We start from the raw sequence: 115,343 nt of genomic DNA, 5'->3' as shown, positions 1-115,343 counted from the left end.
TTTAATCAAATGCTCTGGCGTTAATACGCCCTTAGCATCAACCCAGTACCCCTCCGGGGCTGCGGTTTCGGTGAATTGTTTGTTTTTAATGGACATTGACTTTCCCCTTACGTGATTTGGATTTTTTCACTACTGCTTCAACTTTCGCTAGTACGTGTCCGACCAGACCTGCCGCAACCTTTTCGGCAGCACGCTGCGACAGTTCACTATCGCTAGGCTCAAGCTCGACCTTGCAATCAACCATTAGCCCGCGCGATCGGTCACGCAAATACACAATGACTTTTGCCATCAACTACCTCCAGATAATGTGAGCGCCACGCCAGCGCGTCATTTTTACAATTTGCCGCACACCGTTACGGGTTTCAGTAATATCCACTGCTCCGGCTTCCCACGCTTTGAGTGGACGATCAACTTCAATCACAGGGCGTTTAAAATTTAAATTTACATTGACGACATTAATACCAGACTGAATCAGCCGATTAATTGGCCTCATTAATTCAGGATTGTTAATTGGCAATTTGCACATCATTAATACCTCATTAATTAACTAATCAGCATTTCTGCAAATTTACGTACCGCGCCCGCGCTAATAGCATTACCGCTAATATCGCTATGACGGCTGACACCTCGTACCAACTTAAACAGTCGCCGAGCATTACCACGGCAGGCTTTAAACAGCGCCCCCGCTATGTCGGCGTTCTGCGCATCAGGCAGCATATGGGTAGCGATAATGTTGATATCGTCCTCTGGCAACACATCACCAATGAACAGGGCAAATCCGACGCGGCTATATAACTGTCGGTACTCACCACGCTTGCCTTTCAGGTTGATGATCAGGCGCGGCATTCCGGCCAATACCAGCCCGATCCCCGCTTTATCGTGAATACGGCGCAGTGTTTCGAGGGCGCGATACGGCAAGTTTTCCGCTTCGTCGATCATCACAATACGGCCCGACTCACGCAGCGCTGCAATGCACGCCTCGCTCAGTTCGTGCATATTGCCGCGCTTGCTGAGACCGAGACGACTGCACAGTTCCTCAAGTACCACACGAGCGGTGTAGCCTGGGTCGGCTTCAATCAGTATGGCGTCACGATGACGTGCAGCGTATTCCTGTAACATCATGGTCTTACCCAGCCCGGCCTCGCCGTAAATCACATTGATATCGCCGTCCAGATGCGCCATTCGAATAACCTCAATACCGCGTGCAGACGTCATCGTTTTGACGTATTCAGCCGTAATGCGCTGACCTTTGTCCTTCTCACGCTCACGCGCAATGAATCCCTCGATCAGTTTATTAATGCCGTCTACATCACCAGCATATTTACCCTGTAAATACTGGTTAATGACCGCAGGACTCTTACCGATAGCCCGCGCTGCTTGCGCTTGCGACCAGCCTTTACTGGTAATCAATTCGTTTAATTCAGCTTGTAAACTCATATCAGCCTCTCTTTATTTACCGCTGCGCGGCTTTCTTTCTTAAATATTCATCGCGGTCGGTTTGCAGGAAGAAATACGGCTCGTCTTCCGGCTCCGGTCGCTCTGCGGGGATGAAACTGCCAAAATCAAATGTCTGACCAGGCAACGCTGGATTAAGCTCAGCGTTTATTTCCTCAGCTTTCTTGTTATTCAGCGCCATCCTGCGGCTGTGACGGTCTTTGCGAACCTTCTCGATGTAATCGACAGGGAACGCGGCGCGGGTGTTGCCGTTGACGATGGCCGTGCAGACCAGCGAACCATCCAGACGACGAACGGTTACGCTCGTTGCATCGTGAATATCGAACGCGACCAGCACTTCCTCGCCGTCAACCTGAATCAGTTCCTCGGCAAAATACTGATTGTTGAAAATGGACAACCAGCCGCGCTGCGCGGTGCGCTTGACTTGAGGACGGAACATTTCGCGCAGCTCTGCCTCAGACAAGCGATCGATCTCAGCGTCAGCCAGCAACTCGGCGCGATACTCTGCAGGCGTGTAATGCCCACCCGCTTTACGCAGTGGTAACTCGCTATGCCGGTGTTGTGTGTTATATGCAGTGACTTCATCTTCAATCGCATCAATCAACTGATTCCAGCTTGGTAACTTGGCAATCGCAGACTGTTGCACTGGATTTAGCGTTTTATTCTGATTCAGGGCATTCACGGCAGAATCAATCGCGCGGCTGGTAATACGTGCAGTTTCTTTATCCGCCGACTTACCGTTATAGGTGGCGAACTTACGGGCGATACGTGCTGGAATTTCCCTATTCAGACGCTCGATGATGCCGCGTGCTTGCGGGTTCCCCGGAATACCTGTGGGGTGTTCGATCCCCAGACGCGGCAGGATACCGGTGATATCCGCATCCAGCATTTTCCCGGTTTCACCTGCACCATTATCGGAGTAGTAAAGTAATGGAACGCCGTGGCGTTCAATGCCGTGACGCAGTGCGTCAGCAACGGCCAGCGTGTTTTCTGACAGCGCCAGGCTCCAGCCGACCACATAGCGAGTACGACCATCAATCACCAGTGTTAACTCTGGCGTGAATGGGCGTCCGTGGTCAGGATGCGAGACTTTCATCTTCATGCTGTGACCGTCACCAATCCAGACGCCGTTAACTGGCATCACTGACCAGTCGCGTTTAACGTAGGTCTGCAATGCAGTCATGGCAGAGCCGGTGACGCGGCCGCGTTGGCGAACGATGCGAGGCATTTTGTCAAGCGCCCGATAAACCGCATGGACAGAAGGAACTGCATCGCGCATCGCAGGCTGATCGGCATACCGTTGATGCCACTCGGCGCAAAAATCCTTGTAGGCCTCAGCGACAGAAGGGCCGTTCGGGTTGCGATAGTGCGCCATAAACATAGGCACCCATGAAAGCTGCTCTGGCTTCTTGGCTTTTTTATGACCGGGTGCTAAAAGGGCGAGGCGTTCCGCGCTGTTTTTGGCTCTCAGATAGTCAACAACCCACTGGTTGAGCGCACGAACGCTGACGCCGACTCGCTGGCCTTTTCGGGCATTAGCGAGATCAACGTACTTTTGCAGGTGTTCAGGTAAATCGCCGGAGCGTGACCGGTCACAGATAAAATTAATCGACTTAATACGTGACAGGCCGGTATCTTCTAGACGCAGCACTTCGACGGCCAGCACCATACGAGCGTCGGCAATATCGCGCTGCTTTTGTGTTAGCTCTGCTGTTTTCTGGTCGAGCACCGCAGGGCATTGACGCACGATTTCGAGCAATTGACTGGATGACGCAGAAGTCTTCGCCACCGTCGGAGCCTTAACAGGCTGCTGTTGCAACAAAGTGTTGTAGTAATGCTCACGGATCTTGTTTTGGATATCAGACGGCATTGAGCCTAAAGCAAACTCATTACCCCCGCCCATGCCTTTCCGCTTACGAGTGCCCCAATTTTCTTTTTTTGCTCGTTCGCGTATGTTTCGTGAAGTGCCAGGTAGCTCAGACAACTGCATTTGAGCCAATTCTTCGGCGCTGTAGTGAGTTTTCAGGTTCATAAGAATAGTCTCACTCACTTAAATCAATTGTGTACATGAGCAAAAGAGCGGTTAGAATCACCGTTGTATCGGCTAGGCCAGATAGTCTGAGGTGAGATACCAATCGCATCAGCAATGATTCGTTGCCCTTTCGGCCACTTTCTATCTAAGGCATTGTTTAGTGCCGTTGGCGTTTTGTAACCGTGATGTTTAGAGAGCGCCCTCAAAGACCACCCTCTTTTATGGAGAGCAGCAACAATATCGGCACGGTGCCAGTCGCTTTGAAGCTGAAGATTATTTTTTTTGATCATCTTTTCTGCTCATTTACTGAAAACATGAACAAACGATATACGCAAAAAAGGCAATAATCAACTCGGATAAGTCAATTAATTAACCTCATCCGAGTTAACCATCCAACTCAAAAAAGAAAAAATAACGGATTTATCTTATGAATCATAGTAATAAAGCAAATATGGACGAAAAAGAAAGGCCACAATCAACTCATCCGAGTCAGTCAACATCACTCGGATGCGTCGGTTTTCACGATAGACTGAGAAGCCTATTGACTAAGTTTAAAAGTGTTAATGCGTTTGCTACATCTGCTGGGGTTTCAGTATCAGGGCTAAATCGCCTCTTAGAAGGGGGATATCCGACATTACCTATATTGATCTCTGTCGCTAATGCTGGAGGGGTAAGTGTACAGTGGCTGGCAACGGGGGAAGATACTGGTAAAGCTGTGTTAAACAATGCATTCGATCAGCAGTATAAAAATACTCAAGACGTTCTAGGTAATCCTGTTGATGTCGAAGAGTTTTCATTTATTCCCCGTTATGATGTGAGGGCTGCTGCGGGCTATGGCGCACTGAATGAAACAGAAACACCGAAGTTTTCTATGGCATTCCGTAAATATTGGATAAAGAATTTTCTCAATGCAGACCCACATCATCTATTCGTTATCACCGTGGACGGTTCGTCGCTTGAGGGAACTCTGAATGATGGTGATAACATCCTCGTAAATGGCGCGGACACAGACCCAAAGGAAGGGATTTACGTGTTGCGCGTAGATGGTCATCTGTTGGTTAAGTTAGTTCAGCGTGTTCCTGGTGGGCTATTGAAGGTATCAAGTACAAATACAGCGTATGAGCCGTTTACGGTAGACATGAACAACCAGCCTTCCGATTTTGCAATCATTGGTCGTGTTGTGTGGTTTGGCAGGACAATTAAATAGTGGTTTAAATGCCGATTAAACAGGATCAACCGGCGCTCGAAACTATGCAGTTTTAAATACAAAAAAGTCGACTTTTGCCCATTTCTTTCTGGGTTATGCAAAATCTCTGAAATTCCACGAAAGCCGCGCCATTAAAGGCATCGCGCTATCCCAGACTCTCTCCCTTAGCTATGCAGAAATGATCACTCCCCCACACGAGGAAGCGTAATAACCGCAAGTCGGCACGCAGTTTTTCTCCCAATCCTGGGCGCTGTATCTTTACAACCACTTCGGTGCCGTCTGTGAGTCGGGCCCGATGAATTTGCCCTATTGACGCTGCCGCGAGTGGCTGGGGATCCAGCCAGGAAAAAACCGCATCAGGATTGTTATCCAGCGCATGGTGTATCACCGCTTCGGCATCTTGCCAGGGAATGGGGGAGGAATGGCTGTGTAAGCGCCCTAATGCGGTCGTCCATTCCGGGCCGAGGAGATCGCTACGCGATGCCAATATCTGACCTAATTTCACAAACGTCGGCCCTAGCGCTTCAAGCGCGGCGCACAATCGTTCGGGTAGCGATGCGTTTGGCGAGAAAGTCTGCCGCACGGTAGGAGGAGCAACCTGCGTCAGGCCAAGAAAATGGATGATGTCCCGCAGACCGTGACGAATTAAAACGGTAATGATCTCCGCAAGGCGTTTTCTATCGCGGGCGGTAACCATGATGAGTTTCAACATACCGTTATTGCTCCTTATACCTGACGATTCCCCAAGTATGGTGGAGTTTTTCCCCTTCGTGAGCAAAGCGATGATTTTTATCGGCCATCGGGAGGAATTCGGCCATGAGACGTAGGGAAACGGGAGGCGGGGACGCGATCGCCTCCCCGGTCGAGAGGCGAAATATGGCTGGTTCACACCACGCGCGGTCGGCTATCAACGGCGGCGGCGACAGGACATTACTCGTCTATATACGTTAATTGCGCGCGCGAGGTGAGACGCGTAATCAGTTCGTAGGCACTGACTCCAGTATGCGCTGCAATACGTTCAACCGGTAGTGCTGGCCCCCAGAGAATCGTGTCATCGCCGACCTTGTCTTGCGCTTCCGGCCCTAAATCCACCGTTATCATATCCATTGATACCCGGCCGGAAAGCGGCACTTCACGCCCATTGATCAATACCGGTGTCCCGACTGGCGCACAGCGCGGGTAGCCGTCGCCGTAGCCAACGGCCACGACGCCTAAACGCGTGTTGCGCGGGCTAGTCCAGATCCCGCCATAGCCAACGGCTTCACCCGCCCGGTGTTCACGCACGGCGATCAGATGGGAGGTAAAGGTCATGGCAGGCTGCAAGCCGAAATGTGCGGCGTCTTCGTTGTCCAACGGTGACACGCCATAGAGGAGAATACCGGGACGAACGCGATCGCGATGTGCCTGCGGCCACAGTAGAATGCCACCGGAAGCGGCGATAGACTGCGCGCCCGGCTTACCTTGTGTAAAAGCATCAAAGCAGGCCAATTGGCGTTCGGTGGTGCCAGCGTCGGGCTCGTCGGCGCGGCAAAAATGGCTCATGACATTCACAGGCTGCGCCACGTTGCGGCATTCGGTTAGGCGTTGCCAAAATGCCTCGGCGTGTTCCGGTAGCACGCCGAGGCGGTGCATACCTGTATCGAGCTTCATCCACACGCGGATCGGCTGCGATAACGTGGCCTGTTCCAGCGCGGCAAGCTGTTCAGGGCTATGAACGGCGGTTTCAAGCTGATGCTCGGCCAGTAACGGCAGTTCATCGGCGGAGAAAAAACCTTCCAGCAGCACAATTGGCTTAGTGATGCCCGAGGCCCGCAGCGCCAGCGCTTCGGAGAGTCGTGCGACGCCGTAGCCATCGGCGTCACTGAGAGTATGCGCACATTCAAGCATGCCGTGACCATAGGCATTGGCTTTCACGATGGCAACGACCTGACTATGTGGTGTGAGCTGGCGGATGCGTTGCAGGTTGTGGCGCAAAGCACGCCGGTTAATGACGGCGGTTGCCGTTTTCATTTTTGTTCCTTAGCGCCGTGTTGTCATTGCTGAGCGCTGCATTATTCATCGTTGTATTGTGGCCCGGCATAATTATCAAAGCGCGACCACTGCCCGTTGAAGGTCAAACGCACGGAGCCAATCGGGCCGTTACGTTGTTTTCCCAGAATGATTTCAGCGATGCCTTTCAGGTCGCTGTTCTCGTGATAAACCTCATCACGATAGATAAACATAATCAGGTCTGCGTCCTGTTCGATAGAGCCGGATTCGCGCAGATCTGAGTTAACCGGGCGCTTATCGGCGCGCTGCTCCAGACTACGGTTAAGCTGCGACAGCGCGACCACGGGAACCTGCAATTCTTTCGCTAATGCCTTGAGAGAGCGGGATATTTCTGCGATTTCCAATGTGCGGTTGTCGGACAGCGACGGCACGCGCATCAATTGCAAGTAGTCGATCATAATCAGGCTCAGACCGTCGTGCTCGCGGAACACGCGGCGGGCGCGGGATCGTAATTCGGTCGGCGTCAGGCCGGACGAGTCATCGATGTACATATTGCGCTTTTCCAGCAGAAGCCCCATGGTGCTGGAAATACGCGCCCAGTCTTCATCATCGAGTTGGCCGGTACGAATGCGGGTCTGATCGACGCGCGACAGAGAGGCAAGCATACGCATCATGAGCTGTTCACCGGGCATTTCCAGACTGAAAATCAGTACCGGTTTATCCTGCATCATGGCCGCGTTTTCGCACAGGTTCATGGCGAAAGTGGTTTTCCCCATTGAGGGGCGCGCCGCCACGATGATCAGATCCGATTTCTGCAAGCCCGCGGTCTTTTTGTCCAGATCCTGATAACCGGTAGAGACACCGGTGACGCCATCATGCGGGCGCTGATACAGTTGTTCGATACGCGAAACGGTATCTTCCAGAATGCGGTCAATACTTTTGGGGCCATCATCTTTACTGGCGCGATTTTCGGCGATCTGAAAGACGCGGGATTCCGCCAGATCGAGCAGATCTTCACTGCTGCGGCCTTGTGGATCGTAGCCCGCATCGGCGATTTCATTGGCAACCGAGATCATTTCGCGCACCACGGCGCGCTCGCGCACGATATCCGCATAAGCACCGATATTGGCGGCGCTGGGAGTATTTTTGGCCAACTCGGCCAGATAGGCGAAGCCCCCGACGGAGTCCAACGTGCCCTGGAGTTCAAGCGATTCAGACAGGGTAATCAGGTCGATCGGCTTGTTCATTTCGAGCAAGCGCTGCATCTCGGTGAAGATCAGACGGTGGGCGCGATTATAAAAATCGTTCGCGACAACGCGCTCGGCGACATTATCCCAGCGTTCATTGTCGAGCATCAGGCCACCCAATACCGATTGCTCCGCCTCCAGCGAATGGGGTGGAAGTTTCAGACCTTCCATCTGGCGGTCACGGGGTTCATTCGATTTAGCGGTAGGTCTTTTCTCAGCCATGAAACGGGTTCTTTACCGGTTGATTTGCCATTGGATTAGGAGGCATTGTATATATCACACGTTCGAAATAACACTATCCAATACCTATCAGGGGAATGAACCCGTCACGATTGAGGAGATAGCATGGCAAAACGTATTCAGTTCAGCGCTCATGGTGGCCCGGAGGTTCTGCAATATGTGGATTTCACGCCATCCGACCCCGCAGCAGGAGAGGTTCAGGTTGAGAACCGCGCTATCGGCATTAATTTTATCGACACCTATATTCGTAGTGGGTTGTATCCGGTGCCTGCGTTACCTTCCGGGCTGGGGACGGAAGCCGCTGGCATCGTAACGAAAGTCGGGGAGGGCGTCAGCGAGCTGAACGTTGGCGATCGCGTCGTCTATGCGCAATCTGGATTGGGGGCGTACAGCGACGTACATAATGTGGCGGCACAGAAAGTGGCGCGATTGCCGGATGCGATCGGTTTTGAGCAGGCAGCGGCTTCCTTTCTGAAAGGGCTAACGGTTTACTATCTGCTGCGTCAGACATACGAAATCAAGCCAAATGAGGTCTTCTTATTCCACGCAGCGGCGGGCGGCGTTGGGTTAATCGCTTGCCAGTGGGCCAAAGCGCTGGGTGCCAAACTGATCGGGACGGTAGGCTCCGATGAGAAAGCGGAACGTGCGAAACAAGCGGGTGCCTGGGCGACGATCAATTACCGTACCGAGAATATCGCCCAACGCGTCGCGGAGCTAACCGATGGGCAGAAGGTCAACGTTGTGTATGACTCTGTCGGTAAAGATACCTGGGAAGCCTCGCTTGATAGCCTACGCCGTCGCGGATTGATGGTCAGTTTCGGTAATGCGTCCGGCCCGGTCACGGGCGTCAATCTGGGCATTCTGAACCAGAAAGGGTCGCTGTACGTCACGCGTCCGTCTTTATTTGGCTATATAACCAACCGTGCTGAACTGGAACAGGCCAGCAATGAGTTGTTCTCGCTGATCGCTAGCGGCGCGATTGCGGTTGATGTACCGCAAAGCCAGAAATTCGCGCTGGCGGAGGCGCAAGCGGCCCATCGAGCGCTGGAAAGCCGCAGTACGCAGGGGTCATGCCTGCTACTTCCCTGATATAGGGCTAAAAAGCAAGAGGCCTCCCAAGGGAGACCTCTGCCGTGATGCGTATTTCATCAAACCGTATGTAGGGTACAGCGTAGTCATCGTCACGGGCGCGTCGCTGTGCGGCTGTTATGTACCTGACGACGATGAAGATGAAATAATAGAAGCCATCTTAGCACGCGCATCAAGGGAAAAATATTTGCTGGCGCACACTTTAAAATTAACGTGAAAAGTAATACGCCGGGATTAAAGCCTGAGCGAAAGATGGCGATGAGGCTGCGCGGTGTTATTTTCATTGATGTTCCCGTCCTTCAAGTTCTCTGTGTGTCAAGCTGATATCGCCCTACTGGGCATTACCACCCGTTCTTATTACGCTGGCGGTAGGCGTATTTTCGATAGGTAAAGCGATGCGTGTCGTAGACGGGTCTCCCGCTATATTTGCGCCACAGCCATACTGCCAGTACAGCGAGAATTAGCCACGGCAACACCTTGATAGCCAAGGTAAACACACCGCCAATCAGCATGAAAATGGACGCCGCAAACAGGGCCGCGATCACGCCCAGCAGTGACACGCCCGTCAACATCAGCATGATAAAAAAACCAACAACGAAGAAAATTTCCAACATGGTGCGCTCCTATAGCGTTGAATCGCAGTGAAGATATCGCTGCGTGCTACATAAGCAATTACAAGAATCGTGCCAACAAGCATCGCTGATAACTGATTGATTTATCAGCGACGTCAGAAATACAAACAGCCTGGGATGATGAAAAGTGCTAACTGTTGGTATTTTTTATACCAATTTCACTAACGACAGCGCGTGTTCCACCACTGCCGTATCGGCACCGGGTTTGTGGGCATTTTCGCTCAGATAGCGCCGCCACTGGCGCGCGCCGGGGATGCCCTGAAACAGGCCAAGCATATGACGCGTGATGTGGTTTAACGCGCCGCCGCCAGAGAGTTCGCGCTCAATGTAGGGATACATCGCGCGCACCACCCCGGCCAGATCCGGCGAAGCTGCATCGATACCAAATAGCTCACGGTCGACCTGTGCCAAAATGCCAGGGTTTTGATAGGCTTCGCGCCCCATCATCACGCCATCAAGATAGTGTAAATGCGTTTTGGCTTCTTCCAATGTTTTGACGCCGCCGTTAAGGGCAATGGTCAGCGCGGGGAAATCGCGTTTTAGCTGATAAACGCGTGGGTAATCCAGAGGCGGAATTTCCCGATTCTCTTTTGGGCTCAGGCCCGATAGCCAGGCTTTACGTGCATGAACGATAAAGGTCTTGCATTCGCCGCGTTCGGCTACGGTTTGGATAAATTCGCACAGGAATTCATAGCTGTCTCGATCGTCGATGCCGATGCGCGTTTTCACCGTAATTGGGAGTGAGGTACTGTCACTCATCGCTTTGATACAGTCTGCCACCAGTGTGGCTTCAGCCATTAAGCAGGCGCCGAAACGCCCATTTTGCACCCTGTCAGACGGGCAACCGACGTTCAGGTTAACTTCATCATAGCCGCGCTGTTCCGCCAGTTTGGCACACTGCGCTAGCGCATGCGGATCGCTACCGCCGAGTTGCAGCGCCAGCGGATGCTCTTGTTCGCTATAAGCCAGATAATCGCCTTTGCCGTGAAGAATCGCCCCTGTTGTCACCATCTCCGTGTACAGCAGGGTTTGGCCTGTGAGTTGGCGCAGGAAGTAACGACAATGGCGATCGGTCCAGTCCAGCATCGGCGCAACGGAGAAGCGGTTGAGGCGGGACGCGCGGGAGTCGGCGGGTACGGTATCGCTTTGGGTTGCTTTTAGATCGGTCATAATTTGTCCGTCATCGTTTTGTGTGTCGGTGTGGTCGGTGTGTATCGGCGTTCGTTGTCTGGCGTAGTTATCTTGATAAACCAGTCGGGTATTGACTGGCTCAGGCCGCCTATCCTAAATTTCCGCTTAGTTTACGGTGGAAATCACTACTGCGATTATCCAGCCCTTTTATTACCACCTCGATACCCCGTTTTTCATACCGATACTGAATGCCGTCCAGCGCGGCAACGCTTGATGCATCCCAGATCGGCGCATGGGTAAGATCGATTACCACCTTTTTCGGATCGTGAGCATAATCAAAATGTTCGAATAGGTCATTGCTGCTGGCAAAGAAAAGCGGGCCATGAACGTCATAATGTGCAATTGATCCGTCATGACTGAGCGTCCTTTCGGCTTGAATGACATGAGCAATACGACGGGCAAACAGAATCATTGCCGTGATAACGCCAGCAAGAACCCCTAAAGCCAGGTTGCTCGTCCACACGGTTACGGCAATGGTGAGCACCATCACAAAGGTTTCTGACCAGGGCATACGCTTCAGCGTGGCGCCTTGCAGACTATGCCAATTCACTGTTTTAGCCGCGACGACCACCATTATTCCGGCCAGCACGACCATCGGCATCATAGCCATGATTTCGCTCAGGACAGTGACCAGAACCAGTAATGTTAGACCGGCTGCGACGGTGGAAACCCGACTTCGCGCCTTTCCTATCTCAACATTCATGACCGTCTGGCCAATCATGGCGCAACCAGCGATACCGCCATAGAGACCGGCGAGAATGTTTCCCACCCCTAGTCCCAGAGACTCCCGACGTTTGCTCGACGGCGTGTCGGTCAAATCATCTACCAGCTTTGCCGTCAGCAAAGATTCCATCAGTCCGACAAAGGCCACGCTCAGCGCGACAGGCCATACAATATTTAGGGTGGCTAAATTTAGCGGCACGGTGAGTTCAGTAAAGCCAGGAAGCCCTGGGGTCATCGAGCCCTCATCGCCAACAGTTGGCACCCTCAATCCCATGGCGAGTGCAATGCCGGTGATGACAATAATGGCGATCAGCGGGGAGGGAATACTTTTACATACGCGCGGCGCTAGCAACACGATTATCAGCGTTGCCGCAAACATGACCCAGACCAGGTTCCCCTGTCCCCAGATATGCGGGACTTGAGCAAAGAATATCAGTATCCCCAGCGCATTGACGAAGCCAATCATGACTGAACGCGGTATGTAGCGCATCATGCGTGAAAGCCCGGTAAGACCAAAGAGAATTTGTATCACGCCGCCAAGAAGAACGGCGGGCAGGATATATCCGACACCGTGAACGTGAACCATGGGGCCAATGACTAAGGCGATAGAGCCAGCGGCGGCAGAGACCATAGCGGGACGGCCGCCCAGAACAGAAAGCGTCAGACAAAGCACCACGGAAGCAATAAGGCTGACCTTAGGATCGACACCGGCAATCACGGAGAACGAGATGACTTCAGGGATTAATGCTAGCGCGGTAACTACACCAGCGAGACATTCTCGTGTTAACAATGTGGGTGACGCCAGAACATGTGAAACACGCATCTGTATCTCAGGCGGCACATTTTGAGGTTGCATAGTTAGACCTTATTGGTGAGCGCATATGCGCGACAGAATGCAGCATGACAGGCGCGCGCAGAAACCGTCGGGCAGCCGCGATGCAACACAACCGCTCCGGCGGGGCGATTAAAGGCGCGCTGAGATTGACTCAGTACGCTAAAGAGGGAACACACTCAGGGTGGAGTAAGGCGCATTGCGGCAAAGAGATCCTGTATAGATTATGAGTTCACGAGGCGATCGGGACGGCGAGTATCATGCCGATCGCGATGGTAAGCCATAGCGAACGGGCTGCATCACCCGATCGGCCGATACTTTACACATTTAACTGGGAGGATCAACATCAACGGCATGAGCGATCGACTCCCTGTAAGGTTTGATGAGAATGCTTATGCCGTCGCGTGGTTGACCATCTGCTTAAGCATGTTGCGCCAGGCGTCAACCTGACCGAGGTAGTTTGCCGCGGGAATTTGCTGGAAATTCCCGTGGTTATCTTCGAGCGCAAAGGTGGGGAAGCCTTGACCGCGCACTTTCGCCAGTAATTCCCGACTGGCGTTGATGTGCTGTGATAGCGTTTCAGCGCGGATAAATGCGAATTCCGTGCAGAAGGCGTCGCCATCCAGCCCGATGGCTTCGGCGCACTGGCGCAATACGGCGGTGTTGACGATCTTAAGGCCGGAGACATAGTGTGCCTGCTCAATCTGGTACAGCATCATCATGCCTTTGTCAGCCATCGCTTGCGCCGCGAGTACGGCCGCCGTCGGTGGTGCGGAGTCCAGCACCACACTGGTGTCGCGTAGCAATCCTTCATAATACCGCTCACCGAAGGGTTGCCCGCTTAACTGCGCAATGCGGCGATCGTGGGGGAGCACATAATCGTGCCATTCCGGGGTAATGGTGCGACGATTGTTCCCCGTCATCATCCCACCGCCGTGGAGAATCAGATCCAGCCCGTCGATCTCCTGCGCCGCTAACGCGAGTGGGGCGGCACCGTAGCACCAGCCACACAAGGGATCGTAAATGTAATGGAGTTTTACTGTGGCCACTTCATTTCACCTTTTAAGACTTTGGCGCTTAATTCGAGACTCGATTCGTCCTTCAGCGTCGGATAGTGTTTTTTCATTGCGGCAATCAGCTCGGCAGAATCTTTACTTTTTGCCAGCGCTTTTTCCACCGTATTCAGATATTGCAGCGTGAACGTCACGTTCTTCAAGGTGTAATCGGTTGGCGCGAGAAAGTGGCCTGGCACCACGGTGGTTGGCTTCAAGGCTTCAATGGATTTCAGCGTTTCACGCCAGTGAACGCGTGATTCTGGCGTTTGGGTATCGGCTAGCCAGACATGGATATTGGCAGACACCGGAATACCGCCGACTACGGCTTTCAGCGACGGGATCCAGACGTAAGTGCGATCCGGCGTCGGCCCTTTCAGCCCCTTCACTTCCAGTTTTTGACCGTCGATGGTGAAGCTGTCGCCTTGCAGCGGTTGAGGAACCACGATCGTTTTCGGCGCGTTCTCTTTCAAAACAGGCCCCCAATGCGCCACTTTGCCATCTTTACTCGCATTAATGGCATCGATGGTGGCTTGGGTTGCCACAATTTTTGCATCCGGGAATGCGGCTTTAATCACATCCAGACCGAAATAGTAGTCAGGGTCGGAATGGCTAATATAGACGGTGGTCAGCTTTTTTCCGGTGGCCTTGATGCGATCAACCAACGTTTGTGCATCATTACGCTGGAATTGGGCATCGATCAGGGCGACCTCTTTATCGCCGCTGATAATTTCAGAGGAAACGGGGAATACGCTGGCTTCTCCCGGATTAAATACATCGATTTTTAATTCGGCGGCGTTAACCGTAGAGGCCAGGCCTAGAGAGGCGACGAGCAAGGATAAAGTAAAAGTGATCGAGGTCGACATGATGAGACTCCACAGGTATGACGGAATGTGGGTTCATGTTATGTTGCATTAATCGTATTAAAAACCGCAAATAAGGCAATTATTTGTTGCATAAAACGGACTAATATATGGATCGCATTACGGCGGCTGAAGTATTTGTGGCAATAGTTGAGCGCGGTAGCATGATCGCGGCGGCGGAGAGGCTGGACATGTCGCGCGCGATGGTGACGCGCTATCTGGCGGAGATGGAGGCGTGGGCCGGGGCGCGCTTATTGCACCGCACAACGCGCAAGCTGAGTTTGACGGATGCCGGGGAAAAAACCTTGGCGCGCTGTCGGGAGATGCTGGCGTTGACGGCGGATATGCGCGTCGAGGCCGCTACCGATGATGCCGTGTTGAGCGGCTTGCTGCGCCTCAGTTGTTCACAATCATTGGCACAGGGCGTGCTTGGCATGGCGATCGCCACGTTTCTGCGGCGTCATCCTCGCGTTGCCATTGATTTACAGATGAATAATCGGGTGGTGAACTTGGTCGAAGAGCGTATCGATCTGGCGCTGCGCATCACCAACGCTTTGGATCCGAATCTGATCGCGCGTCCACTGGCGCACTGTGAGTCGATACTGTGTGCATCGCCCTCTTATCTCAACGAACGCGGTATTCCACGACAGCTTACCGACCTCTCTATTCATAACTGCCTGACCTACACCTATTTTGGCAAGAGCCTGTGGCATTTTTCTCGCCATGATGAAACATTTTCCATTCCTGTCAGCGGTAATCTGAGCGGCAATGAATCGCTGGTACTGCTGGCAGGGGCATTGGAAGGAGCGGGGATCACGCTGCAACCCCGCTATTCTGTCGTGCCGTATCTCGCTAATGGGCAGTTGGTGGCATTGTTACCGGAATATCGTCCTCAGGCGATGGGGATTTACGGTATCTATACCTCGCGCCGTCAGATGCCCGCCGCACTGCGTGCGCTGCTGGATTTTCTGGTGGACTGGTTTGCTCACGATCCACGCTGGCGGGCGTTGACGCAGTGACCGGTTAAAGGGAACGAATCAACCCCATCAGGATGACTGCCGCAAGACCTGCTCCAGACGTGAAGGCACATCAGCGGCGTATTGTCTGAGTTGTGCAATGACGGTATCGACCAGCGCAGAAGCAGGGCGATGCCGTGGGCGAATCAGGCTGACGGTAAAAGGCACCTCGATGCTAAAAGGGCGCACTACTACGCCGGAGGCGGAGTAATCCAACGCGGTGAGCGGGTTGACGATGGACAGACCGATGCCCGCTCGCACCATTGCGCATACCGATGCCGCGCTGTGGGTTTCCAGCACCATCCGGCGCGACACGCCCGCTTCCTGAAATAGCGCGTCCAGCAACTGGCGATAGCTATCGGCACTCGACAGGCTAATAAAGGGTTCGTTGGCGAAATCTTGTGGCGTAAGCACCGCTTTTTGCGCTAATGGGTGCCCGCAAGGCAGCACGCACACTTCATTAAGTAACATCAACGTTTGTCGTTCTGTACCGGCTGGCGTCAGGCTGTTTTCCGTTAAACCCAAATCGTGACGTTGCGCCGATAGCCACTCTTCCAATAACGGTGACTCTTGGGGGACGACGTTCAGGGTCAATTGAGGATAACGCGCTAACAGCGTTTTGCAGGCTTCGGGCAGCAGTGATTGGGAGAACACGGGCAGGCAGGCGATGGAAAGCTGTGCCTGTTGAAAACGGCGGATGTTGCTGGCGGCGTTGATAATCCGCTCCAGCCCATAATAGGAACGCTGTACTTCTTCGAAGAGCTGTAACCCTTGCGCGGTGGGGTAGAGCCTGCCACGCAATCGTTCGAATAGCGTGAGTTGAACCAGTTTCTCGAAGCGTGCCAGTTCGCGGCTTACGGTGGGCTGCGAGGTATTCAGCAGCGCGGCCGCTTCCGTCAGATTCCCGGTGGTCATGACCGCATGGAAAATCTCAATGTGCCGTAAGGATATTGCCATCATCTTTCCCCCTATCCATATCATAGATGAATAGATTGCGCTAAAAACGATATTTGTTTACCAGAATGGTAATTTTTATAGTGCTTCTCAACCATAATTGACCCGTATTTGGTAATGATTAATGCCTCACGATCTGAATGACGTAACACATGCTCTGAACGCGCAAAGTCTGCGTGAATTGCCCTCTCGTTTTGGTTGCCCGGTTTGGGCTTATGACGCCCAGACCATCATTAAGCGCATCGCGCAACTGCGTCAGTTCGATACTATTCGCTTCGCGCAGAAGGCGTGTTCGAACACGCATATTTTGCGCCTGATGCGTGAGCAGGGCGTGAAAGTGGATTCGGTATCGCTGGGTGAGATCGAGCGCGCGTTGGTGGCCGGTTTTGTGCCGGGCACCGACGCGCATGAGATCGTCTTTACCGCCGATCTGCTGGATCGTCCGACGCTGCAACGCGTTGCTGAACTGAACATTCCGGTGAACGCCGGTTCGGTCGATATGCTGGAACAGCTTGGGCAGCGGTCGCCGGGGCACCCGGTGTGGCTGCGCGTGAATCCGGGCTTTGGTCATGGTCATAGCCAGAAGACCAACACCGGCGGCGAGAACAGCAAGCATGGCATCTGGCACGGCGATGTGCCATTGGCGCTGGCACACATTCAGCGTTATGACTTAAAGCTGGTGGGTATCCACATGCATATTGGTTCCGGCGTCGATTACGCCCATTTGGAACGGGTGTGCGAAGCCATGGTGCAGCAGGTGATTGCGCTGGGTCAGGATATTGAAGCGATTTCCGCGGGCGGCGGGCTATCAATCCCCTACCGTTACGGTGAGGAAGCGATTAATACCGAAAACTACTACGCGTTGTGGCATGCGGCGCGTGAGAAAATTGCCGCGCATCTCGGCCATCCGGTCACGCTGGAAATCGAGCCGGGGCGTTTCTTAGTGGCGGAGTCCGGCGTGCTAGTGGCGGAAGTGAGGGCGGTCAAATCCATGGGAAGCCGCCACTTTGTGCTGGTCGATGCCGGGTTTAACGATCTGATGCGCCCGGCGATGTATGGCAGCTATCACCACATTTCTCTGCTGCCGGGGGATGGCCGCGATATTAGCCAAGCCACACTGCGCGATAGTGTCATCGGCGGGCCGCTGTGCGAATCCGGTGACGTGTTTACGCAACAGGCGGGCGGCGGCATAGAAACCGTTCCGCTGCCGGAGGCGCAGGTAGGCGACTATCTGGTCTTCCACGATACCGGCGCGTATGGCGCATCGATGTCCTCGAACTACAATAGCCGTCCACTACTGCCGGAAGTGCTGTTTGAAAACGGCGAGCCGCGCCTGATTCGCCGCCGCCAGACGTTGGACGCGTTGCTGGCATTGGAAGCGTGTTAAGCGACCCAATTCGGTGGTGTTGGGGAAAGGCATTCTGCTTTTCCCCTGAAGGTTGTCGATGCTGAAAATGCGGTAGAGAATAGAGCCAGAGAACTCTCCCAATTTGGATTCATCACAAACGGTAATCACCTATGAAAAAGACGACTTATGCTCCTTTAGCCACGACGGCAGTAGTCAATAAGCGTTGGGTATTAGCCAATGACTGGGGAACGTTAACCAAGTATGACATCACCCATATGCGTTCAGACGGCACGGAACAGCGCCTGATCCGCGAAGCCTATGATCGGGGGCACGGCGCTACCATTTTGCTCTACAATTCTGATTCTCGTACGGTTATCCTCACCAGCCAATTTCGTCTGCCCGCGTTTCTCGTGGGCCATCATTACGAGTTGATTGAAGCATGTGCTGGTTTGCTGGACGATCGCGATCCCATTCAAGCCATTAGAAAAGAAGCGGAAGAAGAAACCGGTTTTAAACTCGGTGACGTCACAAAAATTGGCGAAATATTCATGAGTCCGGGTTCTGTTACCGAACGCTTGCACTTTTTTATCGCGCCTTATACGCACGCGATGCGAATCCATGATGGTGGTGGCCTTAAAGAAGAGGGCGAGGATATTAAGGTTATGGAAATTCCGCTTAAGGACGCGCTTCAGATGATTGATGATGGGCAAATTATCGATGCGAAAACCATTATTTTGCTTCAACACGTGGTGATTAAAAATATTTGTAAACCCTAAGATCCCTCATTAGCTCGTGTAATGTGCCCCGATGGGCTGGTTCGTCGAGTAACCAACTCGTGTTGCCAGCCACCTTTTTAAGGGGCATCGTCTCGCTTGGCACGGGCTCATTGCTCCCCTGAGAATAGGATTACGGGAAGCGATGAGCGCATGCTGGCATCAGAACGATGTCCATTCTCCTTCAGCCGCTGGAGCACCGTTTTTGTGCGGCGCGACCAACGCCGGTTGAAGCGCCAATGGCGGCGTAGCGGCGGGCGTTCTGACGTTCCGATCGCGGTTATCCAACTGGAACTGGCTAACTGTCTCGGCCAATTGTGCCGCCTGCTGCTGTAGCGATTGCGTCGCCGCCGAGGCTTCATTGACCAGCGAGGCATTCTGCTGGGTCGTCACTTCCATCTGGTTTACCGCAACGTTAACCTGCTCGATACCCATTGTTTGCTCATCGCTGGCGGAGCTTATCTCACCAACCAAATCGCTCACCTTGCGCACGCCGTTGACGATATCCTGTATTGAAGCCCCCGCTTGTGCGACCAGCCGATTGCCGATCTCCACGGTCTGAACAGAATGGTCGATGAGATCTTTGATCTCTTTGGCGGCAGAGGCGCTACGCTGGGCGAGGCTACGAACCTCACTGGCGACGACGGCGAAACCGCGTCCCTGTTCCCCCGCCCGCGCGGCCTCTACGGCGGCATTCAGCGCCAGAATGTTAGTTTGAAAGGCGATACTGTCGATAACACCGATGATATCGACGATTTTCTTTGATGAAGCATCGATTGCCCCCATCGTATCAACCACTTCTGTCACCAGTTGCCCACCCGACTGCGCCTGTTGCGTGGTTGATAATGCCAGTTGGTTGGCCTGACGCGCGTTATCGGCATTCTGTCTGACTGTCGCACTTAGCTGTTCAATAGAAGCCGCCGTTTCTTGTAGTGCGCTAGCTTGCTCTTCTGTGCGGCTGGAGAGATCGATATTGCCTGCGGCAAGTTGTGAAGAGGCGCCAGCGATGGACTCCGATCCCTGACGAACCTCGCCAACAATGGTGCGCAGACTCACTGTCATGTCCTGCAACGCGTGCAATAGCTGAGCTGCTTCATCGCGGCCTTCCGGTTGTACATTGTGCGTCAGATTGCCTGCGGCAACGGCTTGAGTCGCTCGGACGGCGCGTGCTAATGGTTGCACAATACTGCGGGTGAGCGCCCAGGCGATCAGCAGGCCGATGACTGCGCTCAATGCCCCCGTTACCGCGAGGATAAGATCGCCCCGGTGCGCGCCAGCGTTAATATCTTGTCCCATCTGGTCGATACTGGCGCGTTGATGGTTGCGCAATGCCTCCACACTGGCCAGATAGCCGTTTGCTGCCGGAACAAATTCGTTATCGAAAAGCGTTCTGGCGAGATCAAAATTACCGGCGCCTTTTTCCTTAACTATCGTATCGCGCTTATTAAGGTAGGCCTGACGGTATTCGCCCACCTTGTCGAATAGGGTTTTTTCTTCCGGCGTCGAGATCAGGTTAGCAAAATCCTGCTGCCGCTTACCGCTCTCTTTACTGGCGCGGGCATTTTCCGCCGCGAAAAGCTCCACCAGAGAATCATCTTGGCTGCGTGCTACCGCCATACTGCGTTGGACGCCAGCGACGAGTGCCGCGTGCCAGTCCGTCGCCAACCGCTCTTTACGTAGCGGCTCTTGCATCATCTGTTGTGTGTTGCTGGCTACCTGGTTAAGTTGATAAATCCCGTTGGTCAGCATGACCAACGAAAGCAGAATAAGCAGACCAAAGCCGCCGGCCAGCCGGGTACCTATTTTGTAGTTCTTCATTATTCGTTACACACACCTGGTTAAATTCAGCGTCTGCCCAATGCAGACTCTGCGATCCTACGCTTTACCCCCTAGTTGATTCTGTTGAAGAAGTAGGCGAAATGCGCTGTGTTCCAGACGTTATTTCCCCATAAAAAGTCAGGATATGTGATCGACCCATGAAAAGGCGAAAAACAGGGAATGGAGTGAAAAAGAATATTTAAGGGGAAATCACGATAATGATGCGGTGAAATAATCTTAATGAGGCGTTCAACTTACAGGATCAACTAGAAATTTACAGTTAGTTGCATTTATAGCATAACTCTTTCGATTCATCGCTGGAGAAGATAAGTGGCGATCTCTAGAGTAGGTAGTCCCAGAGGTATTGATTGGTGATGTATCGATGTGCTCTGTGCATTGAAACCATTTGATTACACCAACCTACGCGGATGCGTAGGTTTTTTTTTGCCAATTTTCCGCGTTCATCTGTTTTCTCCTCCGACGGTTATGCTGGTGATGGTGCCGAAGTGATGCTTTACGCTATGCTGTTTTATGGTCACTTGAAGTCTGATGTGTATATAGTATTTTGGCGTATCGCTAGGGCATTCTGCGCGTTGCAGGTTGCTCGTTTATCTGTCATTGGGAGAAGACATGATTTATACCCTGTTACGTTGGGTGTTCCAGCATCTGTACCGCATCCGGATTGAAGGCGACAGAAGCCAGTTTCAACACGCTAAATTACTCATCACGCCCAACCATGTTTCTTTTCTGGATGGCGTCTTGCTGGCATTGTTCTTGCCGATAAAACCGGTGTTCGCCGTGTACTCGTCCATTTCCGATCGCTGGTTTATGCGCTGGTTGAAACCCTATATCGATTTTGTACCGTTGGATCCCACCAAGCCTTTGGCGATTAAAGCGTTGATTAAAATGATCGAGCGGGGTCAGCCTGTCGTGGTGTTTCCGGAAGGGCGTATCAGCGTCACCGGATCGCTGATGAAGATTTACAGCGGCGCGGCGTTTGTCGCGGCGAAATCCGGGGCGACGATTATCCCGGTGCGCATTGACGGCGCGGAATTTACGCTATTTGGTCGGCTGGCGGGCATCGTTAAACGTCGCTGTTTTCCCCCGATATCCATCGCTTTTTTGCCCCCGACGACGTTGCCGATGCCACAAGCCGACAGCGCCAGAGCGCGGCGGGAGCTGGCCGGCGAGCGGTTACGCCAGATAATGATGAAGGCGCGGATGGATACCCGTCCGTCACATACGTTGTATCAGGCATTTCTGGCGGCGAGAGCCCGCTACGGGCGGCATTCTGCCAGCATTGCCGATGTTTCATTCAACGAAGACAGCTATCAAGGCTTATTGAAAAAATCGCTCGGCGTGTCGCGCATTTTGCAGCGTTTTACCCGTGCCGATGAACATGTCGGCATGCTTTTGCCCAATGCTACGATTACCGCGGCGTCCATTCTGGGCGCCTCGCTGCGTAACCGCGTTCCCGCCATGCTGAACTACACCGCAGGCGCGAAAGGCTTACAAAGCGCAATGAAAGCGGCAGGGATTAAAACGATCGTGACATCCCGTCAGTTCCTTGAAAAGGGTAAATTGACCGATTTGCCAAAACAGGTGAGCGAGGCTAACTGGGTCTATCTCGAAGATCTGAAAGATACCGTGACGCTGGCGGATAAGCTGTGGATCCTGTTTCATCTCCTGTTTCCAGCCCGCGCGATGCTGCCGCAGAAGCCTGATGATGCCGCTATCATCCTCTTTACCTCCGGTTCTGAGGGGCATCCGAAAGGCGTGGTGCATTCCCATGACAGCCTGCTGGCGAATGTCGAGCAAATTCGCACCGTAGCGGATTTTACGCCGCGCGATCGTTTTATGTCCGCGCTACCCTTGTTTCATGCCTTCGGTCTGACGGTTGGGCTGATCACGCCACTGATGACCGGCGCTCGTGTATTCCTTTACCCCAGTCCGCTACATTATCGCATCGTGCCGGAGTTGGTTTACGACCAAAACTGCACCGTGCTGTTTGGCACCTCGACGTTTTTAGGCAACTACGCGCGCTTTGCGCACCCGTATGATTTCGCTCGATTGCGCTATGTGGTGGCCGGGGCGGAGAAACTGTCTGAGGCGACGCGTCAGATCTGGCAGGATAAATTTGGCATTCGTATCCTCGAAGGCTATGGCGTGACCGAGTGTGCCCCCGTGGTGGCGATCAACGTGCCGATGGCGACGAAAATCCATTCGGTCGGTCAGTTGTTGCCGGAAATAGAATCGCGGCTGATCGCCGTGCCGGGCATTACGCACGGGGGACGCCTGCAACTGCGTGGGCCGAATATCATGAAAGGCTACTTGCGGGTAGAAAACCCCGGCGTGCTGGAAGCGCCAGCGGCAGAAAACGCGCAGGGGGAATTACAACCCGGTTGGTATGACACCGGCGACATTGTCGAACTGGATGACAACGGGTTTTGTACCATCATTGGCCGCGTTAAACGTTTTGCCAAGCTGGCTGGGGAGATGGTTTCGCTCGAAACGGTGGAACAGTTGGCGGTGAAGGTTTCGCCGCAGGCGCAGCACGCCTCCAGCGCCAAAAGCGATGCCAGCAAGGGCGAAGCCTTAGTGCTGTTTACCACCGACGGCCAGCTAACCCGCGATAAGTTGCTGGCTGAGGCCAGGCGGAGCGGCATGCCGGAACTGGCGGTGCCGCGTGATATTCGCCATGTGAAAGCCTTACCGTTACTCGGCAGCGGCAAGCCTGACTTTGTTACGCTGCGCCAGATGGCGGAGCAGCCTACCGCCCACGTATCGGAGCCGAGCGCATGACCTCACAGACCGAACCTACCACGCCGTTGCTCTCGCGCAGTATGAGCGCGGTCATCATCGCGCAGTTCTTCTCCGCGTTTGGCGATAATGCGCTGCTGTTTGCCACGTTAGCGCTCATCAAACAACTGGTGTATCCCGACTGGAGCCAACCCGTTTTACAGATGGGGTTCGTGGCGGCATATATCATTCTGGCGCCGTTTGTCGGGCAAATTGCGGATAGCTTCGCCAAAGGGCGGGTGATGATGTTCGCCAATACGTTGAAACTCGCGGGGGCGCTAGTGATTTGCCTGGGCGGAAATCCGTTTATGGGGTACACGCTGGTAGGAATGGGCGCCGCAGCCTATTCTCCCGCCAAGTACGGCATTTTGGGGGAGATTACCCGCGGCGATCAACTTGTCAAAGCCAATGGACTGATGGAGGCATCGACCATCGCCGCCATTCTGACCGGTTCAGTCGCGGGTGGCGTACTGGCAGACTGGAACATCTATGGGGCGCTGTTGGTTTGCGCGGTGGCTTACGGCATCGCGCTGGGGGCGAACCTGCTAATCCCGCGCCTGAGCGCGGCACGTCCGGGGCAGCCGTGGCATCCGGCGCTGATGGCGGGCAGCTTCTTTTCCGCCTGTCGGGTGCTATGGCGCGATGGCGATGCCCGACTCTCGCTGGTTGGCACCAGCCTGTTCTGGGGCGCGGGCGTGACGCTGCGTTTTCTACTGGTGCTGTGGGTGCCGCAGGCGCTGGGGATTACGGACAATGCGACGCCGACATTGCTTAACGCGATGGTGGCCGTGGGCATCGTAGTGGGCGCGGGTGCCGCCGGGCGGCTGGTGACGCTCGATAGCGTGCGGCGTTGTTTGCCCGCCGGTTTTTTGATCGGTGTGGTGGTGGTGATTTTCACGCTTCAACATAATCTGATCGGCGCCTATTGTCTGCTGGTTCTGCTTGGTGCCCTCGGCGGTTTTTTCATCGTTCCGCTGAATGCGCTGTTACAGGAACGCGGGAAAGCCAGTGTCGGTGCCGGGAATGCGATTGCGGTGCAGAATCTGGGCGAGAACGGCGCGATGCTGTTAATGCTGGGGCTGTATTCTCTGGTCGTGAAGCTGGGCGTCTCGGTGATCGGCATTGGTATCGGTTTTGGCGCGTTGTTTGCGTTGGCGATTGCGCTACTGTGGGGTTGGCTGCTTTGGACTCAGCGCCGCGCCAATGCGACGGGAAAAGTATAAACGAATAGGGCTGGGGAATGATGAGTCTGATATGGCATGACTGGGATGTGGCAGATCTTAATGTGTATTCACTGCATGACATATTGTCGCTACGCGCTCAGGTCTTTGTGGTTGAGCAAAAGTGCCCTTATCTGGATATTGATGGCCGTGATTTGGTGGAGGGTAATCGCCATATTGCTGCCTATCAGGATGGCAAACTGGTCGCGTACGCCCGCCTACTCGCGCCTCGCCCGCACCATGATGTCGTAACGATTGGCCGCGTGATCGTTGCGCCTCCTGTCAGAGGGCAACATCTGGGGCATCACCTGATGGAACACGCGCTCATCGCCTGCGCCCGCCACTGGCCGCAAAAGCCGCGTTTTTTGTCGGCTCAGGCGCATTTACAGGCGTTCTATGGCGCGTTCGATTTTGTGGCGACCGGCGAGGAATACGACGAAGATGGCATTCCGCATATTGATATGCTGTTGACGCGCTGAGGGGGGATTGCGTGTGCATCGCAAGGAATAGATGCTACTGCGCAAATTTAGCCGGTTTTTTGTTGCTTTGTGATGAGTTAGCCGGCTGCTTGAGAAATTTTGCTACCCAGTTTCTGTACATCAATGTGATGAAACAAATAGCGACGCTTGCTGCGCAGGCGGAACGGCGAAGTCACGCTGCATTCGTTTCACCTCCTCTGCGGGTGGCAAACCAAACAGGCGTTTGAACTCGCGATTAAATTGCGACGGACTTTCATAGCCGACGGCATAACTCGCGGCGGCGGCAGTGGTCTGCTGACGCACCATCAGCATCCGCGCCTGGTGCAGACGTACCGATTTGACATATTGCATCGGCGGCATCTGGGTTATCGCCTTAAAATGGCTGTGAAACGTCGGCACACTCATTCCGGATTCCATCGCAAGTTGCTTCAGCGTTAACGGCTCAGCGTAAGTGGCATGGATGCGCTGTAGCACTTTGCCGATTTTGCCAAACTGCCCCCGCAAGGTCAGCGCGGCGCGCATTGCATTGCCCTGTGCGCCCGTTAATACGCGGAAATAAAGCTCACGCACCCGCGCAGGACCGAGGATCGCCGCTTCAAGCGGATTATTCAGGACTTCGAGCAAGCGTAGTACGGTCGTTTTTATCGCGTCGTCCATTGGGCTCGACATCATACTTTGCGGCGCGGCAGGAGGATGTCGGTTGCCGTGCTGTTCAATCTGCAACATCAGTTCAGCGGCCAACTGAAAATCCAGATGCATATAAATCGCCAGCAACGGATGTTCTGCGGACGCATCGGTTTCCATCACAAACGGCACCGGCACCGAGACCGCCAGGTAGTGCTGTTCATCATATAAATAGGTCTGCTGACCAAAATAGCCACGTTTGCTGCCCTGACAGACAATTACAATCCCTGGATCATAAAGCACAGGCGTTTTGGCAAGGGGACGATCGGATCGCAAAATGCGCACATCAGGCAACGCAGTAAGGTTGTATCCCTCCTGCACCGCAAGTGCTTTAACTAAGTTAATCATCTCGGACATCACAGTACCTCATAAAATCAGGCAATAAAAAGAGAAGATTCGGCCTAAAAATGTGGCGGTTCATAGAATACCATGCAACCTCACTGTTCAATGGAGTTCTTTTTATGACATCTGCAAAAACGATTTTAATCACCGGCGTCAGCAGCGGCTTTGGTCGCGCACTGGCACAGGAAGCTCTCGCCACAGGCCATCGGGTCATTGGTACCGTGCGCAACCGCGAAGCACTGCAGGCTTTCGAGGCACTTAATGCGCAACGGGCTTTCGGTCGCCTGCTTGATATCACGGACTTTGAGCATATTAATGAGGTGGTTGCGGAGATTGAGTCTACCGTCGGTCCGGTTGATGTGCTGGTGAACAATGCCGGTTACGGCCATGAAGGCATAATGGAAGAATCCTCGCTCGCAGAGATGCGCCGCCAGTTTGACGTCAATGTGTTTGGCGCAGTGGCGATGATCAAAGCCGTGCTACCGGGTATGCGCCAGCGTCGTCACGGTCATATTATTAATATTACCTCGATGGGCGGTTTCATTACCATGCCGGGTATCAGCTATTACTGCGGCAGCAAATTTGCACTGGAAGGGATATCAGAAACGTTAAGCAAAGAACTTGCCCCGTTCAACATCCACGTGACCGCCGTAGCACCAGGCTCGTTTCGCACCGACTGGGCCGGACGATCGATGGTACGCAGCGCTCGCAGCATTCCAGACTACGACGCTTTATTTGAGCCGATTCGTCAGGCTCGTGAAGAAAAAAGCGGTAAGCAACTCGGCGATCCCGTTAAGGCCGCACACGCCATGTTGGCAATGATTGAGAGTCAAAACCCACCAAAGCATTTATTGTTAGGCAGTGATGCATTAAGTTTAGTACGGCAAAAGCTCACGGAATTAGGTAAGGAAATAGAACAATGGGAAGACGTAACACGTTCAACGGATGGCTAATCCGCTGCCGAGACTGAACGCGGAGCGGTGAAGCCAACTTCCGCCCCCCGCTCATGCCTTCGGTACTCAGATGTAAGATTTGTTCTTATCAGAAAGAAGCCTGTGGCGTACTTAACGATGACATCGTCGTTCCGCACAAGGAAAAAGGATTTTCACGCCGCGGGCAAACGGCGCGTGATGGAAAAGGGATGCGGCTCGACATAAGCGCTGTAAGCGTTGCAAAAGGAGAGATAGGGTGGGACGTAATGGGCAGGTTTTCTGTGATAAACCCGCCCACAGAATGATTATGCTTCTTCCGCCAGAAACAGCTCCAGCAGGGAATTGAGAAACAGTTTCCCGTGTTCGGTGATTTGCCAGTGCGTAGCGGTTTCCGTCAGATAGCCTTGCGCCAGCGCCTGATCTAACTGCGGACGGATGCCGTGTTCTTCCAGACCGGTGTACGCCGTGAAATCCGCGCGTGGCGCGGCTTCCAGCAGACGAAAGCGGTTCATGAAGAACTCAAAAGGCCGATCGTGGTTAGCAACGTTGTGCTGTCTATCCAGATAGGTGCCGCGCATATAGCCGCGCGGATGGCGGACTTTCACCGTGCGTAGGATGCGGCCGTCACGAAAGGTCAGCTTGCCGTGCGCCCCGCAGCCAATCCCCAGATAATCGCCGAAGCGCCAGTAATTCAGGTTGTGCTGACACTGATAGCCCGGTTTGGCATAGGCGGAGGTTTCGTATTGCTGGTAACCGGCGGCGCTCAGTAGCGCGTGGCCCTGCTCGTAGATGTCCCACAGCGCGTCGTCATCCGGCAGCGTCGGCGGACGTGAACTAAACAGCGTATTGGGTTCGATGGTGAGCTGATACCACGATAAATGCGGTGGATCGAGCGCAATGGCCTGGCGCAAATCATCCAGCGCGTTGTCCAGCGATTGATCCGGCAGACCGTGCATCAAGTCCAGATTAAAACTGCGCAATTGTAGTCCGCTGGCCAACTGTGCCGCGCGTCTGGCCTCGTCCAGGCCGTGAATCCGTCCTAAACGCGTCAGCTTTTGTGGATCGAAACTCTGCACGCCGATGGATATACGGTTAATGCCTGCACGTTGATAGCCGCTGAAACGATCGGCTTCAACCGTACCGGGATTGGCTTCCATCGTCATTTCGGCATCCGGCGTTAGCGGAATTCTTGCCCGAACGCCGTCGAGCAGCGCCTGCATGGCTTCCGCGCTCAACAGGCTGGGCGTGCCGCCACCGATAAAGATCGAGTGCAGGGCACGATCGCTCGCCAGCGGTAAATCGGCATCCAGATCCGCCAATAGATGATCGACATATTCCTGATGCGGCACGTCGCCTTTTAGCGCGTGAGAGTTAAAATCGCAGTACGGACATTTCTGTACGCACCACGGAATATGGATGTACAGGCTGAGCGGGGGCAGCTTAAGCATTGCGTAGCGCGTCCAGCAGCAAACGTAGCGCCCGACCGCGATGGGAGTGCGCGTTCTTCTCTTCTCGCGTTAGTTCTGCCGCCGTTTTACCCAGCTCAGGCACGAAGAAGATAGGATCATAGCCGAAGCCGCCGCTGCCCGCTGCTTCATGCGTCAGCACGCCCTGCCAGCTACCGTGGCAGACAATCGGCGTTGGGTCTTGCGCATGGCGCAGATACACCAGAACGCAGTGGAAGCTGGCACGGCGTTGTTCATCCGGTATGTCTTTTAGAGTCTGCAACAGCTTATCCAGATTTTGCTGGTCGCTGGCATCCGCGCCCGCGTAGCGTGCGGAATAAATGCCCGGCGCGCCGTCCAGCGCATCGACAGCCAGACCAGAATCATCGGCTATTGCCGGTAGCCCGGTGATTTGCGCCGCATGGCGGGCTTTCAGGATGGCGTTTTCGATGAAGGTCAGGCCGGTTTCGTCGGCAGAATCCACGCCCAGTTCGGTCTGCGCCACAATATCCAGACCGAAATCGGCCAGCAAGCTGGCGAGCTCACGCACTTTACCGGGGTTTCCGGTAGCCAAAACCACTTTTTGCATCGTCATATCCTGCGTGTTTATTCAATGAGGTCCGCGACGTCAGCCGGGATGTGTTGCGGATGGGTGATTCTAATCTGCTTATGCCGTCCGAGTTCGCCTTTTTCAATCACGACCAGGCTTTTGGCGACCCGAAACTGTTTAGCGAGAAATTTGGTCAGATGGGCATTAGCCTGACCGTCCACCGGCGGAGCGGTAATGGCGACTTTTAGCTCGTCGCCATGCAGGCCCACGATCTGATCCCGGCTGGCCTTCGGCTGAATATACAGCCGAATCACCAGCGCGTCGCCGTGGCGGGTAATGGCACTCACAGCAGGAACCATAGCCCCGGAAACAGATCCATGCCCAAATAGTTGAGCATATACAGAATCAGGATGACGGCCATCGCCGAAAAATCAATCCCGCCCATCACCGGAATAATACGACGGATCGGCGCCATGAGCGGTTCGGTCAACTGATGCAGCAGATATTCGATGGGGCTACGGCCCTGACTAACCCAGCTCATGATGGAGCGGATGATGATGACCCAGAAGACTAAATAGCCGGCGGATTTAATCAGCGAAATGAAACCGACTAGCAGGTTCATCGGGCTCAGGGAAATCGCACCCACCTGAATCAACAACAGTAACGGGTATTTAATCGTGGTGAGGATAAAGGCCAGCAACAGCGACGCGCTGTCAATCGGCCCTAGCGAGGGCAGAATGCGGCGCAATGGCCCCACAATCGGCTGGGTGATCTTGACCACGAACTGCGACAGCGGATTATAGAAATCACTGCGAGACCACTGCATCCAGATACGTAGCAGCAGCACCATTACGTAGAGGTCGATCAGCGTTTTGACCAGAAAAGTCAGGGTGAGCATAAGTACGTCTTTTCCTTATATGATAAAAAGGTGAACCTGAGTGCGTTAAAAAAGCGTTTCCATTTCCTGTGCGCGGGTAATCGCTGCCTGCATGGCTTCGGCTACGGTTTGCGTCAACTGACGTTCATTAAATACCCGCAGCGCTTCCGCCGTGGTGCCGCCTTTGGACGTGACATTTTCTCGCAGGGTCGACAGCGGCGTACCGGGATTGGCCTCCACCAACGCGGCAGCGCCCGACGCGGCCTGTTGCACCAGCAGGCGCGCCGTTGCCTCATCAACTCCCTGACGAATCGCTTCTTGCTGCATGGCTTCCATGAACAGGAAGAAATAGGCCGGTGCACTGCCTGCCGCCGCAATCACATTATTAATCCCGGATTCGCTTTCCACCCAGCAAGTTTTACCTACGCTCTGCATTAACTGAGCGGTGAAATCTTTATCTGCCTGGCTGACGGACGGCGGAGCATACAGGCCGCTCATGCCTTTTCCCACCAGGGAAGGTGTGTTGGGCATAATGCGTACGATATTGAGCGGTTCGCCTAGCAGCGCCTGAAAACGCGCGATGTTAACGCCCGCGGCAATCGACAGCACCAGTTTACCGGAGAAGTCGACGTGCTCACGGAGGGGCGCGCAAACCGTTGCCATCATCTGGGGTTTTACGGCTAAAACAATAACATCAGCTTCCTGCGCGTTGCGGACATTGTCCGCGCTGCCGATCACGCCGTATTGTGCAGCCAGCGCATCACGGTTTTTATTTGAAGGCGCGCAGACGCTAATGTGGGTAGCGGGGTAACCGCCGTTAACTAATCCGGCGATAATGGCCTGGGCCATGTTTCCGGCACCAATAAACGCTATTTTACGTTGCTGCATCTGCATCCTCGTTGCTCATCGGGTTATCAAATATGTGGCACCGCTCACTGAGTACTGTGCTGTTTTACCTATTCACGGATTATTGAGACGCGTTTGCCGCATAGTCCCGCGCGCCGAAGATTGCCGTACCGATACGTACCAGTGTACTACCTGCGGTAATCGCCGCGCGCATGTCGTCCGTCATCCCCATAGAGAGTGTATCAATATGCGGATAAGTTGCGGACAGTGTTTGGAACAATGCCGCCATTTTTCTGAAAACCGCAAGCTGCTGTGCAAAGTCGGTTTCCGGCGCAGGAATAGCCATTAATCCGCGCAGGCGTAAATTGGGCAAGACGGCGACGCTGGCGGCCAGTTCCGAGAGTTCTTCAGCCTTAATGCCTGATTTACTCGCTTCGTTGCTGATATTAATTTGCAATAGCACATTCAAGGGCGACAAGTGGGGCGGGCGCTGCTCGCTCAAACGCTGGGCAATACGCAGGCGATCTACGGTGTGGAACCAGTCAAAGTTTTCCGCCACCAGACGACTTTTATTCGACTGTAATGGGCCGATAAAGTGCCATTCCAACCGCATATCCGGGTGATGCGCCCGGAAATAATGGATCTTCTCCACGCCTTCCTGAACATAATTCTCGCCGAACGCACGTTGCCCTGCCGCGATGGCTTCTTCGATCGCGCTCACCGGTTTGGTTTTACTGACTGCAAGTAGCCTAATGTCTTCTGGTGCCCGCGCGCAATGTGCTGCGGCGGTAGCGATTTGTTGTCGAATGTCCTGTAGATTCTGCTGGATTGTCGTCATGGTTATTCAGGAGGTTAATCTATGGAGTTGGATGAATGGGTGGCCCGTAGTGTAAAGCATAATGCCTCGGATCTGCACCTTTGTAGCGGTCACCCGCCAGTGATACGTGTCGATGGGCGGCTACAGCCGGAAAATACCTTACCACGTTTAACGTCGGAACAGGTGACACAATGGTGTCACGCCTGGCTCGAACCGACGCAGAGGGAACAACTGCGGCAGTCTGGTCAGGTTGATGGCGCACTGATGCTGCCCGATGGGCAACGGTTGCGGGTGAATGTATTTCGCCAGCGGGAAGGGCTGTCCGCGGCGCTGCGCATCATTCCGTCCGTTCAACCGTCACTGGATGCGCTGCATGCGCCACGGGTTCTGTCATCGCTATTGGAGAAACCGAACGGCTTGATTTTGATTACCGGTGCGACGGGGAGTGGTAAATCCACAACGCTGGCGGCCATGATCGGAGCGTTAAACGACAGTCACGATCGCCATGTGATCACGCTGGAGGATCCGATCGAGTTTATGCATGAGAGTCGACGCTGCCTGATTCAGCAGCGCGAGATGGGTACGCACAGCGTATCGTTTGCACAGGCGCTACGGGCGGCACTAAGGGAAGATCCTGATGTCATTCTGTTAGGTGAACTGCGTGATAAGGAAACGATCCGGTTAGCATTAACGGCGGCGGAGACGGGCCACTTAGTGCTATCGACGCTGCATACCCGCAGCGCAGCGCAGGCGATCGACCGCCTGATTGACGTTTTCCCCGGTGAAGAAAAAGGCTATGTTCGCAGCCAGTTGGCCTCCGGCTTACAGGCAGTGGTCACGCAAAAACTCTTGCCGATGGCGCAGGGCGGCCGAATCGCACTTTATGAAGTGCTGACGACAACGGTGGCCGTCAGCAACTTGATTCGAGAGGGGAAAACGCATCAACTTCCCGCCCTGATTCAGACCGGCGCGGCTGCGGGCATGCAAACGTTCGAACAGAGCTACCAGCAACGGTGCCAGTGTGGGCTATTACCGTAAGTAAAAAAGAAACCTGCCGTCCGATAACCGCCGCGTGAATGACGCAATATCGGCGAGCCGCACCAGTATTGACCGCGTCAACGCAGCCATACTCGTGGCTAGATAGCGTTTATCAATCCGCCATCCACTCTGATTACCGCGCCGGTAATATAGCTGGCCGGCTGGCTTGCCAAAAATGCAGCGACGGCGCCGTACTCCTGCGGTTCACCATAGCGCCCGGCCGGAATGCTCTGACGACTCTTTTCAGCGACCGCTTCCGCACTGCTGTTTTCCCGTTCCGCCTTGAGAGCATCCAAGTGACCGACGCGCTCCGTAGCGATGCGCCCCGGCACCATCACATTCACCGTCACGCCGTCGGCTGCCACTTCGCTGGCCAGGGTTTTTGACCAGCCGAGCAGGCTCATGCGCAGCGCATTCGACAGCGCCAGATTAGGAATGGGCGCGATCACGCCAGATGACGTGGTGGTGATAATGCGTCCCCAACCACGGCGGCGCATAGCGGGCAGCAGTTTATCGGTGAGGTGAATCAACGAGGCGACCATCACGGAAAATTGCTGTTGCCAGAGGGCGATATCCGTTCCCTGTGCCGTGGCAGGCGGTGGGCCACCGGAATTGTTCACCAAAATATCGATGTCGCCCCAGTGCTGGCGAATAGCATTAATCACGTTATCAAACTGCTCTGGGGCTGCCAGGTCGAGTTGCCAGGCGTGGGCTGAGCCACCCAGTTGGGTGATGCGTTCCACCGTGTGCGCCAGTTTTTCCGCGTTGCGGCCCGTGACCGCCACCTTCACCCCTTCCTGCGCCAGCGAAAGGGCAATCGCCTGCCCTAGACCACTACCGGCACCGCAGACCAGTGCCACACGTTGTTGTATCTGAAAATCCATAAGCGCTCCTGATTGTATTTTCAGAAGCAATATGTGCAAGAACGATGCCAGCTATCGGCGGGCGTTTTTAACATTGACCTGGTTAAACGCGCATTGCAGATGTGTTCTCATCAATTCCGCCGCCTGTTCCTGCTTATTTTCTCGCAGGGCATCGATGATAGCGACATGCTCTTCACACCACTCTTTTACCCGACGCTTATTGTGATAGCTACCAAACTCCAGTAGACGGCGCAGTCGATTTTGCTGCTGAATAGCCTGCAATACAAACAGGTTACCGCTGGCGTCTGCCAGTAACTCGTGGAAGGCCGCGTCGGTTTCGAAAATCTCTTTTGCCGGAACCCGCGTAATGTCCGGATGGGCGATGAGCCGCAGATGCTGGGCGCGCAGGCGCTTAAGCATCTGCCTGTCTACATGCAGGTTGGGCGTCAATAGTGCCGCCGGTTCAATCATCAGGCGAAAACCGTAGCTGTTACGCAGCGCCACATCGGAGTTTAGGGTTTGCAGGAAGCGCCAGCCGTGCCCCGCATTACGGGCAATCAGACCATCCTCCGATAGCTTCACCAGCGTGCGAGTCAGCACGCCGCGATCCACATCGTAGCGCTGGCTGATCTCGGTCTGGGTAAACGACTCTGGCAGCACGCCCGCAATACGGTCATGCACCAGTTGCTCATACAGCTTCTGGTCATTGCTCTTGGATTGCTCAATTTCCAACTGATCTAGCTCATCGCTACGTTTGAGCAAGAAAAAACCCTGATTAGGACGCGCTTCAACCGCCCCCAGACGGGTCAATTCTTTTAGTCCGGCCCGCACCGGCGTGCGCGAAACACCCAATGCATCGGCAAGATGTTGTTCACGTAAATGATAACCTGGATCGAATCTTGCTTCAGATATCAGGTCGAGTATTTGCCGGGCGATCCGGCGACTACTCGCAGTGGAGTCAGGCTGCATGGAAAAGGGTTCCCTGAAATGCATTATTGTGGTCGAAAGATACAATAGCACGGGCAACAAAACGCAGCAAAACAAAGCAAGGACTGCACGGTTAACGAGCAATACGCACCAATATGAGACATTTTTTTACATGTTAAATTGTATTTATTGACTCATTAAATTCAATTTGTGCCTTAACCAGGAGACGACAATGTCCAGCTATTCTTTACTGTTTCGCCACGTGCGCACCCTGATGTTCGCGCTGACCGCCCTCCCATTGGTAAGCCAGGCGGCGGTGGAAACCATCGCCCCCGGCAAACTGACCTACGGTACGGCGGCTACCTTTATGCCGTTTGAATTTGTGAAAGAGGGTAAGCTCACCGGCTTTGATATCGATCTGATTAACGCCTTGAGTAAGGAAGTCAATCTGACGCCTGTACCGATGCCAATGGAATTTAAAGGGCTCATTCCAGCATTACAGGGTAAACGTCTCGATATCATCAACTCCGCGATGTATGTCAACGCTACCCGTGCCGCACAGGTCGATTTTGTGCCCTACCTGAAAATCGGTAGTCGTGTGGTGGTGAAAAAAGGCAATCCGCAAAAAATCACCGGACGTGACCTGAGCCTGTGCGGCAAAAATATCGCCGTGACGCTGGGCGGGATCGAAGAAAGTCAGGCCCGGGCAGACAACCAGCGCTGTCTGGACGCCAAAAAACCGGCCATTAACGTGATGACCTTCCCGGCCGCCACCGACTCAGCCGTCGCCGTCGCTCAGGGCCGAGCGGATGCCGAGTTCCTTTCCACGCCGGGCACCGTCGCCCTGTTAACCGAAAAAGCAGGCATATTCGAAGCCGTAGGGGAGGAGTTCGAGGCCGATACCCACATCGCGTTTGCCGTGCGTAAAGGCGATACCGCTACCCACGCCCTGCTGGAGAAAGGTCTCCAGAGCCTCGTCAAAAATGGCACCTACCAGCAACTGATTGAGAAATGGAACTTCCCTGACTCCGTTGCCCTTTTCTAACCCGTTTTGCCATTAACCGGAGAAAGCTATGTCGATCGAATTAATGTGGCAGTACTTCCTCTCGCCTGGATTCATCCACGGGGCGTGGATGACGCTGCTTATTACGCTCTGCTCACTGTTGTGTGGCGTGGTACTGGGTCTGGTATTGGCGCTGTTGCAGGAAGCGCCATTCCGCGCCGGGAAGGGGCTGGCCTTTTTCTATCTGTGGTTGTTTCGCGGAACGCCAGTGTTATTCCAGATAATCTTTGTCTACAACGTGCTGCCAAGCTTCGGCTTACGTTTCTCCGCGTTTACCTGTGCCGTGTTGGCGCTTTCGCTCAATGAAGGCGCCTACATGGCGGAAATACTGCGCTCTGGCTTGCAGGCGGTGAAAAGCGGCCAGCGCACTGCCGGTATGGCGCTCGGCATGACCAACGGGCAGATCATGCGCAAGATCGTGCTGCCTCAGGCCGCGCGCATCGTGCTGCCGCCGATGGGTAACCAGATGATCAGCATGCTGAAATCGAGCGCGCTGGTCTCGGTGATCGCCGTTCAGGAACTGCTGCTGGTCGCCAACCAAACCGCCAGCGCCAGCTTCCGCTATTTCGAGGCGCTGTGCGCCGCGGGCATCTATTACCTGCTGCTCACGACGCTGTTCATGATTTTCCAGTCCTGGCTGGAAAGCGCGCTGGATCCCAAACAGCGTCGCGGCAAGGGCCAGATGCGACTGAGCCGCCTGTTTAAATTACCGAAAACCGCCCGGGAGGCACCATGAGCGAGAAACCGTTGCTGGAGATGATCGGCATTGATAAGACCTTTGGTCGCCAGACCGTGCTCAAGAATTGCTCTCTTGAGGTGCAAAAGGGTGAAACCGTGGTGCTGATTGGCCCCTCCGGTTCGGGCAAATCCACCCTGTTGCGCTGCGTCAACATGCTCTCGCCAGCCGACAGCGGCGACGTGTTCTTCGCCAGCCAGCACATCAGCCGGGGCGAAGTGCCGGTGCACAAACTACGTCAGCGCATTGGTATGGTGTTCCAAAACTACGAGCTGTTTTCGCACCTGACGGCGGCGGAAAACATCATGCTGGCCCCGATGACGGTGCTGGGAATGAACCGCATTGAGGCCCGCAAGCTGGCGGACAACCTGCTGGCGAAAGTGCGCATCAACGAACGCGCAGACCACTTTCCAGATGAACTTTCCGGCGGTCAGCAGCAGCGCGTGGCGATTGCCCGCGCCTTGGCGATGAAGCCCGAACTGATGCTCTACGACGAACCCACATCGGCGCTTGACCCGGAGATGATCCGCGAAGTGCTGGAAGTAATGGCAGAGCTCAGTGCAGAAGGGATGACCAGTATGGTGGTGACCCACGAGATGGGCTTCGCCCGCCGGGCCGCCAACAAAATTCTGTTTATGGAAGACGGCGAAATTATCGATCGCGCCAACACCAGTGATTTCTTCGCTGGCAATGTCAGTGAGCGCGCACAGCGCTTCCTGACGCAAATATTACATTAATCACGGAGTTCCTATGTCCAGTTACCAGGTTGACAGCGCACGCATGAAAAAGGACTTAGCGACGCTGGTTGCCATCAATACAGAAAACCCACCGGGCCATGAGCGGGAAGCCGCCGAGTGTCTGGAAGGCTGGCTGCTTACCGCCGGGTTCGATCTCTCTTTTAGCGAATACGCACCGGGGCGTACCAACGTTATCGCTGTCCTGCATAACGGGCCGGGGCCGTGTTTCGCCTTTAACACCCATATCGATACCGTGCCGGCGGGCAGCGGCTGGGCCAGCGATCCCTTTACGCTCACCGAACGCGATGGCCGCTTGTATGGGCGCGGCGCCTGCGATGCCAAAGGCCCGCTGGTGGCGATGGTGGAAGCCCTGCGCTGGCTGGCCGCTAACCGTCAGCGGTGGTCCGGCACCCTGATGGGGGTGTTCACCGCCGATGAAGAGGTCGCCAGCGAAGGGGCGAAATACTATGTGCGTGATAACCCACCGGCGATTGATTTCGCGGTGATTGGCGAGCCGACCTCGAATGCCACCTTCTCCGCCCATAAAGGCAGCCTGCGTCCGCGCGTGCGGGTCAAAGGCGTCACCGCGCACTCTGGCACGCCGGAGCTGGGGGTCAACGCGATTTACCAGTCCGCGCGTCTGCTGGGGCTGATCGAAGAGGCCCACTACCAGCAGGTGCGCTGTCGCTGCCACGAGCTGGTGGGCAACGCCAGCCTGACGGTGACGCGTATCCACGGCGGTCACGCGGACAACGTAGTGCCGGATAGCTGTGAACTGCTGCTCGACCGCCGCATGGTGCCGGGCGAAGACGAAGCGGTGGTTAAAGCCGAACTGCAACAGCTGCTCGACCATGCGCACGCTCACGCAGGTGTGGAAGCCGAAATTATCGCCTGGCAGCCTACCACCGGCGGCGCAACGCAAACCGACAGCAGCGAAGCCATTGTCGAGCAAAGCCTCGCCGCCTGCCGCCGGCACGGGCAGAGCGAACCCGGTCCGTTTGGTTTTCAGGGCGGCTGCGACCTGGTGCATTTCCGTTCGCTGGGTGCCAAAGGCGTGGTGATTGGCCCCGGTTCGCTGGCGGTGGCCCACAAACCGGACGAGTTTGTCCCCATTGATGAGTTTCTCGCCGCGGCGCATATCTACATTGATATTGCCCTCGCCATGTTGTCGCCGGAGTCTGGGTTATGAAAGCGCAGCTCTTTCGCGGCGACCTGCACTACGCCGGGGTGACGCTGCATACCGCCGCGTCTGGCGCGGTGACGGCGCTCGACACCCTCTGGCTGCGCCTGGAGGACCGGAGCGTGACGGGGATCGGCGAAGTGCGGCTCAACATTCGCTACCTGCATGGTTATAGCGAAGAGCAGGTGCTGCACAACCTGCTGGACATACTCACTAGCTGGGACTGGCATCAGGAACCTGCCGCACTGCTGGAGCGGGTGCATGCCCCTGACAGCACGCTGCTGGCCCCGTCGCGCATGGTGCTGGATATGGCGTTGCACGATCTTCTGTCCCGTCAGGAGGGGGTGAGCGTTGCCGCCTGGCTGGGAGCGCAAGTTGGCTTGCCCGCCTGGCACACTAATCAGACCCTGTTCTGGGGCAGCGAGACGCAGATGCTGGAACAGGCGCAGCGCTATGTTGACAGAGGTTTCACCCAGTTGAAGTTACGCACGGGGGTGGCGGATTTCGCCACCGACCTGGCTCGCTTGCAAAAATTGCGTCAGCGGTTTAGTCAGCAGATTTCGCTGGCGATTGACGTCAACGGCCAGTGGTCGCTGGCCCAAGCCCACGCGGCGTTTCCCCGTCTGCGCGAGCTGGACCTGAGCTATATCGAGCAGCCGCTTAGCCCGGCGAACGACAGCCAGCTGGCACAACTGTACGACTACGGCATCCCGGTCATGCTCGACGAAAGCCTTAACAGCGAGGCCGCCATTACCCGGCTGATCGCCGCCAACGGTGCGCTGTGGGGGCATCTCAAGCTGGTGAAGCTAGGCGGGATCGCCCCCACGCTCGCGGCAGCACAACGACTCAAAGCCGCAAGCGTGCCCTTTATGGTCGGCCAGATGAATGAAGGGCATGCTGCCACCGCCGCCGCGCTCCAGTTGTGCCGTGTGGTGCAACCGGCGTTTGCCGAACTGTATGGCGCCGATGGATTAACTGACGATCCGGTCAGCGGGCTGGAATACCGCAATGGTCGGGTCGCCGTCAACGATTCTCCCGGTCTGGGCGTGCAGTTCAATGCCGCGCGGGCCACCTTACTCCAGGAGTTTAGTGATGCAAGATGTTAACAATGTGATTCAGGGCAGTGAGTCCGCCTTTAGCGCCGACGAATATGCTCAACGCATGCGACGTACCCGTGAACGCTTAAGCAGCGCGGGCGTGGACGTCATGATTGTTACCGGGCCGGAAAATATCTTCTGGCTTACCGGTCAGCAAACACCGGGCTATTACACCTTTCAGGCGCTGTTACTGCCCGTAGAAGGGGAGCCGGTGTTTGTGATTCGCCAACTCGAATATTTTAACTTTATCGCCAACACCTTTATTTCTGACGCCGCCATCTACCAGGATGGCGACAACCCGGTGGATTTCCTGGTGGGCATGCTGCAACAGCGCGGCTGGCTCCACAAACGCATCGGGCTGGACAAACGCGGCTGGTTCCTGCCGATTGCCGTATATGAAGCCTTGCAGTCAAAACTCGGCGCGATTGCCGATACGGCAGGCGTCATTGAACCGCTGCGTGCGGTGAAATCGGCCGCTGAGGTGGAAAAAATCGCCACCGCCGCACGCTATGTGGATGCGGGGATGCGCGCTGGCATCACGGCGATTCGCTGCGGCGCGGACGAAAACGCGTTGGTTTCTGCGATGATGGGAGCCGCCATTGCCGCGGGTTCTGAGTATGTCGGCATGGAACCGCTGGTCTCCACCGGCCCGCGCAGCGGTGTGCCGCACGGCACCTGGCGCCGTCGAGTGATGCAGGATAACGATCCGGTATTTCTGGAGATGTCTGCCGCCCATGATCGCTACCACGCGGCCATGATGCGCTCCGCCTGGCTGGGCCGCCCGCCCGCTATCGCCATCGAAATGGAGAAAGTATGTCAGGAAGCCCTACAGGCCGCCCTCGACGCCATTCGTCCGGGCGCTACCTGCGAAGCGCCGCATCTGGCTTGCCAGAAGGTGATCGATCGCGCCGGGTTCACGGAAAATTTCAAAAAACGCACCGGCTACTCCATCGGCGTCGCCTTTGCGCCGGACTGGGGCGAAGGCGGCATTCTCAGCCTGTACAGCGGCGTCACCACCGAGCTGCAACCGGGCATGACTTTCCATATTCCCCCAGCCCTGCGCATTTACGGTCAATTCACCGTCGGCGTCAGTGAAACCGTGGTGGTGACTGAAACCGGATATCGCCAGTTAGGTTCCCTGGCTCGCCCATTAACCCTGCTGTAAGGAAAGAAAGATGAAAGATATCAATGAGTGCCGTGAACGCCTGCGGGGCATTTTCAATATCACCGTGACCCCATTTAACGCCAGCGGTGCGATCGACTTCCCGGCCCTGCGTGAAAACATTGAACGCGTGATTGGCTTAGGGTATGACGGCCTGCTGATTGGCGGCACCTACGGCGAGTTCCCAGTGATGACCGTCGAAGAGCGCCGCGAGCTGTTTCATGAAGTGATGGCCTGCGTGGATGACCGCGTGGCGGTGATGCTGTGCAGCGCCAGCGCCGACCCGCGCGATGCTCGCGAGCTGACCATTCTGGCAAGCGATCTGGGCGGCCTGCCGATGGTCACCGCGCCCTTTGTTAGCGAAATCACTGATGAGCAAATCGTCAGCTATTTCAAAGAGATGGCCCCATTATCCCAAACCGGCATCCTGGTGTATAACGCGCCGGGCATCGGTATTACGCTCTCCCCGGCGCTGCTGGAACGGCTGGCAGAGATCCCGAATGTGGTCGGCATCAAGCAGGGCGATCTCAACCCTACCGCCATCGACCAGATTGCCAACCGCCTGCGCGGGCGTCTGCGCCTGTTCTGTGCCTCGGATCTGGCGTTCCTTGGGCCGATGATGGCCGGGTTTGACGGCATCAGCACCACCAACAGCGGCGCGCTGCCGGAGTTGATCATCAATACTTTCCGCGCCGTGGAACAGGGCGATGCCGCTACTGCCCGCGATTTGCATCAGTTGTGGTACGACTACCGGGCGCTGGCACGCAAACACGGGCAACCGCAACTGGTGAAAGCGGCGATGGCGCTGCGTGGCTTTAACGGCGGTACCGTACGCGCCCCGTTAAAACCGATCGGCGACGCGGCGCTGGCAGAGTTAACCCGCGTGATGCAGGCGCTTGCCAGCGACCGTCGCAGCGGCGTTACGCTGGCGCGTTAAGCGCCGCCTGTAAAAACGCGACAAACAGCGGATGGGGCGCATCTGGGCGGGACATCAGTTCCGGATGCCCCTGAACCCCATGCCAGAACGGCAGGCCCGGCCGGGAAATGGCTTCCACGATATCGTCGGTTTGCGCACTCACCCTGACCCCGCTGGAATACAGCTCTGGCAGTAAGTCGGTGTTAAAGCAGTAGCGATGGTTGTAGTGCATTTCGCGGATATCGCCGGGGATAAGTCTGGAGGAAAAGGGGAAGACGCCACAGCGATGGCGGCCATCGGCAAAGGGAACAAAGCTGTGCAGGGCTGCATCCGGAGCGACTTCCGCTGGAATAGCCGATTCAAAACCCGGACGCTGGCGCACGGCGGCGGTCATCATGCTCTGCATGCCCAGGCACAGCCCCAGCGTAGGCTGACCGGTCGCGATCGTCTCTTCCGCCACGCGGATTTGCCCGTTGACGGCCGCCATCGAGGAACCACCCGGCAGCACCACGCCTTGGAAGCCGTGAACGTCACGCAACCCGGCGGACAGGCTGGCCGGTGCCAGGAAATGGACACTTAGGTTCAGCCCCAGCGACGTGGCGGCATCACCCAGTGAGCCGAGTGTGGCGGGATAGACCAGACGGTGGTCCGCCTCGCGGCCAATCAGCGCGATGCGCAAGGATGACCCGGTGGACGGCGGTGCTTTGGCATCCCAACGGCCATAGCGGTCGGCGCTGAGGTCCAACAAGGTCTGTTGCCCGTCGCTGAGCGTCAGACGGTGGTTGCTGTCGTCGCTGTAAAGTCGTTGGCCGGGCAGATCGGCAATAAGCGGCGCTTGTGAAGACGCCAGCACGATGACGGCGTCCGATTCAGGCAGGCTGGCGATATCGCGCACCTCTTCACGCAGCGTATCACTGCGCCAGAGGCCGCTGGTGACGCAATACCCCGCACGAATCACGTGCTGGTGACTGTCGGGGACATCCCCGGCGAAGTCGGGGCGAAGGCTCCAGAGGGGCAACCCAAGACGATTGGCCCACAGGCTGGCGGTAATGCCGTAGCGGGCGGGCACAGCGGTATTATCGAGAATAAAGATCGGTGACACGGCGAGTTTCCTGCTGATGCTGGGTGCCTAATTGTATTAATTGAATCATTAGATACAAAAGAGGATTTATGAATAACAGTCACATCGCCCGTCGGATGCAATCCGTACGCCCTTCACCGACAGCGGCAATTTCTGATCAGGTACGGACACTGGAAGCCGCAGGCAAGCAGGTCATCAACCTGGGCGAAGGGGAACTGGATTTTGCTACCCCGGCCCATATTAGCTATGCGGGCATTGAAGCTATCGTGCAGCACCAGACTAAGTATACCGCCGTTTCCGGCACCGCAGCGTTGAAGTCGGCCATTGCGGCCAAGTTCGCCCGCGACAACCAGTTGCACTATCGCCCGAATGAGATCATCGCTGGGAGTGGCGCCAAACAGCTTATTTTCAATGCCTTTCTGGCTACCCTGGACGCCGGGCAGCAGGTGATTATTCCCGCGCCCTACTGGGTCTCCTACCCCGATATGGTGCGGTTGGCCGATGGCGAACCGGTGATAGTGCCTTGTGATGAGCAAAACGGCTGGAAGCTGACGCCAGAACAACTGACCGCCGCGCTCACCCCATCAACGCGCTGGTTGATCCTGAACTCGCCGGGCAACCCGACCGGGGCAATCTACAGCGAGCAGGAGCTACGCGCACTGGCAACAGTATTGGCGGATTACCCACAGGTGCTGGTGCTGGCCGATGACATTTATGAGCCGCTGCGCTACGACAACACGCCGTTCACCACCTTTGCCCAGGCCGCGCCGCAGCTAGTCGCGCGCACCTTGACGGTGAATGGTGTCTCCAAAAGTCACGCCATGACCGGCTGGCGTCTGGGCTATGCGGGCGGCCCGCAATGGCTGATCGCCGCCATGCAGATCCTGCAATCGCAAAGCACTTCCAATCCCAGCAGCATTTCGCAGGCGGCAGCGGTCGCGGCCCTTAGCCATGCGGCGGATTTCTTCGACGGCTGGCTGCGCACGTTGGATAAACGCCGCCAGCAGGTGCTGGAAATGATTGCCGCCACCGATGGCCTGAGCGCCAGCACCCCGCAAGGGGCGTTTTATGTGTTTGCCAACTGCCAGAAGCTCATGGGGCGCGTGACGCCCACCGGCGAGACCCTTCTCGACGACAGCGGGCTGGCGAACTGGCTGTTGGAACAAACTCAGGTGGCTGTATTACACGGTTCCGCATTTGGGATGCCGGGCTATTTGCGTATCGCCTATGCGGTAGATGATGGGTTGCTGACGCAAGCCTGCCAGCGTATTTCTGAAGCTTGCTCCCTATTACGCGAAGAACGGTGTACACGACGTGAGGCGCGGCTGTCGGTATCGCCTGACAACGCGCAATAGGCTGGAGGCTGAGACCGGCGCTGACTCCGGAAATGACATGGGGAAAACGTGTTTTCCCCATGCTGGGAGGTCGATAAGCTCCCCACGGATTGACCAAGGGAGCAGCGGCATTTAGGCCGGATAATGCAACTGTTCCGGCGTGCGGCGTAGGATGACCTTACCGTGGCGAATCGATAGGCGGGCTTTGGCCTGACGGCGTATCACTTCATAATCGTTTTCTGCATCCAGTATCACCAGATTCGCCGGGCGACCGATGGCGATGCCGTATCCTTCGCCTAAGTTCATCGCTTTGGCGCTGTTATCCGTAACGAAATCCAGGCTGCGTTGCAGGTCCTCATAGCCCATCATGTGGCAGATATGCAGCCCGGCATCCAGTACGCGCAAAATGTTGCCATTGCCGAGTGGATACCATGGGTCTTTTATGGAATCTTGTCCGAAACAGACATTCATCCCCGCGCGATCGAGTTCAGCCACGCGCGTCACGCCGCGCCGTTTGGGGTACGAATCAAAGCGCCCTTGTAGATGGATGCTTTCCGTTGGGCAGGAAACGAAACTGATCCCCGACATTTTGAGCAGGCGGAAAAGCTTGTAGCAATACGCATCATCGTAAGACCCCATCGCGACCGTATGGCTGGCGGTGACCAAGTGCCCCATCTCGCGCACCCGCGCTTCTTCTGCTAACACTTCGAGAAAGCGGGATTGCGCATCGTCGGTTTCGTCACAGTGCACATCAACCAGACAGCCAGTGCGTTCTGCCAGATCCATCAGGAATTTGATAGAACTGACGCCCTGATCGCGGGTGTTCTCAAAATGGGGAATGCCGCCGACAACGTCAGCGCCCAGTTCGATCGCTTGCGTCATCAACTGGCGCCCGTTGGCAAAAGATTCAATGCCTTCCTGCGGGAACGCGACAATTTGTAAGTCGATCAGGTGGCGTGCTTCCTGCTTGACTTCCAGCATGGCGTGGAGAGCGGCCAGGCTGGCATCGGTGACATCAATGTGTGTGCGAACGTGCTGAATGCCGTGATCGCGCAGCATGCCAATGGTGGTGTGCGCTCGCCGTTTGGTGTCTTCATGCGTGATGGTGGCTTTACGCTGCCCCCAGCGTTCAATGCCTTCAAACAGCGTCCCACTCATATTCCATTCGGGTTCACCGGCGGTCAGCGTGGCATCCAAATGAATATGCGGTTCAACCAGCGGCGGAATGACTAACTGACGCTGGGCGTCGATCACATCGTCGCTTTCCTGCGCTATTACGGGTTCAGGCTGCGCGTCAATCGCCGTAATTAAGCCGTCATTGATGCTGATGGAGAAAAGCCCCGATTGGCGACGAAGCGCGGCATTAATAATTTTCATAAAAACTCCTGCTGTTGCGCATTAGACATGCGCCAGATAAGTAAGGCGACAGTCGCGTTGAGACGAAATTGAGGATCGCTTATTGACTGCCCTGATTGTTGTTCAATTCGCTGTAATCGGAGGTTGAGCGTGTTGCGGTGAATGCCCAGCCGTTCCGCGGCTTTAATGAGATTGCCATTTTCCTGCAATACCGCATCCAGCGTTTCCAGTAGCTGTGTTGGTTTTTTGCGGCGAGCCTCGAATAAATGCCCCAGAGTCTCTTTCATAAACTGTGTGACCAGATTTTGATCGGGAATCGCCGTGAGCAGTTTGAGCACGCCGAGTTCGTTATAATCACAGATACCTTTATCGGGGCGCATACTTTCGGCAACATCAAGCGCTCGGCGAGCCTCACTGAGTGCGGATCGATAGTGTGGCGCCGCGCTCACAATGGATGAGATACCGCTAAATAGCGTCAAGGGACGCAGTGGGGCGCCCAGTGCGGATTGCACGTTTTGCAGCCATTTTTTGCCGTGGTGAAACGGCATCGTGTCGTTAGGTAACAGGAGAATAAACATGTCGCCAAGCATCACCAGCGGCAGGGTATCGCCTAATTTTGCTAACTGCTCTTCCAGACGTTGCTGTACCAATTGTCGCGCTGACTGTAATTGCGCTTCGGCAGCGGTTGGGGGGTGAGTCTCAAATAGCGCCTTGATAGCGGAAAGACGCATCGCCACCACCCGGTGCGGGCGATCGAGCATTAACTGGAGGTGGCTGGCGCGCTGGCTGGCGATATCCAGACTAGGATAATCGCCAGTCAATAACTGCGATAAAATATCCCGTTGTGAACGTAATGTTGTTTCACGCTGGGCCAGCGCGATGCCAATGCGCTGAGTCACAATGATCATTTTGAGTAAATAGGGTTGTTCAATCAATGGAATACCGAGCCGGTCGGCTAATGTCACCACGGAGGGCGGAATGGCATGAATGAAAGGGCCGCCGGTTAAAATCACTAAACCGGCAATGCCGCTTTGATGGCCTTCTCGCACCAGTTGCAACAGATTGTTTTCATCTCTGGGATGGTTAATGCCGGTAACAAAAACCAGTTCGCCCCCCATCACCCAATCGGCAATGCCTTCATTCTCCGCAACGTAATACCAGCGTACCGGACGATGGAGGCGTTCTGCTCCTGACCGTAGCGTTAAGTCCTCCAGTCCGGGCAACGCAAGGATTTCACTCACGGTCAGGCTCATGGTTACTCTCCCTGAACGGCGACATTGGGTCGCATGCGTTTAGCGATCTCATAGAGCACGACATAGCTTGCCGCTGAAGCGGCGATCCCAACCAATGGAGCAATCCAAGGTGAAAAGTAGGCCAGTAGCGCGCCGATGGCATAGGCGCCGAGGCCTATGGTATTAAATCGGGGTAGGGCGGTGTGCTGTATCGCCGGATACGCGCCGCGATAGCGGAACCAGTAATCGGCCATGATCACCCCGCCAATTGGCGGAATAATGGAACCGAGCAAGATCAGAAAGGGGATCAGCATTTCATACATGCCGCCGATGGCCAATACGATCCCCGTCACCGCGCCTATCAATGTTAATGTACGGCGCCGTTTGCTACGCAGTAAATGACAAGCGGCAGCGGAGACGTTGTAAATGGTTGGCCCCTGGATCGTCCACAGGTTGAGGCACAGCATAATCACGGCGGCAATCGATAATCCTTGCAGCATCATGACGCCGACGATGTCCGCCTGCTTGTAAACGATCGCGCAATAGGCGCCCGCTATGATCATCAACCCATTGCCGCCAAGAAAGCTCAGGAAACTGGCGGAAACGGCGATGCGGCCGCTGCGCGCTAAACGCGTCCAGTTCGTGGCCTGCGTTGCGCCGCTGGCGAATGTGCCGAACACCATGGTAATCGCGGCGGAGAAGGTCATGGTTTGCGACGGTTCAATGGCCTTTAGCCCCTGCCAACCGCCGATGTCATGCGTGGCAATCCACATTGACACAATGAGTAAAACGAACATCAGCGGGACGGAGACGCGGGACAACACATCCAGGCCTTTGTAGCCGATCAACGCCGTGATGGAAAAGCCCAGCCCGAATAGAACCATCAGCGGGAGGGTGACACCGTCGGGTAAGTCCAGTAGTTTGACCAGCGAGATGGAAAGCGTTGCGGTGCCCCATGCATACCAACCTAGCTCGGCAAAACCCAGCAGAAAATCCGAGAGACGGCTACCTATTTCACCAAAGCAAAAGCGCCCCATTAGTACCGAGTTTAGACCGCTACGCGCGGCAATTAGCGCGAGTGACGCGGCATAGATCGCCAATAACAGGTTGCCTATAACCGCCACCCACAGCATATCGACGATGGTAAATGCAACGCCGATCTTCCCGCCAGCAAACATCGTACCGGTAAAAAAGGTAAAGCTGAATAAAACCATGGAGATAGACAGTAATCCTTTGCGCCCCTCTTTGGGAGCTTCACTGAGTGGGAACTCACCTTGCTCTGACATATGACTTTCCTCTGGAATAAAAATGGGCGTTTTGCTGAAAATAAAAAGTGATGAGATGGGGTATCTCAACGCCAGAAAACACCACTGGACGAGCAGTTAATAGCAATAACCGTGCCTGATTTTGTACCGAGTAAATCGATAAGTTACGTTGCAAAGGATACGTCGTTATATGTGCATGTTGCACAATTACGTTTGCACTAAAAACCATGCTGCACCATAAGTGTGCTAAGCATGGTGCAATGCACTAAAAGTGAGACGGGGGTGATGATGTCTTCATTATTATGCTGTGTTTGTTTAACGCCTTAATGCGGGGTAATAACTAAATCATTAGCCGCGGTGTTTAGGGCTGGTTTATTATCTGTTTGGTTTATACGCTATGAGTAGGGCATTTTGCTTTTTGAGCCAGTTTCAGGCAATTTGTCGTTCAGCGTTTTACCTTTATTTTTGGAGACGGTTTCAATCCGTCAAGCGATGATACCCAGAGGTATCCGAGGTTTATGTGCAGTTAACAAGTTTCACGGATTATGGCTTGCGGGCGCTGATTTACATGGCGTCATTGCCGAACGGGAAAATGACCAGCATTTCGGAAGTGACGGAAGTGTATGGCGTTTCCCGCAATCATATGGTCAAAATTATCAATCAACTTAGTCGTGCCGGGTTGGTTATGGCCGTGCGCGGCAAGAACGGCGGTATCCGCCTTGGTAAACCGGCGGAAACTATTCGCATCGGTGATGTCGTTCGCGAACTGGAACCGCTCACGTTGGTCAACTGTAACCATGACTTTTGCCACATTACGCCAGCCTGCCGTTTGAAGCCGGTGCTGCAAAAAGCGGTACAAAATTTCCTGTATGAGCTGGATCAATACACGCTGGCTGATATGGTCAAAGAAAATTCACCGCTCTATAAATTATTGTTGGTTGAATGAGTTTTGTTCAGCCTCCTGCTGATGACAACGGAGGAACCGCAATGTCACAAGATCCATTTCTGGAACGAGAAGCAGAAAAATACGAATCACCTATCCCCAGCCGCGAATATATTTTGGCGCACATCGCCAAGCGCGACACCCCAATTAGCCGAGAAGAATTAGCCGCCGATCTGCAACTTACCAGCGAGGAACATCTCGAAGCGCTGCGCCGCCGCCTGCGGGCTATGGAGCGCGACGGCCAACTTATTTTTACCCGCCGCCAGTGCTATGCGCTGCCGGAAAAACTCGACCTGCTGCGAGGAACGGTTATCGGCCACCGCGATGGTTATGGTTTTCTGCGCGTGGAAGGGCGTAAAGACGATCTTTACTTGTCCGCTGAAGAAATGAAGCGCGCAATTCACGGTGACGTGGTGTTGGCACAACCGCTGGGTGCCGATCGTAAAGGGCGTCGTGAAGCGCGCATTGTGCGCGTGCTTGAGCCGCGTACCGGCCAAATCGTCGGTCGTTATTTTGTCGATGCTGGCGTCGGGTTTGTCGTACCGGACGACAGCCGTTTGAGTTTCGATATTCTGATTCCGAAAGAAGAAATTAACGGCGCGCGTATGGGCTTCGTCGTGGTGGTTGAGTTGACGCAGCGCGCGACCCGCCGTACGAAGGCGGTCGGCAAAATTGTTGAGATCCTCGGTGACAATATGGGCACCGGGCTGGCGGTGGATATTGCCCTGCGCACCCATGATATTCCGCATACCTGGCCACCGAAAGTGGAAGAGCAGGTGAAAGATCTGTCCGAAACCGTGCCGGAATCCGCCAAGCAAGGTCGCGTCGATCTGCGTAAGTTGCCGCTGGTCACTATTGACGGCGAAGATGCCCGCGATTTCGATGACGCGGTGTACTGTGAACCGAAACGCGGCGGCGGCTGGCGCTTGTGGGTGGCGATAGCGGATGTGAGCTATTACGTTCGCCCCAATACGCCGCTAGACCATGAAGCGCGGGCGCGTGGCACCTCGGTGTATTTTCCGTCGCAGGTGGTACCGATGCTGCCTGAAGTATTATCCAACGGACTCTGTTCGCTCAATCCGCAGGTCGATCGCCTGTGTATGGTGTGTGAAATGACCGTTTCGGCGCAGGGGAAACTATCGTCTTATAAGTTTTATGAAGCCGTGATGAGTTCACATGCGCGCCTGACTTACACCAAAGTGTGGAATATTCTGCAAGGCGACGCTGAACTGCGCGAGCAGTATAAGCCGCTGGTGCGGGGGCTGGAAGAATTACACCGTATGTATAAGGTGTTGGAGCATGCGCGTGAACTGCGTGGTGGTATCGCCTTTGAAACCGACGAAGCGAAGTTTATTTTTAACGCCGAGCGTCGTATCGAGCGGGTCGAAGCCGTGGTGCGCAATGATGCGCACAAACTCATCGAAGAATGCATGATTCTGGCAAATATCTCTGCTGCGAAGTTCGTCGAGAAAAACCAGGAGCCCGCGTTATTCCGCGTACACGATCGGCCGAGTGAAGACCATGTATTAGCGTTGCGCAGCGTGCTAGGCGAGTTGGGGTTGACGCTAAAAGGCGGCATGAAACCACAGCCGAAAGATTATGCGGAATTGATGAATGAGGTGGCGGAACGCCCCGATCGAGAAATGCTGCAAACCATGCTGCTGCGTTCAATGAAGCAGGCAGTCTACGACCCGGAAAATCGCGGGCATTTCGGTCTGGCTTTGACGTCCTATGGCCATTTCACCTCGCCGATCCGCCGTTACCCTGATTTGTCGCTACATCGTGCGATTAAATATTTGTTGAGCGATCGCCAGGAGCGTTGGACGCCCACGGGCGGCTGGCATAGCGACATTAACGAGATGCTACAGTTAGGTATGCACTGTTCGATGACAGAACGTCGTGCCGATGAGGCCACGCGTGATGTCGCGGATTGGCTGAAGTGCGATTTTATGCAGGATCATGTGGGGGAAGTTTTTACCGGAATTATCGCCAGCGTAACGGGTTTTGGCTTCTTCGTGCGCCTGAAGGATCTGTTTATTGATGGATTAGTACACGTTTCCACGCTGGATAATGACTATTACCGCTACGATAACATTGGTCAGCGGTTGATTGGCGAATCACGCGGTCAGGTTTATCGCCTGGGTGATGAAGTGGAAATCCGTGTTGAGGCGGTGCATATGGATGAGCGCAACATCGATTTTGCGCTGATTTCCAGCAAACGTAAGGTGCGGGGAGAAGGAAAAACCGCCCGCGACCGCGCGAAGAAGCCGGAATTGCGTGAGGATAGGCCGAACCGTCGTCGCCGCAGCGCGGGTAAACCAGCGGCGAATTTTGAGCCCGATGCCGCGTTCCGTAAAGAGAGCGATCGCAAAGCAAAAGCGGAAAATCCCAAAGCCAAACCCAAAAAGAACCGCGACAAAAAGCAAACGAATGCCGATAAAACGCGGAAAATTGCTGCCGCAACTAAGGCAAAGCGCGCCAATAAAAAGTCCGCAGAGTAAAATGGGTGGCTCAACGTGCCGCGTGCAAATGCGGTGTGCCAGGGACATATCTACTAAACAGGCTCCGCCTGTAATGGTTAAGTTGAAAAGTATTAATGAGCGAAATTATTTACGGTATTCATGCAGTTAAGGCGTTGCTTGAGCGCGATCCGCAACGTTTTCAGGAAGTCTTCGTTCTCAAAGGACGCGACGATCGTCGCCTGCAACCGGTTATTGCCGCGCTGGAAGCACAAGGTATCGTTATTCAGGTGGCAAATCGCCAATGGCTGGATAAACAAGCTGAAGATGCGGTGCATCAGGGGATCGTGGCGAAGGTCAAAGAAGGGCGGAAATATCAGGAAAATGACTTGCCAGCGCTGTTAGATAAGCTGGATTCGCCGCCTTTTTTACTGATATTAGACGGCGTGACCGACCCACATAACTTGGGCGCCTGTCTGCGTAATGCGGATGGTGCGGGGGTACACGCGGTGATCGTGCCGCGCGATCGCTCTGCGCAACTCAATGCGACGGTAAAGAAAGTGGCCTGCGGCGCCGCAGAAACGGTTCCCGTGATTAGCGTGACCAATCTGGCGCGGACGATGCGCCAGTTGCAAGAGCGTAATATCTGGATCGTCGGAACGGCGGGGGAGGCGGATCATACGTTATATCAAAGTAAGCTCACCGGGCCGCTGGCGCTGGTGATGGGCGCGGAAGGGGATGGCATGCGCCGCCTGACGCGCGAGCACTGTGATGAATTAATCAGCATCCCAATGGCGGGCAGCGTGTCTTCGCTCAACGTGTCTGTAGCCACGGGCGTATGTTTGTTCGAAGCCGTCCGCCAGCGTGGCGGATGAACCCTTTATTCATTAAGAGGAATTTATGTTAATCATCAATGCCCTGCTAGCGTTTGCATCTTATTTTTTTATTGGGTTCGCCATGGTGTTGGCTTTTCTTTTCATTTACACCCGTGTGACGCCGCATGATGAATGGACGCTGATTAAAGAAAACAATGCGACGGCAGCCATTGGATTTGGTGGCGCGTTAATCGGTTATGTGATTCCACTTTCCAGTGCGGCGATTAATTCAGTGAGTCTGGTGGATTACATTACCTGGGGTGTGGTGGCGTTGGTGGTGCAATTACTGATCTATTTCGTGGTGCGTTTATATATGCCGCGTCTTAGCCAGCATATCCAGGATAACGATGTTGCCTCCGGCGCATTTCTCTGTGCCGCCTCGCTCAGTGGCGGGATGCTGAATGCGGCGTGTATGTCGTATTAATTTGCCGTTGTATGGCAATACCGGGAATCTGCCCGGTATTTTTTCGTCCGCTACCCTCGCCAACCATGTTTTGACAACCAGTCTCGCTGATTCAGCGGTACAGCACCGCGCGCGCGAACCACATACCGGGGAATCTTGTGGCCTCAGATTTGCGTGTAATCACATAATAGTGTGCGCCGGAGGCATCGGCTTTCTGTTGAAGGGCGCGATCGACATCATCTGCGTTTCCGCGCATGCTCACAGAAATCGCCCCTATTTTTTCTAATTGGCCGGTTTGCGCGTAGCGAATTTCAAGCGCTTTCTCCGCGGGCGGCGGTGCCGCTACAGGCTTACCTTGTATGATTTGGCAGCCGGACAGCACCAGTATTAAGGGTAAGAAAAGTATCCGTACGATGTTCATCGTTTCAGCCCGACAGGAGTAGATAGCGGGAGTGTAGCGCTATCATCAGGCTGATGGCACGCTCTTTAACAGGGAAAACTTACAGGCGGGCACGGCGACGTGACCAGCGTGAAATCGTCGCCTTTGAAGACTTTTACCAGATTGCCGCTGTGATTTTATCCGCCTTTATCCGATGGAACAGCGTCGCCATACAAATATAGATACTTTACTGATGGTTAACTTACTGATGATTAAATACGGAATACGCCAACCAGTTCGCTGAGATGGTGGCCTTTTTGACGCAGATTTTGCGCCGTGTTTTCCGAGTTGTTGACCAGAAGCGTGTTTTCCTGCGTGGCTTGACTAATCTGCACCATCGCGGTGTTCACCTGATCGATACCGGCGGACTGTTCACGCGAGGCGATATCAATATCGTTAACGATGGTGCTGACCTGCAAGATGCGGTTGCGCACGTCGTCCATGACCGCCTGCGTCTTCTCTGAGAAATGGTATCCCGCTTCGATTTTTTCCAGTGATTCATTAATTAGGGTTTCAATTTCTTTTACCGCGGTCGCGCTGCGTTGCGCCAGCGCGCGGACTTCGGCGGCAACCACGGCAAAGCCTCTGCCGTGTTCACCCGCACGCGCCGCTTCAACCGCCGCATTCAGCGCTAATATGTTGGTCTGAAAGGCGATAGATTCGATCACGGTTGTGATATCGGCAATACGTTGCGATGAGTTTTTAATGTCGCTCATGGTGGAAACAGAATCGGTGACGGTCTGGCTACCATTACGTGCCGCCATCGCGCTCTGCTCCGCCAATGCCTTGGCGGCAGAGACGTTATCGGCGTTTTGTTTCACACTGGCAGAAAGCTGCTCCATGCTAGCGGAAGTCTCTTCGACGCTACTGGCCTGACGAGCAATCTGCCCGCTGATATTTTCGCTATCGGCCGCCAGTGCATCGGTGCTGGCACTGATTTCTTCGGACGCGGATCTCACCTGCGATACGATCGTCGTAAGCCCCTGACCGATACCATTCATCGCATTAATCAGTCGGCCCACTTCGTCGGTACGGTCAGTAGACAGCGTTGCCGTCAGATTCCCCGCAGAGAATTGTTCCGCCACCCTGACAATTTTTTCCAGTGGTTGGCTCAGCCATTTGCGCGTCAGCGTGAAAAAGAACGCGGCGAAAAGCACGACCAAAATGATCCCGCCCGCTAAGAATAGATTGCGGGTATGGTTAACCGCCGACAGCAGGCTATTTTTGCTGATCGTACCGACAATCACCCAGTTCCACTGCGGAATGCTGCGATAAACCATTACCTGTGTTCGTTGTGTTTCTGGTAAGGCATTGTCGTCATATTCCAGCGTACCGCTGGCGGTAGTCAGCACCTGTTCCAGCGCCCCCTCAGACCAATTGGGCTGCTGATTAACGAGAGCCTTCTTATTCAGCGTGTCGTTATGAAATAGATAACGACCTCTTTCTTCCCCCGGCTTGCTGCTAATGACGAAGAAGTGGCCGTTTTCACCGATTTTCTTTGCCAAAATTCGCTGCTGCATAAGGGTGAACTGCTTAGTGATATCGACACCGACGAACATAATGCCGATAACCGTATTATTGCTATCACGTATCGGCTGATATTGCGTGATGTACTGCTTGCCGAATAGCGTCGCCAACCCGCTATAGGTCTGACCTTTTATCATGAGCGCGTAGGCCGGGCTTGCGCGATCGAGTTGGGTTCCCAACGCGCGTGTTCCATCCTCTTTTCTCAGCGAGGTCGTAATACGCGTGAAATCATCGCCATCTCGCACAAAAATCGTTGAAAGTGCCTGGGTACGGCTCAGGAAGTCATCCGGCACGATGGTGTTGAGGTTTAATACCGTGTCGCCCGCTTTAAGCGTTGGGTGCGAGGTTTGGTCGAAAGGCGTGCGGTTAACGGTATCCAGATAAAACCGTGTCGGCAGAAAACTCGCCATTAACCGCGTATAATTACTGACCTCTGCCTGTAACCCGGTGTCGTACATGTTAACCATATCGGCAACCCCACTCACCTGACTCTGCATGTCGTTGAGCGTGAGGGTGTTGAGTTGATGACCGGCGGAACGGGTGAGAGATAAGGTGAATGCAATAAAAAGTATCGCCACACTGAGCGAAGCGATGATGGACAGTTTTATACCCAGACCCCAGTGTTTAAAAGATAATCCCAACATTCACGTGTCTCTTATAATAAGGTTGTTTTTAGCCCCTATCCCATTAGGGCTATTTTGCTTGCCATTTTGGCCCAGGGCCGTGCTCGAAATCCTTACGTACTCCGTGTACGCTCCGGTTTCTGCGCGCTGTCCGTGACCAAACTGACTGCGCCAATGACGCCTACTGGGATCGGCTCTTAGTCTCGCTTTACATGCTTTAACGGCAGTGAATGGAAAAAACTTAACCACGGAGTGTAAATATCCATTACGCGAATGGGGTTCGCCTCTCGGTGTTATTTATAGTCACTTGTCGCGTCATCGGGTTAATGATCGGGGGAAGGAGAGCCATATGGTTGAAATGTTAGTGGAAACACTCGACAGCGGCATTGATGTGATTCATGCGGTGCCAGCGGGATGCAGAAAGCATGCTCTGCCGACGATTTTTTTCTTTCATGGGTATTGCTCATCAAAAGAAGTGTATTCGTATTTCGGTTATGCGTTGGCAGAGGCAGGGTTCAGGGTAATTTTGCCCGATGCCGCGATGCACGGCGCGCGTTATAACGGCGATGAAGCGCAACGGTTGCGCCATTTCTGGGATATCCTGCAAACTAACATTGAGGAACTTCCTGGCTATGTAGCGGAGTATCGCCAGCGTGGCCTAATCGACGGCGAACGCATTGGTGTTTGCGGCGCGTCGCTAGGAGGTATGAGTACCCTCGGGTGCATGGCCCGCTACCCGTGGATTACTGCGGCCGCGGCGTTTATGGGGTCTGGCTATTTTTCTACTTTATCGTCCGTGCTGTTTCCTCCGGTGCTGGCCGATAGCGAAAAAAATCAGGCCGTATTGCAGGCGCTGGCGGCCAAACTGGCAGATTATGATGTCAGCACGCGTCTGGATGCGCTGGCTAATAGGCCGCTACTGGTGTGGCATGGCGACGCCGATGACGTGGTGCCGGCGACAGAAAGCGTTCGTCTTTATCAGGATTTACAGGTGCGAGATAAATTAACCAACCTGACTTATCTGATCGAACCGGGTGTGGGGCACCGTATTACACCGACGGCGCTTCGGGCTGGCGCTGATTTTTTCCAGCGGGCGCTGTAATGTCGGCCCCATTGTATGCATCACGCCGTGTTGAAAAATGCATAGGCTTCTTCCTTGTGTTCTTTCCGGTCGGGCACTATACTGACGCGTCATTTTTTCAGCCGCACACATACACGTTCCTTGCCTCCACGGGCCGCGGTTGACCCAGACAGGAGGCTGAATAATCCGTAAGGAGCAATTCGATGCGTCATTACGAAATCGTATTTATGGTTCATCCTGACCAGAGCGAACAGGTTCCTGGCATGATCGAGCGCTATACTGCTGCTATTACTGGCGCGCAGGGCACGATCCATCGTCTGGAAGACTGGGGCCGTCGTCAGTTGGCTTACCCGATCAACAAACTGCATAAAGCACATTATGTTCTGATGAACGTTGAAGCGCCGCAGGATGTGATCGATGAGCTGGAAACAAACTTCCGCTTTAACGATGCCGTTATCCGCAGCATGGTTATGCGCGTTAAGCACGCGGTAACCGAAGCATCTCCAATGGTGAAAGCGAAAGACGAACGCCGTGAGCGTCGTGAAGATTTCGCTGAAGCTGGCGATGATGTGGATGCAGGGGATTCTGAAGAGTAATTGCTGTGGTGACGGCGAATCGTCTGGTGTTGTCCGGCAGCGTATGCAAGACGCCCACGCGTAGAGTCAGTCCGTCAGGCATTCCTCACTGTCAGTTTGTGCTTGAGCACCGCTCGACGCGCGAGGAAGCTGGATTAAATCGGCAAGCATGGTGTCGTATGCCCGTGGTTGTCAGCGGATTTTCGTCACAAGCAGTTACCCACAGTATAACGGTCGGCACGCAACTTACCGTGCACGGGTTCATTAGTTGCCATCAAGGGCGCAATGGTCTGAGCAAGATAGTGTTACATGCCGAGCAGATTGAATTGATAGATTCTGGAGACTAGCCATATGGCACGTTATTTCCGTCGTCGCAAATTCTGCCGTTTCACCGCGGAAGGCGTTGTAGAGATTGATTATAAAGATATCGCTACGCTGAAAAATTATATTACTGAAAGCGGCAAGATTGTTCCGAGCCGTATCACCGGTACTCGTGCAAAATACCAGCGTCAGCTGGCCCGCGCTATCAAGCGTGCGCGTTACTTGTCTTTGTTGCCGTACACTGACCGTCATCAGTAATCGGCCACTGTCCATTAACGAGACTTTGAGAGGATAAAGTAATGCAAGTTATTCTGCTTGATAAAGTAGCAAACCTGGGCAGCCTGGGTGATCAGGTAAACGTTAAAGCGGGCTATGCTCGTAACTTCTTGGTTCCGCAGGGCAAAGCTGTGCCAGCAACCAAGAAAAACGTTGAGTTCTTTGAAGCACGCCGTGCTGAACTGGAAGCCAAATTGGCCGACGTTCTGGCTGCTGCCGAAGCGCGCGCTGCCAAGATCAAAGAACTGGGTAGCGTTACCATCGCGTCCAAAGCAGGCGACGAAGGTAAACTGTTTGGTTCCATCGGTACTCGCGATATCGCTGATGCGGTAACGGCTGCTGGTGTTGACGTTGCGAAGAGCGAAGTTCGCTTGCCGAACGGCGTTCTGCGTACTCTGGGTGAGCACATTGTGAGCTTCCAGGTACACAGCGATGTATTTGCTGAACTGAATGTGATTGTTGTTGCTGAAGCGTAATTCGCGTTTATCGTTGAATTCATGCTTTAGTTAACGAGTAAAACGCTGGCCTTTGTGCCAGCGTTTTGCATTTGTGGGGCAGGGAAATGCTCTATCATGATCGTCATATCTTAAAATGGAGGCCGCATGTCTGACTTAATCCATCTTGTGCGTGTCTATGACGCGCACGCGCCTTTTGCTTCACCCGCTTTTCTCGTTGATCGCCTGTGGCCACGTGGTATAAGCAAAGCGCGTCTGGAGGGCGTTGAGTGGTTGAAGGACATTGCGCCGAGCAACGAATTACGACAATGGTTCCATGCTGATCCTCACCGCTGGGAAGCATTTGTGGAGTATTATCGTCACGAGCTGGCGCAAGGAACGGCGTGCGACAGGCTGTTGACGTTACTGAAACAGGATACGGCAATTACGCTGCTTTATGGTAGTAAAGACGCACAGCATAATCATGCAATTGTTCTGAGAGATTTTTTATTGGCGCAACGGACCTTTTAGGCCCTATCCCATTAGGGCTATGGATAGGCTCTTAGTCTGAGCGGGTGAATGAGCCATCAGCGCTACGCGTGAAACGGATTGTTTGATTCGCCGTGGTTTCAATTTCCAGTGTAGCAACCATCCCTTGTGCATTTAACCGCAATTTAACTTCCTGACCCGCCCGTAAATTGCTTAGCGGCTTATCCCGCCCCTCTACCTGCGCCATAGCGAACACATCGCTAACAGGTAGGTTATTATCGCGGAAAAGCTGAGCTAATGTTTGTCCCGAGGCGATCTCATAGTGGCGCCATGGCATCGATGATGGTGCTGGCGATGCGGCAACCGTAGACGGCTGTGATATTGACGGCGAGTTTTCAATAATAACTGCCTGCATGGCAGCCTGGTTATCCGCCGAAGTCAGCGGTACCGGTGTTGATGGGGCGAGTTGTGGCTGCGGCACACTATAAGGCCAGAGCAAGACGACCAGCAGCAGGGCTATAGCGATTAAAATCCAACGGCGGTGGAGAAGGGGGAGCGGTTCCATCCAATGATAATTGTCGGGCTGATGCCAGATTTTTTGCAAGATCGCGCTCAGGCGCTTATGCAGCGGAGGATTTAGGGTTTGATCCTTATCTTTCGCGTCACGATCAACGGCTACTGTAGATGAGGATGGCCGCAGGAGGATTTGCTGGCAGAAACGTGCTAGCGTTTGATAATCCCAGGTGGTTTTCCGCTTCCTGGGCGCAATTCTGCCCATGGTGACCTCTCTTACGACAATTCAGTATGATAATACGATTCAGTTTAAAAACGGCGTCAACATAACAGCATCAGGACAACCACCTAGTCCAGTATACCGATAATCTGCATACACTGACCAGTTAACAAATTGATATCCAGGTCAGGCGGCGTAACACTTTCAGTATAGGTTAACTTCTCACTATAACCTGCCTGATGTGAGGTTTGCGTGATGATCTGCACACAAGATTTTACCCCAAACCCGGTCACTGCTATGCTGCGGATTCAATTTTTTATAGATGAAAAGGAACATGCATGACAACCCCTTCTTTTGACAGCGTCGAAGCGCAGGCAAGCTACGGTATCGGCTTACAAGTGGGCCAACAGTTACAGGAATCAGGTCTTGAAGGTCTGCTCCCGGAAGCCCTGCTTGCAGGTCTACGCGATGCGCTGGAAGGTAATGCACCTGCGGTGCCGGTGGATGTAGTGCATCGTGCGCTGCGTGAAGTTCATGAACGTGCCGATGCGGTACGTCGTGAACGTCAACAGGCGCTGGCAGTAGAAGGTCAGCAGTTTCTGGCCGATAACGCGCAGAAAGAGGGGGTGAACAGTACTGAATCCGGTCTGCAATTCCGCGTGTTGACTCAGGGGGAGGGGGCGATCCCCGCGCGTCAGGATCGTGTTCGAGTTCACTACACTGGCCGACTGATCGATGGTAGCGTGTTTGACAGCTCTGTACAGCGTGGACAACCGGCTGAATTCCCGGTAAGTGGCGTAATACCAGGTTGGATCGAGGCATTGACGCTGATGCCAGTAGGGTCAAAATGGGAGCTCTACATTCCCCATGATCTGGCGTATGGAGAACGTGGCGCAGGCGCTTCTATTCCGCCGTTTAGCGCGCTGATTTTTGAAGTGGAACTGCTGGAAATTCTGTAATCTCCAGACAAAAGAAAGGCGCTCATTGAGCGCCTTTCTTGTTTCTACTGCAAGGGTTCTACTGCTTTTTATTTAAACGACATTACTCGCCGCGTAACGCGCGTGGAAACAGCAAATTGTTCTCTAGATGGATGTGCTCCATCAGATCGGTAATGAATTCGTTGATACCCGCGTACAGCGCACGCCAGGTATTGCAGGCATACTCAGGCGCTACGACGTCATTGGTCAGCGTTTTGACCGCGTCTACCTCACGCCCCGTGTCATCGTGCTCATGCTCCATTACTGAGATTGGCGCGGCGGCATTTACGCCCATCCCTTGTTTGATCATCGGGAAGAGGATTCTCTCTTCTTTCATCATATGCTGAGATAGTTCGTTATAGATGGCAGTCAACCGTGTTGTCAGACCGTGCGGACAGTCTGCTTTATCGCGATGCACTCGCTCGACTTTTTCTGCCATCAGGATGAGCTCAGGCAGTTGTTCACGATGGCGGTCGTGAAAGCGGGGAATGATGTAGTCGATGATGTCGGCCAATGGCGCTTCGCGCCAGTCTCGTAAATCTGAAGGTTCTGTCGCTAATTTTTCTAACTGTGCTTCCAGCTCATCGATATTCAGTTCTTTTTTGCCAGCGGCGCGGCTTAACGTTTGCTTCCCACCGCAACAGAAATCCAGATTAAGTTCACGAAAGAGTTTGGTTGCGCGCGGAATCGCGACGGCCAATTCACCTAGAGATTGATCGCGGTATGCCATGATAATGCCTCTCAACGAATGCTATTTATAAGGTGTATATTAAATACATCTTTATTCGTTGAACATACCGCTTACGAGGTAAGCGGTATAACATTATGTCGTGCTAGCTCATGCTATTGCGGGTTTCAAGTGATTGAGTGATAGTTTGCAAGAGCGGGGGAATATCCATTTTCGGCAGTACGACTTCAATAAATGCCAGGCAAGATTCTGAATTGATTTGCTCAAGCAGTTGCGCGAGGGCTTGTGATGAGCGCGCCTGCTTGCAGAGTATCTCATTTTCGTTCGCACCTAACGCAGAGGGGAGCCGCGTCCAGTTCCAAAGGGCAATATCGTTATAGCGCTGGTCTGCGCCGTGAATAGCGCGTTCAACGGTATACCCCTCGTTATTCAGCACCAAAATAACCATCTTCAAACGATCACGGATGATAGAACCGAGTTCTTGTGCGGAAAGTTGAAATGAGCCATCGCCGATCAACAGTACTACGCGTCGCGCTGGTTCGGCTGTCTGGGCGCCAAACGCGGCGGGCAAAGAATAACCTATCGACCCCCATAGTGATTGCACGATGAAATGACAGTCCTCTGGAAGGCGTAGCGTAGCCGCGCCAAAACACGAAGTCCCTTGGTCAGTCACCAGGGTATCTCCAGGGCGGAGAAAATGCTGTATCTGTTGCCAAAATTCGCGTTGGCTGAGCGCGCTTTCCGGTGCCGATTTTGATTGCGGTAAAGCCGGTGACGTAATCGCGTTGTGGTTCCAATGGGCAGAGAGTGTTTCAGTAATTTTTTCCAGTGTGGCGATGGCGTCTGACATCGGAATGGAGGGAAATACCTGATTTCCTACTCGGGACAATGTTGGCTGAATATCGATGTTCTTTTCGCGTGGGATCCGGTGACTGAAACCCGTAGTAATTGTATCGATATAGCGGACGCCGATGCTAATGATGGTATCCGCATTCTCGATGTACGCGCGTAGTGTTTCGTGGCTACCGCCACCTGAATAGGTCCCGGTAAAGCAACGATTTTGTTCGTTTAGCATGCCTTTACCCATCAACAAGGTCGCATGCGGGAGCGGTATTTTATCAAGCCAGCGTTGGATTTGCTCCGTAACGTTATAGCGTTCGGCTAGAAAATCGGCGAGCAACGACACCGATTTCGCTTTACCTAACATTTCGGCGGCTGCGGTGGCAAAGGCGAGTAAAGCGCCATCAGATCGGGGTAGTTGAGGAAGAATGAAGGGATACGGACGTGTACTGACGGGGGCCGCCGCGACGTCCAATGGTAGAAATAAGTACACGGGTTTGCGCTGAGAAAGTGCTTCTCCCACAACCCTATCGATCTCTGCCGCCGCGTTCTCGGCGGTAAGGCGCGCCTGTGCTACAGTGACCTCAGCCGCCATTCGGAAAAAATGGCCGAAGTCGCCATCGCCAAGTGTGTGATGGAGTAACTCTGCGTTATGCTGTGATCTCAGGCTGGGTACAACGGCGATGTGAATGACAGGCACGTATTCCGCGTAGCTGCCAGCCATGCCGTTAATGGCGCTGAGTTCGCCAACGCCGAAGGTGGTTAACAGCGCCGCCGCCGGGCGACATCGCGCATAGCCATCGGCAGCATAAGCGGCGTTTAATTCATTCGCGCAGCCTACCCAGGTGATTTTAGGGTGGCTAATAACATGATCGAGAAAATGCAGGTTGTAATCGCCGGGTACGCCGAAGAGGTGCTCAATACCACTCTGCGTAAGCCGATCCAGTAAATAATCTCCTACGGTATAGTTTTCGTTCATTATTGATTCCCTTTTGAAATGACGAATATCTCAGGGAAAGTATTAACGATAAGATGAATATTTCTAATATTTATTCCCTATGGTTATCCTGTTATTCGGTTATTTATGCTCTTATATAAAGATAAAATATTAAGCTTATTAATGTATGTAACGCTAACATCTGTGAATACAATGATAAGCGCGGCGGTGTTAGGGTTGTGAGTTGCCAGATATCGGGGCTTGTATCGGGTTGTCGGTACGCACCACATCAATGTTATCGATTGGTGTATTCTTGTGGTAATCGACATTTATATATTGCTGTGTGGGTTGAAGATGATGTCGATAATCGTAGATGACGTCACTGCGGCATCATGAATGACAGAAATGAAATTTACGTTACGCGTAACCGAGAACAACGAGGTTGATTATGTTAGATACGGTTTGCCAACTGGCTCGCGATGCCGGTGCTGCCATTATGCAGGTTTATGAGGGGCAACGTCCTGTGGACATTGTGCGCAAAAAAGATGATTCGCCCGTGACCGCCGCCGATCTTGCAGCGCATCGGGTTATTAAAGCGGGGCTGGCCGCGGCGTTCCCTGATATTCCGTTGCTATCGGAAGAAGATCCGCCTGAGTGGGAAACCCGCCGATACTGGCAGCGTTATTGGCTGGTTGATCCGCTGGACGGTACTAAAGAGTTCCTCAGCCGCAATGGTGAATTCACGGTGAATATTGCGCTGATCGAGAACGGTCAGGCCGTGCTGGGCGTGGTATATGTGCCGGTCACGGGCGTGATGTATTCGGCGGCAGACGGTAAGGCCTGGAAGGAGGAGGAGGGGCAGCGCCGACAAATTACGGTGAAGCAAGCTTTACCGCCGCTGGTCGTTGTCAGCCGCTCGCATGCCGATCGGGAACTCAAAGACTATCTTAGCCAATTGGGCGAGCACCAAACGGTGGCGATTGGTTCATCGCTGAAATTTTGCCTGGTGGCTGAGGGCAAAGCGCAGCTTTACCCCCGATTCGGGCCGACGAACATTTGGGATACGGCGGCGGGGCATGCGGTGGCGGTGGCGGCTGGGGCGCAGATCCACGATTGGCAGGGGCAACCATTGTCTTACACACCGCGCGAATCCTTTCTCAATCCCGGTTTTCGTGTCGCATTATTTTAATCCCCTTTGACTCCCGCGAACGGGTGCGGCAGGAAATACCTGCTGCATTGTCTCCTTCTTGCCGCTCTCAAACGGCTTACCGCGTGTCGTCGTTTGGTCATAATCGTATGGTAGGTTTGTCGCCCGTAGTGTGCAGGCTCGGTACGTGGTGCGTTTTTACTCATCAGTAACGAGATTTGTCGTTGAAGACACAAAACCTTTATCTTTGAAGGTTTATACTGGTAATTGAGATTTTATATAAACCCCTCGCTGTAAAAATGTGTAAGAACAGTTAAAAATACTGTATGGCGGGGAACTAAACACGATTCTACAGCACTAATTAGTCGTATCCGTTATCTCATTACGTGCTCCAGAATCTTAGCCATATTGGTGAAACGGAGCGCGCGGAACATAAAACGGGAGAGTAAAATGATGAGGATCTTCGAACGTTACAATCCTTTTAAAGTCGCTAAGTATGTGAAAACTCTGTTTCGTGGGCGGCTATATATAAAAGGGATTGGCGCTTTTGAATTTGATCACGGCAAAATTCTGTTGCCCAAGAAACAGGATAAACAGCATCTTTCGGTAATGTCTGAAGTCAATCGTCAGGTAATCCGGCTTCAGGCCGAGATGGGATGATTAACATAGGGGGCAGCCGTTCTTGTGAACTGCGCCCTATCTCGATCAATCCATTACTCATTCAGAGGCGATAAGCGCGATTCAACGCAGGTGTGCGATCGCGTCAGGACTATCTTCAAAAATAAATGGGTTGAGGAACACGCGCCCCCACAGGAAGTTGCGATCCACTTCGCTCAATGAAGCCTCACGACATACCTCCGCCCAGTTTTCGCGAACCGTCCGGATACAGTGCGTGATAACTTCAATGGCTTCTTGCTTGTTCAGCAGAAATTTCGCTGCCGCCGACAGACAAACCGCAAGATTGCTCATTCGGTTTTCACCAATAATTAGCATTGCCTGCGTGGCTTCATTACCAGAACGGCCTTGAGGACAAATATCATAAGCGGGTGTCAGGCTCAGTTTTTTACCATCCCAAAATGCTGCATGATTTCTGGCGTGATCGTCAGTGTTGCCACAAATAATATTAAAAACCAGACGGCCGAACAGTTCCCGTAAAGTCTCTTTAGGCGCAGCGAAGCGCTGGCGAATAATATCCGTTAAATCCTCATAGCTCGCATATCTTGCCATCATCTCATCGAGGCCAAAAATGGTCAGCGCAGAGACTATCAGGCGGCGCTGCCATCCTGCATGGCTTAGTGTGCGGTCAAAGCGTTCAATAAGTATGACTCTTTACCTGCGGTATGGCGAAGAAGGACAGGTGCAACATTTAACCCAGCATAGGCAGCCAGTCGCATAGCGATATATTCTGCTTTAACAACATTATAAGTATCCGTGGAGGAGGAGAACTTTGCGATAAATTTTCGGGCCTCGGACTCTATCATAGCCTTTGGTCGCGCACCGCCTAATGAACTACCATGAAAAAGCGCTTGCTCTAATTCCGGGGTTAACGGCATGCCATTTTCCACCATTGATGCAGCTTGCATCAACTCTTCAAGTGATGCACTTTGGGACGCACGCGGTACATAGTCCGTTGCGGAGCGCTGGAAGTCGAGCCCTCCAATTCTGTCTGAGCCAGACTCAAGCAAATACGTCAGTTCGTCCAGTTTGTTAGGGTCAGTGTCTCTGCCTTGAGCCCCCATCAGCCGATTCAGAATAACACGACGCCCCCAGGAATCCGGCGCAGCATCACGTATTGCACTCGCCTGCCGTAGTCCTGGTACGGGAAAAATCGCCCCTCGGACCAACGGGAGTTCCGGTTCATAAATAGAAATCGCATCTTTCCGTTCCAGGTAACTGCGCCCATAGTTGAAGATGAACCTGTCGCCATCACGAGTTAGCGCCCCCGCGACAACTGGCTGAGTTGTGCCAGGCAACCAGATCCATACATATGCCCGGTCGGGATTTTTATCAGAAGTCATCATCTATCGTCTTTTTGGCGCGATACACCTGCCCGTTCAGCCAGCTCTTCAACGGTTAATTTACGTTCAATACGCGCAGTACGAATCATTAGCCCCAGCAGTCGTGCAGCATCACGGCTATAGCGAGAGTAGGTTCGAGTAGATGGTTTTGCCATTACGCGCCTCTTTGTTCTATAAATAGAGCATGTTATGAAACTATATCCTTTTTATAGAACAATTAAAATCATGTGTCTTAAAGCTGATTCGGTTTGTTCCATAAACAGATCATTAAAACATCTTACGATCTATTAATGGAACATGAAATCTCACGATCTTGATGCCCGCTATTGGGTAGTGCGGTTGACATTCGGCCATTTGATATTAGCTAACCTTGTTATCGAGATAGTCAGCAGTTCTTGTGAACTGCGCCCCTCCTACATTACCCAGCATGAGAGGCGCAATGGCAGTTGCTGTTTCTGGCATTGAATATGCGACCGTTTGCCGGGGTAGCCTTTGCGAGTTAATCGGCGTTATCGACTTTGGCGCTGGATGAGGCGGGCGGGCGTTCTTCCAGCCTCGTGACGAGCAATTGATCGATTTTATAGCTGTCGATATCCACCACTTCAAACTTGTAGCCGGAAAAGCGCACTGCATCGGTACGTTTTGGGATTTTCCTTAGCGTATACATCATGAAGCCGCCGATGGTTTCATAGTTGCCGGAGTGCGGGAAGTCATCGATATTCAGCGCGCGCATCACGTCTTCTATCGGTGTACCGCCTTCCACCAGCCATGAATTTTCATCACGCGCGACAATCTGTTCTTCCAGTCCCTGGCCAACGAGATCGCCCATGAGCGTGGTCATAACATCGTTAAGGGTAATGATGCCGACCACCAACGCGTATTCATTCAGAATAACGGCGAAGTCTTCTCCTGCCGTTTTAAAACTTTCCAATGCTTCGGACAGCGTTAGCGTATCCGGCACGATCAACGCCGGACGAATCTGCACGCCGCTACTCAGCGTCAGGCTCTGGTTTCCCAGAACCCGAATCAGCAGGTCTTTAGAATCCACATAGCCGACGATCTGATCGATCGTGCCATCACACACTAAAAATTTGGAATGCGGCTGTTGGGCGATCTTTTCCTTGATGCTGTCTTCCTGCTCGTGCAGATCGAAGTAGACCACACTTTCACGCGATGTCATTGATGACGGCACCGTGCGGGATTCCAGCTCAAACACATTCTCGATAAGCTCATGTTCCTGTTTGCGCAGTACACCAGCCAGCGCGCCTGCCTCCACGACGGCATAGATATCATCGGATGTAATGTCATCTTTGCGTACCATCGGTAATTTAAGCAGACGGAAAATCGCGTTGGCCAGACCGTTAAATATCCACACCAGAGGACGGAACAAGAACAGGCAGAAGCGCATGGGGTTGATGATGCGGACCGCCACGGCTTCCGGTGCAATCATACCAATGCGTTTCGGGGTAAGATCGCCAAACAGGATGAACAGGCTGGTGACGAGCACGAAGGAACAGATAAAGCTGACCTTATCTGCGGTTTCAGGCGACATGAAGCGTTCAAACAGCATGGAAAAGGTTGGGGAAAATGCGGCATCGCCGATGATACCGGCGAGGATCGCCACGGCATTGACGCCAATTTGGATCACAGTAAAGAAGATGCCTGGCGTTTCCTGAAACTTGAGCACCATATCGGCGTTGAGGTTCCCCTCATCGGCCATCAGTTTAAGCTTAATTTTACGTGATGCCGCCAGCGATATTTCGGAGAGAGCGAAAAACGCACTGATGGCAATAAGAAAAAAAATCAATAATAGGTTGTTTAACATAGTTTGTACTTTCGGTCAGTTTTTCGCATGGGCCGAGATTGACACAGCGATCCTCAGAACGGTGACATGTTTTGATGGTATTGAAGGCTAAAACCGGGCGAGGATTGGCCCGGTTCCGGCGCATTATAGCAGGCGCGGTGAAATTACCGCCAGCGGTCAGCGCTGAGGGGGAAGACAGACGCCGATGCCGCCTAAGCCGCAGTAGCCGTCTGGATTTTTATAGAGGTATTGCTGGTGTTCGTCTTCTGCATAATAAAACGGGCCCGCAGGTTCAATTTCTGTACTAATCGCCCGGAGGTCGCCATTTTCTTTCATCGCCTGCTGAAAACGCTGAAGGCTTGCTCGTGCAGCCTGCTCCTGTTCGGGCGTAAGCGTAAAGATCGCTGAACGATACTGGCTGCCTATATCGCCCCCCTGACGCATCCCTTGCGCCGGGTCATGATTCTCCCAAAACAGTTGCAGCAATTGCTCGTAGCTGATAACAGCCGGATCGAAAACGACACGTACCGCTTCGGCATGATCGGTCAATCCGCTGCATACTTCACGGTAGGTAGGGTTGGGCGTGTAACCGCCGGTATATCCTGCTGCTGTGCTGTACACCCCAGGTTGCTGCCAGAACAAACGTTCCGCGCCCCAGAAGCAACCCATAGCGAAGATAGCCACGGACATAGATTCCGGCACATGCGTCATGGAATGTGCATGAACGGCATGCAACCTGGCTACCGGCATGGGGGTAGAGCGCCCCGGTAGCGCATCGGATTGTGTAATCCGCTGCGTTTTATCACTCGACTTCATCACGGTGTTGACTCCAACTGGACTGGGTTAAAACCCGACTCATATAAAGCATAACGAAGAAGCATTGCACTGTCTTTATATCTTCAATGGGCGGTGATGTTAATATCTTGTTTATTAAACGATCTGCATCTTGATGTTTTTAGTCGAAAAATCTATTTTTAAGAGGAAATATTCGTATTTATCACTACTATCATGCAAGGTTGGCAGGAAATTTCAAAACGATGCGGGGTTTATCCGCTAGGCGGATAGCAGCGGTGGGATAAGTGATAAAAGCCGTGCTATAGATTTTAGGCGACAGACTGACTTTTTCAGGGAGCCCTGTGACGAGTTTTATTTTAAAGGAATGTTTTATGTCAAAAAAACGTTCCACCTTAAAAAAAGGCTTCATTGAAGCAAAGCGCGTTCCCAAGAAAGGAAATGACTCCACTGTTCGTGGCATGTCTCAATATCGATTTCTTGGGCTGATCGCGGCGCTGCTTATGTTTGCGCCTGAGGGCTGGGCGGCGAATGTGCGTCTGCAACTCATGGGGTTAGAAGGGGCGTTACAAAAAAATGTTCGTGCGCGCTTATCGACTATTTCGGCCGATGAGGTGAGCGCGGACGGTCGTTTTCGTTCACGCGTTGATGAAGCGGTTCGCCAGGGGCTGCGTGCGCTAGGTTATTACGATCCCCAGATCGATTTTGAATTCCGACCCGCCGTGAATGGGGGGCGGCCAGTATTGATTGCTACCGTCACGCCCGGAGAGCCGGTGAAAATCGCCGGTGTTAATATCGCGTTGCGCGGTGGAGCCCGTGATGATAAAGACTACCAAAAGCTAGTTAAAGATGATCGACCTAAAATTGGGTCGGTGCTAAACCATGGTGATTATGACCGCTTTAAGAGTGGGCTAAACGGACTGTCATTACGTAAAGGCTATTTCGATGCCCGCTTCCTGCAAAGTCAGCTTGGCGTGATGCGTGAAGAGAAAGCGGCGTTTTGGGATATCGACTTTGATAGCGGAGAGCGCTATCGCTTCGGTGCCGTGCGCTTTCAAGGTTCACAAATCCGTGAGGATTATCTGCAAAATCTGGTGCCGTTTCATGAAGGTGATGTTTATACCAGTGACGATCTTGGTGAATTAAATCGCCGCCTTTCTGCCACCGGATGGTTTAATTCCGTTGTGGTTTCGCCCGATTTTGCCCAATCGCAACACACCAAGGTACTGCCGTTGGACGCGGTCTTGACGCCGCGAACCCGTAATCGTGTTGAAACTGGTATAGGTTATGCCACCGATGTCGGCCCCCGTTTTAAAACCACTTGGAATAAGCCCTGGATCAATTCGCGAGGGCACAGCCTGGAAAGCAGCCTGAGCGTGTCTGCGCCGGAACAGTTACTTGATCTTAGCTATAAAATCCCTTTATTGAAAAATCCGCTGGAGCAGTATTACCTGTTGCAAGGCGGCTTCAAGCGTGAGGATCTCAACGACACCAAGTCCGATGGAACAACATTGAATGTCGCACGCTACTGGGATCTTTCTAGCGGCTGGCAGCGGGCAATCAACCTGCGCTGGAGCCTCGACCATTTTACCCAAGGCAACGTTACGGATACCACCATGCTGCTCTATCCGGGCGTTAGCATTAACCGCACGCGTCAGCGTGGTGGGTTGATGCCGACATGGGGCGATACCCAGCGCTATTCTGTCGATATTTCTAATACCACGTGGGGGTCTGATATCGATTTTGCTGTGGTACAGGCACAAAACGTCTGGATTCGCACATTGGCGGATAAACATCGTTTTGTCGTGCGTGGCAATCTGGGATGGATCGAAACTAATAATTTCTCTCGTGTTCCACCTTCGTTACGTTTCTTTGCCGGCGGCGATCGTAGTATCCGCGGGTATAAATACAAATCTATTTCACCGCGCGACAGCGAGGATAAATTGATCGGTGCTTCCAAGTTGGCGACGGGGTCGCTCGAATATCAATACAACGTCACGGGAAAATGGTGGGGGGCGGCGTTTGTTGATTCAGGGGAAGCCGTTAATGATATCAAAAACAGCAACTTTAAAACCGGCGCAGGCGTCGGCGTGCGCTGGGCTTCGCCGATTGGCCCGGTGAAACTCGATATCGCTATGCCGATTGATGACGCAGAGAAGAAAAATGATGTGCAGTTCTATATCGCGCTGGGGCCTGAATTATGATGGATGAAAAGAACATGCAAGGGCCGGCGGCGGAAGAAAACGGCAGTCGCGATAACGCGGCGACGAAGCCGCCGCGGAAAGGGCGCTGGTGGAAAAAGGTAGGCGTTGGGATTGGTGTTTTCTTATTGTTACTTATCGTTGGCGTCGGGCTGCTGGTAGGCACTACGCCGGGTCTGCATTTATTACTCAATACCGCCGCCCGTGTGGTGCCGGGGTTAGATATTGCCAGTGTGAAAGGCGGATGGCGCGACCTGACGCTAAACCAGGTCAGCTACCATATGCCGGGCGTGACGGTAAAGAGCGATGAACTTCATCTGTCGCTTGCGCTGGGTTGTCTGGGTAAAAGTCAATTATGTATCAACGATCTTTCGGCGAGCCGCGTTAATGTGGCTATCGATACCGCTGCCTTGCCCGCGGCGGAAGAGCCGCCGCCTTCGACGCCGCTTACGGAAATGACGGCGCCATTCCCCATTTCGCTGCGTCAGCTAACGCTAAGCCATGTTCAGGTAACCGTGGATGATACGGCAATCTCGTTGGGTGAATTCCGCACGGGAATGCAGTGGGAAGGGCGTGCGTTAACGCTGTTGCCGACCAAAATCAGCGCGTTGCTGGTGGCGTTGCCGAAAACACCGGTTGGCATGCTGGAGGCCAGCAATGCGGCGGCGGAAACGATGGCGTCGGCCATCAGAGAAACGGCGGAAAACGTGCGCGATGCGGTGGAACAAGGCACCTCGCAAACACGCCATATCGATTGGCACCCGAAAACCGATAATGCGTCAGAGAGGGGGGATAGCGCCGGGCCGGCCACGACGACAGGTGTGCCGATAGTGGCAACGACCAAAACCGACCGCGTCGCAGACAAGCCTGAGGTTTCAGAGCAACCCCTGGGCGAGCGTCTTAACGCACTGTTCGCCAAACCATTATTACCTGATTTATCTCAGTTCACGCTGCCGCTGGACTTGCATATTACCGAAATCCACGGTGAGCAATGGCGTCTGACGGGCGACAACGACATCCTCATTAACGATCTGATCGTGCAGGCGTCGACGCAACAACAGCATGTACGCTTGGATAAGTTGATCGTGCGGTCGCCGCAAGGCGGCCTGAATGTGCGCGGCGAGGCGACGCTCAGTGATAATTGGCCCGTCGCTCTGACGGCGAATGGCGTTCTGAATAGCGATCCGCTCAAAGGTGAAACGCTAAAACTAACGGTCAATGGCGGCCTGCGTGAACAACTGAATGTCGCGCTGAATCTTTCGGGGCCGCAGCGTGCGCAATTGGATCTGCAAACCCGACTGGCGGAAGCTGGACTTCCTCTGGCTCTAACGTTGCAAACCGAGCGTGTACGCTGGCCATTGACGGGAACTACGCAGTATCAGGCTAGTAATGTGAGGTTGCGTCTTAACGGCAAAGCCACCGGCTACGCCTTGTCGTTGCGCGGCGATGTCAGCGGCGCTGAGATCCCCCCGGCGACGCTGTTGCTGGACGGTAACGGCAATGAACAACAGTTTACATTAAGCCGACTGCGGTTGGCGGCGTTACAGGGCAACGCCGATCTGAGCGGGCTTATCGACTGGAGTAAAGCGATAAGCTGGCGCGGCGAGCTTATGCTGAATGGTATTAACACGGCAAAACAGTGGCCTGAATGGCCAGCGAAAATCGACGGCAAGCTGACGACGCGCGGTAGTGTTTATGGTGGCAGTTGGCAATTGCAGGTACCGGAGCTGCGTCTGGACGGCAACGTGAAAGCCAACAGACTCAGGGTCAGGGGGGAACTACGCGGAAATGCTGCCGGGCAGTGGACAATACCCGCGCTCAACGTGGCGTTAGGTCGTAATCAGATCAACGTCAACGGCGAGCTGAATGATAAATGGCAGTTAGATGCGACCATTAATGCCCCATCGCTGGATGGCGTGTTGCCAGGGTTGGCGGGGCGCGTCATCGGCGAACTTAAACTCCGAGGCCATCTGCGCGAACCACAGGTGCTGGCGAATATCACGGCGTCCAGGTTGCGTTGGCAGGCGATGACGATTGGTCAGGTGAATGTAGAAGCCGATGTACGATCCGAACAGCAGATCCAGGGCAAGCTTGGGGTGCGTCTTGAAGGTTTAAAGCAAGATGATCTGAGTATCCGTCTGTTGACGTTGGATGCTAGCGGCGATGAGCAGCAGCACCACTTGCGGCTGGCGATGCAAGGGGAGCCAGTTTCGGGGCAACTTATGCTTTCCGGCAGCTTCGCGCGTCAAGAACAGCGTTGGCGCGGTACGTTGAGCGACACCCGCTTTAATACGCCTGTCGGCGAATGGCGTCTGTCACAAAACGTGGCCCTGGATTACGCGAATACCCAGCAGAAGATGACCATTGGCACGCACTGTTGGCGTAACCCGAACGCGGAACTTTGTGTACCGCAAGCGATCGAAGTCGGGCCGAGCGGGCAGGCGAGCCTTCGCCTCAACCGTTTCGATCTCGCGATGTTAACGCCATTTTTGACGGAGGATACGGTGCTCGCCGGAACATTTACCGGTGAGGCCGATGTCAGTTGGCAGGCAGGCCAGGGCTTACCACAGGCGAAAGTGTCGTTAGTGGGTAACGGCGTCAGCGTTCGTCAGCGAATGCAGGGCAACATGTTACCGATTGATTTCACGGCATTTACGCTTAATGCCGCGCTCGATCGCGGGCGGGCGCAGCTTGGCTGGCTGATGGCTATTCGTGAAAACGGACGCTTCAGCGGAAATGTTCAGGTCACCGATCCGCAGGGGCGCCGTAATCTTGGCGGTAACGTTACTATCGACACGATTTCGCTGGCGCTACTCAACCCGGCATTAAGTAAAGGCGAAAAAGCGGCGGGGATACTGAACGCGAATCTGCGTTTGGCAGGCGATGCCGCGCGTCCTCAACTTTTCGGGCAGATGGTGTTGGATCGATTGGACATTGATGGTAACTGGATGCCCGTCGATCTCACCTATGGGCGGTTGGCGCTGTACTTCAGCGGGATGTCATCAACCTTACAAGGTTTCTTAAAAACGGATAATGGGCAGTTGAACCTGGGCGGGACCGCCGACTGGTCGCAGACAGACGCCTGGCGTGCGCGGATCGCGGTGAAAGGCCAGAGATTACGGTTGACTATCCCTCCCATGGCGCGTCTGGATGTCTCTCCGGATATTGTTTTCGAGGCCACGCCTCAGCTATTTGCGCTCAATGGGTCGGTCAGTATTCCGTGGGCACGTATTGTGGTTAAGGAGATGCCAGAAAGCGCGGTGTCGGTGTCTTCGGATGAGGTCATGCTAGACGCACAGCACCGACCGCTGAAAAAAACCGATGCGGCGATCCCGATTAACAGCAATCTGACGATCCGCGTTGGGAATGATGTCCGGTTGGATGCATTTGGTCTGGCTGCCCGCCTACAGGGCGATCTGAAAATGGTACAGGATGAGCGCGGATTGGGACTGAATGGGCAGATTAATATTCCTGTCGGCCGATTCAAGGCGTATGGACAGGATCTATTTGTCCGTAAAGGGATTATTCTATTCTCCGGCCCGCCGGATCAGCCAATGCTGAATATCGAGGCGATTCGTAACCCGGACAATACGGAAGATGACGTGATTGCCGGCGTGCGAGTTATCGGAATGGCTGATGCACCGAAGCTGGAAGTATTTTCCGATCCGGCGCTGTCCCAGCAGGAAGCGCTCTCTTATTTGTTGCGTGGTCAGGGTTTGGACAGCAGCGGTACGGATGGCGCAGCGATGACCTCAATGTTAGTGGGTTTAGGGGTTGCACAAAGTGGGCAAGTTGTGGGTAAAATCGGCGAGGCCTTTGGCGTAAGTAATTTAGCTCTGGATACACAGGGTGTTGGCGATAATTCCCAGGTCGTCGTCAGCGGTTACGTCCTCCCGGGCCTGCAAGTGAAATACGGTGTTGGCATATTCGATTCTTTGGCAACGTTAACGCTGCGCTATCGACTGATGCCAAGGCTATACTTGGAAGCGGTGTCTGGCATGAGTCAGGCATTAGATCTGCTCTATCAGTTTGAGTTTTAGTGATGCGAATTATTGTTTACGGCAGTTTACGACGCAAACAGGGAAACAGTCATTGGATGACAAATGCGCAATGGCTGGGGGATTGTCTGCTTGAAGGGTATGAGCTGTACAACCTTGGCCATTATCCGGCAGTAGTACCCGGTAATGGGGTAATCCATTGTGAGGTTTATCGTATTAGCTCGTCGATTTTGGCGGAGTTGGATGCGTTAAAACGAGATGGTCACGAGTACCGACGTGAATTGATTGACACTCCCCTTGGCAATGCCTGGATCTACCTGTACAAACACCCGGTGACAGGGTTGCCGCGTATTGTCAGCGGCGATTGGCTAAAACGTGATGAACATGTAGGAGAGGTTTGATACACGCTATAGATCACGCCAGGACGCCATAAATAAAAACACCGCGTTAAGCGGTGTTTTTAATCGATCGGTATTGAAGCGGGCAATATGCGGGCTTACTGCTTTTTCGCGCGCTCAAAGGAGGCCACGATCTCGGCTTTGGCCGCTGCCGCGTCGTCCCAACCTTCAACTTTCACCCACTTGCCTTTTTCCAGATCTTTATAATGTTCGAAGAAGTGGCCGATCTGCGCACGTAGCAGCTCAGGCAGGTCGTTAACGTCTTTAATATGATCGTACTCTTTCGTAAGCTTGCTGTGCGGCACAGCAACCAGTTTGGCGTCTTCACCGGCTTCATCGGTCATTTTCAGTGCGCCAACGGGACGGCAGCGAATGACAGAGCCAGGCTGCAACGGATACGGCGTGGGAACTAGCACGTCAACCGGGTCGCCATCCAGGGACAGCGTGTGATTGATATAGCCGTAGTTGCAAGGGTAGAACATGGCAGTAGACATAAAACGGTCTACAAACAGCGCACCGGTCTCCTTATCAATTTCATATTTGATAGGATCGGCATTCGCGGGGATTTCAATCACTACATAGATATCTTCTGGCAGATCTTTACCCGCCGGAACATCGTTCAGACTCATGTCGGTTTCCTTCTTTTAAACCTGAAATAGCGTGGTCGCCATTATAGCCAAAAAGCGTTTAATGTCCCCGATTTTGCTTATCATTTTCTTCTCTGAGATACACCACGCGCATCCGGCGTTATCAAAACAGCCTGACTTATCTTGCCTCACGCTTTCGGGGGCTTCTTGCGTAGCTTATGCCAGATCTTACCTTCCTGCCCGCGCCATAGGCGTTGAATATTATCGTGATGGCGCATCAATATCAGACAAGAGAGCATGGCGACAGGGAAAGTAAACTGCGGTTTGAACCACCAAACGTAAAATGGCGCAATGAGGGCGCTCACGATCGCGCCAAGCGAGGAATAGCCGCTTAACAGTACGGTCAGCAGCCAGGTGCCGGTCATCAGCCCTGTCAGATCCCAGCCAATGGGGGCAATAGCGCCAAAAGCCGTCGCTACCCCTTTCCCGCCGCGGAAATGGAAAAAGATCGGATAAATATGCCCGAGGCAGGCGGCGATGGCGGTCAACCCGAGATATAAAGGAGCCACGCCTAACGCGTAGGCGGCCCAGACCGGCAGCATGCCTTTAAGAATATCAAAAACTAATACGGCGGCAGCCGCCGCCTTACCGCCAATACGCAGTACGTTAGTGGCGCCCGGATTCCCCGAACCCTGCTGACGCGGGTCGGGTAGCCCAGTCATTTTGCAAAACAAAATCGCACTGAATACAGAGCCACACAGATACGCGATTAACATCATACCGAGCGCGGTAACACTCATAACGCCATTCCGTTTAATAAGGGTCGTATTACTCTTCTCATCTATGGATAATACGCATATTCCGTCGGAAGTGGTATCCGACAGCGGCAAAAACAGAGAATGGCGTGATGGATATCGTATTTATCGAAGAATTGACGGTCATCACCACGATTGGTGTCTATGACTGGGAACAGACTATTCAACAGAAACTGGTGTTCGATATTGAAATGGGCTGGGATAACCGTCAGGCAGCCGCCAGTGACGATGTCAATGACTGCCTAAGCTATGCTGATGTCAGCGATGCCGTTATCGCGTATGTGGCAAACCAGCGCTTTGCGCTGGTGGAGCGCGTAGCAGAAGAAGTAGCGCAGATGTTGATGCTGCGCTTCCCCATTCCCTGGTTGCGGATCAAACTGAGCAAGCCGGGCGCGGTGGCACAGGCACGTCAGGTTGGGGTCATTATTGAGCGTGGCGCACGATAAATCTGATTTAACAGAAAAATACTGTTTTATGTGCCACTAAATCGTAATCTAAGCAGGTTATAAGCCAGTTATAGCGGCGCACGGAAATACGTGGCCGCTTTTTTATGGGCGGCATTAATTTTTTTAGAGACAAGGATTTTAGATGACTGACCTGCATTCGCTGCTAATCGCATTTATTCTTGGCGTGGTTGAGGGGCTGACCGAATTTTTGCCCGTCTCGTCCACGGGACACATGATTATTGTGGGTCACTGGTTGGGGTTTGTTGATGAGAAAGCCAAGACATTCGAAGTCATTATCCAGCTTGGCTCGATTCTGGCGGTCGTCGTCATGTTCTGGCGCCGTCTCTTTGGCTTGATTGGTATTCATTTCGGCGAAGTGCCACATGAGGGGCATACGGCCGGACGGCTGAAACTGACGCATATCTTGCTGGCCATGATCCCCGCTGTCGTACTCGGTCTGGTTTTCCATGATGTAATTAAGTCTTTGTTTTACCCAAATAATGTGATGTATGCGCTGGTTGTTGGCGGGTTTCTGCTGCTGGCGGCGGAATGGCTTAAACCTAAAAAACCGAGCGCAGTGGGGCTGGACGATATCACGCATCGTCAGGCGTTTATGATTGGTTGTTTTCAGTGTCTGGCGCTGTGGCCCGGGTTTTCCCGTTCCGGCGCGACTATTTCCGGCGGGATGTTGATGGGGGTCAGTCGCTATGCGGCTTCTGAGTTCTCCTTTATTCTGGCGGTGCCCATGATGATTGGCGCGACTGTCTTGGATCTGTATAAAAGCTGGCATTTCTTGTCGCTCTCCGATGTCCCGATGTTTGCTGTTGGCTTCGTGACGGCATTTATCGTGGCATTGATTGCGATTAAAACCTTCCTGAAAATAATCAAACGCATTTCTTTTGTACCGTTCGCGATTTACCGTTTCATCGTCGCGGGCGCTGTTTACATGGTGTTTATGTAAGTCAGCGTTAGGTATCGCATGGGAAAAGGCCGCGCTTATGCGTGGCCTGATGCTTTCAGGCGTCGGGTGTTCCAGATTGTTGTGCTTTCCAGTCTGTTAATGTCCGAATTCGGCGCCGGGCCAGTTCGTGGCGCACCTCAATGCCTTTAAATCCATCCGCCACGACGTCCGCACTGCTAACCTGGTTGGCAATGTGGAAGGCTTCACGCAGGAAATCGCCTTGCGGATAAGGATTCTCTTCAAAGCCAGCACGACCTCTGGCGTCTGCCTCGCTAGTGAGCGCCAACTGCTCCAGACGTTGCGGTTTGCGCCATACGTCAATCGCATCAAATAATTTCAGCAGCGTTTTGGGTTGTAGTATCTGCACGGTGTGGACCAGATCATGGTATTCCGCAACTAATTTAGCCAGATCGCGCATGGGGTTAGGTACGCGCAGACGTTGGCACAGCGCTTCAACCAGTTTAACCCCTGCCGGGCCATGCCCGTGATGTCGAGGCCACAGTTCGGGCGGCGTCAACCCTTTCCCTACATCGTGACACAGCGCTGCAAATCGCACATCAATCTCAGGCGTCAAACGGGCAGCCATTGCCAGCGTCATCATGGTATGAATACCGGTGTCGATTTCCGGGTGCCATTGCGCGGGAGCCGGTACGCCGTATAAATTATCGATCTCAGGAAATAGCACCGCCAGCGCCCCGCAGTCGCGAAGTACCTGAAAATAAATATTCGGCGATGTGGTGCCGAGCGCTTTCTCCGTTTCTTTCCAGACACGTTCAGGCGTCAGGTAAGCGAGCTCGCCCTCGTTGGTCATTTTTTTCATCAACGTTATCGTTTCCTCGGCAATTTGGAAACCGAGATGCGCAAAACGCGCGGCAAAACGGGCGACGCGCAGTACCCGTAGCGGGTCTTCGCTAAATGCTTCAGAAACATGGCGCAGAATGCGGTTTTCGAGATCGAGACGGCCTTGGAAAGGGTCGATCAACTCGCCGGTTTCTGTACGCGCAATTGCGTTGATCGTCAAATCACGACGCAGCAAATCCTGTTCTAACGTGACATCGGGAGCGGCATGACAGACAAAACCGCGATAGCCTTTACCGGATTTACGTTCGGTACGCGCGAGCGCGTACTCATCGCGGCTTACGGGGTGTAAAAAAACGGGAAAATCCTTTCCCACCTGCTGGTAACCCTGCGCAAGCAGTAGCGATGGCGTCGCACCAACGACGACCCAATCTCTCTCGGTGACGGGTAAACCTAGCAGGCTGTCGCGAACAGCGCCGCCGACAAGGTAGATCTTCAACATCGGGCTCCTGAATCAGTCATTAATACCGCAAACATACTATCATCCTGGCGATGTTGCCTGTGCCATAGAGAAAAATGCCCGCATTAAGCAGGCATTGGGGTTAGTTCATCCAGCGGTCGTTTTTCTTTTTACGCGGAATAATGTGCGGCAGCAGCAAGCCTAGCAGCAAACCGATGCCGGCAACGCCGCCCCCATACATAAACCACTGTAAGATAATCGTACGCTGCTTATCGTCAAGCTGGACATTCGCCGCGCTGACTTTCTTCTGCGCGACAATAAGCTGATTTTTCAGATCCTGATTTTCCTGGCGTAACCCGCTGATAATACTGTCGCTGGCGGCTACCTTTTGCTGCATATCGGCGGTACGCTGCTTCCAGGTCTGGTCAATATTATTCAATTTTTCAGTCAGGTCGTTAACCTGACTTTCCAGTGCGGGCACACGCGTGCGCAGGCTTGGCGTAGTGCTAAGCTGGTTGAGTGGGAGCCAGGCGCTACGGTTTTTATCATCGCGAATCTGCGCGTATCCCGTGCTTTCATTAACGCTAAGTAACGTGACCTCAGCGCCCGCATTCAGTGTACCGACAATACGATACTGATTACCCGGCCCGCTGTGGATATACGTCAATAACTCATCGGAAATGTAGCGTTTTTCATCTGCCTGTGCGGTACAGCTCAGCGTGAGAGAAAATAAAGTAAAGCAAAGTAAGCCTAATTTCTGCATAAGATCATCATGTTGCATTAATAGTATCTCGATAGTAGAGGTTTCAGTCTGACGAGGCAACGTGCAAACCGAAATGAGAACAGTCTCAGAACCGATTGATTAGCGCTATTCTATTTGTTCCTGAGAGCCGAGGCGAATTCATACACGTGCAATGTGTTTGCCGGCCCGATAACGTGCCCGGTAACCGGCTGCATTAGCGTGGCTGGTTTGCATGAAAAATGCGCGCTCGTCCGCAAGTGAAAACGTACGAATGCGGTAGGGGTGGTCAGCCGAAGCAAAATGCTATTTACTGGCACAATAATGAACACGGTATTGGTATTGTGATGCTATGAGTGAAGAGATCGAGTTGAAACTTATTGTTCATCCTGACAGCGTTGAATCGCTGCGGACGCAGTTAGCTGAGTGGGAAAGTGATTATAGCCAGTATGAGCACCTGCAAGCTCAGCGTTTGAGCAATACCTATTATGAAACCAAGGATAATTATCTACGCCGTCATGGTATCGGTTTGCGCATTCGTGGCGAGAACGAGCGCTATGAAATGACGGTGAAGACGGCGGGACGTGTGATTGGCGGGCTGCACCAGCATCCGGAGTATAACATTGCGTTGGATAAGGACGCGCTGGATCTCAGCCTGTTGCCAGCGGAAATATGGCCGGAAGATTGTGATATTGACGCATTGCAAGCGTCGCTCGCCCCGCTGTTTACCACGGATTTTACCCGTGAAAAGTGGTTATTTACTTACCACCAAAGTGTGATTGAGGTGGCGCTAGATCGCGGTGAAATCCGTGCCGGGGATGTCACCGAACCGTTATGTGAGTTGGAGATGGAACTCAAATTGGGGCAAACGGCTCATCTGCTGGCGCTGGCACAGGAAATTGCAGAATTTGGCGGTCTACGCCAGGGGAGCCTCAGTAAAGCGGCACGCGGATACCACTTGGCCAAGGGGAATCCGGTTCGCGAACGGCTTGCGCTTAATCGATTAGAAATGGCTGAGAAAAGTAATATCGATCAGGCGATCCGGGCTGCGCTGGAACTGGCGTTGAGCCACTGGCAATACCATGAAGAGCTCTGGGTGCGAGGTGACGCCTCCGCGCGCGGCGCGCTGACAGAGGCCAGCGCGTTGATGCGTGAAATGCTGGTGCTGGTAAGTGGTGTTGTACTGCGCAAAGTTACGACGCTTTTCCGCGCCGCACTAACTAGCCTGGAAGCCCGGATAGATGGCCCCGGTGGGGCGGAAATGTGCTACAGCATTGATTATCTGAAAAATAAGTTGGTACTCACTTCCTGGTTAATTGAGTCTGGTTGGCGTGAACATATGGACAATAAAGATCGCCTTAAGCTTCAGGGATCGTTCAAACGTTTTGCCGATATTATGCTCAGTCGTAGTACGGCGGAACTGAAAAGCGTTTTTGCTTCACCATTGACTGAATCCCAATACCAACAGCAACGTCCTCGTCTGCAACGTAATATTTATGCCTTTCTTCTTTTATCCGGCGCCTATCCGGCGGAACAGGTGGATGCTTATGTTGCACACTGGCGCACGCTGCTTCGGGAAATTGAGCGATGCACCGCCGATCGCGCGCCGTCTGTGAATTTGGAAGCCGCGCGTAAAAAGGTACTTACCCTGACGCCGTTCTGGTTGCATAGCGGCGGATTATCACAGTAACCGGTACTGCCGCCTCTCCATGAGAGGCGGCACATCAAAGGAACGAACCTCTATGTCGATACCTCCTTTACCCGTACTGCTGTCAGAGCACGCTCAGCGCGCGATCGCGCGTTTGCAGGAAGCCGCGCCCGATGAACCTATCACAGACAGTGATGCGTCGGTGTTGGCATTGAGTGATTTTGTCTGTGATGCGCTTGCATTGCATCCTGAATGGTGGCGAGGCATTCACCAGCAGCCGCCGCAGCCTGACGAGTGGCGATACTATGCCGACTGGTTAGATAATGCGCTGGCCGATGTGGGTGATGAACATGCGCTGATGGCGGCACTGCGTCGTTTTCGCCGCCATATGCTTACGCGAATAGCGTGGTCGCAGGTGCTGCAAACCAGTACCACGGAACAGACGCTACGCCAACTGAGCATATTGGCCGAGGTCCTCATTGTCGCAGCCAGAGGCTGGCTATATCAGGCCTGCTGTCGTGAGTGGGGGACGCCCTGCAATGCGCAAGGCGTGTCTCAGCCTTTATTAATTCTCGGAATGGGGAAATTGGGGGGAGAAGAGCTTAACTTTTCTTCGGATATCGACCTGATTTTCGTGTATCCCGAAAATGGCCATACGCAGGGCGGACGGCGCGAACTGGACAATGCGCAGTTCTTCACGCGTCTGGGGCAGCGGCTTATTAAGGTGCTGGATCAGCAGACCGTCGAGGGGTTTGTTTATCGGGTCGATATGCGCCTACGCCCTTTTGGTGACAGCGGGCCGCTGGTCCTTAGCTTTGTGGCCATGGAAGATTATTATCAGGAGCAGGGCCGCGACTGGGAACGCTACGCGATGGTCAAGGCGCGTCTGATGGGGGGAATGGACGACGCCTATAGCCAGGAATTGCGCAGTATGCTGAAACCCTTCGTCTTTCGCCGTTATATCGATTTCAGTGTTATCCAGTCGTTGCGCAATATGAAAAGTATGATTGCTCGCGAAGTTCGTCGCCGAGATCTGCGCAACAACATTAAATTAGGCGCTGGCGGGATTCGCGAAATTGAATTTATCACGCAGGTTTTTCAACTGATTCGCGGTGGACGCGAACCGGCGCTACAGGGGCGATCGTTGTTGCCTACGCTTCAGCATGTCGGCGCTTTGGGGCTATTAACGGCGCAGCAGGTGCATGACCTTAGTACCGCCTATCGGTTTTTGCGTCGTCTTGAAAACCTGTTGCAGGCGATTGCCGATGAGCAAACGCAAACGCTGCCAGGTGATGCCTTAAACCAGCAGCGACTGGCGTGGGGAATGGGGTTTGAGCACTGGGATGCGCTGCAATCGATGCTGATACAGCATATGCGGGCGGTGCGCCGGGTATTCGACGATCTGATTGGTGACGATGCGCCGGACAACCATGATATTCCCGAACACAGCCGCTATAGCAGCTTATGGCATGACACGCTGGATGACGGTGAACTGGCGCCGTTGACGCCGCATCTCACGGAGACGGTGCGTGAAAGGCTGATGCGCGTGATTGTGGAGTTTCGCCACGATGTGGCGAAACGCACGATAGGGCCGCGCGGGCGCGATGTCCTCGATCAGCTTATGCCGTGCTTACTGTCCGAAGTCTGTGCGCGGCAGGAAGCGGATACGGTTCTGTCCCGCCTGACGCCGCTGTTATTGGGGATTGTCACGCGCACCACCTATCTTGAACTATTACTGGAGTCGCGTGCTGCGTTGTCTCAGCTAGTGCGCTTGTGTGCGGCTTCGCCGATGGTCGCCAGTCAACTGGCGCGTTACCCCCTTTTGCTCGATGAACTACTCGATGCGTCTACGCTATACCAGCCGACGGAACCGAGCGCTTACGCCGATGAACTGCGCCAGTATCTGATGCGTGTACCGGAGGACGATGAAGAGCAGCAACTGGAGGCCGTGCGCCAATTCAAGCAGGCGCAGCAGCTCCGCATCGCCGCAGGAGACATTGCAGGCATCTTGCCGGTAATGAAAGTAAGCGATCACTTAACGTATTTAGCCGAGGCGATTATCGCCGCCGTCATTCAGCAGGCGTGGGGGCAGATGGTGGCGCGTTACGGTCAACCATCCCATTTACAGCACCGAGAGGGGTATGGTTTTGCGGTGATTGCCTATGGCAAGTTGGGTGGCTGGGAACTGGGATACAGCTCCGATTTGGATCTGGTCTTCTTATTGGATTGCCCCTCAGATGTCATGACTGACGGCGCACGTAGCATTGATGGTCGCCAGTTTTATTTGCGCCTCGCGCAACGTGTAATGCACTTATTTAGCACGCGAACCTCTTCCGGGATTCTGTATGAAGTCGATGCGCGCCTGCGGCCTTCTGGCGCGGCGGGCATGTTGGTGAGTACAGTGGAGGCGTTTGATGAATATCAACGCAAGGAAGCGTGGACATGGGAGCATCAAGCGTTGGTGCGCGCGCGTATGGTGTATGGCGAAAGCGGCGTGCAACAGGCCTTTGAATCTATTCGTCGCAATATTCTCTGTATGCCGCGTGATGCGGATACGCTGCGAACCGAAGTGCGCGAAATGCGGGAAAAAATGCGCCAGCATTTGGCCAACAAAGATAAAACGCGCTTTGACATTAAAACGGATGCGGGCGGCATCACAGATATCGAATTTATTGTCCAGTATCTGGTGTTACGCTACGCGGCTCAAGAGCCCCGTCTGACCCGCTGGTCAGACAATGTGCGTATTCTGGAACTGATGGCGCAATATGGCGTGATGACGGAGGACGAAGCCAATGCGCTCAAGCAGGCTTATGTCGCCATGCGCAACGAGTTACACCATCTGGCACTACAGGAACAGTCTGGTCGTGTCAGCAAGGATCGATTTATCGCGGAACGAGAGCAGGTGCTGGCGAGCTGGAAAACGTGGTTAGAGGAGGCGTAGGTTCCTGCTCTTTCTGCGAGCAACGTGTCGATCGGCGACGCGCCGAGATAACGTGTAGCGATCGCGCCTATGATATTATTACGCCTATTATGCCAAAAGCTGGAGTTGAGGATGAAAGTGACGCTGCCTGATTTTCGTCAAGCGGGTGTATTAGTGGTCGGCGATGTCATGCTAGATCGCTACTGGTATGGGCCGACCAGCCGTATTTCCCCAGAGGCGCCTGTACCTGTGGTCAAGGTCGATGCTGTCGAAGAGCGACCCGGTGGCGCGGCAAACGTCGCGATGAACATTGCCGCATTAGGCGCGGGCTCGCGTCTGGTCGGGTTAACGGGCATTGATGATGCCGCTCGCGTACTCAATGCCAAACTGGGTGAAGTCAACGTGACATGTGACTTTGTTTCCGTACCGACGCACCCAACAATTACCAAGCTGCGCGTTTTGTCGCGAAATCAGCAGTTAATTCGGTTGGATTTTGAGGAAGGTTTTGAGGATATTGATCCTCAGCCGATTGTCGAGCGTATTCAACTGGCGCTGCCAAAAATGGGGGCGCTGGTGCTGTCTGATTATGCAAAAGGCGCATTGGCGCAGGTGCAAATCATGATCCAGACGGCAAAAGAGGCGGGCGTTCCGGTGCTGATCGACCCGAAAGGTACGGATTTTTCCCGCTACCGTGGCGCCACGCTGCTGACGCCGAACCTGTCTGAGTTCGAAGCGGTCGCAGGGCGTTGCAAAACGGAAGAGGAACTGGTTGAGCGAGGAGAGCGACTGATTGCGGAGTATGATTTATCCGCACTGCTGATAACCCGTTCCGAGCAGGGGATGACGCTGCTACAGCCGGGCAAAGATCCGCTGCACTTGCCGACGCAAGCGCAGGAAGTTTACGACGTGACCGGTGCGGGCGATACCGTTATTGGCGTGTTGGCTGCGGCGCTGGCTGCGGGGAATCCACTGGAAGACGCTTGTTTCCTGGCGAATGCCGCCGCTGGCGTCGTCGTTGGCAAACTGGGGACGTCAACGGTTACGCCGATTGAATTGGAAAATGCGATCCGCGGGCGTGCCGACACCGGGTTTGGCGTGATGACCGAAGAACAACTGAAACAGGCCGTGGAACTCGCTCGCCAGCGAGGAGAAAAGATTGTGATGACCAATGGTTGCTTCGATATTCTGCATGCCGGACATGTTTCTTACCTGGCAAATGCCCGTAAACTCGGCGATCGATTAATCGTAGCGATCAACAGCGATGCTTCAACCTCGCGTTTAAAAGGGCCGACACGGCCCGTCAACCCGCTAACGCAGCGAATGATCGTTGTAGGCGCATTGGAAGCGGTCGATTGGGTTGTGCCGTTTGAAGAAGATACGCCGCAGCGCCTGATTGCTGGCATTCTGCCGGATATTTTGGTGAAAGGCGGGGATTACCAGCCGCATGACATCGCCGGTAGTAAAGAGGTCTGGGATAATGGCGGAGAGGTTAAGGTCCTGAATTTTGAGGACGGCTGCTCTACGACAAACATTATCAACGCGATAAAGGCCCGCTCGCCTCAATCTTAATAGCGTCATTGGCGGTATCTACGCCGTGCAAACTATTGCCTCTCGTTCTGGTTTAACCTGGGCGAGAGCCATAAACATAGTGGCGTCGATCGAGCCATACATCAGATAGAACAGGTATGAAACCAGTGAAGAAAGCACCATCCGAAGTGGATGCAGCCGCACAGCGAGCAGCGACGTTGCGTCGGGTCTTACGTCATCACGAATACCAATACCACGTTGAAGATGCGCCCGAAATTCCTGATGTCGAATACGACAAACTCATGCAGGAACTAAAGGCATTGGAAACCGATTACCCGGAACTGGTGACCAGCGATTCTCCTACGCAGCGCGTAGGCGCGGCACCGTTGGCGGCATTTGAACCGGTGCGCCATGAAGTGCCGATGTTATCGCTGGATAATGTCTTCGATGAAGAAAGCTATCTGGCGTTCAGTAAACGGATTAGCGACAGGCTAAAAAATGAAGGGGAACTGACATTTTGTTGTGAACTCAAGCTGGATGGCTTGGCGGTCAGTTTACTTTATGAAGACGGGATTCTGGTGCAGGCGGCTACGCGTGGCGATGGCGCAACCGGGGAGAACATCACCAGTAATATTCGCACCGTGGGAGCGATCCCGTTGCGTCTGGAAGGCGACAACATTCCCCGCCGCATTGAAGTGCGTGGCGAAGTGTTTATGAAGCACAGCGGCTTTGAAAAGCTGAATGAAGAAGCCCGTCGAACGGGCGGTAAAGTCTTTGCTAATCCCCGCAACGCTGCGGCGGGATCGCTGCGCCAGCTTGATCCGCGAATTACGGCTAAACGCCCGCTAACATTTTTCTGCTATGGCGTTGGTCTGGTGGAGGGGGGCGAATTGCCAGCCAGCCACTGGGAACGACTGATGCTGTTCAAAGCATGGGGGTTGCCAGTGAGCGATAAAATTCAACGATGCACCGGTTCGGACGAGGTCCTGGCGTTTTACCGCCATATTGAACAGACTCGCAGTTCGTTAGGCTTTGATATTGATGGCGTCGTCGTCAAAGTAGATTCTCTGGCATTACAGGAAAGATTAGGGTTTGTTGCCCGTGCGCCGCGTTGGGCGGTGGCCTTTAAATTCCCCGCGCAGGAACAACTGACGTGGCTGCGTGATGTGGAATTTCAGGTTGGGCGAACCGGCGCGATTACCCCGGTCGCGCGTCTGGAACCCGTGGCCGTGGCGGGGGTTATTGTCAGTAATGCTACGCTGCATAACGCGGACGAAATTGAGCGACTCGGTTTGCAAATAGGCGATCGCGTCATTGTGCGTCGGGCAGGGGATGTGATCCCGCAAATTGTTGGTGTGGTAGTCGCCGAACGGCCCGAAACGGCGCAGCCGATTGTGTTCCCTTCTACCTGCCCCGTGTGCGGCGCGGATGTTGAACGCGTAGAAGGGGAAGCCGTCACGCGTTGCACTGGTGGTTTGATCTGTGGCGCCCAACGTAAAGAGGCGTTGAAGCATTTTGTGTCTCGCCGCGCCTTAGACGTGGAAGGTATGGGCGATAAGATTATCGACCAATTGGTGGAAAAAGAGTATGTCAAAACGCCAGCCGATCTGTTTCGTCTGAACGTCGAAATACTGACGAAATTGGAGCGTATGGGGCCGAAATCTGCGCTAAATCTGGTAAATGCCCTGGAAAAGGCAAAAGTGACCACGCTAGCGCGCTTCTTGTATGCGTTGGGGATCCGTGACGTTGGCGAAGCGACGGCAGCTAATCTGGCCGCGCATTTTGGCTCACTGGAAGCGCTTTTCGCCGCCGACGAAGAAGCACTACTCGCCGTGCCGGATGTCGGTAAGGTCGTTGCCGCACATGTGCGGCATTTCCTGGAGGAGGCGCATAACCGAATCGTGATTCATGAATTGACCGACCCAGCAGGGATCAATATTCACTGGCCAGAGGTTCAGGTCGTCAACGCTGAGACGATCGACAGTCCCTTTGCCGGGAAAACAGTGGTGTTGACAGGATCGCTGAGTGTCCTATCTCGTGATGAAGCTAAGGATCGTCTCGCCGCATTGGGCGCTAAAGTCAGTGGCAGCGTCTCGAAAAAAACCGATATGGTGATTGCGGGTGAAGCCGCAGGATCTAAGCTGGCAAAGGCGCAGGAATTGGGGATTCCCGTGATCGATGAAGCGGAGATGATCCGATTATTGGGAGACTAAACCGGTGGAAAAAGCGGATTTGCTAGAGATTGCGACGATGCGGATGCCTTTTGGTAAATACCAGGGGCGCGTACTGATTGATTTACCGGAAGAGTATCTGCTGTGGTTTTCTCGTAAAGGCGAGTTTCCCCGTGGTCGTTTAGGGGAACTGATGCAAATAACGCTGGCCATCAAGGTAGAAGGGCTGCAAGGGTTGGTGACGCCGCTGAAGCGGCCTCGCTCATGAGTTTCCCTTCCCTGAGGTCGCTTCAATGAAGCGACCTTGCGCATTCAGTGGCGTAATCGGGCGTATCGCGTGCGTTGGCGTAAAACTCATTCGGCATATCCAGAAGAGTTTAACGACCATAGACGTTAATGGCGCTATTCAGTCGCGTAGCCTGAAGATTCAATCCCTCAGCGGCTTCCGTTGAATGTGACACCATATCGGTATTGCGCTGTGTCATTTGTTCTATCTGTGCAATCGAGGTGTTGATCAGGCTTAATGCTGCGGTCTGTTCACGCGTTGCATTGCTTATTTCTTTGATCATGCTAGAAACCTGCAACACTTCGTCAACGATATCGCTGATATGTTTGCCTGCGTTTTCCACCATTGAGCTTCCTTGTTTCACATTGGCAACGTTGGCATCGATCAGCGTTTTAATCTCTTTGGCTGCCGAGGCGGAGTGCTGCGCTAAATTACGCACTTCAGCTGCAACCACGGCAAACCCTTTCCCTTGAACGCCAGCACGTGCCGCTTCAACCGCGGCATTCAGCGCGAGAATGTTGGTCTGAAAAGCGATACTGTCAATTACGCCGATAATATCCACGATTTTATCGCTGGCGCTGGAGATAGAATCCATCATACCGATGGTTTCCTTCATAATCGCGCCGCCTTTTAGCGCGGTATCGCTCGCGGCTGCAGCCATTGTGGTAGCCTGCGCCGACGTTTCTGCACTCTGCTGTACGGCAACGGTAATTTCTTCAATGGCGGCGGCGGTCTGTTGCAGATTTGCCGATGTTTCCTCTGTGCGCATATTCAGGTCGACATTATTTTTTGCCAGTTTATGACTGACATCGGTAATACCGCCCACCTGCGTGCTGACGTCATCAACCAGCGAATGCAGATTCAGACCGAATTGGTTAACGGAACGCAGTAGCAGGCCGATTTCGTCTACCCGATTTAGGCAGATGTGTTTAACTTTGCGACCTGAAACCACATGCTGAGCCTGTTTTAGAATGATGCTAATCGGTTGTGCAATTTGTTTTTGCAAAAAGCAATCCGCGGCGATGATGACGAGCAACGCCAGTGGCAGTAGCCACAGCGGGTTTAACCCACAGAAGGCAAACAGTACCGGGATAAGCCCCGCCGCGAGTACGGCCAAACGGAGGCGCCAGCGGACAGACAGTTTTTGCAAGATCGACAGTGGAGAAAGGAGCCCCGTGCGCACGACCAACCCTTTATAAAACTTGCGGTTACCGGCCTGCTTTTGCTGCATCGCGCTATACAGTTTTTCGGCCTGTTTGATCTCTTCGGCGCTGGGCGTATTACGAACGGAAATATAACCGATGAGCTTTTCGTGCTGGTAAACCGGCGTGACATTAGCGCGGACCCAATAGTGGTCGCCGTTATTGCGGCGATTCTTAATGATACCTGTCCAGCTATCGCCCTGCTGCAATGTAAACCACATGTCCGCATAGGCTTCAACGGGCATGTCGGGATGGCGCACAATATTATGCGGCTGACTAATAAGTTGCTCTTCAGAAAAACCACTGACCTTAATGAAGGCCGAATTGGCATACGTAATATGGCTGTGAATATCTGTTGTGGACATCAATATGGTGTCCATATCTAACAAATACTCCTGCTGTGTAACAGGTGTATTGACTCTCATTATAAACCCCGGTGTCCGTATCCCGTTCAGTTTCCAGACCGCCGCGCTGATTGCCGGCCATATCTCAGCCGCTCCGATTATTACTGGTGCTGAAATAGAGGTGAGCGATAGGCGATGCGTTGCGTGAAATCTGTCCGGTGTTTTGCTGTGTAAATGTTCAAGTTATTCAAACAGATCGACTGAATTTTTAGTGGCCTATTCATTTATATGAAACGTGATCTACTCATTTATCATGAGAGTGCGAATAGCCCCACATTGTGCAAGATAACCAACGTATTACAGTAATGCTGTAACACGCTGGTCATCAATATTAGTGCAATTTTTCAGTATGCATAAATCTATGATGGGGATGATTCGCTGTCAATTGATTCATTTTGCTTGCACTAAATAATCAGTAATAAATGTGTAAGTATAATTAAAAGATATAAGGTATTTTTAGGGATTATTCTTAATGAGTTTTTTTAGTAAAATAAAATCGGAGGGGCTTTCGATTGTTTGTTAATTTTTTGTTTTATTTATTTGCGGGAATGAAATGAAATATTCTCATTTGGACGTTTATCCGTTAATTATTATCCTTTGTTGATTGTTAATTATGGCTAAATTTATTGTAGATCAAATAACGCCATCCGCAGGCCGGATGGGAACACCGGCCTGCGAAATAGATAATCAAGTTACCGGGGCTGGATTGAAAACTGCCAATGCATTATGGATACCCCACTGATCGGACCAGGTTTTTTTCTTGCCGCTGGCGATGTCCAGAATGAAATGGAAGAGTTGCCAGCCTACATCTTCGATGGTGGCCTCTCCGGTCGCGATTGTGCCAGCATTGATATCCATCAGGTCGTGCCAGCGGTTCGCTAATGCGGTACGGGTCGCCATTTTGATCACCGGGACAGCAAGCAGGCCATAGGGCGTACCGCGCCCGGTGGTGAAGACCTGAACGGTAATGCCGGAAGCGAGCTGCTGTGTTCCGCACACAAAGTCACTGGCTGGCGTTGCTGCATAAATCAGCCCGCGTTTAGTAGGACGCTGGCCAGGAGACAGGACTTCAACAATCGCGCTGGTGCCAGATTTGGCAATAGAGCCGAGCGCCTTTTCTACCACATTGGCCAGCCCGCCTTTTTTGTTTCCTGGAGAGGGGTTGGCGCTGCGGTCAGTGTGACCGCTGTCGAGGTAGTTATCGTACCAGGCCATCTCTTCCAGCAGACGCTTGCCGACGTCTTCGTTGATCGCGCGCGGTGTCAACAGATGTATCGCATCGCGCACTTCGGTCACTTCCGAGAACATGACGGTAGCGCCGCAACGAACCAGCAGGTCGGAGGCAAAACCGACGGCTGGGTTAGCGGTAACGCCAGAAAAGGCATCGCTACCGCCACATTGCATCCCGACAACCAGTTCTGAGGCCGGACAGGTTTCACGCTGACGCTGGTTCAAGCGTTGCAGATGTTTGTCCGCCATCGCCAGGATGTCATCCACCATCGATCGGAAACCGACGTGTTGTTCATCCTGCAAGCGAACAATGCTGGTGTCATCCAACGAAATTGCTTGTACATCTGGCGTACCTTCCAGCAGGCGTTCCGGCTGTAATTTTTCACAGCCCAGGCCGACGACCAGCACTTCGCCGCCGAAATTAGGATTGAGCGCCAGATTGTGAAGCGTGCGGATAGGCACGACCGCGGCGGGGGCGTTGATAGCCACACCGCAGCCGTAGAGGTGATTTAATGCGACGACGCCATCCACATTCGGGTACTTGGGTAAGAGATCCCGCTCGATGAGTTTGACGACATAATCCACCACGCCGGCGACACAATGTACGCTGGTCGTAATCGCTAACAGGTTTTTCGTTCCGACGCTGCCGTCGGCATTGCGGTAGCCTTCAAAAGTATATCCTTCCAACGGCGGCAGCGCGGGCGGAACTTTGGTCGCCAGTGGCAGGGTTTCCAATGCCGGGGCCTTAGGCAACTCGACTAAAGATTCGTCAATCCAGCTACCTTTCGCAATATCGCGCAGGGCATAGCCAATAATTTCACCGTAGCGAATGATTGGGCCTGATTTGGCGATATCTTCGAGGGCAACTTTATGACCTTGTGGCACATGTTCAATTAATTCTAATCCAGTATCGAATCGAGTGCCTGCACGTAAACCATTATCATTAACAATAATAGCTACGTTATCATCGTCATGAACTTTTATATAAAATGCTTTGACGACATTCTGCTCGTTCTGTGACATAGCGTCTCCAGTTAATCTCTAATTTTCACAATTGATAATTCTCGTTGCTTTTTATTTAAGTAATGCGGATTTTATAAATATAATATCTGATTTTTTATAACACATAACTGTGCAATTGAATAATATTTACTGATTTTTAATCCTTTATGGTTTGGCAAGTATCTAACTTAATGTGATCTGTATCTCTTTTGCCTTTATTACCTATCTAATTGGAAATCACAGTGTGATGTTAGTCGCAATGTTCTGTGCGTAACGCCAAAAATTACAGTATATTGTTAATCATTGTTGGGCATTGTGACAATGCTATTCCATGATGTAATTTTTATACTTAATACCGTCTTATAACTGTTCGTAGCGTGAACGGATAGTGCAAATTTTTTATAAACGATGTTTTTCCATAAACTGATTGACGTTAAATTTCAAAGCTAACCACTCTGGAAATAGGTTGAGCTAGTCGAGTTGGTTACGATGATGCTTATAATGATAATCGAGGCGATTTTATGAATTCCGATGCGGTTCTTATAAAAAGAAAAACCTATGTTCGCTACATAATATTGTTAATTATATTTACAGTAACTGCGATAAATTATGCAGATCGTGCAACATTATCTATTGCGGGGACTGCGGTAGCGGAAGAATTACAACTAGATGCAGTACATATGGGGTATATTTTTTCTGCGTTTGGTTGGTCATATTTAGTGATGCAGATCCCTGGCGGTTGGCTGCTTGACCGCTTTGGTTCTAAAAAAGTTTACGCCTATAGCATATTCTTTTGGTCTCTATTTACTTTCCTGCAAGGGTTTGTTGATTGGGTTCCATTAGTCTGGGCGCCTGTAACACTGTTTGTATTACGTTTTATGCTGGGTTTTTCTGAAGCACCGTCCTTCCCCGCAAACGCTCGCATCACCGCGGCATGGTTTCCAACCAAAGAGCGTGGTACGGCATCAGCCATTTTTAACTCTGCGCAATATTTTTCACTGGCAATTTTCTCACCTATTCTAGGTTGGCTGACTTATCAATGGGGTTGGGAACACGTGTTCATCGTGATGGGGGGAATAGGGTTTATTCTCACTATTGTATGGGTTAAATTCATTCATAATCCAACTGATCACCCTGGTATCAGTAAGCAAGAATTAGAATATATTTCTAAAGGCGGCGCGGTTGTTGATATGGACCATAAAAAAGGTGATGGTAAGGAAAATAGTGGCCCGAAGTGGGATTATATAAAACAATTGCTCACTAACCGCATGATGCTGGGTGTATTTCTGGGTCAGTATTTTATCAATAGTATCACCTGGTTTTTTCTCACATGGTTTCCCATTTACCTGGTACAGGAAAAGGGAATGTCTATTCTGAAAGTCGGTTTGATCGCAGCAATCCCCGCAATATGTGGCTTTATTGGTGGGGTGTCGGGAGGGGTCGTATCCGATATGTTGTTGAAGCGTGGTTTTTCGCTAACCGCCGCCCGTAAAATCCCTATCGTTTTAGGTATGTTATTGGCTTCTAGTATTATTCTTTGTAATTATACCGATAGCAATGTTTTAGTAGTGACACTGATGGCGCTGGCTTTCTTTGGTAAAGGATTTGGGGCGTTGGGATGGCCTGTTATTTCGGATACGGCGCCTAAGGAAATTGTCGGTCTATGTGGCGGTGTATTTAATGTATTCGGTAACGTTGCCTCTATTGTGACACCATTGGTTATTGGTTACCTGGTTAAAGAATTACATTCTTTTAATAGTGCTCTGATTTTTGTCGGTGTTTCAGCAATAATGGCAATGTTATGCTACCTGATCGTCGTGGGTGAAATTAAACGTATGGAATTGAAAAAGAGTTAAGTTAATAGGCGACAATTATTAAGTTACTTATTGGTTGCCGTAAACATGAATTAATAGAAGGTTATTATGAGTAATACGATATTACCTAACCGTTTTCGCCAAGATTTACAGCAGGGGAAAACGTTGATTGGCTGTTGGTGTGCGCTGGGCAACCCAATTTCGACTGAAGTACTGGGGTTGGCGGGATTCGACTGGCTGGTGTTGGATGGAGAGCATGCGCCAAACGATGTCATGACGTTTATTCCCCAACTTATGGCGTTAAAGGGCAGCCACAGTGCGCCTGTTGTCCGTCCCCCGTGCAACGAGCCGGTTATTATCAAGCGGTTGCTGGATATTGGGTTTAATAATTTCCTGATTCCTTTTGTGGAAACGGCCGAGGCGGCGTCGCGGGCTGTGGCCTCAACGCGTTATCCGCCCGCAGGTATCCGTGGGGTTTCTGTGGCGCATCGTAGCAACAGTTATGGCACCGAGCCGGACTATTTCGCCAAGATTAACGACAACATTACCATTATGGTGCAGATCGAAAGCCAAAAAGGGTTGGACAATCTGGATGCGATTATTGCGGTAGAGGGCGTAGATGGGGTGTTTGTCGGCCCAAGTGACCTGTCTGCGGCACTAGGCTATCTCGGTCAGCCTAACCACCCTGATGTGCAGAAAGCGATTCGGCACATTTTCGATCGCGCGGCCGCCCACAATAAACCTTGCGGCATTTTGGCGCCGGTCGAGGCTGACGCGCGCCGCTATATGGAATGGGGAGCGAGTTTTGTCGCGGTCGGTAGCGATCTGGGCGTGTTCCGCGGCGCTACACAGGCGCTGAGCGACAAATATAAAAAGTAATTCTGTAGTTGCGAGTCGAATCCGCCATGAGGCGGATTGACCGTCAATTGAGTGATATCCACATCAGACAATGAGGTTAGAGCGATGAAAATTGGTTTTATTGGACTGGGCATCATGGGAAAACCGATGAGTAAAAATCTGCTGAAAGCAGGTTACTCCTTAGTCGTGATGGACAGAAATCAGGATGCGGTCGCGGAAGTGGTCGCCGCGGGCGCAACGGCGGCGGAAACGCCGAAACAGGTCGCCGAGCAGTGCGAAGTGATTATCACCATGTTGCCTAACTCTCCGCACGTTAAAGAAGTCGTGCTGGGGGAAAACGGCGTTATCGAAGGCGCGCGGGCGGGAAGCATCGTGGTGGATATGAGTTCGATCGCACCGCTGGCCAGTCGTGAAATCGCAACGGCGCTGGCGGCGAAAGAGATCGCCATGCTGGATGCGCCGGTCAGCGGTGGTGAACCTAAAGCAATCGACGGCACATTATCCGTCATGGTGGGCGGAGATAAGGCTCAGTTTGACCGCTGTTTTGAGATCCTGAAATCGATGGCGGGTTCCGTGGTCCATACTGGTGATATCGGGGCGGGTAACGTGACCAAACTGGCCAATCAGGTAATTGTGGCGCTGAATATTGCAGCGATGTCGGAAGCGCTGGTGTTGGCAACGAAGGCGGGGGTTAACCCTGACTTAGTTTATCAGGCGATCCGCGGTGGGCTGGCGGGTAGCACCGTGCTAGATGCTAAAGCTCCCATGGTTATGGATCGTAACTTTAAGCCGGGGTTCCGTATTGATTTGCATATTAAAGACCTGGCGAACGCGCTCGATACTTCACACGGTGTCGGTGCACAGTTGCCGTTAACCGCGGTAGTAATGGAAATGATGCAGGCGCTGAAAGCGGACGATCTGGGATCGGCTGACCACAGTGCCCTGGCTCGTTACTACGAAAAACTGGCTAAAGTCGAAGTGACTCGTTAAGCCAATGATCGTCACGAGGCTGGCATGGGATGCCAGCCGACTGACCGATAGTCATTCAGATCTCCTTACCGAGTTTCAGGATCTGCTGCCCTGGACGTTGGCAGGTATAAGCGCCGTTTCATGAGCGCGCGGATTATTGATGCAATCGGAACGTTGATGAAATCGGATCGTTTATGAAAATAGTGATCGCACCGGATTCTTATAAAGAAAGTTTGTCTGCACAAGAAGTTGCCACGCAGATTGAAAAAGGATTTCGTGAAATTTTTCCTGATGCCTGCTATGTCAAACTGCCTGTAGCAGACGGGGGGGAAGGCACCGTTGAAGCCATGGTTGCGGCGACCAACGGTAAGATTGTCAATGTTGAGGTGACAGGGCCGTTGGGCGATCGGATTGATGCCTTTTTTGGCCTGTCGGGCGATGAGAAAACGGCGTTTATTGAGATGGCGGCGGCAAGTGGCCTGGAGCGTGTGCCTTCTCAGCGTAGAAACCCGTTAAAGACAACCAGCTATGGCACCGGCGAATTGATCCGTTGCGCGTTAGATCACGGCGTTCGCCACTGTATTATCGGCATTGGCGGGAGCGCGACTAATGACGGTGGAGCAGGTATGGTACAGGCGCTGGGGGTAAAGTTGCTGGATAAGCAAGGCGAGCCGATCGGTTTTGGTGGGGGAGCGCTTGAGCATCTCGATCGTATTGATATCAGCGAGTTAGATGACCGTATTCAAGGTTGCCGTTTTGAAGTCGCCTGCGATGTCACTAACCCGTTGACGGGAAAACAAGGTGCTTCGGCGATTTTCGGCCCGCAGAAAGGGGCGACGCCAGCAATGATTGAACAGTTGGATCGTGCCCTGAAACATTATGCGGCGGTGATCCGACACGACCTGGATATGGACGTGGAACACGTCCCCGGTGCTGGCGCGGCTGGGGGAATGGGCGCGGCGTTACAGGCTTTTTGCCGCGCTGAATTGCGTCAGGGAATTGAGATTGTTACGGAAGCATTAGGATTGGATGAACTGGTGCGAGATGCCACGCTGGTGGTGACCGGTGAAGGGCGTATCGATAGCCAGACGATCCACGGCAAAGTCCCCATTGGTGTGGCGCGGGTCGCCAAAAAATACAATAAGCCGGTGATTGGCATCGCGGGTAGCCTGACAGCGGATGTTGGCGTGGTGCATGAACATGGGTTGGATGCCGTATTCAGCGTACTTTACACTATCTGTTCGCTTGAGGATGCACTGGAGCATGCGGCAGACAATGTGCGAATGACGGCGCGTAATATCGCCGCTACGATTCGGCTGGCGCAGTCAATGTCGCGCTGAATGCCGTTGCGATCCAATCGTATGTTTGTCGGTCTCTTTCTGGGATAGTTATTATTGGGGTGTTACAGCAGGCGTCGACATTACGCCTGCTTTTGGACGCAATGACATTATCACGCTTTGATATAGGGCTGAGCAGCCTGATTTACGTTGTCGATTTCATCTAACAACTCCAGCCATTCGGGTTCTAAATCGCGGGCGGGCGCACCATTACGCAACTGTTGCTCCAGATAACGACAGAGGCGTTTCAGGCGTGGAACGCCGCTGTAGCTGCAACTACCGTGCAGTTTATGAATCAGTTCGGCGATGTCGTCATCCGTTTCTCCTTCCAGGATGCGCACTATTCTTTGCCGCACTTCCGGTAAAAAATCCAACAACATTTTCAGTAAATCTCGCGCTAACGCTGGTTTGTTGGCCGCCTGCTGTTGTGCCAGGCCCCAGTCGAGAGACAACGGCTTATCGTCGCGATCGTCCAGTAAATCTGGCATCACGTTCTGAGCGTGTTGGCGAGGATCGTTGCGCGCATGATGCGACAACACCTCTTTCAGCATCTGTTCGTCTATCGGTTTAGCCAGATAGTCATCCATCCCCGACTGCAGCAAATGCTCGCGTTCACCCGCTAACGCTTGCGCGGTTACGGCGATAATAGGCGTCGCGCTATGGTGAGGGATCTGGCGGATCAATTTGCTGGCGCAGATGCCGTCCATTCCCGGCATTTGAATGTCCATGAAAATCATATCGCATGGGTGCAGCTTCGCCTGCGCGATGGCGTCCTGCCCGCTTCCACACAGGATGACCGTCTCGACCCGTTCTTCTAACAGCGTACCGATCAGTTTCAGATTCGCCGGGTTATCATCTACCGCCATTACGCTCAGCGGCAAACGGGCGGAATGGCGTGCGACTTCTTGGGGGGATGAGGTATTGTCCGACAGAAGCGGGGCGCTGCCTTGAAGCAAGGGCAACAGGCGCGCGGCGGAGAGCGGTTTACTTAGGCAGGCATGGATACCTAGGGCTTTCAACTGTTCGGCATCCATTAGCGCCAGACTGGGCAGCGCCAGGATTACGCAAGGCGCGCGACGGCACAGATCGCGCAGTGTGGGCGCGTAGTCGAGTAGCGTATTACGGTATTGCACTGGCGTACCGAGCAATAGCATATCAAATTCGCCTTCAGGTAATTGCTCAATGGTTGGACTGTAGCTGACGATTAGCGGCGTCTGACTTAGCATATCCAGCGTGGCTTGTGCGGCAATGGGGTGGGATTCAACGTAGGCTAGATGTTTTCCTTGTAGGCCCGCGTAGTCCGGCTTTGTTGGTGTGGCATGAGGATTGAGCGGCAGCATAATGTTGAACCAGAACGTTGATCCCTTATTGGGCTGGCTATAAAAACTGATGTCGCCGCCCATCTCTTTGATCAGACGTTGAGTAATGACCAACCCTAGCCCCGTACCGCCATAGCGCCGAGAAATACTGGTATCGGCCTGACGGAAAGCCTGGAACAATTGCGTCTGCTGTGCTTCGGCAATGCCGATACCGGTATCGCGTATCTGGACCTCTAGCTGAACCTGATGATGTTCCTGCCGACGCTTTTCTATCCGGATATCGATGTTGCCCTGTTCAGTAAACTTAATCGCATTACCCAGCAGGTTCGTGATGATTTGCTGTATTCGCAGCGGATCGCCAATAAACTGCTCGGGTACGTCATTCTGAATACTCAGCGTTAACTCCAGCCCTTTTTCATGCGCCGTGTGTGCGAGCAGCATGACCACATCATCCACCGTGTTGTGCAGTGAGAAGGGAATATCCTCCAGCGTAAGTTTTCCGGCCTCAAGTTTTGAGAAATCGAGTACATCATTAATGATAGTTAACAGATTATTGGCGGAACGTTCGATGGTGAGCAGATAGTCAGTTTGTGTGGGGTTGAGCGGCGTTTTCAATGTTTGGCGAGTAAAGCCGATCACGCCATTCAGCGGCGTTCTGAGTTCATGCGACATATTTGCCAGAAACTCTGACTTGATGCGCGCGGCTTCTTGCGCCCGCTTTTTGGCCAGATCCAGCTCGACATTCTGGATCTCCATTTGCTCCAGCGTTTCCCGCAGATCGTAGGTCGCCTGATCGATATTCTGCTGCATCTCTTCATGGTAAGCGGTTAGCGACATGGCCATAGAATTAATGCCATTTTTTAGCATATTCAGTTCGCCAAGCATCGCCCCTTCCACACGACTATCCAATTGCCCACGGCGAATGCGATCGACGGTATCAACCATATTGCGAATTGGCGTCGTGACATCCCGCATCAGACGGTAGGCAAAAAGGATAGCGACGCTCAACGATAACAGCAGCAGGAGGGCGGCGATGAAGATTTCCTGATACTGCTGAAGCCGAATGGTGCTGGCGTCCAGTTCAATGCGCAGATAGCCGAGAGGGGCGACGATAGTGGACAACGCGGGTTTCGTCCCGGTAGGCAGGAATTCACCATCATTAACAATAGGCATATGCAGAATCAGCGCGTCACTGGTGTGGAGCAGGTGCAGTTTATTATCGGGGTGCATTTCATTACTAGGAGGTGCAAAGACGTTAGTGTTACGTATGTTGGTCGTCGCCAATAGCTGGTTGTGCGCGTCAAACACGCTAATGGTGCGAATAATCGCAGAGTGGCGGCGGTGTAGCGTATTGATTAAGGACGGAATCGTATCCATCTGGCGATGGGTAATCGCGTAAGCGCAGATGGTCGCCAGCGGTTCAATGATGCTGGTGCCAGAGTTTGCCAATTGTGACTGCAACTGGTTGTAACGGTGGATGACAAAAAATGTACTAAGTAGCAGCCCGATCATGAGCGTCGGCGCCAAAATCAGTATCAACATCCGTGCACGAAGACTGTATTTGGTCATGAGGTTCCAATGTGGGAGAATTAGCGTATGCAGCGCCCCCTGTTAGTGATACTGCTTTTATCAGGTGCGGCTGTCCAACTTAAGAGATAATCGATCGTATTATGGCGCAATTCTACTCTCCGAACCGGCGTGTGACGACCCGGAAAACGGTTCCAGCTAAAAACCTCACAGTTACCGTGTCGTCACTCGATCCATTTGGGCAAGGCGTTGCGCGTCATGAGGGAAAGACGGTGTTTGTCACCGGGGTCCTACCAGGGGAGCAGGCTGAAGTCCAACTTACGGAAGAAAAACGCCAGTTTGCGCAGGCAAAACTTCACTCTCTGCTGACAGTGAGCCCACAGCGCGTTGAACCCCGATGTCCACATTTTACCCACTGCGGCGGCTGCCAGCAGCAACATGCCGATATTGCGCTGCAACAACACAGTAAAATGGCGGCCTTAGCGCGTCTGATGACGAGAGAAACGGGTGTCGATTTACCCGACGTTTCACTGATTTCCGGTACACCTTATGGTTATCGGCGACGTGCGCGCCTTGCGTTATACTTTCAAGCGAAAGCGCAACGGTTGCTGATGGGCTATCGGCGGACCTATTCTCACGATCTCGTGGACATCGACGCCTGTCCGGTGTTGCGCCCCGAACTTGACGCGTTGTTGCAACCCTTGCGCGCTTGCCTAAGCCGATTAAGGGCAGTGAGGCGTCTGGGGCATGTGGAATTGGTACTGGCGGATAATGCGCCATTGCTGGTATTGCGGCACCTTGATTCACTGCATTCTTCCGATGAGCAGGCGCTGCGTGATTTTGCTTTGCAGCAGGGTGTCTCTGTTTATCTGGCGCCGGATGCCGACACGTTGACGTGTTTGTACGGGGATGCGCCTATTTATCGCGTGGATGGGCTGACGCTGGCCTTTAGCCCGCGTGATTTCATTCAGGTCAATGACGCGGTGAACCAGCAGATGGTTGCGCAGGCGCTGGCATGGCTCGATGTGCAGCCGCAGGACAGCGTTCTGGATTTATTTTGCGGCATGGGGAATTTCACGCTGCCGCTGGCTCAACGCGCCGCCAGCGTCGTTGGCGTCGAAGGCGTGCCCGCGCTCGTTGCGAAAGGGCGAGAGAATGCTCGTCGTAATGCCTTGAGCAATGTCACATTTTATCACCAAAATCTTGATGATGACGTCACGCAGCAGCCGTGGGCCGCGCAGGGTTTTGATAAGATATTACTCGACCCAGCGCGTGCAGGCGCGGCTGGCGTTATGGCGCAGATAGTCCGGCTGGCGCCGAAGCGAGTGGTGTATGTTTCCTGCAACGCCACGACGCTAGCACGCGACAGCAAAGTCTTGTTAGCGGCAGGTTTTCGGTTGGCGAATGTCGCGATGTTGGATATGTTTCCACATACCGGGCACCTCGAATCGATGGCACTGTTTTTGCACGATAGCGCTACGCGAAAGGCGTGATGAACAGCGGGGACGCATCGTTTGCAAGGTGAAGGTAACGTAGGGAGAAATTATGGTTGCGGTAAGAAGTGCGCATTTGAATACGGCAGGTGAATTCGTCCCTGATGCGTGGATTGCTTCACTCGGCATCGCTAATCAGCAATCGTGTGAGCGTTTAGCTGAAACCTGGCGTTACTGTGAACAGCAAACGCACGATCACGCCGATGCAGCATTGCTACTGTGGCGTGGTATTGAGATGGTGGAAATTTTGTCCACGTTAAGTATGGACAATGACAGCATGCGCGCGGCGTTGCTTTTTCCTCTGGCGGACGCGCGCGTCGTCGATGAGGCGACGCTGGAAGCGACGTTTGGGAAAAACATCGTCGATTTGGTGCATGGCGTGCGCGATATGGATGCAATCCGCCAGCTTAAAGCGACACAGCATGACTCCGTAGCATCCGAGCAGGTCGATAATATTCGCCGTATGCTGTTGGCAATGGTGGAAGATTTCCGCTGCGTGGTGATCAAACTTGCCGAGCGCATCGCCCATTTGCGTGAAGTGAAGGACGCCCCGGAAGAAGAACGGGTGCTGGCGGCGAAAGAGTGTACCAATATTTATGCGCCGCTGGCGAATCGCCTCGGTATCGGTCAGTTGAAGTGGGAACTGGAAGATTTTTGCTTCCGCTATCTGCACCCTGATGAATATAAAAAAATTGCCAAGCTGCTGCATGAGCGACGCATCGACCGGGCGCAGTATATTGATGATTTTGTTAAAACGCTGCGCAATGCGATGGACGAAGCAGGTGTTCAAGCAGAGATTTATGGCCGACCTAAGCATATTTACAGTATCTGGCGCAAGATGCAGAAAAAATCATTGGCGTTCGACGAACTGTTCGATGTGCGAGCGGTGCGCATCGTCGTTGAACGGTTGCAGGACTGCTATGGAGCGCTTGGTATCGTACATACCCACTATCGTCATTTACCCGATGAATTTGATGATTATGTCGCCAACCCCAAACCGAACGGTTATCAATCTATTCATACCGTGGTGTTAGGGCCGGGGGGGAAAACGCTTGAAATTCAGATTCGTACGCGTCAGATGCATGAAGACGCCGAGCTAGGCGTCGCGGCACACTGGAAATATAAAGAAGGCACCGTCGCGGGCGGGCGCTCCGGTTACGAAGGCCGCATCGCCTGGCTGCGCAAGCTGCTGGCCTGGCAGGAAGAGGTGGCGGATTCGAATGATGTGCTGGATGAAGTTCGCAGTCAGGTGTTCGACGATCGCGTCTATGTCTTTACCCCGAAAGGCGATGTTGTGGATCTTCCGGCGGGTTCCACGCCGTTGGATTTTGCCTATCATATTCACAGCGATATCGGACATCGCTGCATTGGCGCGAAAATTGGTGGGCGCATTGTGCCGTTTACCTATCAGTTGCAAATGGGCGATCAGATCGAAATTATCACTCAGAAGCAGCCGAATCCCAGCCGCGACTGGTTGAACCCGAATCTGGGATACATCACTACCAGCCGTGGGCGTTCCAAGATTCAGAACTGGTTCCGCAAGCAAGATCGCGACAAGAATATTCTGGCTGGGCGACAGATTCTGGATGATGAACTGGCGCATTTGGGCATCAGCCTGAAGGCGGCGGAGAAGTTGCTGCTGCCGCGCTACAACGTGAATTCGCTTGATGAATTGTTAGCCGCGATTGGCGGCGGCGATGTTCGCTTGAATCAGATGGTGAATTACCTGCAATCACAGTTAAAACAGCCGAGTGCGGAAGAACTGGATCGCGAGGCATTGCGCCAGCTGAAACAAAAATCGCATCAACCTCCGACACGCAGCAGTAACAAGGACAACGGCCGCGTAGTGGTTGAAGGCGTCGGCAATCTGATGCACCACATTGCCCGATGCTGCCAGCCCATTCCCGGCGATGAGATTACCGGTTTTATCACGCGAGGGCGTGGAATTTCGATTCATCGCGCGGATTGTGAGCAGTTGGACGAACTACGAGCCAGTTCGCCGGAACGTATCGTCGATGCGGTGTGGGGGGAAAGCTACTCCAGCGGTTACTCATTGGTGGTGCGAGTTATCGCCAACGATCGTAGCGGACTGCTGCGTGATATTACTACCATTCTGGCGAATGAGAAGGTTAATGTTCTGGGCGTCGCCAGCCGCAGCGACACCAAGCAGCAACTGGCAACGATCGATATGGAGATTGAGATCTACAACCTGCAAGTGCTGGGCCGCATTTTGGCGAAGCTCAACCAACTGCCGGATGTCATTGACGCGCGGCGCCAGCAGGGAGCGTAAATGATGTTTTCACCATCAGCCAGTTGAAAACTTTGTACGAGTGTGGTGAAAAGTTTCGTGCGTAGTTAGCAATTGTGTTCTTTGTAGCACCATTGCCACGCCCGACTGAGGGATGCTCAGGTGCCGCATCCCTCAGAACCCTGGCTTTTGGCGATAATTGTGCCGCGTTGCGGTTCCTTCGATGCAAATGTCCGCTGTCGAGCCACCTGTGACGCGTTCCCTACGCGGCACAGGTTTTCGTCGCCGCATCCCTGCGGCTCACTCGGCGGTCATGTGCATCTCAGCACAATTTTTTACGCCGTTGAAATGAAAATAGTGATGCCTTTGTGCTTTTTAGTCGAAGTTGGTTGCCATTATTTTTATACAAAATTTTTCAGGAATATTATGACCGTATCTTTGACGAATCGATCTTCCCTCGAGCGCCTGCTCGCCATCATGCAAACCCTGCGCGACCCCGAAAAGGGTTGCCCGTGGGATAAGAAACAGACATTTGACACGATCGCACCTTATACGCTGGAAGAAACCTACGAAGTACTGGATGCCATCAGCCGTCAGGATTTTGACGATCTGCGCGGTGAACTGGGCGATTTGCTGTTTCAGGTGGTGTTCTATGCGCAAATGGCACAGGAAAAGGGCTTGTTCGATTTCTCCGATGTGTGTAACGCCATCAGCGACAAGCTGGAACGTCGCCATCCGCATATTTTCGGGGAACAGACGCTAGCGGATAGCGATGCCGTTTTGGCTAATTGGGAACAGACAAAAGCGCAGGAGCGAGCACAGAAAGATCGTCTTTCTCCTCTGGATGATATTCCAGATATATTGCCAGCCTTGATGAAAGCGCAAAAAATTCAGCAGCGTTGTGCATCAGTTGGCTTCGATTGGGATAGCCTGGGTCCGGTACTCGATAAAGTGTATGAAGAGATTGATGAGGTGATGGTTGAGGCGCGCCAGGCCGTAGTCGATGAAGATAAATTAGGTGAAGAGATTGGTGATTTATTGTTTGCTACCGTTAATCTTTCTCGCCATTTAGGGCATAAGGCCGAAAATGCATTACAGGCGGCGAATCGTAAGTTCGAACGTCGTTTTCGCCAGGTAGAACAACTCGTTATTGCATCAGGAAAAACGTTGGAACAGGCGACACTGGACGAAATGGAAGCCGCATGGCAGCAGGTAAAAAAGCAAGAAATAGGGCATTAATGTGTATTCATTATTATAATCCTTATTTGTTGATTTAAATCTTTCTATTGTTTTGTTTTTTAATGTTATTACGGGTTTTGATATCGGCAGTTTTAATCTGTCTACCGGTGTGTGGTGATCGCCATACTGTATAAAACGAACATTTGTGGCGATCATTAGGTTCAGGTATACTACTTTCCCGTCTTGGTACTTCCATCGTCCTTAAACCTAAACTCTCAGGTTCAGCATGACAACTAATTATATTTTTGTGACCGGCGGGGTCGTTTCCTCTCTGGGTAAAGGCATTGCCGCAGCCTCCCTGGCGGCTATTCTCGAAGCCCGTGGCCTCAACGTTACCATCATGAAACTGGACCCGTATATCAATGTGGATCCGGGCACGATGAGTCCGACGCAGCATGGCGAAGTGTTTGTCACCGAAGACGGCGCTGAAACCGATCTGGACTTGGGGCACTATGAACGGTTCATTCGCACCAAAATGTCGCGCCGTAATAATTTCACCACAGGGCGAATTTACTCCGATGTGCTGCGCAAAGAGCGCCGTGGCGACTATTTAGGCGCGACCATTCAGGTGATTCCACATATCACCAACGCGATCAAAGAGCGCATCATTGAAGGTGGCGAAGGTCATGATGTCGTGCTGGTCGAAATCGGCGGAACGGTTGGTGATATCGAATCCTTGCCCTTTCTTGAAGCGATTCGGCAGATGGCAGTACAAGTCGGTCGTGAGCACACCTTGTTTATGCATCTGACGCTGGTGCCGTATCTGGCAGCGGCAGGTGAAGTGAAAACCAAGCCGACGCAGCATTCCGTAAAAGAGCTCCTTTCTATTGGTATTCAGCCCGACGTGCTGATTTGTCGTTCCGATCGTACTGTGCCTGCCAACGAGCGTGCAAAAATTGCTTTATTCTGTAATGTGCCGGAAAAAGCAGTAATATCCCTTAAAGACATTGATTCGATTTATAAAATCCCGGCGCTATTGAAATCGCAGGGGTTGGACGATTATATTTGTAAACGATTCAGCTTGGATTGCCCCGAAGCGAATCTGTCGGAGTGGGAACAGGTTGTGTACGAAGAGGCCAATCCGGGCGGCGAAGTGACAATCGGTATGGTCGGCAAATATGTTGCGTTACCCGATGCCTACAAATCCGTGATTGAAGCGCTGAAACACGGCGGGTTGAAGAACCGTCTAACGGTGAATATTCGGCTTATCGATTCACAGGATGTTGAAACCCGCGGAGTCGAAGTCTTGAAAGATTTGGACGCCATTCTGGTTCCGGGCGGTTTTGGCTACCGTGGCGTCGAAGGTAAGGTCATGTCGGCGCGCTACGCCCGTGAGAACAATATCCCTTATCTGGGCATTTGCCTGGGGATGCAGGTCGCATTAATGGAATTTGCCCGTAACGTTGTCGGGATGGAAGGGGCAAACTCCACAGAGTTCGTGCCAGACTGTAAGTACCCCGTCGTTGCGTTGATTACAGAGTGGCGTGATGAGAACGGTAATGTTGAAGTTCGTGATGAAGCCAGCGATCTGGGCGGGACTATGCGCGTTGGTGGTCAACAATGCCATCTGACCGAAGGTAGTCTGGTGCGTCAGATGTATGGTGAGCCGACGATTATCGAACGTCATCGCCATCGTTACGAAGTTAACAATATGTTGTTGAAACAGATTGAAGCGGCGGGATTACGGGTTGCTGGTCTTTCCGCCGACCGCAAACTGGTGGAGATTGTCGAGTTACCCGATCATCCCTGGTTCGTTGCCTGTCAATTCCACCCGGAATTCACATCAACGCCGCGCGATGGACACCCCTTGTTTGCCGGCTTTATTAAAGCCGCTGGCGCGTACCAGAAGCGCCAGATGAAGTAAGCATTATATCAGCAACGCGCGATCGCTCATCGCGCGTTGCTCGTCTAGGGTTTTAGTTCTGTCTAAAGTTTAACTTGTACTGAGGAAAATCTAATGTCCAAAATTGTTAAAGTCATTGGTCGCGAAATCATCGACTCACGCGGAAACCCGACTGTTGAAGCTGAAGTCCATCTGGAAGGCGGGTTTGTCGGGTTGGCCGCTGCGCCATCAGGGGCATCTACCGGCTCTCGCGAAGCGCTGGAACTGCGTGACGGTGATAAATCCCGTTTTCTGGGCAAAGGCGTAACCAAAGCCGTTGCTGCGGTTAACGGCCCGATTGCTCAGGCTGTACTGGGTAAAGATGCGAAAGATCAGGCGAACATCGATAAAATCATGATCGACCTGGATGGCACAGAAAATAAATCTAAGTTCGGCGCTAACGCCATTCTGGCGGTGTCTCTGGCGACGGCTAAAGCAGCCGCTGCATCAAAAGGTTTGCCGTTGTACGCGCACATTGCTGAACTGAATGGCACGCCGGGCAAATATTCTATGCCATTGCCGATGATGAATATCATCAACGGCGGCGAACATGCGGACAACAACGTTGATATTCAGGAATTCATGATTCAGCCTGTTGGCGCAAAAACGCTGAAAGAAGCCGTTCGTATCGGCTCTGAAGTGTTCCATAATCTGGCTAAAGTGCTGAAGGCTAAAGGCATGAACACGGCAGTCGGTGATGAAGGCGGCTATGCGCCGAACCTGGAGTCCAACGCTGCCGCACTCGCCGCGATCAAGGAAGCCGTTGAAAAAGCCGGTTACGTCCTGGGTAAAGACGTCACGCTGGCGATGGACTGCGCCGCTTCTGAGTTCTACAACAAAGAAACCGGTAATTACGAGCTGAAAGGGGAAGGAAAAACCTTTACCTCTCAAGAATTCACCCATTACCTGGAAGAGCTGACTAAGCAGTATCCGATCGTTTCTATCGAAGATGGCCTGAACGAATCTGACTGGGATGGTTTTGCTTACCAGACCAAAGTGCTGGGCGACAAGATCCAGTTGGTTGGCGACGACCTGTTCGTCACCAATACCAAGATCCTGAAAGAAGGCATCGAGAAAGGCATCGCGAACTCCATTCTGATCAAATTTAACCAGATCGGTTCTCTGACCGAAACGCTGGCGGCTATCAAGATGGCGAAAGATGCGGGCTACACGGCGATCATTTCTCACCGTTCTGGCGAAACCGAAGATGCGACTATCGCTGACCTGGCCGTCGGTACGGCCGCGGGTCAGATCAAAACCGGTTCTATGAGTCGTTCTGACCGTGTTGCAAAATATAACCAACTGATTCGTATCGAAGAAGCGCTAGGTAGTGCTGCTCCGTTCAACGGTCTGAAAGAAGTTAAAGGCCAGTAATTCTGGTGTCTTCAGGCCACTGAGAGCGTCGCCTGAGATAGGCCAGCATGATGACTATAAAAATCCAGAAGCGTGAAAGCGTTTCTGGATTTTTTTATGGCGACTATTCCTGTCTGTCACTCTGGCGGAGGAAACTCTTACCGAAATGATAGAAAACACGCCGCTTATTCGTGACTTATGGTGATTATCCCTTCGGGATATCGTGTTTCGTACTACTCTTTTTCTGGCATTCCACCCCCATCCTCATCCTGTGATCGCCTTAAACGAACTATGGGTTTTATTCAGTTAAAATAGCTTTTTATAAAATCTTTGAAGCAGATCGCGCCAATCTTCTCTGTGTTGCCAGCATGGCGTCTGGGGTGGCAAAAGTGGAAAGGTTTTCCACCTCATCGGGCGCTAACGTAACCGCGTGACACCTTCATAACTAAAAATGTACGGGGAAGGATGGCGATGAAAACACGTAAGATCGGGTTGGCTAACTATTTAGCTTACGGTTCAGGGGATTTTCTTGGGGCAGGTACCACCGCGCTGACGGCGGCCTGGTTACTCTACTTTTACACCACGTTCTGTGGTTTAACGCCGATAGAGGCAACGTTTATTTTTGCCATGGCGCGCGTGCTGGACGCCGTCGTTAGCCCGCTCATGGGCTTCCTGACCGATAATTTCGGCTCCACCTGGCTGGGTAAGCGTTTTGGCCGTCGTAAATTCTTTATTCTACTTGGTATTCCCTGTGTCTTCAGCTACAGCTTTATGTGGGTTGGCGATATGGGTTATTGGTACTATTTGCTGACGTACCTGCTGTTCGATGTCGTTTACACCATGGTGCTGGTGCCGTATGAAACGCTGGTGCCGGAAATGACCGATGATTTCAAACAGAAAACCAAGTTTTCCGGTGCGCGTATCGCGCTGGCGCAACTCTCTGCGATTCTGGCCGCCTTCTTGCCGGGTATCCTGTTAGGTTACTTTGGTAAAGACAATGCCGTCTCCTTCTTCTATTCGAGTCTGGTGTTCTCCATCATCTGCGCATTGGTGCTGACGCTGGTCTATTGCTTTACCTGGGAACGGCCACGCGAAGAGATGTCGGAGGCGTCGTTACGTGCGGAAAAAGAGCGCCAGTCTCTGACGTTGGGACAAAGCCTGAAGCGGTTGAATACTGAACTGGTCTCCACGCTGCGTATTCGTATTTTCCGTCAGCATCTCGGCATGTATCTGGGCGGGTATATTGCTCAAGACGTGTTTAACGCCGTGTTTACGTACTACGTGGTGTTTGTGCTGATGCAAAGCCCGACGGTGGCGTCTAACCTGATGGGGACAATGGCGATTATGCAATTTATCGCGGTCATTGGCATGATCCCCTTATGTATTCGCTTCGGGCCAGCGCCGTCCTACCGTCTCGTTGTGTGCTTGTTTGGCCTGAGTGCGCTTTCCTACGCCGCGTTGTGGTACAGCGGCATGCACGACACCTTCTCTCTGTTGCTATTAATTTCTGCGCTGGCCGGTATTGGACGCGGGGGCATCAACTATGTGCCGTGGAATACTTACACCTACATTGCCGATGTGGATGAAGTGATCACCGCACAGCGTCGTGAAGGGATTTTCGCCGGGATTATGACATTGACGCGCAAAGCCTCTCAGGCAGGCGCAGTGATGTTGGTGGGTATCGTGTTGCAGCTATCCGGTTTTGTGTCCGGGCAAAGCGAACAGGCGCCAGGCGTGAGTCACACCATTCTGATGATTTTAAGCTTCGGCACCGTCGGGGTGCTGGCACTTGGCTTCCTGGTGTCGCTGCGCTTTAAACTCAATCTGCAAACGCACGGCGTGCTGCGTGAAGAAACGCAGAAAATGCGTGAAGCCGGGCGTCCGGTGCCAGAAAAGATTACGCCGCAGGCGCGGGCAACGGTCGAAATGCTGGCGGGTATGCCATATGAATCGCTGTGGGGCAACAATAACATTGGCTACCTGAACCGCCATAATGGTGATAAGTCAACGAATCACGTCACGCAACCGTAACTGTATTAATCGCTAACTGATAATTTAATTGGATAAATGACTATGACCGTATTCAGTGTAAAACATAGCCCGCTTTTACGTCAGCCGGAACGCTTCATTTCTCGTGAGGATCTGAAGGCGCTGATTTGCCGTATCACCAATAACCTGGTGAATATTGAAGATAAAACCGGTGAATTCTTATTACGACTGGACGATGGTCGGGTAATCGACACTAAAGGCTGGGCCGGCTGGGAATGGACGCATGGTATTGGGCTGTACGGGATTTATCAGTATTACCAGCAGACTGGCGATGATCAAATGCGTGCCATCATTGATGACTGGTTTACTGAACGTTTGGCTGAAGGTACGCCGACGAAGAACGTGAACACCGTGTGCCCGTTCCTGACGCTGGCTTATCGCTATGAGGAAACGGGTGATGCGCGCTGGTTACCCTATATTGAACGCTGGGCGGAGTGGGTAATGTATGAAATGCCGCGCACGGACAGGCAGGGGCTGCAACACATCGTTTATAACAACGAAAACCATCAGCAGTTGTGGGATGACACGCTGATGATGAGTGTGCTGCCGCTGGCGAAAATCGGCAAGCTGTTAAATCGTCCGGAGTTTGTGGAAGAGGCGACGTATCAGTTTCTGCTGCACGTACAATATTTGATGGATCGCGAAAGCGGGCTATGGTTCCACGGGTGGACATTTGAGGGTAAACACAACTACGCCAAAGCACGTTGGGCGCGCGGTAATAGCTGGTTGACCATTGTCATTCCAGAATTTATCGAACTGCTGGATCTGCCGGAACACAATGCCACGCGTCGTTTCCTGTTGCAGGTGTTAGAAAGTCAGATCGAAGCATTGGCGAAATATCAGGATGACAGCGGCCTGTGGCATACGCTGATTGACGATCCCACTTCCTATCTTGAAAGCTCTGCAACCGCAGGCTTTGCCTATGGCATCCTGAAAGCGGTGCGTAAGCGCTATGTCGATAAGCGCTACGCGGAGGTCGCCGAGAAAGCGATCCGTGGCGTGATTAACCACGTTAATGATGACGGCGAATTGACGCAGGTGTCCTTCGGTACGGCGATGGGCAACGATCTGGATTTCTATCGCAATATCGCATTAACCTCTATGCCGTATGGTCAGGCGATGGCGATTCTTTGTCTGGCGGAATATCTGCGCGTGTATCTGTAACAGAGGAACGGCGTCAACGTGTAGTCAGGGCCTCTTGATCGCAGCTATTATGTCGGTTTAGAGGCCATTTCGTACATGATGTCACCGTGATTCTGTCATTTAGTTTTTAGCCCGGCCAAACTGTAATTCGCTGGCAGCCAGCGATAGCCGTCGGTGGTGCCGTTACGTTCCAAACGTGTACCGACGTGGCCGATACCTGGGAAGGGCAGGTGAGCCCCGGCGATCCAATAGCCTTGCTCCGCGGCGTCGGCCAGCGCTTGATTACGGGATGCCGTCGCCTGATCCATATTTGTGTCAAAGCTGATGGTGGTGGCTGGTAAGCTCATTTGTACCGCTTCAGCGTGAATAATGTCTCCCCATACCAGCAATTTTTGCCCCTCGTTCTCGATCATAAACGACGTATGTCCAGGGGTATGACCAGGACTGGGTATCGCGGTCACGCCGGGCAGCAGTATTGTCTGCTGAGCCGGGAACGTTTTCAGCTTGTGCTCTTTCTTAATGGTATCAAAGAGAGTTTGCACACGTTGAAATGCCGCCTTTCCGTTCTCTGGCGCGCTTTTCAGGTTATCCGGGCTGAGCCAGAAGTCGGTTTCTGGCTGGCTGACATACACGGTCGCATTCGGATAGTTCAGTTTGCTGTCCTGTACCAGACCACCAAAATGGTCACCGTGCAGGTGGGTCATCAATATGGTATCGACCTGTTGAGGTTTGTAGCCCGCCGCAATCAGGTTCGGCAGCACTTTTCCGACCGTAGGATTGCTCTGCTTACCGTTCCCAGTATCGATTAGAATCAGGTGTTTGCCGGTATTGACCAAATAGGCGTTGATGGAGGTTTCCACCTGCGGCTTCAGTGCTTTTTCTGCCAGCAGTTCGGTAATTCTTTCCGGTGGTGTCCGCTGTAACAGTTTATCCATTGGCATGATATTGGTGCCGTCGGACAGTGCCGTGATTTCGAATTGCCCCAACATCATGCGGTAATAACCCGGCTGCGTTTTAACCTGGGCGATATCCTGCGCCTGCGAGAGCGTCGGTACAAATGCACAAGAGGCGAGTAGTAACGTTAACGGTTGCAATAATTTCATTTATTTTTCCTTGTTAATCATAGAACGTAATAAAGCAGGTGAAATTGCAACAATATGATGATTATTGACGCATGCGCCGAATTACTCAACTGTCTGCGGTGGCTGAGGTATGGGAGTATGGCATCGGTGCTGTCCTGCAACGCAAATGATTTAGGGTATAATGCCCTTTTGAGCGAAAGAGACCGTGAAAACATGCAGTACCCAATTAATGAAATATTCCAGACGTTACAGGGAGAAGGCTATTTCACTGGTGTACCAGCGGTATTTGTGCGTCTGCAAGGCTGTCCGGTAGGCTGTAGCTGGTGCGATACCAAGCACACCTGGGACAAACTGGCAGAGCGGAAAACCTCATTGGATCAGGTACTGGCAAAAACGCAAGAAAACGATGCCTGGGGCGCGGCGACTGCGGACGATATTTTGACGCTGATGACGCAGCAGGGTTACACGGCACGCCACATCGTGATCACTGGCGGTGAGCCGTGCATTCACGATTTGACACCGCTGACGCTGCAGTTGGAAAAGCAGGGCTTTAGTTGCCAGATTGAAACCAGCGGCACTCACGATGTGCGCTGTTCGCCTAAAACCTGGGTAACGGTATCGCCGAAGGTGAATATGCGCGGCGGCATGAAGGTGCTCGATCAGGCTCTGCAACGGGCGGACGAGATCAAACATCCGGTGGCGCGTGAACGCGATATTGAAGCGCTGGATGCGCTACTGGCGCGGCTTGATGATGATAAACCGCGCATCATAGCGCTACAGCCGATCAGCCAGAAAGACGAAGCGACCAAATTGTGTATTACGACCTGTATCGCGCGTAACTGGCGGCTTTCAATGCAGACACATAAATACCTGAATATTGCCTGATTATTTGTGGTTCTTCATGGCTGTTTATGATTTTTCAAATAGCTTTCATGGGCCGCTGAAATAACAGTTTTGGCGGCATTGACGTCTTCAAATCCTTTTAACTCAACCACTTTTCTTCCCGCTGGCAGCTGTTTATAGACCCGAAAGAACGCCTGTAGCCTTTCCTGTTCGATTGGCGGCAGGTCAGCAATCGTTTTGATGTTGTCATAGGTCGGATCGATTTTGCTGGTCGGTACGGCGACGATCTTGTCATCGACTTCTCCCGCGTCGATCATTTTCAGAATGCCAATCGGACGCAGTTTAATCAGTGAACCAGGGATTAGAGGTGCGCGAGTATAAAAAATGACATCCAGAGGATCGTTATCGCCGCCTAATGATTGAGTGAGAGAGCCGTAGTTGGCTGGGTAAGCCACTGGCATTGATTGAAAGCGGTCAGCAATAATAAAACCGGTGTCGGCGTCGGTTTCATATTTAATCATGCTGCCCGCAGGGATTTCTGTTACTGCGTAAATTTCATCGGGGGTGCTCTTCGGCTGTGGAAAATCGAGAATATTGATCGGCGCAGCCGTAGCGCAGAGTGAGAAAAATGAGAGCGCGATGGCTAATTTTTTGACGGAAAACAACATGGAGATCCCCTGTTCATTAACGTTGTAGTGAATATATCTAGCGCAGAGAATGACAGGGAGATGTTACAGAAAGATGTAGTTAGCCGACTACTCTCCCTTATAGATGCAACCGGCAGTACAGGTTTCTTTTACCATGACGGCGCTCAATTGCGGTAATGATGGCTTTAATCGGCTCCAGATCCAATGCGCCAGCACTTCACTTGTCGGGTTTTCCAGACCGGGAATGTCATTGAGATAATGATGATCCAACTGCTCCCAGGTAGCTTGGAAGGCGGCTTTCAGTTCAGCAAAATCGATCACCCAACCTGTATGTGGATCGACTTCGCCCGTCACTTCTAAGCGCACCATGAAAGAATGTCCATGCAGACGCCCGCATTTATGACCCTCGGGGACGTGAGGCAAGCGATGTGCGGCCTCAAACTGAAAATCTTTAAACAGCGTAGTAACCATAGCGATGATCCTGGTATCGTTCTGAAAAAGGCTTCCAGAACAGAGTATGCAAAAAACCGTCGCATACTAACCGAAAGTGCTACTTGAATCACCCATTCTTCCAGATGCACCCTCGTTGCATCAAGACGCCTACTCTAAAAGCCCCATTAGAAGCCTTCGAGCAGTCGTAATTGGCTGTAGGTTAATGGGCGATAAAAGATGTACCCTTGGATACCAATCGGATGGTATTTATTTAACCAGTTTAAATCAGTGGCTTTTTCAACGCCTTCGCAGATGATGTTTACCCCAAGTGGCCTAAGTCTATTCAATAACATCTTGAGTTTCTGCGATTTTACTTCTTCTTTCCCGATGCCATCAATAATGGAACGATCGATTTTTATCGTGTCAAAATTAAACAGGCTCAAACTCTCTATTTGCAAACATCCGGCGCCAAAATCATCTAATGAAATCATAAAACCATATGTTTTAGCCTGGTTTAGAAATGACATTCCCTCAATTAATTGTAGTTGGGTTGTTTTTTCGCTGATTTCTATTTCTATATTTCTCGGGTTTATTTTATGCCTAACACAAGCCTGATATAATTTATCCAGATATGGCCTGTTGTTAAAAAGTAAGTGTGAGAGATTGAATGAAATTGTCAGGCTGCTTTTGTTTTTTATTATCAGGCAGACAACGTCGAACATAAAATCTGTCACTTTATCAATGGCATTGTATTTTTCTATTTTATCTATAGTTTGCTGCGTTGGCATTAATAAACCGTCAGAGCTATAGAATCTAGCGAGCGCTTCATAACGGAATATTTTATTTTCCGGGAGATGGATGATGGGCTGAAACTCGGCGGATAACCTAAGAATATTTCCATCGATATTTAATATTGTTGTATTCATTTACTGATTATTCACCCTCTCCATAAAATAGCAATGCCACAGCATGGCCAGTTAGGATTCTACACAGTAATATGGATTATTTGAAAATTGTTTTAAATGATCAATAATTCCCTTTCGATAGTTGCAGGCTATTGTTTGAAAACTAACGATCGTTTAAATCTATGTTTGTTCTGGAGTTAAACTCTAATTTTTTGTTTTTAGTAAAATATAATTTTTTTTTAAAATAAATATTAGGTTTTTATATTTATTTGTATGTATTTTAAACAATAATGCCCGCGGGGTTGACCATTGTGGCAGTGGGGTATCCTTGTTAGGATGATAAGCAATGCGAAAATCATCATGGTTCAGCGCATCGTGGCGATAAAATACTCATAATCTTTAATGAGTTGATATCTTTCTCTATTAAATGGGCATTTGAGCTCATTAAGAATCTATAAAAATTTGTTTTTCATAAAGAATATAAATCCTTTCTGAGGGTTTTGGGTATATCACCGGCGGTTAGTTAATAGGTAAATCTTATCGTGGAACACTTCTCTCCTCCTCCTGCTAAATTGATTAGCGCGTTGTTG

At 52.9% G+C, this 115,343-nt stretch carries 101 protein-coding genes and 2 pseudogenes (2 of these 103 only partly in view); 54 read left to right on the top strand and 49 right to left on the bottom strand.

Features of this window, described 5'->3' with window-relative positions:
* The 6 genes in view from RFN81_RS14280 to RFN81_RS14255 are tightly spaced (at most 23 nt apart) and all read right to left on the bottom strand, a layout consistent with a single transcriptional unit that may run on beyond the window.
* A protein-coding gene (locus RFN81_RS14280; RefSeq protein WP_205541119.1) for a DUF3164 family protein crosses the window boundary here: on the bottom strand, positions 1–96 show its start. Its footprint begins 543 nt before the window's first position; only the first 96 of its 639 coding nucleotides appear in the window; the start codon lies at positions 94–96; its stop codon lies off the left edge, out of view.
* Complete coding sequence (locus RFN81_RS14275) at positions 86–289, bottom strand: hypothetical protein (protein WP_264496455.1); 204 nt, start codon at positions 287–289, stop codon at positions 86–88. Before RFN81_RS14275 ends, RFN81_RS14280 begins: the two co-directional genes overlap by 11 nt.
* A gap of 3 nt (positions 290–292) precedes the next feature.
* Positions 293–529, bottom strand: coding sequence for a hypothetical protein (locus RFN81_RS14270; protein ID WP_264496454.1), 237 nt, complete (start codon positions 527–529; stop codon positions 293–295).
* A 14-nt stretch (positions 530–543) separates the two neighbouring features.
* Positions 544–1,437, bottom strand: a complete 894-nt coding sequence (locus tag RFN81_RS14265) for an AAA family ATPase (RefSeq protein ID WP_264496453.1) — start codon at positions 1,435–1,437, stop codon at positions 544–546.
* A 16-nt stretch (positions 1,438–1,453) separates the two neighbouring features.
* Positions 1,454–3,487 carry a Mu transposase C-terminal domain-containing protein gene (locus tag RFN81_RS14260; RefSeq protein ID WP_264496452.1) on the bottom strand — a complete coding sequence of 678 codons (2,034 nt, stop codon included), beginning with the start codon at positions 3,485–3,487 and terminating at the stop codon, positions 1,454–1,456.
* 23 nt (positions 3,488–3,510) lie between these two features.
* On the bottom strand, positions 3,511–3,777 hold the full coding sequence (locus tag RFN81_RS14255) for a helix-turn-helix domain-containing protein (RefSeq protein WP_264496451.1): 267 nt from the start codon (positions 3,775–3,777) through the stop codon (positions 3,511–3,513).
* Positions 3,778–3,914: 137 nt separating this feature from the next.
* On the opposite strand from RFN81_RS14255, the gene RFN81_RS14250 reads away from it, so the two are divergent.
* A complete protein-coding gene (locus RFN81_RS14250; protein WP_264496450.1) occupies positions 3,915–4,694 on the top strand; it encodes an XRE family transcriptional regulator in 780 nt (259 codons plus the stop codon).
* A gap of 145 nt (positions 4,695–4,839) precedes the next feature.
* Here the strand turns inward: RFN81_RS14250 and RFN81_RS14245 are convergent, their stop codons facing one another.
* The 3 genes from RFN81_RS14245 to dnaB form a co-directional block, all read right to left on the bottom strand.
* The gene (locus RFN81_RS14245) at positions 4,840–5,406 is read right to left on the bottom strand and encodes an AarF/UbiB family protein (RefSeq protein ID WP_264496449.1); all 567 of its coding nucleotides are present in this window, start codon (positions 5,404–5,406) and stop codon (positions 4,840–4,842) included.
* A gap of 218 nt (positions 5,407–5,624) precedes the next feature.
* Positions 5,625–6,704 carry an alanine racemase gene (alr, locus tag RFN81_RS14240; RefSeq protein ID WP_264496448.1) on the bottom strand — a complete coding sequence of 360 codons (1,080 nt, stop codon included), beginning with the start codon at positions 6,702–6,704 and terminating at the stop codon, positions 5,625–5,627.
* 41 nt (positions 6,705–6,745) lie between these two features.
* Positions 6,746–8,152, bottom strand: coding sequence for a replicative DNA helicase (gene dnaB / locus RFN81_RS14235; protein WP_264496447.1), 1,407 nt, complete (start codon positions 8,150–8,152; stop codon positions 6,746–6,748).
* Between the two features lie 123 nt (positions 8,153–8,275).
* On the opposite strand from dnaB, the gene RFN81_RS14230 reads away from it, so the two are divergent.
* Positions 8,276–9,259 carry a quinone oxidoreductase gene (locus RFN81_RS14230; protein WP_264496446.1) on the top strand — a complete coding sequence of 328 codons (984 nt, stop codon included), beginning with the start codon at positions 8,276–8,278 and terminating at the stop codon, positions 9,257–9,259.
* A 341-nt stretch (positions 9,260–9,600) separates the two neighbouring features.
* On the opposite strand, the gene pspG is transcribed toward RFN81_RS14230, so the two are convergent.
* The 5 genes from pspG to RFN81_RS14205 form a co-directional block, all read right to left on the bottom strand.
* A complete protein-coding gene (pspG, locus tag RFN81_RS14225) occupies positions 9,601–9,873 on the bottom strand; it encodes an envelope stress response protein PspG (protein WP_264496445.1) in 273 nt (90 codons plus the stop codon).
* A gap of 165 nt (positions 9,874–10,038) precedes the next feature.
* Positions 10,039–11,061 carry a tRNA dihydrouridine(20/20a) synthase DusA gene (gene dusA / locus RFN81_RS14220; RefSeq protein ID WP_264496444.1) on the bottom strand — a complete coding sequence of 341 codons (1,023 nt, stop codon included), beginning with the start codon at positions 11,059–11,061 and terminating at the stop codon, positions 10,039–10,041.
* 109 nt (positions 11,062–11,170) lie between these two features.
* Positions 11,171–12,661, bottom strand: coding sequence for a SulP family inorganic anion transporter (locus tag RFN81_RS14215; RefSeq protein WP_264496443.1), 1,491 nt, complete (start codon positions 12,659–12,661; stop codon positions 11,171–11,173).
* 368 nt (positions 12,662–13,029) lie between these two features.
* A complete protein-coding gene (locus tag RFN81_RS14210) occupies positions 13,030–13,686 on the bottom strand; it encodes a DsbA family protein (protein ID WP_264496442.1) in 657 nt (218 codons plus the stop codon).
* Complete coding sequence (locus tag RFN81_RS14205) at positions 13,674–14,555, bottom strand: MBL fold metallo-hydrolase (protein ID WP_264496441.1); 882 nt, start codon at positions 14,553–14,555, stop codon at positions 13,674–13,676. Before RFN81_RS14205 ends, RFN81_RS14210 begins: the two co-directional genes overlap by 13 nt.
* 107 nt (positions 14,556–14,662) lie before the next feature.
* Here RFN81_RS14205 and RFN81_RS14200 point away from each other — a divergent pair, with 107 nt between their 5' ends.
* A complete protein-coding gene (locus tag RFN81_RS14200; RefSeq protein ID WP_264496440.1) occupies positions 14,663–15,571 on the top strand; it encodes a LysR family transcriptional regulator in 909 nt (302 codons plus the stop codon).
* 27 nt (positions 15,572–15,598) lie between these two features.
* Here the strand turns inward: RFN81_RS14200 and RFN81_RS14195 are convergent, their stop codons facing one another.
* Positions 15,599–16,528 (bottom strand): LysR family transcriptional regulator, encoded by a 930-nt coding sequence (locus RFN81_RS14195; RefSeq protein WP_264496439.1) that lies wholly within the window; start codon positions 16,526–16,528, stop codon positions 15,599–15,601.
* 118 nt (positions 16,529–16,646) lie between these two features.
* Between RFN81_RS14195 and lysA the strand changes: the two genes are divergently transcribed.
* Both lysA and RFN81_RS14185 read left to right on the top strand, forming a co-directional pair.
* Complete coding sequence (gene lysA, locus RFN81_RS14190; RefSeq protein ID WP_264496438.1) at positions 16,647–17,909, top strand: diaminopimelate decarboxylase; 1,263 nt, start codon at positions 16,647–16,649, stop codon at positions 17,907–17,909.
* Between the two features lie 131 nt (positions 17,910–18,040).
* Positions 18,041–18,646 carry an NUDIX domain-containing protein gene (locus RFN81_RS14185; RefSeq protein ID WP_264496437.1) on the top strand — a complete coding sequence of 202 codons (606 nt, stop codon included), beginning with the start codon at positions 18,041–18,043 and terminating at the stop codon, positions 18,644–18,646.
* Between the two features lie 159 nt (positions 18,647–18,805).
* On the opposite strand, the gene RFN81_RS14180 is transcribed toward RFN81_RS14185, so the two are convergent.
* Complete coding sequence (locus tag RFN81_RS14180; RefSeq protein WP_264496436.1) at positions 18,806–20,461, bottom strand: methyl-accepting chemotaxis protein; 1,656 nt, start codon at positions 20,459–20,461, stop codon at positions 18,806–18,808.
* 630 nt (positions 20,462–21,091) lie between these two features.
* On the opposite strand from RFN81_RS14180, the gene aas reads away from it, so the two are divergent.
* Genes aas through RFN81_RS14165 form a run of 3 tightly spaced genes read left to right on the top strand, consistent with a single transcriptional unit; the run spans position 21,092 to position 24,959 of the window.
* Entirely contained in the window at positions 21,092–23,263 is a 2,172-nt protein-coding gene (gene aas / locus RFN81_RS14175) for a bifunctional acyl-ACP--phospholipid O-acyltransferase/long-chain-fatty-acid--ACP ligase (protein WP_264496435.1), read from the top strand.
* Positions 23,260–24,483 (top strand): lysophospholipid transporter LplT, encoded by a 1,224-nt coding sequence (gene lplT / locus RFN81_RS14170; RefSeq protein WP_264496434.1) that lies wholly within the window; start codon positions 23,260–23,262, stop codon positions 24,481–24,483. The genes aas and lplT overlap by 4 nt, the downstream gene beginning before the upstream one ends.
* Positions 24,484–24,503: 20 nt before the next feature.
* On the top strand, positions 24,504–24,959 hold the full coding sequence (locus RFN81_RS14165; RefSeq protein WP_264498988.1) for a GNAT family N-acetyltransferase: 456 nt from the start codon (positions 24,504–24,506) through the stop codon (positions 24,957–24,959).
* A 120-nt stretch (positions 24,960–25,079) separates the two neighbouring features.
* On the opposite strand, the gene RFN81_RS14160 is transcribed toward RFN81_RS14165, so the two are convergent.
* A complete protein-coding gene (locus RFN81_RS14160) occupies positions 25,080–26,000 on the bottom strand; it encodes an AraC family transcriptional regulator (RefSeq protein ID WP_264496433.1) in 921 nt (306 codons plus the stop codon).
* A gap of 104 nt (positions 26,001–26,104) precedes the next feature.
* Between RFN81_RS14160 and RFN81_RS14155 the strand changes: the two genes are divergently transcribed.
* Entirely contained in the window at positions 26,105–26,938 is an 834-nt protein-coding gene (locus RFN81_RS14155; protein WP_264496432.1) for an oxidoreductase, read from the top strand.
* Positions 26,939–27,222: 284 nt separating this feature from the next.
* Here RFN81_RS14155 and hemW read toward each other — a convergent pair whose 3' ends face one another.
* The 6 genes from hemW to RFN81_RS14125 form a co-directional block, all read right to left on the bottom strand.
* Positions 27,223–28,365, bottom strand: a complete 1,143-nt coding sequence (hemW, locus tag RFN81_RS14150) for a radical SAM family heme chaperone HemW (protein ID WP_264496431.1) — start codon at positions 28,363–28,365, stop codon at positions 27,223–27,225.
* Entirely contained in the window at positions 28,358–28,951 is a 594-nt protein-coding gene (locus RFN81_RS14145) for an XTP/dITP diphosphatase (protein WP_264496430.1), read from the bottom strand. The genes hemW and RFN81_RS14145 overlap by 8 nt, the downstream gene beginning before the upstream one ends.
* A gap of 17 nt (positions 28,952–28,968) precedes the next feature.
* Positions 28,969–29,259: a DUF167 family protein YggU gene (gene yggU / locus RFN81_RS14140; RefSeq protein ID WP_264496429.1), complete on the bottom strand. Its 291-nt coding sequence runs from the start codon at positions 29,257–29,259 to the stop codon at positions 28,969–28,971.
* Positions 29,256–29,810 carry a YggT family protein gene (locus tag RFN81_RS14135; RefSeq protein ID WP_264496428.1) on the bottom strand — a complete coding sequence of 185 codons (555 nt, stop codon included), beginning with the start codon at positions 29,808–29,810 and terminating at the stop codon, positions 29,256–29,258. The genes yggU and RFN81_RS14135 overlap by 4 nt, the downstream gene beginning before the upstream one ends.
* A gap of 45 nt (positions 29,811–29,855) precedes the next feature.
* On the bottom strand, positions 29,856–30,677 hold the full coding sequence (gene proC / locus RFN81_RS14130; protein ID WP_264496427.1) for a pyrroline-5-carboxylate reductase: 822 nt from the start codon (positions 30,675–30,677) through the stop codon (positions 29,856–29,858).
* A 79-nt stretch (positions 30,678–30,756) separates the two neighbouring features.
* Positions 30,757–31,473: a YggS family pyridoxal phosphate-dependent enzyme gene (locus RFN81_RS14125; RefSeq protein ID WP_264496426.1), complete on the bottom strand. Its 717-nt coding sequence runs from the start codon at positions 31,471–31,473 to the stop codon at positions 30,757–30,759.
* Positions 31,474–31,494: 21 nt separating this feature from the next.
* On the opposite strand from RFN81_RS14125, the gene RFN81_RS14120 reads away from it, so the two are divergent.
* Positions 31,495–32,490 (top strand): type IV pilus twitching motility protein PilT, encoded by a 996-nt coding sequence (locus tag RFN81_RS14120; protein WP_264496425.1) that lies wholly within the window; start codon positions 31,495–31,497, stop codon positions 32,488–32,490.
* A gap of 98 nt (positions 32,491–32,588) precedes the next feature.
* Here RFN81_RS14120 and RFN81_RS14115 read toward each other — a convergent pair whose 3' ends face one another.
* Both RFN81_RS14115 and RFN81_RS14110 read right to left on the bottom strand, forming a co-directional pair.
* Positions 32,589–33,374, bottom strand: a complete 786-nt coding sequence (locus tag RFN81_RS14115; protein WP_264496424.1) for an SDR family oxidoreductase — start codon at positions 33,372–33,374, stop codon at positions 32,589–32,591.
* A gap of 51 nt (positions 33,375–33,425) precedes the next feature.
* Positions 33,426–34,322: a GntR family transcriptional regulator gene (locus RFN81_RS14110; protein ID WP_264496423.1), complete on the bottom strand. Its 897-nt coding sequence runs from the start codon at positions 34,320–34,322 to the stop codon at positions 33,426–33,428.
* A gap of 190 nt (positions 34,323–34,512) precedes the next feature.
* On the opposite strand from RFN81_RS14110, the gene RFN81_RS14105 reads away from it, so the two are divergent.
* From RFN81_RS14105 to RFN81_RS14075, 7 genes are read left to right on the top strand one after another with little or no spacing between them, the layout of a single operon-like run.
* Positions 34,513–35,325, top strand: coding sequence for an ABC transporter substrate-binding protein (locus RFN81_RS14105; RefSeq protein ID WP_264496422.1), 813 nt, complete (start codon positions 34,513–34,515; stop codon positions 35,323–35,325).
* A 28-nt stretch (positions 35,326–35,353) separates the two neighbouring features.
* Positions 35,354–36,079, top strand: coding sequence for an amino acid ABC transporter permease (locus tag RFN81_RS14100; RefSeq protein ID WP_264496421.1), 726 nt, complete (start codon positions 35,354–35,356; stop codon positions 36,077–36,079).
* The gene (locus tag RFN81_RS14095; protein WP_264496420.1) at positions 36,076–36,816 is read left to right on the top strand and encodes an amino acid ABC transporter ATP-binding protein; all 741 of its coding nucleotides are present in this window, start codon (positions 36,076–36,078) and stop codon (positions 36,814–36,816) included. The genes RFN81_RS14100 and RFN81_RS14095 overlap by 4 nt, the downstream gene beginning before the upstream one ends.
* A gap of 13 nt (positions 36,817–36,829) precedes the next feature.
* A complete protein-coding gene (locus RFN81_RS14090) occupies positions 36,830–38,005 on the top strand; it encodes a M20 family metallopeptidase (protein WP_264496419.1) in 1,176 nt (391 codons plus the stop codon).
* Positions 38,002–39,102: a mandelate racemase/muconate lactonizing enzyme family protein gene (locus RFN81_RS14085; protein ID WP_264496418.1), complete on the top strand. Its 1,101-nt coding sequence runs from the start codon at positions 38,002–38,004 to the stop codon at positions 39,100–39,102. Before RFN81_RS14090 ends, RFN81_RS14085 begins: the two co-directional genes overlap by 4 nt.
* Complete coding sequence (locus tag RFN81_RS14080) at positions 39,089–40,258, top strand: M24 family metallopeptidase (protein WP_264496417.1); 1,170 nt, start codon at positions 39,089–39,091, stop codon at positions 40,256–40,258. The genes RFN81_RS14085 and RFN81_RS14080 overlap by 14 nt, the downstream gene beginning before the upstream one ends.
* Positions 40,259–40,268: 10 nt before the next feature.
* A complete protein-coding gene (locus tag RFN81_RS14075; RefSeq protein ID WP_264496416.1) occupies positions 40,269–41,192 on the top strand; it encodes a dihydrodipicolinate synthase family protein in 924 nt (307 codons plus the stop codon).
* On the opposite strand, the gene RFN81_RS14070 is transcribed toward RFN81_RS14075, so the two are convergent.
* Positions 41,176–42,273 carry a glutamine amidotransferase-related protein gene (locus RFN81_RS14070; protein WP_264496415.1) on the bottom strand — a complete coding sequence of 366 codons (1,098 nt, stop codon included), beginning with the start codon at positions 42,271–42,273 and terminating at the stop codon, positions 41,176–41,178. The two genes, RFN81_RS14075 and RFN81_RS14070, sit on opposite strands and share 17 nt — an antisense overlap.
* A gap of 68 nt (positions 42,274–42,341) precedes the next feature.
* Between RFN81_RS14070 and RFN81_RS14065 the strand changes: the two are divergent.
* Positions 42,342–43,547: pseudogene (locus tag RFN81_RS14065) on the top strand (pyridoxal phosphate-dependent aminotransferase); the annotation flags it as partial.
* A 171-nt stretch (positions 43,548–43,718) separates the two neighbouring features.
* Here RFN81_RS14065 and codA read toward each other — a convergent pair.
* The 3 genes from codA to codB are packed head-to-tail and all read right to left on the bottom strand — an operon-like array spanning position 43,719 to position 47,460.
* Complete coding sequence (codA, locus tag RFN81_RS14060) at positions 43,719–44,963, bottom strand: cytosine deaminase (protein WP_264496413.1); 1,245 nt, start codon at positions 44,961–44,963, stop codon at positions 43,719–43,721.
* Positions 44,960–46,195: a PucR family transcriptional regulator gene (locus RFN81_RS14055; protein ID WP_264496412.1), complete on the bottom strand. Its 1,236-nt coding sequence runs from the start codon at positions 46,193–46,195 to the stop codon at positions 44,960–44,962. The genes codA and RFN81_RS14055 overlap by 4 nt, the downstream gene beginning before the upstream one ends.
* Positions 46,196–46,197: 2 nt before the next feature.
* On the bottom strand, positions 46,198–47,460 hold the full coding sequence (gene codB, locus RFN81_RS14050) for a cytosine permease (RefSeq protein WP_264496411.1): 1,263 nt from the start codon (positions 47,458–47,460) through the stop codon (positions 46,198–46,200).
* A 499-nt stretch (positions 47,461–47,959) separates the two neighbouring features.
* Between codB and nsrR the strand changes: the two genes are divergently transcribed.
* The 4 genes from nsrR to RFN81_RS14030 all read left to right on the top strand — a co-directional run bounded on the left by nsrR (position 47,960) and on the right by RFN81_RS14030 (position 52,140).
* Complete coding sequence (nsrR, locus tag RFN81_RS14045; RefSeq protein WP_264496410.1) at positions 47,960–48,385, top strand: nitric oxide-sensing transcriptional repressor NsrR; 426 nt, start codon at positions 47,960–47,962, stop codon at positions 48,383–48,385.
* A 41-nt stretch (positions 48,386–48,426) separates the two neighbouring features.
* Complete coding sequence (gene rnr, locus RFN81_RS14040; protein WP_264496409.1) at positions 48,427–50,883, top strand: ribonuclease R; 2,457 nt, start codon at positions 48,427–48,429, stop codon at positions 50,881–50,883.
* 95 nt (positions 50,884–50,978) lie between these two features.
* Positions 50,979–51,716: a 23S rRNA (guanosine(2251)-2'-O)-methyltransferase RlmB gene (gene rlmB, locus RFN81_RS14035; protein ID WP_264496408.1), complete on the top strand. Its 738-nt coding sequence runs from the start codon at positions 50,979–50,981 to the stop codon at positions 51,714–51,716.
* Positions 51,717–51,741: 25 nt separating this feature from the next.
* Positions 51,742–52,140, top strand: coding sequence for a DUF350 domain-containing protein (locus tag RFN81_RS14030; RefSeq protein WP_264496407.1), 399 nt, complete (start codon positions 51,742–51,744; stop codon positions 52,138–52,140).
* 91 nt (positions 52,141–52,231) lie between these two features.
* On the opposite strand, the gene bsmA is transcribed toward RFN81_RS14030, so the two are convergent.
* Together bsmA and RFN81_RS14020 are read right to left on the bottom strand one after the other, a co-directional pair.
* Positions 52,232–52,540: a biofilm peroxide resistance protein BsmA gene (bsmA, locus tag RFN81_RS14025; RefSeq protein WP_264496406.1), complete on the bottom strand. Its 309-nt coding sequence runs from the start codon at positions 52,538–52,540 to the stop codon at positions 52,232–52,234.
* A gap of 230 nt (positions 52,541–52,770) precedes the next feature.
* Positions 52,771–54,729, bottom strand: coding sequence for a methyl-accepting chemotaxis protein (locus RFN81_RS14020; protein ID WP_264496405.1), 1,959 nt, complete (start codon positions 54,727–54,729; stop codon positions 52,771–52,773).
* A 328-nt stretch (positions 54,730–55,057) separates the two neighbouring features.
* On the opposite strand from RFN81_RS14020, the gene yjfP reads away from it, so the two are divergent.
* The 6 genes from yjfP to RFN81_RS13990 all read left to right on the top strand — a co-directional run bounded on the left by yjfP (position 55,058) and on the right by RFN81_RS13990 (position 57,926).
* Positions 55,058–55,810 (top strand): esterase, encoded by a 753-nt coding sequence (gene yjfP, locus RFN81_RS14015; protein WP_264496404.1) that lies wholly within the window; start codon positions 55,058–55,060, stop codon positions 55,808–55,810.
* Between the two features lie 182 nt (positions 55,811–55,992).
* Positions 55,993–56,385 (top strand): 30S ribosomal protein S6, encoded by a 393-nt coding sequence (gene rpsF / locus RFN81_RS14010; protein WP_264496403.1) that lies wholly within the window; start codon positions 55,993–55,995, stop codon positions 56,383–56,385.
* Positions 56,386–56,390: 5 nt separating this feature from the next.
* Positions 56,391–56,711, top strand: a complete 321-nt coding sequence (gene priB / locus RFN81_RS14005; RefSeq protein ID WP_264496402.1) for a primosomal replication protein N — start codon at positions 56,391–56,393, stop codon at positions 56,709–56,711.
* A 4-nt stretch (positions 56,712–56,715) separates the two neighbouring features.
* Positions 56,716–56,943, top strand: coding sequence for a 30S ribosomal protein S18 (gene rpsR / locus RFN81_RS14000; protein WP_005974788.1), 228 nt, complete (start codon positions 56,716–56,718; stop codon positions 56,941–56,943).
* 41 nt (positions 56,944–56,984) lie between these two features.
* Positions 56,985–57,437: a 50S ribosomal protein L9 gene (gene rplI, locus RFN81_RS13995; RefSeq protein ID WP_264496401.1), complete on the top strand. Its 453-nt coding sequence runs from the start codon at positions 56,985–56,987 to the stop codon at positions 57,435–57,437.
* Between the two features lie 126 nt (positions 57,438–57,563).
* The gene (locus RFN81_RS13990) at positions 57,564–57,926 is read left to right on the top strand and encodes a DUF488 domain-containing protein (protein ID WP_264496400.1); all 363 of its coding nucleotides are present in this window, start codon (positions 57,564–57,566) and stop codon (positions 57,924–57,926) included.
* Positions 57,927–57,957: 31 nt separating this feature from the next.
* On the opposite strand, the gene RFN81_RS13985 is transcribed toward RFN81_RS13990, so the two are convergent.
* Positions 57,958–58,662, bottom strand: a complete 705-nt coding sequence (locus RFN81_RS13985; protein WP_264496399.1) for a LysM-like peptidoglycan-binding domain-containing protein — start codon at positions 58,660–58,662, stop codon at positions 57,958–57,960.
* Positions 58,663–58,955: 293 nt separating this feature from the next.
* On the opposite strand from RFN81_RS13985, the gene fklB reads away from it, so the two are divergent.
* Positions 58,956–59,576: an FKBP-type peptidyl-prolyl cis-trans isomerase gene (gene fklB, locus RFN81_RS13980; protein ID WP_264496398.1), complete on the top strand. Its 621-nt coding sequence runs from the start codon at positions 58,956–58,958 to the stop codon at positions 59,574–59,576.
* A gap of 82 nt (positions 59,577–59,658) precedes the next feature.
* On the opposite strand, the gene ytfE is transcribed toward fklB, so the two are convergent.
* Both ytfE and RFN81_RS13970 read right to left on the bottom strand, forming a co-directional pair.
* Entirely contained in the window at positions 59,659–60,324 is a 666-nt protein-coding gene (gene ytfE / locus RFN81_RS13975) for an iron-sulfur cluster repair protein YtfE (RefSeq protein ID WP_264496397.1), read from the bottom strand.
* A gap of 103 nt (positions 60,325–60,427) precedes the next feature.
* Entirely contained in the window at positions 60,428–62,101 is a 1,674-nt protein-coding gene (locus RFN81_RS13970) for a thiamine pyrophosphate-binding protein (protein ID WP_264496396.1), read from the bottom strand.
* A gap of 406 nt (positions 62,102–62,507) precedes the next feature.
* On the opposite strand from RFN81_RS13970, the gene cysQ reads away from it, so the two are divergent.
* Both cysQ and RFN81_RS13960 read left to right on the top strand, forming a co-directional pair.
* Positions 62,508–63,248, top strand: coding sequence for a 3'(2'),5'-bisphosphate nucleotidase CysQ (gene cysQ, locus RFN81_RS13965; RefSeq protein ID WP_264496395.1), 741 nt, complete (start codon positions 62,508–62,510; stop codon positions 63,246–63,248).
* A gap of 411 nt (positions 63,249–63,659) precedes the next feature.
* Positions 63,660–63,866 (top strand): DUF1107 domain-containing protein, encoded by a 207-nt coding sequence (locus tag RFN81_RS13960; RefSeq protein WP_264498987.1) that lies wholly within the window; start codon positions 63,660–63,662, stop codon positions 63,864–63,866.
* Between the two features lie 81 nt (positions 63,867–63,947).
* Here the strand turns inward: RFN81_RS13960 and RFN81_RS13955 are convergent.
* From RFN81_RS13955 to msrA, 4 genes and pseudogenes are all read right to left on the bottom strand, one after another.
* Positions 63,948–65,224 (bottom strand): annotated as a pseudogene (locus RFN81_RS13955) (type II toxin-antitoxin system HipA family toxin).
* The gene (locus tag RFN81_RS13950; RefSeq protein ID WP_264496393.1) at positions 65,224–65,379 is read right to left on the bottom strand and encodes a helix-turn-helix domain-containing protein; all 156 of its coding nucleotides are present in this window, start codon (positions 65,377–65,379) and stop codon (positions 65,224–65,226) included. The pseudogene RFN81_RS13955 and the gene RFN81_RS13950 overlap by 1 nt, the downstream one beginning before the upstream one ends.
* A 344-nt stretch (positions 65,380–65,723) precedes the next feature.
* Positions 65,724–67,049: a hemolysin family protein gene (locus tag RFN81_RS13945; RefSeq protein WP_264496392.1), complete on the bottom strand. Its 1,326-nt coding sequence runs from the start codon at positions 67,047–67,049 to the stop codon at positions 65,724–65,726.
* Positions 67,050–67,205: 156 nt separating this feature from the next.
* A complete protein-coding gene (gene msrA, locus RFN81_RS13940) occupies positions 67,206–67,844 on the bottom strand; it encodes a peptide-methionine (S)-S-oxide reductase MsrA (protein WP_264498985.1) in 639 nt (212 codons plus the stop codon).
* A 479-nt stretch (positions 67,845–68,323) separates the two neighbouring features.
* Here msrA and tamA point away from each other — a divergent pair, with 479 nt between their 5' ends.
* From tamA to RFN81_RS13925, 3 genes are read left to right on the top strand one after another with little or no spacing between them, the layout of a single operon-like run.
* Positions 68,324–70,024 (top strand): autotransporter assembly complex protein TamA, encoded by a 1,701-nt coding sequence (tamA, locus tag RFN81_RS13935; RefSeq protein WP_264498984.1) that lies wholly within the window; start codon positions 68,324–68,326, stop codon positions 70,022–70,024.
* Entirely contained in the window at positions 70,021–74,061 is a 4,041-nt protein-coding gene (gene tamB / locus RFN81_RS13930) for an autotransporter assembly complex protein TamB (protein WP_264496391.1), read from the top strand. Before tamA ends, tamB begins: the two co-directional genes overlap by 4 nt.
* 2 nt (positions 74,062–74,063) lie before the next feature.
* The gene (locus tag RFN81_RS13925) at positions 74,064–74,420 is read left to right on the top strand and encodes a gamma-glutamylcyclotransferase family protein (RefSeq protein WP_264496390.1); all 357 of its coding nucleotides are present in this window, start codon (positions 74,064–74,066) and stop codon (positions 74,418–74,420) included.
* Between the two features lie 95 nt (positions 74,421–74,515).
* On the opposite strand, the gene ppa is transcribed toward RFN81_RS13925, so the two are convergent.
* Complete coding sequence (ppa, locus tag RFN81_RS13920; RefSeq protein ID WP_264496389.1) at positions 74,516–75,046, bottom strand: inorganic diphosphatase; 531 nt, start codon at positions 75,044–75,046, stop codon at positions 74,516–74,518.
* 146 nt (positions 75,047–75,192) lie between these two features.
* Positions 75,193–75,804: a glycerol-3-phosphate 1-O-acyltransferase PlsY gene (plsY, locus tag RFN81_RS13915; protein ID WP_264496388.1), complete on the bottom strand. Its 612-nt coding sequence runs from the start codon at positions 75,802–75,804 to the stop codon at positions 75,193–75,195.
* A gap of 107 nt (positions 75,805–75,911) precedes the next feature.
* Here plsY and folB point away from each other — a divergent pair, with 107 nt between their 5' ends.
* Positions 75,912–76,265 (top strand): bifunctional dihydroneopterin aldolase/7,8-dihydroneopterin epimerase, encoded by a 354-nt coding sequence (gene folB, locus RFN81_RS13910; protein ID WP_264496387.1) that lies wholly within the window; start codon positions 75,912–75,914, stop codon positions 76,263–76,265.
* Positions 76,266–76,407: 142 nt separating this feature from the next.
* The gene (bacA, locus tag RFN81_RS13905) at positions 76,408–77,226 is read left to right on the top strand and encodes an undecaprenyl-diphosphate phosphatase (RefSeq protein WP_264496386.1); all 819 of its coding nucleotides are present in this window, start codon (positions 76,408–76,410) and stop codon (positions 77,224–77,226) included.
* 55 nt (positions 77,227–77,281) lie between these two features.
* Here the strand turns inward: bacA and RFN81_RS13900 are convergent, their stop codons facing one another.
* Both RFN81_RS13900 and RFN81_RS13895 read right to left on the bottom strand, forming a co-directional pair.
* On the bottom strand, positions 77,282–78,523 hold the full coding sequence (locus tag RFN81_RS13900; protein ID WP_264498983.1) for a multifunctional CCA addition/repair protein: 1,242 nt from the start codon (positions 78,521–78,523) through the stop codon (positions 77,282–77,284).
* 103 nt (positions 78,524–78,626) lie between these two features.
* The gene (locus tag RFN81_RS13895; protein ID WP_264496385.1) at positions 78,627–79,247 is read right to left on the bottom strand and encodes a TIGR04211 family SH3 domain-containing protein; all 621 of its coding nucleotides are present in this window, start codon (positions 79,245–79,247) and stop codon (positions 78,627–78,629) included.
* 328 nt (positions 79,248–79,575) lie between these two features.
* Between RFN81_RS13895 and RFN81_RS13890 the strand changes: the two genes are divergently transcribed.
* From RFN81_RS13890 to RFN81_RS13870, 5 genes are all read left to right on the top strand, one after another.
* Entirely contained in the window at positions 79,576–80,913 is a 1,338-nt protein-coding gene (locus RFN81_RS13890) for an inorganic triphosphatase (protein ID WP_264496384.1), read from the top strand.
* A 52-nt stretch (positions 80,914–80,965) separates the two neighbouring features.
* Entirely contained in the window at positions 80,966–83,812 is a 2,847-nt protein-coding gene (gene glnE, locus RFN81_RS13885; RefSeq protein WP_264496383.1) for a bifunctional [glutamate--ammonia ligase]-adenylyl-L-tyrosine phosphorylase/[glutamate--ammonia-ligase] adenylyltransferase, read from the top strand.
* Positions 83,813–83,923: 111 nt separating this feature from the next.
* Positions 83,924–85,360 (top strand): bifunctional D-glycero-beta-D-manno-heptose-7-phosphate kinase/D-glycero-beta-D-manno-heptose 1-phosphate adenylyltransferase HldE, encoded by a 1,437-nt coding sequence (gene hldE / locus RFN81_RS13880; protein ID WP_264496382.1) that lies wholly within the window; start codon positions 83,924–83,926, stop codon positions 85,358–85,360.
* A 116-nt stretch (positions 85,361–85,476) separates the two neighbouring features.
* A complete protein-coding gene (ligA, locus tag RFN81_RS13875) occupies positions 85,477–87,531 on the top strand; it encodes an NAD-dependent DNA ligase LigA (RefSeq protein WP_264496381.1) in 2,055 nt (684 codons plus the stop codon).
* A 4-nt stretch (positions 87,532–87,535) separates the two neighbouring features.
* The gene (locus tag RFN81_RS13870; protein WP_264496380.1) at positions 87,536–87,757 is read left to right on the top strand and encodes a DUF3820 family protein; all 222 of its coding nucleotides are present in this window, start codon (positions 87,536–87,538) and stop codon (positions 87,755–87,757) included.
* Positions 87,758–87,866: 109 nt separating this feature from the next.
* Here the strand turns inward: RFN81_RS13870 and RFN81_RS13865 are convergent, their stop codons facing one another.
* Both RFN81_RS13865 and garD read right to left on the bottom strand, forming a co-directional pair.
* The gene (locus RFN81_RS13865; protein WP_264496379.1) at positions 87,867–89,402 is read right to left on the bottom strand and encodes a methyl-accepting chemotaxis protein; all 1,536 of its coding nucleotides are present in this window, start codon (positions 89,400–89,402) and stop codon (positions 87,867–87,869) included.
* A 666-nt stretch (positions 89,403–90,068) separates the two neighbouring features.
* Entirely contained in the window at positions 90,069–91,634 is a 1,566-nt protein-coding gene (gene garD, locus RFN81_RS13860; protein ID WP_264496378.1) for a galactarate dehydratase, read from the bottom strand.
* Positions 91,635–92,134: 500 nt separating this feature from the next.
* On the opposite strand from garD, the gene RFN81_RS13855 reads away from it, so the two are divergent.
* The 4 genes from RFN81_RS13855 (at position 92,135) to RFN81_RS13840 (ending at position 96,594) form a co-directional block, all read left to right on the top strand.
* The gene (locus RFN81_RS13855) at positions 92,135–93,469 is read left to right on the top strand and encodes an MFS transporter (protein ID WP_264496377.1); all 1,335 of its coding nucleotides are present in this window, start codon (positions 92,135–92,137) and stop codon (positions 93,467–93,469) included.
* Positions 93,470–93,535: 66 nt separating this feature from the next.
* Positions 93,536–94,306: a 2-dehydro-3-deoxyglucarate aldolase gene (gene garL / locus RFN81_RS13850; protein ID WP_264496376.1), complete on the top strand. Its 771-nt coding sequence runs from the start codon at positions 93,536–93,538 to the stop codon at positions 94,304–94,306.
* A 54-nt stretch (positions 94,307–94,360) separates the two neighbouring features.
* On the top strand, positions 94,361–95,275 hold the full coding sequence (garR, locus tag RFN81_RS13845; RefSeq protein WP_264498982.1) for a 2-hydroxy-3-oxopropionate reductase: 915 nt from the start codon (positions 94,361–94,363) through the stop codon (positions 95,273–95,275).
* A gap of 173 nt (positions 95,276–95,448) precedes the next feature.
* A complete protein-coding gene (locus tag RFN81_RS13840; protein ID WP_264496375.1) occupies positions 95,449–96,594 on the top strand; it encodes a glycerate kinase in 1,146 nt (381 codons plus the stop codon).
* Positions 96,595–96,704: 110 nt separating this feature from the next.
* Here the strand turns inward: RFN81_RS13840 and barA are convergent, their stop codons facing one another.
* Positions 96,705–99,479 (bottom strand): two-component sensor histidine kinase BarA, encoded by a 2,775-nt coding sequence (barA, locus tag RFN81_RS13835; RefSeq protein ID WP_264496374.1) that lies wholly within the window; start codon positions 99,477–99,479, stop codon positions 96,705–96,707.
* A 101-nt stretch (positions 99,480–99,580) separates the two neighbouring features.
* Between barA and rlmD the strand changes: the two genes are divergently transcribed.
* From rlmD to RFN81_RS13800, 7 genes are all read left to right on the top strand, one after another.
* Entirely contained in the window at positions 99,581–100,930 is a 1,350-nt protein-coding gene (gene rlmD, locus RFN81_RS13830; protein ID WP_264496373.1) for a 23S rRNA (uracil(1939)-C(5))-methyltransferase RlmD, read from the top strand.
* 52 nt (positions 100,931–100,982) lie between these two features.
* Entirely contained in the window at positions 100,983–103,220 is a 2,238-nt protein-coding gene (relA, locus tag RFN81_RS13825; protein ID WP_264496372.1) for a GTP diphosphokinase, read from the top strand.
* 384 nt (positions 103,221–103,604) lie between these two features.
* The gene (gene mazG / locus RFN81_RS13820; protein ID WP_264496371.1) at positions 103,605–104,417 is read left to right on the top strand and encodes a nucleoside triphosphate pyrophosphohydrolase; all 813 of its coding nucleotides are present in this window, start codon (positions 103,605–103,607) and stop codon (positions 104,415–104,417) included.
* 226 nt (positions 104,418–104,643) lie between these two features.
* A complete protein-coding gene (gene pyrG / locus RFN81_RS13815) occupies positions 104,644–106,281 on the top strand; it encodes a glutamine hydrolyzing CTP synthase (protein ID WP_264496370.1) in 1,638 nt (545 codons plus the stop codon).
* Between the two features lie 93 nt (positions 106,282–106,374).
* Positions 106,375–107,673, top strand: coding sequence for a phosphopyruvate hydratase (eno, locus tag RFN81_RS13810; RefSeq protein WP_264496369.1), 1,299 nt, complete (start codon positions 106,375–106,377; stop codon positions 107,671–107,673).
* 450 nt (positions 107,674–108,123) lie between these two features.
* Positions 108,124–109,683: an MFS transporter gene (locus tag RFN81_RS13805; RefSeq protein WP_264496368.1), complete on the top strand. Its 1,560-nt coding sequence runs from the start codon at positions 108,124–108,126 to the stop codon at positions 109,681–109,683.
* 42 nt (positions 109,684–109,725) lie between these two features.
* Complete coding sequence (locus RFN81_RS13800; protein ID WP_264496367.1) at positions 109,726–110,865, top strand: glycoside hydrolase family 88/105 protein; 1,140 nt, start codon at positions 109,726–109,728, stop codon at positions 110,863–110,865.
* A 95-nt stretch (positions 110,866–110,960) separates the two neighbouring features.
* On the opposite strand, the gene RFN81_RS13795 is transcribed toward RFN81_RS13800, so the two are convergent.
* Positions 110,961–111,947 (bottom strand): MBL fold metallo-hydrolase, encoded by a 987-nt coding sequence (locus RFN81_RS13795; RefSeq protein ID WP_264496366.1) that lies wholly within the window; start codon positions 111,945–111,947, stop codon positions 110,961–110,963.
* Positions 111,948–112,139: 192 nt separating this feature from the next.
* On the opposite strand from RFN81_RS13795, the gene queE reads away from it, so the two are divergent.
* Positions 112,140–112,811: a 7-carboxy-7-deazaguanine synthase QueE gene (gene queE / locus RFN81_RS13790; RefSeq protein WP_264496365.1), complete on the top strand. Its 672-nt coding sequence runs from the start codon at positions 112,140–112,142 to the stop codon at positions 112,809–112,811.
* Positions 112,812–112,825: 14 nt separating this feature from the next.
* Here queE and RFN81_RS13785 read toward each other — a convergent pair whose 3' ends face one another.
* The 3 genes from RFN81_RS13785 to RFN81_RS13775 all read right to left on the bottom strand — a co-directional run bounded on the left by RFN81_RS13785 (position 112,826) and on the right by RFN81_RS13775 (position 114,774).
* On the bottom strand, positions 112,826–113,434 hold the full coding sequence (locus RFN81_RS13785; protein ID WP_264498981.1) for an inorganic diphosphatase: 609 nt from the start codon (positions 113,432–113,434) through the stop codon (positions 112,826–112,828).
* Positions 113,435–113,524: 90 nt separating this feature from the next.
* Complete coding sequence (gene queD / locus RFN81_RS13780) at positions 113,525–113,887, bottom strand: 6-carboxytetrahydropterin synthase QueD (RefSeq protein WP_264496364.1); 363 nt, start codon at positions 113,885–113,887, stop codon at positions 113,525–113,527.
* A 146-nt stretch (positions 113,888–114,033) separates the two neighbouring features.
* Positions 114,034–114,774: an EAL domain-containing protein gene (locus RFN81_RS13775; protein WP_264496363.1), complete on the bottom strand. Its 741-nt coding sequence runs from the start codon at positions 114,772–114,774 to the stop codon at positions 114,034–114,036.
* A 521-nt stretch (positions 114,775–115,295) separates the two neighbouring features.
* Between RFN81_RS13775 and RFN81_RS13770 the strand changes: the two genes are divergently transcribed.
* A protein-coding gene (locus tag RFN81_RS13770) for a PilZ domain-containing protein (RefSeq protein ID WP_264496362.1) crosses the window boundary here: on the top strand, positions 115,296–115,343 show its start. 1,677 nt of this gene lie beyond the right edge of the window; 48 of the gene's 1,725 nt are visible here — the first part of the coding sequence; its start codon is at positions 115,296–115,298; its stop codon lies off the right edge, out of view.

Source organism: Pectobacterium cacticida, assembly GCF_036885195.1.
In the GTDB taxonomy this organism is placed as follows: Bacteria; Pseudomonadota; Gammaproteobacteria; order Enterobacterales; family Enterobacteriaceae; genus Pectobacterium; species Pectobacterium cacticida.
The sequence above is the reverse complement of the archived record's forward strand: the minus strand, read 5'-3'. Positions and strand labels throughout refer to the sequence as shown.

Excerpts from the sequence above, each read along its gene's own strand:
- tamA (WP_264498984.1), top strand. The coding sequence starts at position 68,324 with ATGTTTGCGCCTGAGGGCTGGGCGGCGAATGTGCGTCTGCAACTCATG.
- queE (WP_264496365.1), top strand. The coding sequence starts at position 112,140 with ATGCAGTACCCAATTAATGAAATATTCCAGACGTTACAGGGAGAAGGC.
- RFN81_RS14195 (WP_264496439.1), bottom strand. The coding sequence starts at position 16,528 with ATGATGGCAATATCCTTACGGCACATTGAGATTTTCCATGCGGTCATG.
- rpsR (WP_005974788.1), top strand. The coding sequence starts at position 56,716 with ATGGCACGTTATTTCCGTCGTCGCAAATTCTGCCGTTTCACCGCGGAA.
- ligA (WP_264496381.1), top strand. The coding sequence starts at position 85,477 with ATGAAACCAGTGAAGAAAGCACCATCCGAAGTGGATGCAGCCGCACAG.
- bacA (WP_264496386.1), top strand. The coding sequence starts at position 76,408 with ATGACTGACCTGCATTCGCTGCTAATCGCATTTATTCTTGGCGTGGTT.
- codB (WP_264496411.1), bottom strand. The coding sequence starts at position 47,460 with ATGTCAGAGCAAGGTGAGTTCCCACTCAGTGAAGCTCCCAAAGAGGGG.
- RFN81_RS13990 (WP_264496400.1), top strand. The coding sequence starts at position 57,564 with ATGTCTGACTTAATCCATCTTGTGCGTGTCTATGACGCGCACGCGCCT.
- eno (WP_264496369.1), top strand. The coding sequence starts at position 106,375 with ATGTCCAAAATTGTTAAAGTCATTGGTCGCGAAATCATCGACTCACGC.
- RFN81_RS14180 (WP_264496436.1), bottom strand. The coding sequence starts at position 20,461 with ATGAAGAACTACAAAATAGGTACCCGGCTGGCCGGCGGCTTTGGTCTG.
- RFN81_RS14250 (WP_264496450.1), top strand. The coding sequence starts at position 3,915 with ATGAATCATAGTAATAAAGCAAATATGGACGAAAAAGAAAGGCCACAA.
- RFN81_RS13795 (WP_264496366.1), bottom strand. The coding sequence starts at position 111,947 with ATGAAATTATTGCAACCGTTAACGTTACTACTCGCCTCTTGTGCATTT.
- dnaB (WP_264496447.1), bottom strand. The coding sequence starts at position 8,152 with ATGGCTGAGAAAAGACCTACCGCTAAATCGAATGAACCCCGTGACCGC.
- tamB (WP_264496391.1), top strand. The coding sequence starts at position 70,021 with ATGATGGATGAAAAGAACATGCAAGGGCCGGCGGCGGAAGAAAACGGC.
- RFN81_RS13950 (WP_264496393.1), bottom strand. The coding sequence starts at position 65,379 with ATGGCAAAACCATCTACTCGAACCTACTCTCGCTATAGCCGTGATGCT.
- RFN81_RS14275 (WP_264496455.1), bottom strand. The coding sequence starts at position 289 with ATGGCAAAAGTCATTGTGTATTTGCGTGACCGATCGCGCGGGCTAATG.
- cysQ (WP_264496395.1), top strand. The coding sequence starts at position 62,508 with ATGTTAGATACGGTTTGCCAACTGGCTCGCGATGCCGGTGCTGCCATT.
- alr (WP_264496448.1), bottom strand. The coding sequence starts at position 6,704 with ATGAAAACGGCAACCGCCGTCATTAACCGGCGTGCTTTGCGCCACAAC.
- relA (WP_264496372.1), top strand. The coding sequence starts at position 100,983 with ATGGTTGCGGTAAGAAGTGCGCATTTGAATACGGCAGGTGAATTCGTC.
- pspG (WP_264496445.1), bottom strand. The coding sequence starts at position 9,873 with ATGTTGGAAATTTTCTTCGTTGTTGGTTTTTTTATCATGCTGATGTTG.
- RFN81_RS13800 (WP_264496367.1), top strand. The coding sequence starts at position 109,726 with ATGACCGTATTCAGTGTAAAACATAGCCCGCTTTTACGTCAGCCGGAA.
- rplI (WP_264496401.1), top strand. The coding sequence starts at position 56,985 with ATGCAAGTTATTCTGCTTGATAAAGTAGCAAACCTGGGCAGCCTGGGT.
- RFN81_RS14155 (WP_264496432.1), top strand. The coding sequence starts at position 26,105 with ATGACATCTGCAAAAACGATTTTAATCACCGGCGTCAGCAGCGGCTTT.
- RFN81_RS14055 (WP_264496412.1), bottom strand. The coding sequence starts at position 46,195 with ATGAGCCTGACCGTGAGTGAAATCCTTGCGTTGCCCGGACTGGAGGAC.
- bsmA (WP_264496406.1), bottom strand. The coding sequence starts at position 52,540 with ATGAACATCGTACGGATACTTTTCTTACCCTTAATACTGGTGCTGTCC.
- pyrG (WP_264496370.1), top strand. The coding sequence starts at position 104,644 with ATGACAACTAATTATATTTTTGTGACCGGCGGGGTCGTTTCCTCTCTG.
- RFN81_RS13960 (WP_264498987.1), top strand. The coding sequence starts at position 63,660 with ATGAGGATCTTCGAACGTTACAATCCTTTTAAAGTCGCTAAGTATGTG.
- ytfE (WP_264496397.1), bottom strand. The coding sequence starts at position 60,324 with ATGGCATACCGCGATCAATCTCTAGGTGAATTGGCCGTCGCGATTCCG.
- rlmB (WP_264496408.1), top strand. The coding sequence starts at position 50,979 with ATGAGCGAAATTATTTACGGTATTCATGCAGTTAAGGCGTTGCTTGAG.
- RFN81_RS14100 (WP_264496421.1), top strand. The coding sequence starts at position 35,354 with ATGTCGATCGAATTAATGTGGCAGTACTTCCTCTCGCCTGGATTCATC.
- RFN81_RS14095 (WP_264496420.1), top strand. The coding sequence starts at position 36,076 with ATGAGCGAGAAACCGTTGCTGGAGATGATCGGCATTGATAAGACCTTT.
- RFN81_RS14245 (WP_264496449.1), bottom strand. The coding sequence starts at position 5,406 with ATGTTGAAACTCATCATGGTTACCGCCCGCGATAGAAAACGCCTTGCG.
- RFN81_RS14200 (WP_264496440.1), top strand. The coding sequence starts at position 14,663 with ATGGATCGCATTACGGCGGCTGAAGTATTTGTGGCAATAGTTGAGCGC.
- RFN81_RS14145 (WP_264496430.1), bottom strand. The coding sequence starts at position 28,951 with ATGCAAAAAGTGGTTTTGGCTACCGGAAACCCCGGTAAAGTGCGTGAG.
- RFN81_RS14090 (WP_264496419.1), top strand. The coding sequence starts at position 36,830 with ATGTCCAGTTACCAGGTTGACAGCGCACGCATGAAAAAGGACTTAGCG.
- RFN81_RS14230 (WP_264496446.1), top strand. The coding sequence starts at position 8,276 with ATGGCAAAACGTATTCAGTTCAGCGCTCATGGTGGCCCGGAGGTTCTG.
- dusA (WP_264496444.1), bottom strand. The coding sequence starts at position 11,061 with ATGACCGATCTAAAAGCAACCCAAAGCGATACCGTACCCGCCGACTCC.
- rnr (WP_264496409.1), top strand. The coding sequence starts at position 48,427 with ATGTCACAAGATCCATTTCTGGAACGAGAAGCAGAAAAATACGAATCA.
- RFN81_RS13855 (WP_264496377.1), top strand. The coding sequence starts at position 92,135 with ATGAATTCCGATGCGGTTCTTATAAAAAGAAAAACCTATGTTCGCTAC.
- RFN81_RS14135 (WP_264496428.1), bottom strand. The coding sequence starts at position 29,810 with ATGCTCACCCTGACTTTTCTGGTCAAAACGCTGATCGACCTCTACGTA.
- plsY (WP_264496388.1), bottom strand. The coding sequence starts at position 75,804 with ATGAGTGTTACCGCGCTCGGTATGATGTTAATCGCGTATCTGTGTGGC.
- RFN81_RS14085 (WP_264496418.1), top strand. The coding sequence starts at position 38,002 with ATGAAAGCGCAGCTCTTTCGCGGCGACCTGCACTACGCCGGGGTGACG.
- RFN81_RS14270 (WP_264496454.1), bottom strand. The coding sequence starts at position 529 with ATGATGTGCAAATTGCCAATTAACAATCCTGAATTAATGAGGCCAATT.
- RFN81_RS14165 (WP_264498988.1), top strand. The coding sequence starts at position 24,504 with ATGAGTCTGATATGGCATGACTGGGATGTGGCAGATCTTAATGTGTAT.
- glnE (WP_264496383.1), top strand. The coding sequence starts at position 80,966 with ATGTCGATACCTCCTTTACCCGTACTGCTGTCAGAGCACGCTCAGCGC.
- RFN81_RS13775 (WP_264496363.1), bottom strand. The coding sequence starts at position 114,774 with ATGAATACAACAATATTAAATATCGATGGAAATATTCTTAGGTTATCC.
- RFN81_RS13895 (WP_264496385.1), bottom strand. The coding sequence starts at position 79,247 with ATGCAGAAATTAGGCTTACTTTGCTTTACTTTATTTTCTCTCACGCTG.
- ppa (WP_264496389.1), bottom strand. The coding sequence starts at position 75,046 with ATGAGTCTGAACGATGTTCCGGCGGGTAAAGATCTGCCAGAAGATATC.
- rpsF (WP_264496403.1), top strand. The coding sequence starts at position 55,993 with ATGCGTCATTACGAAATCGTATTTATGGTTCATCCTGACCAGAGCGAA.
- RFN81_RS13945 (WP_264496392.1), bottom strand. The coding sequence starts at position 67,049 with ATGTTAAACAACCTATTATTGATTTTTTTTCTTATTGCCATCAGTGCG.
- garD (WP_264496378.1), bottom strand. The coding sequence starts at position 91,634 with ATGTCACAGAACGAGCAGAATGTCGTCAAAGCATTTTATATAAAAGTT.
- yjfP (WP_264496404.1), top strand. The coding sequence starts at position 55,058 with ATGGTTGAAATGTTAGTGGAAACACTCGACAGCGGCATTGATGTGATT.
- RFN81_RS14205 (WP_264496441.1), bottom strand. The coding sequence starts at position 14,555 with ATGTCGACCTCGATCACTTTTACTTTATCCTTGCTCGTCGCCTCTCTA.
- queD (WP_264496364.1), bottom strand. The coding sequence starts at position 113,887 with ATGGTTACTACGCTGTTTAAAGATTTTCAGTTTGAGGCCGCACATCGC.
- RFN81_RS14260 (WP_264496452.1), bottom strand. The coding sequence starts at position 3,487 with ATGAACCTGAAAACTCACTACAGCGCCGAAGAATTGGCTCAAATGCAG.
- folB (WP_264496387.1), top strand. The coding sequence starts at position 75,912 with ATGGATATCGTATTTATCGAAGAATTGACGGTCATCACCACGATTGGT.
- RFN81_RS14255 (WP_264496451.1), bottom strand. The coding sequence starts at position 3,777 with ATGATCAAAAAAAATAATCTTCAGCTTCAAAGCGACTGGCACCGTGCC.
- hemW (WP_264496431.1), bottom strand. The coding sequence starts at position 28,365 with ATGCTTAAGCTGCCCCCGCTCAGCCTGTACATCCATATTCCGTGGTGC.
- barA (WP_264496374.1), bottom strand. The coding sequence starts at position 99,479 with ATGACCAAATACAGTCTTCGTGCACGGATGTTGATACTGATTTTGGCG.
- RFN81_RS14265 (WP_264496453.1), bottom strand. The coding sequence starts at position 1,437 with ATGAGTTTACAAGCTGAATTAAACGAATTGATTACCAGTAAAGGCTGG.
- lysA (WP_264496438.1), top strand. The coding sequence starts at position 16,647 with ATGCCTCACGATCTGAATGACGTAACACATGCTCTGAACGCGCAAAGT.
- RFN81_RS14115 (WP_264496424.1), bottom strand. The coding sequence starts at position 33,374 with ATGGATTTTCAGATACAACAACGTGTGGCACTGGTCTGCGGTGCCGGT.
- RFN81_RS14030 (WP_264496407.1), top strand. The coding sequence starts at position 51,742 with ATGTTAATCATCAATGCCCTGCTAGCGTTTGCATCTTATTTTTTTATT.
- RFN81_RS14215 (WP_264496443.1), bottom strand. The coding sequence starts at position 12,661 with ATGCAACCTCAAAATGTGCCGCCTGAGATACAGATGCGTGTTTCACAT.
- RFN81_RS14075 (WP_264496416.1), top strand. The coding sequence starts at position 40,269 with ATGAAAGATATCAATGAGTGCCGTGAACGCCTGCGGGGCATTTTCAAT.
- proC (WP_264496427.1), bottom strand. The coding sequence starts at position 30,677 with ATGCAGCAACGTAAAATAGCGTTTATTGGTGCCGGAAACATGGCCCAG.
- fklB (WP_264496398.1), top strand. The coding sequence starts at position 58,956 with ATGACAACCCCTTCTTTTGACAGCGTCGAAGCGCAGGCAAGCTACGGT.
- RFN81_RS14080 (WP_264496417.1), top strand. The coding sequence starts at position 39,089 with ATGCAAGATGTTAACAATGTGATTCAGGGCAGTGAGTCCGCCTTTAGC.
- RFN81_RS14185 (WP_264496437.1), top strand. The coding sequence starts at position 18,041 with ATGAAAAAGACGACTTATGCTCCTTTAGCCACGACGGCAGTAGTCAAT.
- RFN81_RS13840 (WP_264496375.1), top strand. The coding sequence starts at position 95,449 with ATGAAAATAGTGATCGCACCGGATTCTTATAAAGAAAGTTTGTCTGCA.
- aas (WP_264496435.1), top strand. The coding sequence starts at position 21,092 with ATGATTTATACCCTGTTACGTTGGGTGTTCCAGCATCTGTACCGCATC.
- RFN81_RS14020 (WP_264496405.1), bottom strand. The coding sequence starts at position 54,729 with ATGTTGGGATTATCTTTTAAACACTGGGGTCTGGGTATAAAACTGTCC.
- RFN81_RS14160 (WP_264496433.1), bottom strand. The coding sequence starts at position 26,000 with ATGTCCGAGATGATTAACTTAGTTAAAGCACTTGCGGTGCAGGAGGGA.
- RFN81_RS13925 (WP_264496390.1), top strand. The coding sequence starts at position 74,064 with ATGCGAATTATTGTTTACGGCAGTTTACGACGCAAACAGGGAAACAGT.
- RFN81_RS14105 (WP_264496422.1), top strand. The coding sequence starts at position 34,513 with ATGTCCAGCTATTCTTTACTGTTTCGCCACGTGCGCACCCTGATGTTC.
- RFN81_RS13985 (WP_264496399.1), bottom strand. The coding sequence starts at position 58,662 with ATGGGCAGAATTGCGCCCAGGAAGCGGAAAACCACCTGGGATTATCAA.
- RFN81_RS13865 (WP_264496379.1), bottom strand. The coding sequence starts at position 89,402 with ATGAGAGTCAATACACCTGTTACACAGCAGGAGTATTTGTTAGATATG.
- hldE (WP_264496382.1), top strand. The coding sequence starts at position 83,924 with ATGAAAGTGACGCTGCCTGATTTTCGTCAAGCGGGTGTATTAGTGGTC.
- RFN81_RS14110 (WP_264496423.1), bottom strand. The coding sequence starts at position 34,322 with ATGCAGCCTGACTCCACTGCGAGTAGTCGCCGGATCGCCCGGCAAATA.
- RFN81_RS13890 (WP_264496384.1), top strand. The coding sequence starts at position 79,576 with ATGAGTGAAGAGATCGAGTTGAAACTTATTGTTCATCCTGACAGCGTT.
- RFN81_RS14120 (WP_264496425.1), top strand. The coding sequence starts at position 31,495 with ATGGAGTTGGATGAATGGGTGGCCCGTAGTGTAAAGCATAATGCCTCG.
- RFN81_RS14125 (WP_264496426.1), bottom strand. The coding sequence starts at position 31,473 with ATGACGACAATCCAGCAGAATCTACAGGACATTCGACAACAAATCGCT.
- rlmD (WP_264496373.1), top strand. The coding sequence starts at position 99,581 with ATGGCGCAATTCTACTCTCCGAACCGGCGTGTGACGACCCGGAAAACG.
- lplT (WP_264496434.1), top strand. The coding sequence starts at position 23,260 with ATGACCTCACAGACCGAACCTACCACGCCGTTGCTCTCGCGCAGTATG.
- mazG (WP_264496371.1), top strand. The coding sequence starts at position 103,605 with ATGACCGTATCTTTGACGAATCGATCTTCCCTCGAGCGCCTGCTCGCC.
- RFN81_RS13970 (WP_264496396.1), bottom strand. The coding sequence starts at position 62,101 with ATGAACGAAAACTATACCGTAGGAGATTATTTACTGGATCGGCTTACG.
- garL (WP_264496376.1), top strand. The coding sequence starts at position 93,536 with ATGAGTAATACGATATTACCTAACCGTTTTCGCCAAGATTTACAGCAG.
- msrA (WP_264498985.1), bottom strand. The coding sequence starts at position 67,844 with ATGAAGTCGAGTGATAAAACGCAGCGGATTACACAATCCGATGCGCTA.
- RFN81_RS13805 (WP_264496368.1), top strand. The coding sequence starts at position 108,124 with ATGAAAACACGTAAGATCGGGTTGGCTAACTATTTAGCTTACGGTTCA.
- codA (WP_264496413.1), bottom strand. The coding sequence starts at position 44,963 with ATGAAAATTATTAATGCCGCGCTTCGTCGCCAATCGGGGCTTTTCTCC.